This is a genomic window from Variovorax sp. 770b2, assembly GCF_900115685.1.
In the GTDB taxonomy this organism is placed as follows: Bacteria; Pseudomonadota; Gammaproteobacteria; order Burkholderiales; family Burkholderiaceae_C; genus Variovorax.
Genome location: NZ_FOXJ01000001.1, coordinates 2,935,734 through 3,045,830, shown reverse-complemented (window position 1 = coordinate 3,045,830; position 110,097 = coordinate 2,935,734). Strand labels below are relative to the sequence as shown.

The window sequence follows — 110,097 nt, the reverse complement described above, 5'->3', positions numbered from 1 at the left end:
GCGCGTTGGAGGGCATCAACGCGGCCAGCACGCTGGCAATGAAGGGGAGGGCGACGAGAAAGACCAGGGGCATTGGGGTCAATTCTATCGATCGACCCCTTGAAGGGGCCTATCTATAACCGCAGGACATAAGGCAGTTTTCGTGCGACGTTCAGGCCGAGAAGGCCTGAACCGTGCGGATGCCTAGCCAGGTGAAAAAGAGCGAGCCGCCCAGGTGGGCCGCGGCCGTGACCATGGCCACGCCGAGCCTGCCCTCCAGCAGCATGGTCGTGACCTCGGCCGAGAAGCTCGAGAAAGTGGTGAGGCCCCCGAGGAAGCCGGTCACCAGCGCGAGCCGCCAGACCGGGTCCAGGTCGGGCAGCAGCTGGAAGGCAGCGATGGCGATGCCGATGAGATAGCCGCCGATCAGGTTGGCCGCCAGCGTGCCCCATGGCATGAGGCCCCCGACGCCGAACCAGAGGGCCAGGCCCCAGCGGGCCAGAGCGCCGATCGAGGCGCCGACGCAGATCGCAAGAATCGGAAGAAGCATGCGGTGATTGTCAGCGCGCTGGCGCACCGTTTCAGGGTGCCATCTGCTGCGGCAGCCAGGTCACCAGCTGCGGCACGAAGTAGATGATCAGCACCGCCGCCACCATCAGGAAGAACATCGGCAGTGTCACGCGCGCGATGTAGAGCAGGTCCTTGCCCGTCATGCCCTGCAGCACGAACAGGTTGAAGCCCACCGGCGGCGTGATCTGCGCCATCTCGACCACCAGCACGACGAAGATGCCGAACCAGACCGGATCGATGCCCGCGGCGGTGACCGTCGGCATGATGACGCCCATGGTCAGCACCACCATCGAGATGCCGTCGAGGAAACAGCCCAGCACGACGTAGAAGGCGGCGAGCATCACGATCAGCTGGAACTTCGACAGGCCGAGCGAGCCGATCCATTCGGCCAGGTGCCGCGGCAGGCCGATGTAGCCCATGGCCAGCGTGAGGAAGGCCGCGCCCGCCAGGATCAGCGCCATCATGCAGTACAGCCGCGTGGCGCCGAGCACCGCTTCCTTGAAGCTGCGCCATGTGAGCGAGCCTTGCGCACCCGAGATGACCATCGCGCCGACCACGCCGACGGCCGCGGCCTCCGTGGCCGTGGCGATGCCCGCGTAGATGGAGCCGAGCACCGACAGGATCAGCAGCGCCACGGGGATCAGCGACATCGAGGCCTTCAGCTTCTCCATGAACGGCAGCTTCGCGTCGGCCGGCGGCACGCGGTCGGGATGGCGCAGCGCCCAGAACACGATGTAGCCCGAGAACAGCAGCGCGAGCAGGATGCCCGGGATGATGCCCGCGATGAAGAGCCGCGCGATCGACACGTCCGCGCTCACGCCGTAGACGATCATGATGATCGAGGGCGGGATCAGGAGGCCGAGCGTGCCGGCGCCTGCCAGCGTGCCGATGACCATGTCGTCGGGGTAGCCGCGGCGCTTGAGTTCGGGCAGGCTCATCTTGCCGATGGTGGCGCAGGTGGCCGCACTGGAGCCGGACACCGCGGCGAACACCGCGCAGCCCACCACGTTGGTGTGCAGCAGCCGGCCCGGCAGGCTTTGCATCCAGGGCGAGAGGCCCTTGAACATGTCCTGCGAGAGCCGTGTACGAAACAGGATCTCGCCCATCCACACGAACAGCGGCAGCGCCGTCAGCGTCCAGCTCGAGGCAGAGCCCCAGATGGTCACGGCCATGGCGTCCCCGGCCGGGCGGGACGAGAAGATCTGCATGGCGATCCATGCCACGCCCGAGAGCGTGAGGCCGATCCAGACGCCGCTGCCCAGGATGAGGAACAGCGCGGCGATCAGGAGGCCTGCAACGGCGATGTCACTCATGGCGAAGCGCCTCCGTCTCGACCGGCTTGGCGGGGCGGCCGCGCCACTCGATCACGAACTCGTCCAGCGAAGCGACGGCGAAGACGATGGTGCCCAGTGCCATCGACAGCTGGGGCATCCATAGCGGCGTGGCGTCGTTGCCAGTGGAAATGTCGTGGTAATCGAGCGATTGCCAGACCAGCCGCACGCTGTACCAGGCAAAGAGCAGCGCGAGCAGCGTCGCGGCGCCCATGGCCCAGCGCTCGAGCCAGCGCTGCGCCGCGGGCGACAGGTGCTGCAGCACCAGCGTCACGCGGATGTGCTCGCCGCGCTTGAGCGTGTGCGCGAGCGCCAGGAAGCCCGCGCCGGCCATCAGGTAGCCTGCGTAGGCGTCGATGCCGGGAATGTTGAAGTGCAGCTGGCGGCCGAGGATGGACAGCAGAACCATCACCAGCAGGCCGATCATGAAAAGCGCCGCCAGTGCGGCAGCGCCCATGTAGAGAAGATCAAGCGTCTTGCGCATCGGGTGCTCGCGTCCGCCTCACATCTTCCTGTAGGCGTCGACGACGGCCTGGCCCTCGGCACCGGCCTTCTCGGTCCACTCCTTGATCATGGTTTCGCCGACCTTCTTCATGTCGGCCTTGAGTTGCGCCGAGGGCACGTGCACCGTCATGCCGTTCTTCTTGAGCAGGTCCAGGTACTCGATGTTCTTCTTCTTGGAAAGGTCCCATCCGCGCTTCTCCGCGTCCGCCGCGGCCTTGAGCACCGCGTCCTGCGTGGGCTTGTCGAGTGCGTCGAAGGCCTTCTTGTTCATGAGCACCGCGTTTTTCGGAAGCCACGCCTGGGTGTCGTAGAAGTTCTTGATGTACTCATAGGTCTTGGTGTCGTAGCCGGTGGAGCCCGAGGACATGTACGACTCGATCACGCCGGTGGCCATGGCCTGCGACAACTCGGCCTGCTGCACGGTGACGGGCTGCGCACCGACGAGTTCGCCGATGCGCGCGGTGGCGGGGCTGTAAGCGCGCCACTTCACGCCCTTCAGGTCGGCGGCGGAGGCGATCTCCTTCTTCACGAAGATGCCCTGCGGCGGCCATGCCACCGTGTAGAGCAACTGGATGCCTTGCTCGGCCAGCTTTTTTTCGAGTACCGGCTTTTGCGCCTGGTAGAGCTTCCAGGCGGCGTCGTAGCTGTCGGCCAGGAACGGAATGCCGTCGGCACCGAACATCTGCCACTCGTTCTGGTAGTTCACCAAGAGGATTTCGCCGAGTTGCGCCTGTCCGCCTTGCACCGCACGCTTGATTTCGGGCGCCTTGAAGAGCGACGCGTTGGCGTGCACCGTGATCTTGAGCTTGCCGCCGCTGCCCTTGTCGACATCGCTCGCGAACTGGGTGATGTTCTCCGTGTGGAAGTTGGTCGCGGGGTAGGCGGTGGGCAGGTCCCACTTGGTCTGCGCGAAGGCTGCGGCGCCGAGGGTCAGGCCAGCGAGGGCAATGCCGAACTTGTGATTCATGGAGCGCTCCGGAACGTATGAAAGTGAAAACGAAAATGAGCATACGTGCAAATTCCGGGCCATCTCTGAGGCATTTCCCTGCCTTGGTGCAGGCACGAAAAAGCCGCCCGAAGGCGGCTTTGCGTTGCATCGATGCGGGTGGGTCAGGGCTTGGCAGCCTTGGAGGCCTTCGCGTCCTTCGCCGCGGCGGGTGCCGCACCGCCGAAGGCCTGGCCGTTCACCGTGAGGCCTTCGGCCGAGAGCTTCTGGGCCTTCTTCTCCTTCACGCCTTTGACCCGTTGCATGAGATCGGGCCAGTCCTTGAATTCGCCCTGCTTGCGCGCATCGAGGATGCGCTTGGACATTGCGGGGCCGACGCCGTTGAGGCCGTCGAGTTCGGCTTCGGTTCCCTTGTTGACATCGACCGCTGCGAACGAAGCGACCGCGAACAGCATGGCCGAGAGGGCCAGGATCTTCTTGAACATGATTGAAAAACTCCCTGATTTGTTGGTATGGCTGACAGCCGACAAAAGCGTCGGCCGGCGTTCAACGAGGTCAGGGAAAGGGGCGTTGACGAGGTCGCCGCCCCGGTGACTATTGTTCCGAAACGTGGTCGGAACCTTGCTCAGAGTTCTTCGACGCGGCGCGGCGGATAGCTGTCCCAGGCCTGGCAGCCGGGGCAGTGCCAGAAGTACTGGTGCGCCTCGAAGCCGCAGGCCGCGCAGCGATAGCGCATGAGCGGCCGGGTGGCCTGGTCGAGCGCGCGCTGCACCTGCGGATGGAACTGCTCGTGCTCGAACTTCTCGCCTGCGAGCCAGCGCGATGCCGCGACCAGCGAGGGCTGGTGCGCGAGGTGGGCGATGTAGCCGTCGCGCGGCGCGGGCTCGGGCGCGTCCACGGTGGCGCTGGGGGTGCCGCCGAGCGCGATCATCGCCTCGAGCACGTCGATCGACGGCGATTCCACGTAGCGCCGCTGCAGCAGCGCGAGCGCGTCGGCTTCGCGGTGCGCGGCCACGGCCGCCTGTTGCAGCGCGGCCGCGTAGAGCGGCAGTGCGAGGGGCGCGGTGTCGCTCAGCGCCACGAGCGTGTCGAAGGCCGCGGCGGCATCGCCGTTGCGCAGCTGCAGGTTGGCAGTGTCGATGGCCGGGCGCGGTGCCTGCGGGGCCAACTCGACGGCTTGCGCGAGCAGCTTGGCCGCCGCGGGCAGCTCGCCGGCCGCCACGCGCTCGGTGGCCTGCTCGCAGAGGTGGTGCGCGCGGCGCGTGGCGTAGCTGGCCTGGTCGGACTCGTCCAGCTTCTGCGCCACGTCGGCCGCCTGGGCCCATTCGCGCGAGCGCTCGTAGATGGCGAGCAGCGAGAGGCGCGCCTCGTTTTCGTAGCGCGTGCCTTCCAGCTTCTGCAGCGCGGCTTCGGCGCGGTCGAGGAGGCCCGCGCGCAGGAAGTCCTGCGCCAGCGCGTGCTGGGCGCGCTCGCGGTCGGTGCGGCTCAGGTCGCCGCGGCCGAGCAGGTGCTCGTGCACGCGTACCGCGCGCTGGTATTCGCCGCGGCGGCGGAACAGGTTGCCGAGCGCGAAGTGCAGCTCCTGCGTGTCGGGGTCGTTCTGCACGGCCTCGATGAAGGCATCGATGGCCTGGTCCTGCTGCTCGTTGAGCAGGAAGTTCAGGCCGCGGAAGTAGGCCTTGGGGGCCTGCCTGTTTTCGAGCTTGAGCTGGCGGATGTCGAAGCGCGATGCGAGCCACCCGAGCACGAAGGCGACGGGCAGGCTGATCAGCAGCCAGCTGGGATCAAAGTCCATGTTGACGTACGGCCGGGAGGTCGGTGGCGGAGATGGACGGTGCCGGAACAGGCACGGCCGTTGCCGCCATTGTTGTTGTGGATGTGGCTTCGAACCCCGAAGGCCCCTGGGCTGCAGCGGCGGCGCGGTGTTTCCACCAGCCCGGCAGCATGCCGAGCGCGCCCACCACGAGCCCGCCTGCGAAGGCCGCGAGCACGACGAGCACCAGCGGTGCGCGCCAGTGGGTGCCGAAGAAGAAATAGACGGTCGTGTCGTGCTGGTTGTTCAGCGCGAAGGCGAAGAGCGTAAAAAAAATGGCTGCCTTGAGCAGCCACAGGAGGTATTTCATAGCCATTCCCGTTGCCGGTGGATTATTGCTCGCCCCCAGGCTGCGCGCACTTCGTGTCGCTTCGCCAACCCCCTACCGGGGGCGGGCCGGCTGCTTCGGGCGGCCGTGCGCAGCGGCCCTCTTGAAAGAGCCGGGTCCGATTGTCACTTGAGTCGGCCCTTGGCTTCCTTGGCATCGAGCTCGGCCGTCTTCGCGTCGACGGCCTCGCGCAAGGCCTTGCCCGGCTTGAAGTGCGGCACCCGCTTTTCAGGGATCTGCACGCTCTCGCCCGAACGCGGATTGCGCCCGATACGCGGCGGACGCCGGTTGACCGAGAAGCTGCCGAACCCGCGGATCTCGATGCGATGCCCCCGCACCAGCGCGTCGCTCATCGCGTCCAGGATGGTCTTGACGGCGTATTCGGCATCGCGGTGCGTGAGTTGCGCAAAGCGCGCTGCGAGTTCTTCGACGAGGTCAGAGCGGGTCATGGGAGGCCAGTGCAGAAAACGTGGACGAAAAAAAAGACAGAGCGGCCAAGCTAGAAGCCTGGCCTGCTCTGTCTTCGGACTCAGCTTACTTGCTGTCGTTGTTGTCGAGCTTGGCGCGCAGCAGGGCGCCCAGGCTCGTCGTGCCCGCGTTTTCGCGTGCCGACTGCTGGCTCAGGTTGGCCATGGCGCCTTGTTCGTCGACCATGTCCTTCTGCTTGATGGACAGCTGGATGTTGCGGGTCTTGCGATCCACATTCACGACGATGGCGGTGACTTCGTCGCCTTCCTTCAGCACATTGCGGGCATCTTCGACGCGGTCGCGCGAGATTTCCGAAGCACGCAGGTAGCCGATGATGTCTTCGCCCAGGTCGATTTCAGCGCCGCGGGCGTCCACGGTCTTGACCTTGCCGGTCACGATCTGGCCCTTGTCGTTCACGGTGGTGAACGTGGTGAACGGATCGCTGTCGAGCTGCTTGATGCCCAGGCTGATGCGTTCGCGATCGACATCCACAGCCAGCACAAGCGCTTCGACTTCCTGACCCTTCTTGTAGTTGCGAACGGCGGTTTCGCCGGCTTCGTTCCACGAGAGGTCCGAGAGGTGCACCAGGCCGTCGATGCCGGCAGCCAGACCCACGAACACGCCGAAGTCGGTGATCGACTTGATCGGGCCCTTGACGCGGTCGCCGCGCTTGGTGTTTTGCGCGAACTCTTGCCACGGGTTGGCCTTGCACTGCTTCATGCCCAGGCTGATGCGGCGCTTGTCTTCGTCGATTTCCAGGACCATGACTTCGACTTCGTCGCCCAGCGAGACGATCTTGTTCGGAGCGATGTTCTTGTTGGTCCAGTCCATTTCGGAGACGTGCACCAGGCCTTCGATGCCGGGTTCGAGTTCGACGAACGCGCCGTAGTCGGCAATGTTCGTGACCTTGCCGAACAGGCGGGTCGATTGCGGGTAGCGGCGCGAAACGCCCATCCACGGGTCGTCACCCATTTGCTTCAGACCCAGCGAGACACGGTTCTTTTCGGTGTCGAACTTGAGGATCTTGGCGGTGATTTCCTGGCCGGCCTGAACGACTTCGCTCGGGTGGCGAACACGGCGCCATGCCATGTCGGTGATGTGCAGCAGGCCGTCGATGCCGCCGAGGTCCACGAACGCACCGTATTCGGTGATGTTCTTGACCACGCCGCGGACAACAGCGCCTTCCTTCAGGGTTTCCATCAGCTTGGCGCGTTCTTCGCCCATGCTGGCTTCGACCACGGCACGACGCGACAACACGACGTTGTTGCGCTTGCGGTCGAGCTTGATGACCTTGAATTCGAGGGTCTTGTTTTCGTACGGGGTCAGGTCCTTGATCGGACGCGTGTCGATCAGCGAACCCGGCAGGAATGCGCGGATGCCGTTGACCAGGACGGTGAGACCGCCCTTGACCTTGCCGCTGGTGGTGCCGGTGACGAAGTCGCCCGATTCCAGGGCCTTCTCCAGGGCGAGCCACGAAGCCAGACGCTTGGCGGTGTCGCGCGAGAGGATGGTGTCGCCGTAGCCGTTTTCAACGCTGCCGATGGCAACGGAAACGAAATCGCCGGCCTGGACTTCGAGCTCGCCCTTGTCGTTCTTGAACTCCTCGATCGGCACATACGCTTCGGACTTCAGACCGGCGTTGACGACGACGTGGTTGTGTTCGACGCGCACGACTTCGGCCGTGATGACCTCGCCGGTGCGCATTTCGGAACGCTTCAGGGACTCTTCGAATAGGTCGGCAAAAGATTCAGACATTTATGGTTCCTTCCGTCAGGCAGGGTTGGCAGGCGCTCTTGCGAAATTGCGTGCGGCTGCTGTGAGTCTGGAGACGGCGGTTTTGTGGGCGTGAGCCCGGGTTGGTTGAACAACCAGAAGGCCGGTGCGCTGTCGCGCGAAAAGAGCCTGCTGGAGCGGTAGGCGCCACCCGGAAAAACCGGTTGGCGCGGGCCCTTCAAGCGGACTTGAAAGGCTGCACTTGCTGCCACCAGTCCAACACCTGGTCGATCGATTTCTCGATGGACAGCTGGGAGTTGTCGAGGTGGCGGGCATCCTGCGCCGGCTTCAAAGGGGCGACGCTGCGGGAGGAGTCCCGGGCGTCACGTGCTTCCAAGTCGGAGCGAAGACTGTCGAGTGTAGTCGAAATACCCTTTGAAATCAACTGCTTATGGCGCCGTTCCGCCCTCTGGGCGGCGCTGGCCGTGAGGAAGACCTTGAGCGCGGCGTTCGGGAAGATCACGGTACCCATGTCGCGGCCATCGGCGACCAGGCCGGGGAGCTGGCGAAAGCGCTGCTGCAGGGCCAGGAGCGCCTCGCGCACGGCAGGCAGCGTGGAGACGCGCGAGGCGTCCATGCCGGCCGCTTCGGTGCGGATTTCGTCGCTCACGTCCTCGTCGTCCAGCATCACCTTGCCTTCGGTGAACGCCAGCGGAAGTTCCGCCGCCAGCGCCGCGATCCGCGCCTCGTGCTGCCGGTCGGCGCTGAAGCCGGCGCGGCGCATGGCCAGGCCGGTCACGCGGTAGAGCGAGCCCGAATCCAGGTAGTGGTAGCCCAGCAGGCGCGCCACTTCGGCCGCCAGCGTGCCCTTGCCCGAGGCGGTCGGGCCGTCGATGCAGATCACCGGCACCTCGGCGGCCTCGGCGACCGAGAACAGGGTTTCGAAGTAATCGGGGAAGGTCTTGGCGACGCAGTGCGGCTCCAGGATGCGCACCGGCACCCCCGCCGGGTTGAATGCCGCGAGCGAAAAGCACATCGCCACGCGATGGTCGTCGTACGTGCGGATGCTCGCGGCCTGCCAACCGGCCTGCGCGAGCGGATGCACGCGAATGAAGTCGGGGCCGGTCTCGACCGTGGCGCCCAGCTTCTTCAGCTCGTTGGCCATGGCGTCGATGCGGTCGGTTTCCTTGACCCGCCAGCTGGCGATGTTGCGCAGCGTGCTCGGGCCGTCGGCGTAGAGCGCCATGACGGCAAGCGTCATCGCGGCGTCGGGGATGTGGTTCGCATCCAGGTCGATGGCCTGGAGCGGCCAGGCGCCACGGCGCACTTCGAGCCAGTTCGGGCCGCTGTCGACCAGGGCGCCCATCTGCCGGGCGGCGTCGATGAAGCGGATGTCGCCCTGGATTGAATCGGCGCCCACGCCTTCGATCCGGATGCCGTTCTGCTGTCCTGCAGCGCCTGTTGCAATGGCGCCCAGCGCGATGAAATAGCTGGCGGAAGATGCGTCCGCCTCGACGTGGATGTCGCCCGGCGAGCTGTAGCGGCTGCCGGCGGGAATGGTGAAGCGCTCCCAGCCGTCGCGCCGCACCGTGATGCCGAAGCGCGCGAGCAGGTTCAGCGTGATCTCGATGTAGGGCTTGGAGATCAGCTCGCCGATCACCTCGATCACGATGTCGTTGCGCGCCGCAAGGGGCAGCGCCAACAACAGGGCCGTGAGGAACTGGCTGGAGACGTCGCCGCGCACGCGGATCGGTGCGTCCAGCGCCAGGTCGTCATGAGCGACCGGATGGATGCGCAGCGGCGGATAGCCCGGGTTGCCGAGGTAGTCGATGTTGCAGTCGAGCTGGGTGAGCGCATCGACCAGGTCGCCGATCGGCCGCTCGTGCATGCGCGGCACGCCGCTCAGCTCGAACTCGCCGCCGAGCAGCGACAGCGCGGCCGTCAGCGGGCGCATCGCGGTACCGGCGTTGCCCAGGAAGAGCGGCAGCAGCGTTTCGCTGGGCTTCAACTGCCCGCCGAGGCCGGTGATCTGCAGCGTGCTGCCTGCGGGCTGGATGCCGCAGCCGAGCGCGCGCAGGGCGTCGAGCATCACGCGCGTGTCGTCGGAATCGAGCAGGTCGTGGATCGTGGTGGTGCCGCTCGCGAGCGCGGCCAGCAGCAGCACGCGGTTGGAGATGCTCTTGGAGCCCGGCAGCCGGACCGTGCCGGCGGCGCCCGCAAGGGGCGGGAGGTCGAGGAAGGCGGTCGAGAACATGTCAGCTGTCCTGCTGTGCCGAGGCGTCGGTGCTCGCGTTCGGCCTCCAGGCGGCGCGCGCCTTGCTGGCGGCGGCGATGGACTGCTCCAGCCCCTGCAGGTCGCCCGCGGTCATCAGCGCCTCCAGGTCTTCCAGCGCCTTGCGGAAGGCCTGGGACTGCAGCAGCACCTGCTCGCGGTTGGCCAGCAGCACGTCGCGCCACATGACCGGGTCGCTCGCGGCGATGCGCGAGAAGTCGCGAAAGCCGGGCCCCGCGAGACTGAGGAAACGATCGCCCTGCGGCTGCGCGGTGAGGGCGTTGGTGTACGCGAAGGCGAGCAGGTGGGGCAGATGGCTCACGGCGGCGAACGAGGCGTCGTGCGCCTCGGGTGTCATGGTGACCACGTTGGCGCCGATGCCGCTCCACACCTGCGAAGCGCGCTGCACGTTCGAGCGCAGCGTGGCCTTGACCGGCGTCAGCACGACCTGGCGGCCGGTGAAGAGCGAGGCTTCGGCGTGCTCGATGCCCGAAACTTCCTTGCCGGCGATCGGATGGGCCGGCACGAAGTTCGCGAACTGCTTTTGCAGGCCGTTGCGTGCGGCCTCGATCACGTCGCCCTTGGTCGAGCCGACGTCCATCACCAGCGTCTCGTTCGAGATGCCGTGGCGGATCGCCTTGAACATGGCCTCCGAGGCCGCGACCGGCACGGCGAGCAGCACGAGGTCGGCGCCCGACACCGCCAGGAGCGCCGAGGGCGCTGCCACGTCGATCACGCCGAGCTGGCGTGCCCGCTCGGTGGTGGAGGGCGACTTGCTGTAGCCGACCACGCGCTTCACCAGCTTCGCGCGCTTGAGCGCGAGCGCAAAGGAGCCGCCCATGAGGCCGCAGCCGATCAATCCCAGTTGCTCGAACATGGTGTCTGTCCGGCTCAGGCTTTGACGGGGTAGGCGCCAAGCACCTTGTAGAACGCGCAGAGGCCGCGCAGTTCGGCCAATGCCGCGGCCACGTTGGGCTGCGAGGGGTGGCCGTCCAGGTCGATGTAGAAGTAGTACTCCCACTGGCCGGTGCGCGCGGGGCGCGATTCGAAGCGCGTCATGGACACGTTGTTGGCCTTCAGCGGCACCAGGAGGTCGTGCACCGCGCCGGGCCGGTTCGGCACCGAGACGATCAGGCTCGTGCAGTCCTTGCCCGATGCCGGCGGCATGGCCAGCGTCTGCGGCAGGCAGATCACCGAGAAGCGGGTGCGGTTGTACGAATCGTCCTGGATGGCGTGCGCCACGATGTGCAGGCCGAAGCGGGTGGCCGCGCGTTCGCCGGCGAGGCCGGCCCAGGCCGGGTTGGTGGCCGCGAGACGGGCGCCTTCGGCGTTGCTCGAGACAGCGCGCCGCTCGGCGTTGGGCAGGTGCTTGGACAGCCAGGTCTGGCACTGCGCGAGCGCCTGTGGATGGGCCAGCACGGCCTCGATGCCTTCGAGAGAGTTCTCGCTGCGCAAGAGGTGGTGACGCACCAGCAGGCTGACTTCGCCGACGACGTGGGTGGGCGAATGCAGGAACAGGTCGAGCGAGCGGGTGACCACGCCTTCGGTCGAGTTCTCCACGCCGACCACGCCGTATTGGGCGCTGCCCGCGGCGGTGGCGTGGAACACTTCGTCGAAGCTGGCGCAGTAAATGAGGTCGGCGGCCCCGCCGAAGTATTCGATGGCGGCCTGTTCGCAGAAGGTGCCCTCGGGGCCCAGTACGGCCACGCGCTGCGGCGACTCGAGGGCAAGGCACGCCGACATGATCTCGCGCCAGATGGCCGCCACATGGAGGTCCTTGAGCGGACCGCCATTGCTTTTCTGCATCTTGTCGATGACGGCGGCAACGCGGTCAGGACGAAAGAACGGCGTGCCTTCGCGCTTCTTGACCTCGCCGACCAGTTCGGCCACGTGGGCCCGCTCGTTGAGCAGGCTCAGCAGGCGTTGATCGAGCGAGTCGATCTGCACGCGCAGACCGGCAAGGCTTTCGGAGTTGTCGGGGGAGGAGGGCGGTGTGGGTGCGGAGGCGGTCATCGTGCGAGCAGAGCTAGGGCATGCGCCTAGGCATGCGATCGCACGAATTCTCGCATGTAGCCCACGAGCGCCTGCACCCCTGCCAGCGGCATGGCGTTGTAGATGCTCGCGCGCATGCCGCCGACCGACTTGTGGCCCTTGAGCTGCAGCAGCCCGGCCTCGCGCGCACCGACCAGGAAGGCGTCGTTCCGGCTTTCGTCGGCCAGGAAGAACGGCACGTTCATGCGCGAGCGGCAGCTTGCATCGATACGGTTGGCGTAGAAGTCGGAGCCATCGATGAAGTCGTACAGGAGCTTCGCCTTCTCGATGTTGCGCTGCTCCATGGCGGCCACGCCGGTGAGCGTGCCTTCGGTCTGTTGCAGCAGCCACTGGAACGTCAGCCCCGCCATGTAGATGCCCCACGTCGGCGGGGTGTTGTACATGGAGTTGTTGTCGGCAACGATCTTGTAGTTGAAGGCGCTTGGGCAGATCTCGAGCGCGTGGCCCAGGAGGTCGTCGCGCACGACGACGATCGTGAGGCCCGCCGGGCCCAGGTTCTTCTGCGCGCCGCCGAAGGCCAGGCCCACGCGGGACCAGTCGACGCTGCGCGAAGCCACGTGCGACGAAAAGTCGATGACCAGCGGCGCATCGCTGCCGAGCGCGGCGAGGTCGGGAAGTTGCTGGAACTCGATGCCGTTGATCGTCTCGTTGGTGCACAGGTGCACGTACGCGGCATCCTTGGTGAGCTGCCAGGTCGAGGGATCGGGCAGCTTCGTGTGCTGGTCTTCGGCGTTGCTCGCGGCCACGCGCGCCGTGCAATAGCGCTGCGCTTCCTTGTGCGACTTGATGCTCCAGCTGCCGGTGATGACGAAGTCGGCGGTTTTGCCGCGCGACAGGTTCATCGGCACGATGGCGTTTTCGCCGAGGCCGCCGCCCTGCATGAACAGGACGTGGAAATGGGAGGGCACGGCCAGCAGCGTGCGGATGTCGGCTTCGGCCTGCGTGCAGATGGCGCCGAATTCCTTTCCGCGATGGCTCATTTCCATCACGCTCATGCCGCTGCCCTGCCAGTCGAGCATTTCGGCGGCGGCGCGTTGCAGCACCGCCTCCGGCATGGCAGCCGGACCGGCCGAGAAGTTGTAGGGGCGCTTGCCGGCCGGCGTCTGCTGCTGGGTCACGTTGTTTTACTTCTTGGCCGGGGCCTTGGCTGGCGCCTTGGCAGGTGCGGAACCTTGGCCACCGTCGGTCGGTGCGCCCAGGGCTTTTGCGACGTTGGTGTCGAGTGCGCGCATCTTGGGTTCGATCGAGCCGCGGGTTTCGGCCACCAGTTTTTCCGTCAATGCGGTCTGCATCTTCGGGTTCAGGTCCTGGTACTTCTTGCTGAGCGGGGAGTTGATCCAGGCCAGCAACTGCTTGAGTTCGTCTTCGCTGAAGTTCTGCTCGAGCAGCGGGGTCAGGGCGCCAGGTGCCAGTTGCACGGCCTTGTCGCGCACGACGGGGTAGGCGTCGTCGAAGTACTTCTTGAGCTCGGCATCGGCGGCCTTGGCGGCGGATTCGCGCTTGGCTTCAGGCACTTGCGTCTGCAGGTACTGCGAACCGGCTTGTGCGATCGGGGCGCTCGACTGCTCGACCAGGCCGCGCGCCAGCGATTCGATGCCGGGGCGCTGGATGTCGATGAACTGCTTGATCAGCGCGGCCTTGTTGTCCTGGGCCATGGCGGCCATCGAGCTGCTGGCCAAAGCTACCGTCAGAAGTGCGAGTTTGATTTTTTTCACTGAGGATTCTCCGTTGAAGATGTGGAAGTATCGTCTGCGTCCGGCTCGGTTTCGCCGTTCGCGTCGTTCTCGACGATACGTTGTAGCCCGCTGAGTTTGGCGCCTTCGTCAAGCCCGATCAGCGTGACGCCTTGCGTCGCGCGACCCAGTTCACGAATTTCGGCAACCCGGGTGCGCACAAGCACGCCCTTGTCGGTGATGAGCATGATCTCATCGTCCGCATGCACGAGAGTGGCGGCAACGACCTTGCCGTTGCGCTCACTCTGTTGAATCGCGATCATGCCTTTGGTTCCACGGCCGTGACGCGTGTATTCCGTAATGCTTGTTCGCTTTCCGTAACCATTTTCCGTGGCGGTGAGCACGCTCTGCTGCTCGTCCTCGGCCACCAGCATGGCGATCACGCCCTGGCCCGGGTCGAGCGACATGCCTCGCACGCCGCGCGCATTGCGGCCCAGCGGACGGACGTCGTCTTCGGCGAAGCGCACGGCCTTGCCGCCGTCGCTGAAGAGCATCACGTCATGCTTGCCGTCGGTGAGGGCCGCGCCGATCAGGTAGTCGCCGTCATCGAGGTTCACGGCAATGATGCCGCCCTTGCGCGGGTTGTTGAACTCGTCGAGCGCCGTCTTCTTCACGGTGCCCATGGAGGTCGACATGAACACGTACTGGTCGGCCGGGAAGTTGCGCTTCTCGCCGGTCAGGGCGAGCGCGACGTTGATCTTCTCGCCTTCCTGCAGCGGGAACATGTTGACGATCGGCCGGCCGCGCGAGCCGCGCGAACCCGCCGGCACTTCCCACACCTTGAGCCAGTAGAGCCGGCCGCGGTTGGAGAAGCACAGGATGTAGTCGTGCGTGTTGGCAATAAAGAGCTGGTCGATCCAGTCGTCTTCCTTCGTGGCGGTCGCCTGCTTGCCGCGGCCGCCGCGCTTTTGCGCGCGGTATTCGCCCAGCGGCTGGCTCTTGATGTAGCCGCTGTGCGAGAGCGTCACCACCATGTCGGTCGGCGTGATCAGGTCTTCGGTCGAGAGGTCGAACGCGCTGTGCTCGACCAGGCTGCGGCGTGCGCCCAGCTTGCTCTGGCCGAACTCCTGCTTGATGGTGCCCAGCTCGTCGCCGATGATCACCGACACGCGCTCGGGCTTGGACAGGATGTCGAGCAGGTCGTCGATCTCTGCCATCACGTCCTTGTACTCGGCAACGATCTTGTCCTGCTCGAGGCCGGTCAGGCGCTGCAGGCGCATCTGCAGGATTTCCTGCGCTTGTGTCTCCGAGAGGCGGTAGAGGCCGTCCGAGCCCATGCCGAATTCACGCTCCAGGCCTTCGGGACGGTAGTCGTCGGCGTTGATCACGCCGCCATCGGCGCGCGAACGCGTGAGCATCTCGCGCACCAGCTTGCTGTCCCAGCTGCGGGTCATCAGCTCGGCCTTGGCGACCGGCGGCGTCGGCGATTCGCGGATGATCCGGATGAACTCGTCGATATTGGCGAGCGCCACCGCCAGGCCTTCGAGCACATGGCCGCGTTCGCGGGCCTTGCGCAGCGTGAAGACCGTGCGGCGCGTGACCACTTCGCGGCGGTGCTGCAGGAAGACCTGGATCAGGTCCTTCAGGTTGCACAGCTTGGGCTGGCCGTCGACCAGCGCCACCATGTTGATGCCGAAGGTGTCCTGCAACTGCGTCTGCTTGTACAGGTTGTTGAGCACGACCTCGGGCACTTCGCCGCGCTTGAGCTCGATCACCAGGCGCATGCCCGACTTGTCGGATTCGTCCTGGATGTGGCTGATGCCTTCGATTTTTTTCTCGTGCACCAGTTCGGCCATGCGCTCCTGCAGCGTCTTCTTGTTGACTTGGTAGGGGAGCTCGTCGACGATGATCGCCTGGCGCTGGCCGCGGTCGATGTCCTCGAAGTGGCACTTGGCGCGCATCACGACCTTGCCGCGACCGGTGCGGTAGCCGTCCTTCACGCCGTTGATGCCGTAGATGATGCCGGCGGTGGGGAAGTCGGGCGCGGGCACGATTTCCATCAGCTCGTCGATGCTGGCCTCGGGATTGCGCAAGAGGTGCAGGCAGGCGTCGACGACCTCATTCAAGTTGTGCGGCGGGATATTGGTGGCCATGCCGACCGCAATACCGCCCGAGCCATTGACCAGCAAATTGGGCAACTGGCTCGGCAAAACTTTCGGTTCTTTTTCGGAGCCGTCGTAATTGTCTTGAAAGTCGACGGTTTCCTTGTCGATATCGGCCAGCATTTCATGCGCAATTTTGGCCAGCCGGATTTCCGTATAACGCATTGCGGCTGCGTTGTCTCCATCCACGGAGCCGAAGTTGCCCTGGCCGTCGACCAGCATGTGGCGCATGGAGAAGTCCTGCGCCAATCGCACGATGGTGTCGTAGACCGATTGATCGCCGTGCGGATGGTATTTGCCGATCACGTCGCCGACGATACGGGCCGACTTCTTGTACGGCCGGTTCCAGTCGTTGTTGAGCTCGTGCATGGCGAAGAGCACGCGCCGATGCACAGGCTTGAGGCCGTCGCGTGCGTCGGGGAGCGCTCGGCCCACGATCACGCTCATGGCGTAATCGAGATAGCTGCTGCGCATTTCCTCTTCAAGACTGATGGGCAGGGTTTCTTTGGCGAAGGAGGTCATGGGCAAGAGGCTGGCGGCAGGAAGGCGAAATTTTACGCTGTGAGGGGTGTCGCTCCGCCGCAACACAAGCCGGCTATTCCGCCTCCGTCCTACGCTTCGGGGGCGTCCAGCGGCCTGTTTGCCAAAGACCCTATGGCACAATCGTCTCAACGTTTTGGGTGGTGGTCACTTAAAGCGTCCTTGATTCGCAGCGCGGCTGCGGCTTTTTCCCCAAGAGGAGAACCATGAAGAAACTGAATAAAGTGGCGATGATGTTTGCAGTCGCTGCGCTCGCCACTGCCGCCGGCGCGCAGACCCGTGTCACCGCTGCGGACGGCGGTCCTACGATCGACAACTGGCAAAACGGCACCGGCGAACTGGTCTGGAAGAACGGTACGAACGAACTGTGCTGGCGCGATGCCAACTGGACGCCGGCTACTGCCGCCGCTGGTTGCGACGGCGCTCTGGTTCCCGCAGTTGCTGCGCCTGCAGCACCTGGCGCAGTTCCTGTTGCTCCTGGCGCCCCGCCGGCTGTCGCTGCTTCGAAGGTGACCTTCGCTGCCGACGCATTCTTCGACTTCGACAAGTCGGTTCTGAAGCCTGAAGGTCGCGCCAAGCTGACCGACCTGGTCGAGAAGATCCGTGGCGTCAACCTCGAAGTGATCATCGCTGTGGGCCACACCGACTCGATCGGTACGGACGCCTACAACCAGCGTCTGTCGGTGCGTCGCGCCGAAGCCGTCAAGGCCTTCCTGGTCTCGAAGGGCATCGAACGCAACCGCGTCTACACCGAAGGCAAGGGCGAGAAGCAGCCAGTGGCTGACAACCGCACCAAGGAAGGCCGCGCCAAGAACCGTCGCGTGGAAATCGAAGTGGTCGGCACCCGCGCCAACTAATCGATCGATTCCATCGATGATGAAAACCCCGCCTCGGCGGGGTTTTTTTATGCCCGTCGAATTCGAGGGCAAGAATTCAACAAGATCGTTCTGCGCGTGCCGGGCATTGCCCGCTTCATAATTGCCATATGACAGAAAATGTGAATGCCGATCCGGCTGAACTCGCCAAGTTTTCAGAACTTGCGCATCGGTGGTGGGATTTGGAGAGCGAATTCCGTCCGCTGCACGAAATCAATCCGTTGCGTCTGGAATGGATTGACGGTATTGCACCTATTTCGCAACGCCGTGTGCTCGATATAGGTTGTGGTGGCGGAATCCTGGCCGACTCGATGGCCCGCAAGGGCGCAGAGGTACTAGGCATCGACCTGGCAGGCAAGGCGCTCAAGGTGGCTCAACTGCATGCGATCGAGGCCGGTACGCGCGGCGTCAAGTATCGCGAGATCAGTGCCGAGGCTCTGGCGGCCGAGCAGCCAGGCAGCTTCGATGTCGTCACCTGCATGGAAATGCTGGAACACGTGCCCAAGCCAGCCTCGGTGATCCAGGCCTGTGCCACCCTGGTCAAACCTGGCGGATGGGTGTTCTTCTCGACCATCAACCGCAACCTGAAGTCCTTCGCACTGGCGATCGTGGGCGCGGAATACATCCTTGGGATGCTGCCGCGTGGCACCCACGAGTACGCGAAGCTCATTCGCCCCAGCGAACTGGCAGCCTACTGCCGCGCAGCTGGCCTCGATCTGCGGCACACGCGGGGCATGGAGCACAACCCGCTGACTCGCCGTTACTGGCTCAGCGCTGACACAAGCGTCAACTACATGTTCGCCACACAGAGGCCATCGCTGCCGGGTTCGCAGGGATGAAGGGCTCACTCACACAAGCCGTGCTGTTCGACCTGGACGGCACGCTGATCGACAGCGCGCCCGACCTGGGCGCCGCGGCCGACAAGATGCGGACCGACCGCGGCCTCGAGTCGTATCCCCTCGAGCGCTATCGCCCGCATGCGGGCTCGGGTGCGCGAGGCATGCTCGGCGTGGCATTCGGCATCACGCCCGATGCGGCTGAATTTCCCGAACTGCGCGAGGAATTTTTCGTCGCCTACGAGCGCCGCATGCTGCTCAACACGCGGGTGTTCGATGGTGTCCAGGCACTGATCGATGCCATCCAAGTGCGCGGCCTTCTTTGGGGCGTGGTCACCAACAAGTCGATGCGATTCACCGATCCGTTGACCGGTGCCATGCCGCTCTTCGCCAGCGCGGGTGCTGTCGTGAGCGGCGACACCACGCCGCACGCCAAGCCGCATCCCGAACCGCTGCATGAAGCGGCGCGTCGATTGGGCGTTCCCTCCGAGGCATGCATCTACGTGGGCGACGACGAGCGCGACATCATCGCGGGCCGCGCTGCCGGCATGCGGACCGTGGCCGCGACCTACGGCTACATGGGTTCGCAGGCCGATGCGACGCTCTGGCAAGCCGATGCGTCAATATCTTCGCCCATGGAGCTCTTGCATTTGCTCGATAGCGCCTAAAATGCAACGCTTGGGGCTGCACTGGTTTCGACGTGGGTTCGGAGTCGCAGCGGGGCATGTCGAGCTGAATGCGCTCGTAAAACAGATTCAAACAAACTAACTGCAAACGACGAACGTTTCGCACTCGCTGCTTAATTGCCAGTGAGCTTTGCAACAGCAGGCCGATGGGCTGGGCAAGGGGGTGACAGAGCAATCTGAATCCTCCCGGCTGCAAAGATAATTACATGGGCTGGCTCCGATCCGGGTACCTTGGGTCGGGGCGAGAAAATAGGGTGCTGGCGTCCGGTTTAGCGTGTGACTGCGCGACTCCGGAAGCGAGACTCAAATCAGATCACTAAACATGTAGAACTGCGCGATGAAGGCTTGCGGACGGGGGTTCAAATCCCCCCAGCTCCACCACTCAACAGAACGGCAGTCGTTGTCACCAACGGCTGCCGTTTTTCATTTCAGCCCACAGAGCGTCAGTAGCACTGGAACAGAACGCCGGATTCCGCGGGCGCTCTGCCGATCCACTTGGGCGTCAGGTCCTTCGCACTGCAATAGTCCGCGGCCAGCGTGTAGCTGGGCGCACGCAGCACGCCTTCGCGAAACGGCACGATCTCGTTCGGGGCCGAGCAACCGGTGATGACGGTGGTGATCAAGGCAAGCGGAAGCAGTGTGGTGCGCCAATTCATCGGGTCATTCTAAGACGCCAGGTCTGCACCCGCGCCCGGCTTCTGCCCAGGGTAGAGATACCTGAAATACGCACCGGACTTGCCGAACAGTTGCTGCGCAAGCTTCACCGGGTCCTCGGCCTTGTGCTTCTCGTAGAGCACCGGTCCCCAGATGATGAAGCCGTCGATGCTGAGGCTCCTGGGGGCGGGCTCGATGGCCTTCCAGGCGTGCGCGAACTTCGAGATCCAGGCCAGGGCCTCGGTCAATGCATGATTGGAGGCGGGAGCTACATCTTCGGTCGTAGACATGGTGACATCCTTGATGAAAAGACTGTACAAATATACAGTAAAATACCGTCATGGAAAACATCCCGGCCACCCTCTGGATCGCCGCCTGCGCGCATCGGTTGCGGCAGCGCTGGCACACGGTCGATGCCCTCGAACTGGAAGACGTTGCGCGCACGCTCCGGCGCGACGCACGGCTGCGGGCCATGCTGCCCGACGATGCAGCCGTCGATTGGCTTCGGCCTCTCACGGAAGCCTCGGTGCAGGTGCCTGTTGTCCCATCCAACCGGCGGCCTTCAGGGCCTCCCCCCATTTCTCCTTGACGGGTCAGCCGTCCCCCGCCAGCCACCTGTGCGGGGTCCTTGATGCCATGCCAGCAGAAAGGCTTGAGCCCAGCTTCACCGCTGGGTTTTTTTTGCCTGATCGCGGGGCTATAGTCGGCGAGCGCTGTCACATCGCAACCCCCAGCTCCCCAGATCCCCAAGGACACCCGTGCCGGATTCACTGACCTCCACGCTGACCAGCTACTACGACACGGTGCCCTACGACTCGCATCCGTTCCCACAGTCCGCGATGGAGCATCTGGAAGCGCTGGCCTTCCTGTTCGGACTCGATGCCCCCGCGCCCGCCAAGGCGCGTGTGCTGGAACTGGGTTGCGCGGCCGGCGGCAACCTGATTCCTTTTGCGGCGCGCCACCCCGAAGCGAGCGCGCTCGGCGTCGATTTGTCCACCGTGCAGGTGTCGCAAGGCGTGGCGGCCATCGCGCATGCGGGCCTCTCGAACGTCGAGTTGAGAGCGTTCAACATCGCCGACATCGACGCCTCGTTCGGCCAGTTCGACTACATCGTCTGCCACGGCGTCTACAGCTGGGTGCCGGGCCCGGTGCAGGACGCGATCCTGCGCGTCTGCTCGGAGAACCTCGCGCCGAACGGCGTGGCCTACGTGAGCTACAACGTGTACCCGGGCTGGAAGGCGCGCGAGATCGTGCGCGACGCGATGATCCTGCGCGGTGGCCCGCGCGACACGCCCGACGAAAAGCTGGCCTACGCGCGCGGCATGCTCGAGTTCCTGGAGCAGTCGGCGCGTCCCGACAGCGTGCTCAAGAAGACGCTCGAAGAGACCATGCCGATCGTGCGCGGTTCCAGCGGCTACTACCTGCTGCACGAATTCCTGGAGCCCTGCAACGAGCCCTGCTACTTCAAGGAATTCGCCGCGCGTGCCGACGCCCGCGGGCTGGCCTACCTGTGCGACGCGGAGCCCTCGACCATGTTCGTGCAGAACTACGGCGAGAAGGTGCGCGATCCGCTGCTGCGCGAATGCGGCGGCAGCCAGATCATGATGGAGCAGTACCTCGACTTCCTGGTCAACCGCACCTTTCGCCAGACCCTGCTGGTCAGGCAGGAGCGCGCGAGAGACATCCGCTACCGCCTCGATCCGGCGCGCATCCGCGCACTGGAATTCGCCGGCGTGTTCACCGCCGAAGACGGCGGCGCGCTGACGCTCGATGCGCGAGAGCAGCCCTGCAACGCGATCCGCAACCTCAAGGTCACGCTGCGCCAGCCCGTGCACAAGGCCGTGGCGCAGGTGCTCGATACACGCTATCCGGCGTCCGCATCGGCCGAGGCCCTGGTCGATGCCGCGGCAAGGCTCACCGGCGAGCCGCGCGATGCGGTCGAGCGCCTCGTGCTGGCCATGCTCGAGGAACTGGTGATCCTCGGCGCCTTGCGGTTCCGGCGCACGCCGGTGCCCGCGGCGACCGACGTGACCAGCCTGCCGCAAGCCCTGGCAGCCGTGCGGGGCGCGCCCGGCCTCGCGCTCACGGCCGGCGCCAATGCCCATGCCTGCAACCAGTGGCACGAGCCCGTGGGCCTCACGCTGCTCGAGCGCAGCCTGCTGCCGCTGCTGGACGGCGCGCATTCCCACGAAGCGCTCGCCGAACACCTGGCCGGCGAAGTGCGGGCCGATCGCCTGCGCTTCATCAAGGACGAGCAGCCGCTGACCGAGCCCGGGGCACTGAAGGAATTCGCGCAGCAACAGGTGGCGCTGGCCTTGAAGGACCTGCGGCGCAAGGCGCTGCTCACCGCCTGAGCTCGTTCTTCTTCTTCTTCTTCTTCTTTTCATTCTTCTTCATCCAACTCAAAGAGGAGACTTCCCATGCAGCAATTCCACTGGACCCCGACACTGCGCGCCGCCGTCGCGGCCGCACTCGCGCTGACGGCGGCGGGCGCGTCGCAGGCGGCCTCGCAGGCCCCGGTCGCGGCCGAGAACGGCATGGTCGTGAGCGCGCAGCACCTGGCAAGCAAGGTCGGCGTCGACGTGCTCAAGCGCGGCGGCAACGCGGTCGATGCGGCGGTGGCCGTGGGCTACGCGCTGGCGGTGGTGTACCCGGCGGCGGGCAACCTGGGCGGCGGCGGCTTCATGACCGTGCAGCTGGCCGACGGCCGCAAGACCTTCCTGGACTTCCGCGAGAAGGCCCCGCTGGGCGCCACGGCCAACATGTACCTGGACAAGGACGGCAACGTCATCAAGGGCCTGAGCACCAAGGGCCACCTGGCGGTCGGCGTGCCCGGCAGCGTCTCGGGCATGGAGTACGCGCGCGAGAAGTACGGCACCATGAAGCGCGCTGCGCTGCTCGCCCCGTCGATCCAGCTGGCCGACAAGGGCTTTGCGCTGGAGCAGGGCGACATCGACCTGCTCAACACCGCCACGGCCGACTTCAAGGAAGACGCCGCGTCGGGCGCCATCTTCCTGAACAAGGGCGAGCCCTTCGTGGCCGGCCAGAAGCTGGTGCAGAAGGATCTGGCAAAGACCTTGAGGGAAATCAGTGCCAAGGGCCCGGACGGCTTCTACAAGGGCTGGGTCGGCAATGCCATCGTGGCCTCGAGCCAGGCCGGCAAGGGCCTGATCACGCAGGCCGACCTGGACCAGTACAAGACCCGCGAACTGGCGCCCGTCGAGTGCGACTACCGCGGCTACCACGTCGTGTCGGCGCCCCCGCCCAGCTCGGGCGGCGTGGTCATCTGCGAGATGCTCAACATCCTGGAGGGTTACCCGCTCAAGGACCTGGGCTACCACTCGGCGCAGGCCGTGCACTACCAGATCGAAGCCATGCGCCACGCCTACGTGGACCGCAACAGCTACCTGGGCGATCCCGACTTCGTGAAGAACCCGCTCGAGCGCCTGCTCGACAAGGGCTATGCCGAGAAGATCCGCGCGGTCATCGATCCGAAGAAGGCCGGTGTCTCCAAGGACATCAAGCCCGGCGTCGCGCCGCATGAAGGCAGCAACACCACGCATTACTCGATTGCCGACAAGTGGGGCAACGCGGTGTCGGTGACCTACACGCTGAACGACTGGTTCGGCGCCAAGATCACGGCCGCCAAGACCGGTGTGCTGCTGAACGACGAGATGGACGATTTCACCTCGAAGATCGGCGTCCCCAACCTCTACGGCCTGGTGCAGGGCGAGGCCAACGCCATCGCTCCCGGCAAGCGTCCGTTGAGCTCGATGAGCCCGACCATCGTGACCAAGGACGGCAAGCCCGTGATGGTCGTCGGCACGCCGGGCGGCAGCCGCATCATCACGGCCGTGCTGCTGACGATGATCAACGCCATCGACTACGGCATGAACGTGCAGGAGGCGGTCGATGCGCCGCGCTTCCACCAGCAATGGCTGCCCGATCTGACCAATGTCGAGACCTACGCGCTGAGCCCCGACACCCGCAAGATCCTGACCGACATGGGCCACAACCTGGCCGTGCCGCAACCGGCCAACCATCTCGCGGCGATCATCGTCGGCGCACCGTCGCTCGGTGGCAAGCCGGTGGCCAACAACCGCTTCTACGGCGCCAACGATCCCCGTCGCAACACGGGTCTCGCGGCAGGCTACTGATCCTGCGGCAAACTCGAAGGCGGTCGTGCCCCTGCAGGCGCGGCCGCTTTTTCATTTCTCATGCATCTTCAAGACATTCTCTACACCCAGGGCTTCGGCACGCGACGCGTGTGCGCGGGGCTGGTCCAGCAAGGCCACGTGACCATCGCGGGCGCGGTGGTCGACGACCCCTTCCAAGACCTCGACCCCGAGGGCCTGCTCTTCACGGTCCAGGGCACCGGGTGGGCCTACCACGAGAAGGCCTACCTGATGCTGCACAAGCCGGCCGGCACCGAGTGCTCGCAGAAGCCCTCGACCTACCCGAGCATCTACACGCTGCTGCCTTCGCCGCTGCGCCTTCGGCCCAACAAGGGCGCCGTGCAGGGCGTGCAGGCCATCGGCCGGCTCGACCAGGACACCACCGGCCTCCTGCTGATGACCGACGACGGCCAATTCATCCACAAGATGGGTTCGCCCAAGCACCACGTGCCCAAGGTCTACGAGGTGACGGCCAAGCACCCGGTGGACGAGGCGCAGATCGCCAAGCTGCTGGCCGGCGTGGTGCTGGACGACGACCCGAAGCCGGTGCGCGCGGCCGCCTGCGAATCCGACAGCCCGCTGCACCTGCGGCTCACGCTCACCGAGGGCAAGTACCACCAGGTCAAGCGCATGCTGGCCGCGGTGGGCAACCGGGTCGAGGGGTTGCACCGTTCGCGCATCGGCGAGCTGGCGCTGCCCGAGGAGCTGGCGCCGGGACAGTGGCGCTGGCTGACGGCCGAAGAGGTCGCGGCGCTGCGTGCGCCGACCAAGCCCGCGAAACCACCAAAGTAGAGGCAAGAAGGGGAGAGAAAGAGCGCCGAAACGGTCAGCCAGCCTTCAGGGCTGGCCGTTAAGATCCTCAGCTCTTTCCCGGAACCTTCCCTTGCGACTCCCAGCCCGCCCGAACGGCCGCATCGCGGCCTTCCTGTTTTCTTCCCTGACAGCCCTTTCAGCCCTGCTGGTCCATGCGACCGCCGCCGCTGCACCGCCCGAACTCCCCCCGATCTTTGTCCTCAACTCGCTGGACGCCAACGTCAGCGTGATCAATCCGGTCGACTGGACCGAGAAGCTGCGCATTCCCACCGGCAAGGAGCCGCACCATATCTACATGACGCCCGACGAGAGGTCGGTCATCGTGGCCAATTCGGCGGGCGATTCGTTGACCTTCCTGAACCCCAAGACGGCCGAAGTGCAGCGGGTGGTCTACGGCATCATCGATCCGTACCAGCTGCAGTTCTCGCGCGACATGAAGTGGTTCGTCACCGCGGGCAACCGGCTGAACCACGTGGACATCTACCGCTGGGACGGCAAGGACCTGAAGCTGGCCAAGCGCATCGCCTCGGGCAAGACGCCCAGCCACATCTGGATCGACAACACCAGCACCATCGCCTACGTGACGATGCAGGACAGCGACGAGATGATCGCCATCGACCTGCCCACCCAGGCCATCCGCTGGCGCGTGGCCACCGGCGCCATGCCGGCCGACATCTACGGCATCCACAACGACAAGACCCTGCTGGTGGGCCTGACCGGCAGCGACGGCGTGCAGGTGTTCGACGTGGCCGGCGCCGAGCCCAAGCTGGTCGGCAAGATTCCCACCGGCAAGGGCGCCCATGCGTTCCGCTCGGCCGGCGATGGCAAGAGCGTGTTCGTGAGCAACCGCGTGGCCAACACCATCAGCCGCATCGACATCGCGACGCTGAAGGTGAGCGCCACCTACGCGGTGCCCGGCGGACCCGACTGCATGGACGTCTCGGCCGACGGCAAGACGCTCTATGTCACCTCGCGCTGGGCCAAGAAGCTCTCGGTGATCGACCTGGCCACGCAGAAGGTGGTGCGGCAAGTCAACGTCGGCCGTTCGCCCCACGGCGTCTGGACCCTCGACCATGCCAAGCGCATCTAGCCGCGCCCGCCGGGCCGTCGCTCTGGCGATGGCGGTTGCCGTCGTGCCAGCCGCCTGGGCGCAGGGCGGTACGTGCGAAAAGCCGGTCTACCTGACCTTCGACACCGGCCACATGGGCATTGCGCCGCTGGTGGCCGAGGTGCTCAAGCGCCAGGACGTGCGCGTCACCTTCTTTGCCGCGGCCGAGCGCACCACGACCGACGGCGACAGCCTGGACAACCACTGGGCGCCGTGGTGGAAGGCGAGGGCGGCCGAGGGCAACGAGTTCGCCTCGCACACCTACGACCACACCTACTGGCGCGCCGATCTGAAGGGCACCACGCCGACCTTCCGCGTGAAGCCCTCGGCGGGCGCGTTCGCCGGCCGCGAGTTCACCTGGACCGCCGCCGAGTACTGCGCCAACATCAGCAAGGCCTCCGACCGCCTGGCGCTCATCACCGGCAAGAAGCCGCTGCCGCTGTATCGCGCGCCGGGCGGCAAGACCTCGCCCAAGCTGCTGGCGGCCGCCAAGGCCTGCGGCTTCGAGTACGTGGGCTGGGCGCCTGCCGGCTTCCTCGGCGACGAGCTGCCGAGCGAGAAGTTCAGCAACGAGAAGCTGCTGACCCAGGCGCTGGACACCATCCGCCCCGGCGACATCCTGCTCGCGCACCTGGGCATCTGGTCGCGCAAGGACCCATGGGCGCCGGCCAACCTGGAGCCGCTGATCGTCGGCCTGAAGGCCAAGGGCTTCTGCTTCCAGACCCTGCGCCAGCACCCCGACTACCGCGCCTGGATCGCATCCCATCCCTGAGAAGGTGTGAACGAATCCGCCATGCCCGAGCAGCCCGCTCAGACACACCCGCTCGGCGTTGCAAATGCTCGCCATAGCCCGAGCTATGGCTGCGCTTTGCGCCTTGATCGGGCACGCCTGAGCGAGCTGCTCGGGCACGTCGAATTCATTCACACCTTCTGAGTCCGTGCCGTGATCGATTGGCTGACTGACGTTTTCTCCGCGCTGCAGGGCTGGTTCTTCGAGACCGCCGTGCAGCCGCTGGTGTACGCCGTCGGCCTGGGCGGCTGGACCGAAGACGCCTTCGACGCCACCGGCTGGCTGCTGGTCGGCTTCATCCAGATCGTCGTGCTTCTCTCGGTGATCGGGCCGCTGCAGCGCTGGCGCGCGGTGGAGCCGGTGGTGGACCGCCACGCGATCCGCATCGACGTGCTCTACACGCTGATCCACCGGCTTGGCCTCTTTCGCCTGGCGCTCTTCTTCACGCTGCAGCCCTTCTTCGACGACGCGCTGGGGAGCCTGCGCACGGCGGGGTGGGGCACCTTCCACCTCGATGAGGTCTGGCCCGGCGTGACCGACGTGCCGGTGGTGGCCTTTGCCATCTACCTGGTGGTGCTCGACTTCGTCGGCTACTGGATCCACCGCGGCCAGCACCGGTTCAACTGGTGGTGGGGCCTGCATTCGCTGCACCACTCGCAGCGCCAGATGACCATGTGGAGCGACGACCGCAACCATCTGCTCGACGACGTGATCCACGACACGCTCATCGTCATCGTGGCGCAGCTGATCGGTGTGGCGCCGGGGCAGTTCATCGCGTTCGTCGCCTTCACGCAATTGAGCGAGAGCCTGCAGCACGCGAACCTGAAGCTGGGTTTCGGCGCCATCGGCGAGCGGCTGTGGATCAGCCCGCGCTTCCACCGGCTGCACCACAGCATCGGCCTCGGCCACGAATCGCACGGCAAAAGCACGCTGGGCGGCCACAACTTCGGCGTGCTGCTGCCCTGGTGGGACATGCTGTTTCGCACCGCGAACTTCCAGGACCGTTACGACCCGACCGGCATCCGCGACCAGGTCGAGCCCGACGAGGGCGGCCGCGTGCGCGAGTACGGCCGGGGCTTCTGGGCGCAGCAGTGGCTGGGCCTCAAGCGCATGGTCGGCCGCGGCTGAATCGCCGACGGAATCGCCAGGGGGCCGATCCGAGGCGTTATCCTCACTGCCTCATGCGCCTGCTCCTCGACTCCTTCTGGCGCGCGGTCGCCTACTGCATGCTGCCGCGCGTGATCGTGCTGTCGCTGCTGCCGCTGGGCCTGATGGTGGTGCTGGCGGCCGGCCTCGGTTACTTCTACTGGGATTCGGCCGTGACCTGGACGCGCGGCGCACTCGACGCCTGGCCCCTGCTCTCCAGCTTCTGGGCCTGGATCGGACGGCTTTTCTCCAGCGACGTCACCTCCGTGCTGGCCTCGATGGTGGTGGTGTTCGCCGCCACGCCGCTGATCGTGGTGGTGTCGCTGCTGATCGTGGCGGGGCTGATGTCGCCGGCCCTCACCAAGCTGGTGGGCGAACGCCGCTTTCCCTCGCTGGAGCAGAAGAAGGGCGCCTCCTTCCTCGGCAGCGTGGCCCGTTCGCTGGGCGTGACCCTTCTCGCGCTGGTGGCGCTGGTGGTCTCCATGCCGCTCTGGCTCATTCCGCCGCTGGTGCTGATTCTTCCGCCGCTCATCTGGGGCTGGCTCACCTACCGGGTCATGAGCTTCGATGCGCTGGCCGAGCACGCGAGCCCCGAGGAGCGCGCCACGCTGTTGCGCGCGCACCGGCTGCCGCTCCTGTGCATCGGCGTGCTCTGCGGCTACCTGGGCGCCGCGCCGAGCATCGTCTGGGCGTCGGGCCTGCTGTTCGCCGCCGCCTTCTTCGTGCTGGTGCCGATCGCCATCTGGATCTACACACTGGTCTTCGCCTTCTCGGCACTCTGGTTCGCACACTACTGCCTCGATGCCCTGGCCCAGCTGCGCACGCAGCGCGCCGCGGCGCTGGCTTCGGCCGAAGGCGGCACGCCCGCCCTCGAGGCGGCCGAGGCCAACCAGGCCGCTCTTTCTCAATGGGGTTCACCATGACACGCGCATTCGGTCTCATCGTCGTCGGCGACGAGATCCTCTCCGGCAAGCGCGCCGACAAGCACATGCCCAAGGTCATCGAACTGCTCGCCGCGCGCGGTTTGCAACTGGTCTGGGCGGAATACGTGGGCGACGAACCCACGCGCATCACCGCGGCGCTCATGCGCGCCTTCGCTTCGGGCGACATCGTGTTCTCGACCGGCGGCATCGGCGCCACGCCCGACGATCACACCCGCCAGTGCGCCGCCAAGGCCCTGCGCGTGCCGCTCGCGCTGCACCCGGAGGCCGAGGTGCTGATCCGCGAGCGCATGCAGGACACGGCCAAGGAGCAGGGCGTGCCCTACGAGCCCGACCGGCCCGACAACATCCACCGGCTGAACATGGGCGTGTTCCCCGAGGGCGCATCGATCATCCGCAACCCGTACAACAAGATCCCGGGTTTCAGCGTCGAGCACGTGCATTTCGTGCCGGGTTTCCCGGTCATGGCCTGGCCGATGATCGAATCGGTGCTCGACAGCCGCTACGCCGATCTTTTCGCCCGCAACGCGATCGCCGAGAAGTCGGTGATCGTTTTCGGTGCGATGGAGGCCACCCTCACGCCCTTGATGCAGGCCATCGAGGAGGCGCACGCGGGCATCAAGGTGTTCAGCCTGCCCAGCGTCGATCACCCCACATACGGTCGGCACATCGAATTGGGCGTCAAAGGCGACCCGGGCCGGCTCGATGCGGCGTATACCCAGCTGATCGAAGGGTTGCACACTTTCGATGCCAAGCTTGGCCCAGAATTGGTGCGCTAAAAGTCATTGCACCAATTTGGTGAATTCCCGTTTGTATTTAAGCGGTGCATCTGCCGAGAAAGCCTCAATCCATGAGGTGACAATGGCACAGAAACTGCATCCTTCGTTCCCGTATCCCAAACCACCATCCAACTCAGGAGAAACTGATGGCAAAGACCGTCGCCGATGTACTCAAGCTCGTCAAGGAAAACGAGGTCAAGTTCATCGACTTCCGCTTCACCGACACCCGTGGCAAAGAGCAGCACGTCACCGTGCCGGTCTCGGCTTTCGATGAAGACAAATTCACCTCGGGCCACGCGTTCGACGGCTCGTCCATCGCTGGCTGGAAGGGGATCGAAGCTTCGGACATGCAGCTCATGCCCGACCCCAACACCGCCAACATCGACCCCTTCTTCGAAGAAACGACGCTGATCCTGACCTGCGACGTGATCGACCCGGCAGACGGCAAGGCCTACGAGCGCGATCCGCGTTCGCTCGCCAAGCGCGCCGAGGCGTACATGAAGGCTTCGGGCCTGGGCGACACCGCCTTCTTCGGTCCGGAACCCGAATTCTTCGTGTTCGACGGCGTTCGCTGGAAGAACGACATGTCGGGCTGCTTCGTGAAGATCGATTCCGAAGAAGCCTCGTGGAACACCGACAAGGAATACGAGCACGGCAACACCGGCCACCGTCCCGCAGTCAAGGGCGGCTATTTCCCGGTTCCCCCGGTCGACAGCTTCCAGGACATGCGCTCGGAAATGTGCCTGGTGCTCGAAGCCCTCGGCATTCCGGTCGAAGTGCATCACCATGAAGTGGCCAACGCCGGCCAGATGGAACTGGGCACCAAGTTCAGCACGCTCGTGCAGCGCGCCGACTGGGTCCAGCTGCAGAAGTACGTGATCCACAATGTGGCCCACGCCTACGGCAAGACCGCCACCTTCATGCCCAAGCCCATCGTCGGGGACAACGGCTCGGGCATGCACGTGCACCAGTCGGTCTGGAAGGACGGCAAGAACCTGTTCGCAGGTGACGGCTACGCAGGTCTTTCGGATTTCGCGCTGCACTACATCGGCGGCATCATCAAGCACGCCCGCGCCCTGAACGCCATCACGAACCCCGGCACCAACAGCTACAAGCGCCTGGTGCCCGGCTTCGAAGCCCCGGTGAAGCTGGCCTACTCGGCCAAGAATCGCTCGGCCTCGATCCGCATCCCGTTCGTGGCCAACCCCAAGGGCCGCCGCGTCGAAGCGCGCTTCCCCGATCCGCTGATGAACCCGTACCTTGGTTTCGCAGCGCTCTTGATGGCCGGCCTGGACGGCGTGGAAAACAAGATCCACCCGGGCGAAGCCGCCAGCAAGGACCTGTACCACCTGCCGCCGGAAGAAGACGCGCTGATCCCGACCGTGTGCCACAGCCTGGACCAGGCGCTGGAATACCTGGACAAGGACCGTGCGTTCCTCACCAAGGGTGGCGTGTTCACCGATTCGTACATCGACGCGTACATCGAGCTGAAGATGCAGGAAGTCACGCGCTTCCGCATGGCGACCCATCCGGTCGAGTTTGACATGTACTACTCGCTGTAAAGCGGCCCCTCACGGGGAAGTAAGACGAAAGGACGGCTCCGGCCGTCCTTTTTCCTTGGCGCGGAACATCTTGTCACCGGTGGCCTCGAATTGCATGAAAATGCGCCTTTGTTGCGCCACCCACCGATTCACATGAAGACTGCTTCTCTCATTTTCCTGGCCGGTTCATTGTTGGCCGCCCTGCCGGCGTCCTCGCAGGAGCGCGTGTGGCGCTGCGGCAATGAATACACCAACAACGCCACCATCGCCCAGCAAAAGGGCTGCAAGGTCATGGAGGGCGGCAACGTCACCGTCGTCCAGGGCGGCGGCGGCACGACGACGAAGTCGTCGGGCGGCTCGGGCTCTTCCGCCGCACGCGCGCCGGCCGGCAGCCCGCGCGTCGAAGGCGTCGACCAGCGCGCCCGTGACGGCGAGGCCCGTTCGGTGCTCGAGTCCGAGCTCAAGAAGGCCGAGACCCGCCAGGCCGAGCTGCAGAAGGACTTCAACAACGGCGAGCCCGAGAAGCAGGGCAGCGAAGGCCGCAACTACCAGAAGTACCTGGATCGCGTGGCCGAAATGAAGGCCGAGCTGGCGCGCAACGAGAGCGACATCGCAGGCATTCGCCGCGAAATCGGCCGGCTGCCCACCAACAAGCCCCAGTAACCAGTAAATAACGCATGGCATTCGGGAAGAAGGCGGTCGGCGCCAACACGCGCTTTCAGACCTTCGACCTGCTGTCCACGCTGATCGCGGTGGTCAACAGCGACGGCTCCGTGCTGTTCGCCAACGCGGGCCTCGAAGACGCCCTCGGCACCTCGCGCCGCACGCTCGAAGGCTCGCAGTTCGGCGCCTGTTTTCACGAGCCGCAGGTGCTGCGCACCGCCATCGACGGCGCCAGCAGCAACGACTTCGCCACGCTGCGCTACGAAGCCTTCTTGCGGCGCGTCAACCACGAGCTGATGCCGGTGCAGGTCACGCTCGCGCACGGCGACAAGACGGGCGAGCTCATCATCGAGATGTCGCCGCTGGAGCACCAGGTGCGGCAGGACCGCGAAGAGCGGCTCATCGACCAGGCGCAGGCGAACAAGGAGCTCATTCGCAACCTCGCGCACGAGATCAAGAACCCGCTCGGCGGCATCCGCGGCGCGGCGCAGCTGCTGCAGATGGAGGTGGAGTCGCGCGACCTCATCGAATACACGCAGGTCATCATCCACGAGGCCGACCGGCTGCAGACGCTGGTCGACCGCCTCCTGGCACCCCACCGCCGCCCGCACGTGGTGGGCGACGTCAACATCCATGAGGTCTGCGAGCGCGTGCGCTCGGTGATCCTTGCGGAGTTTCCGCGCGACCTGCACATCGAGCGCGACTTCGACGTGTCGATCCCCGAGTTCCGCGGCGATCGCGAGCAGCTCATCCAGGCCACCCTCAACATCGTGCACAACGCCGCGCAGGCCCTGACGGAGCGCCGTGCCGCGGGCGATGCGCAGATCACTTTCAAGACCCGCATCGCCCGCCAGGTGATATTCAACAAGCAGTGGTATCGATTGGCATTGGAATTGCATGTAATCGACAATGGACCGGGTGTGCCGGACACGATCAAGGACCGCATCTTCTACCCGCTCGTATCGGGCAGGGAAGGCGGAACGGGCCTCGGGCTGACCCTTGCGCAAACTTTTGTGCAACAGCATCACGGCGTGATCGAGTGCGACAGCGTCCCGGGCCGAACCGATTTCAAGATACTGATACCGCTGCCCTAGCGCAGCACGGCAACAAGGAGATGCATGAAGCCGATCTGGATAGTTGATGACGACCAATCGATCCGCTTCGTGCTCGAGAAGGCCTTGCTGCGCGAAGACTTGCCCACGCGCAGTTTCACGAATACACGCGAAGTGCTGGCCGCGCTGGAGCAGGCCGGCGAAGACGAGCAGCAGGGCCCCCAGGTGCTGGTGAGCGACATCCGCATGCCCGGCGGCTCCGGGCTCGATTTGCTCGACAAGATCAAGGCCAAGCATCCCGGCCTGCCCGTCATCATCATGACGGCGTTCTCCGACCTGGACAGCGCCGTCTCCGCCTTCCAGGGCGGCGCCTTCGAATACCTGCCCAAGCCCTTCGACCTGCCGCGCGCAGTCGAACTCATCCGCCGCGCGGTCGACGAAAGCCAGCGCGAGGAAGTCTCCGAAGAGCGCATGGTGGCCGCGCCCGAAATGCTCGGCCAGGCGCCCGCGATGCAGGACGTGTTCCGCGCCATCGGCCGGCTCTCGCAAAGCAACGTCACGGTGCTCATCACCGGTGAATCGGGCTCGGGCAAGGAACTGGTGGCGCGCGCGCTGCACAAGCACTCGCCGCGCGCCAACGGGCCCTTCGTGGCCATCAACACCGCCGCCATTCCCAAGGACCTGCTGGAGAGCGAGCTCTTCGGCCACGAGCGCGGCGCGTTCACCGGCGCGCAGACCATGCGGCGTGGCCGCTTCGAGCAGGCCGAGGGCGGCACGCTCTTTCTCGACGAAATCGGCGACATGCCCTTCGACCTGCAGACGCGCCTCCTGCGCGTGCTGAGCGACGGCCACTTCTATCGCGTGGGCGGCCACAACTCGGTCAAGGCCAACGTGCGCGTGATCGCGGCGACTCACCAGGACCTGGAGCAGCGCGTGAAGCTCGGCGGCTTCCGCGAAGACTTGTTCCACCGCCTCAACGTGATCCGCCTGCGCTTGCCGGCGCTGCGCGAACGCGGCGAGGACGTGCCCGCGCTCACGCGCCATTTCCTGCAGCAGAGCGCGCGCCAGCTCGGCGTCGAGCCCAAGCGGATTTCGGATGCAGCGCTCGTCAAGCTCGCGACTTTCGGCTTCCCGGGCAACGTGCGCCAGCTCGAGAACATCTGCCACTGGCTGACCGTGATGGCGCCCGCGCAGCTGATCGAAACCAAGGACCTGCCGCCCGAGGTGATGGCGGTCAGCGTCGACACGCATGCGGCCGAAGCGGCTGCACCGGTGGCCGTTGCCGCGCAACCGCTGGCTGCGCCGCTGCCGGGCATCGAGCGCGAATCGGTGTCGGCCTCCGCCGCCCCTGAGGCCGTGGAAGCGCCTGTGGGCGTGAGCAGTTGGGAAAGCGGCCTCGAGCTGGAAGCCCAGGCCTTGCTGGCCGCCGGCCGCACCGACGTGTGGGATGCGCTCTCGCGCCGCTTCGAATCGCGCCTGATCCTCACGGCGCTGGCCAACACGCGCGGCCGCCGCATCGAGGCCGCTCAGAAGCTGGGCATCGGGCGCAACACCATCACCCGCAAGATCCAGGAACTGGGCATCGAGTGAACGCCGGCCCCGGGGCCGCCGCGCCTCGGGACTATCGGCTTCTCTGGCCCAGCGTCAGCGAATCGAGCTGGAACTTCCCGCTCTTGTCCCAGAGCCAGGTATCGACATACGTGTGGCCGCCCAGCTTGCCCGGCGAAGGCAGCGGCGATGTCGCCTTGATGAGCTCGGCAATCATCGGCGGCACTTCCGGCGCATGGCTCGGCACGCGGCTGAAGGTCACGTTGTTCACCTTGCCGTCCGCGTCGATGTCGGTCTCGACCACCACCACGGCATAGACCAGCGGCGGAATCTTCCCCTTGTAGATCCGGTTCGCGTACGCCTTGTAGATGTGGCGCGCGCCGGTCTTGCGGTAGGCGCGCACGGCGGGCGTCTGCGCGGTGATCAGGCGCACCGTCGGCACGTCGCTGCGGGCGGGCGCCGCTTCGTCCGTGGGCGAGGTGGCGCTCTTGCCGTCTTCGGTCTTCTCGGCGGGCTTGAGGATCGAGCAGGCGCCCAGCGCCAGCGAGATGGCGACGACCGCGAGGACTCGGCCGGCCCGGGGCAAGGTGCGATCGGACAAGGAGGACGTGCCGCTCATGACGGTCAGGCGCCCAGGTCCAGGTCGAGCACCACGGGGGCATGGTCGCTCGGCTTCTCCCATTTGCGCGGCACGCGGTCGATGATGCAGCCCTTCACGTGCGGCACCAGCGGCGCGCTCACGAGCACGTGGTCGATGCGCAGGCCCCGGTTCTTCTGGTAGCCGAGCATGCGGTAGTCCCACCACGAATAACTCTTCTCGGGCTGCTCGAACATGCGAAAGCTGTCGGTCAGCCCCAGGCTGAGCAGCGCCTTGAAGTGGTTGCGCTCCTCGGTCGTGTGGTGGATCGTTTCCTTCAGGCCCACCGGGTCGAAGCTGTCGCGGTCTTCCAGCACGATGTTGAAGTCGCCCAGCAGCACCAGGTCCGGATGCGCCACCAGTTCCTGCCGCAGCCATTCGCGCAAGGCGTCCAGCCATTTCATCTTGTATTCGAACTTGTCGGTGCCCGGCGCCTGTCCGTTCACGAAGTAGCCGTTGACCACGCGCAGCGGGCCCGAGGGCGTCTGGATGGTGGCGGCGATCACGCGCGACTGCTCGTCCGTGAAGCCGCCGATGTTCTTCACCACGTCGCCCACCGGCGCAAGGCTCAGGATCGCGACGCCGTTGTAGGTCTTCTGTCCGAACACCGCAGCCTCGTAGCCGGCCGACTTGAGCACCTCCAGCGGGAACTTGTCGTCGGTCATCTTGAGCTCCTGCAGGCAGAGCACGTCGACCGGATTGGCGATCAGCCAGTCGAGCACATGCTGCAGGCGGGCCGTGAGGGAATTGACGTTCCAGGTGGCTATTTTCATGAATCGCTAAGTGGTTGATCTCGATGATATTTGCGGAACGATACGCCGCACCGGCGTCAAACCGTCCTTGAGCATCGGCCGCGGGCGATGCCCCGAGCCAGAAATGTACGTTGCCGCGCTGCCCGTGCCTTGTCGGATCACGGCCCAACATTCACACGGGGCCACCGCCCGTTATTTATTACCATACGTAACCAAAACACGGAGCGGAGCTTTCCAGGTATGCCCAAAGGGGTTCCGAACCCAGCCGGGATGTACGGCATCTACATCAGGCCCTGGGGGTTCGAGGTGTCCATCGTCAGGGCCGGCGTGCGGCACCGCGAGAGTTTCGGCCGGGCCAGCTACGGCGGCATCGCGCCGGCGCTCGCGCATGCGCAACGCTGGCGCGATGCGGTCGTGAAAAGCCTGCCGCCGCCCACGCGCCGCTCCCGGGCCGAGCAGGTCCGGCCCAACAACAAGACCGGGATACCCGGGGTGTTCCGCCTGCTCACGCCCAGCGGGAAGATCCTGGGATGGCTGGCCAAGACCTACCTGGCCCATGACCAGATACTGCGGGCTCTGTTTCTCGCGAGCGACCAGGGAAGCGCCGCGCGGTCGATGGCGATCCGGGAGCGCGGCCGGCAACTGGAGCAGATGTCGGGGCTGGCGAAGGTGCATCCCGCCGAGGAAGCGATCCGCAAGGCGCCCCCTCGTTCGACTGCCAAACTGCCCGCGAAACGCTCGAAGTCCGAAATCGTCCGGAAGAACAACCGCAGCGGAATTTCCGGCGTGACCTTCAAGTCGCCCCGGCCGAAGCACCCGGGCTACTGGATGGCCATCACCTACACCGCGGGGAAGGGCACGGCGAGCAAGGCGTTCTCGGTCGCCGAGCATGGCCACGACAAGGCCAGGACGCTCGCCGAAGCCGAGCGCCGGCGCCAGCTGGCCCAGAAGAAACGCGAAAGCCGACAAGCCGAATGAAAACAGAGCAGATCGCAATTTCCGTCGCACCCGACATCGATGTTTCAGCGCTGGCAGTAGCGCCTGCGGACACCGAAGCCTGCTTCGTCCTTGCGCACGGCGCGGGCGCGGGCATGGCGCACCCGTTCATGACCGCCGTGGCCGAGGGCCTTGCACAGCGGCGCATCGCGACGCTGCGCTACCAGTTCCCGTACATGGAAAAAGGCCTCAAGCGGGTGGACTCGCCAGCGCTTGCCCACGCCACCGTGCGAGCGGCCGTCGGGCGTGCCGCGCAGCATTTCGAGGGCGTCCGCCTCTTCGCCGGCGGCAAGTCGTTTGGCGGCCGGATGACCTCGCAAGCCCAGGCGCTCGACCCCCTGCCGGGCGTCCAGGGCCTGATCTTTCTCGGCTTTCCATTGCATCCGGCTGGCGCCCCTTCCATCGATCGCGCCGCCCACCTGCACGACGTCGAAGTGCCGATGCTTTTCGTGCACGGCACGCGCGACAAGCTCGCGGAGCCCGAGCAGATGCGCCCCGTGCTTCGCGGCCTGGGGGCACTGGCCACATCGATGGAAATCGACGACGCCGATCACTCGTTCAGCGTGCCCAAGCGCAGCGGCCGATCGAGCGAAGAAGCGCTGGACGAAGCGCTCGACGGCCTGGCCCTGTGGACGCAGGCCTGGCGCATCGGCTGATGCCGCAACGCCGCTAGCTGGCCAGCGCCCGCATCTGCGCGATCAGATCGGCCTTGCCTTCGAAGCCGATGCCCGGCAGCGGCGGCAGCGTGACGTAGCCGTCCTGCACCTTCACGCCGTCGGGAAACCCGCCATAGGGCTGGAACAGGTCGGGGTAGCTCTCGTTGCCGCCGAGGCCCAGGCCCGCGGCGATGGCCAGCGACATCTGGTGGCCGCCGTGCGGAATGCAGCGCGAGGGCGACCAGCCGTGGTCCTTCAGCATGTCCAGCGTGCGCAGGTATTCGACCAGCCCGTAGCTCAGTGCGCAGTCGAACTGCAGCCAGTCGCGGTCGGGCCGCATCCCGCCGTGGCGGATGAGGTTGCGCGCGTCCTGCATCGAGAACAGGTTCTCGCCCGTGGCCATCGGGCCCGCGTACACCTCGCCGAGCTTCGCCTGCAGCTCGTAGTCCAGCGGGTCGCCGGCTTCCTCGTACCAGAAGAGCGGGTACTGCGAGAGCGCGCGGCCGTAGTCGATGGCGGTGGGCAGGTCGAAGCGGCCGTTGGCGTCCACCGCCAGCTGCTGGCCGGGGCCGAGGATCTTCAGGACCGACTCGATGCGTTCGCAGTCTTGCGCGAGCGTGGCGCCGCCGATCTTCATCTTCACGACCGAGTAGCCGCGCTCCAGATAACTGGTCATCTCGCGCTGCAGTCCCTCGACGCCCTTGCCGGGGTAGTAGTAGCCGCCCGCCGCATAGACGAACACGCGTGGGTCGGGCGTGCCGCTGCCGTAGCGCTCGGCCAGCAGCTGGTAGAGCGGCTGGCCGGCGATCTTGGCGACGGCATCCCACACGGCCATGTCGATCGTGCCCACGGCCACCGAGCGCTCGCCGTGGCCGCCGGGCTTTTCGTTGATCATCATGCGGGCCCAGATCTTGTGCGGGTCCAGGTTCTCGCCGGTCTCGTCGAGGAGCGACGCGGGTTCGGCCTCCAGCAGCCGCGGCAGGAAGCGCTCGCGGATCAGGCCGCCCTGGCCGTAGCGGCCATTCGAGTTGAAGCCATAGCCGATGACCGGCTTGCCGTCGCGGATCACGTCGGTGACCACGGCCACCAGGCTCAGGGTCATCTTGGAGAAGTCGATGTAGGCGTTGCGGATGTCCGACTTGATGGGACGCGTGGATTCGAGGATGTCGACGATTTTCATGAGGGGGTGGGGGAGAATCTCCGCCGTGGTTCAAGGTGCAGTGCAGAAGGCGTGCATCTTTTTCCGGCGGGGCCTGCACCGTCCAATACTCCAATCGCATACAACTATTCATTCACCGCGCTGCACATGGGCCCCGGCAACCGACCCCTGGATCTCGAATGGCTGGAAGACTTCCTGGCCCTGGCCGAGACCGGCAATTTCTCGCGCGCGGCACAGGCCCGCTCCATCGCCCAGCCCGCCTTCAGCCGGCACATCCGCGCGCTGGAGGAGTGGGTGGGCGTCGACCTGTTCGACCGCAGCGCGCACCCGGTCGCGCCGACCGCGGCGGGCAAGCGCTTCCAGCCCCTGCTGCAGGAGGTGCTGGCCGGCCTGCAGGCCGCCCGCACCGAGGCCCGGCACGCGCACGACCTGGACGCGGCGAGCCTGAGCTTCGCGGCCACGCACGTGCTCTCGCTCACCTTCTTTCCGCGCTGGCTGGGCAGCGTGGAGGCGCGGCTGAGCATGGGGCCGATCCAGACCATCTCCGACAGCTCGCAGGCCTGCGAAGACCTGATGCTGCAGCGCCGCGTGCAGTTCGTGCTGTGCCACGGCCATGCCGGCGCGCCCGGCCGGCTCGACGAAGCGCAGTACCCGGTGCAGCGCCTGAGCGACGACGTGCTGGTGCCGGTCGCGGCGCCCGGTGCGGATGGCTCGCCGCAGCACGCGCTGGGCGCGGACCGCGCGCCCTCGGTGCTGGCGTACAGCGAGGCATCGGGCCTCGGGCGGATCATGCGATCGATCCAGGACAGCGAGTTCGGCAAGGACTTCGCGCCGTCCCTCCCGGTGGTCTTCACGGCGCACCATGCCGCGCTGCTGCGGACCATGGCGCTCGAAGGGCGCGGCCTGGCGTGGCTCCCGATGAGCCTGGTGGCGCAGGACCTGCGCAGCGGCGCGCTGGTCGATGCCGGCGCGGGCGGCTGGCGCGTGCCGGTGGACATCCGGCTGTACCGGCAGCTCACCCCGATGACGCCGGTGGCCGAGGCGCTGTGGGAGCTGGTCGGCGGCGCCTGAGGTGGCGCAACTAGGGGCAATGTCCTGCACGCCGCGTCGCCGGCGGCTGGCGAGTCGCGCGCCGCGCATCCGGAAACTCGGGCCTTCAACAGGAGATGCCCATGAATTCCAAAGTGCGCCCCCATGAGGAGCCCGAAATCACGCAAGAGGAGTCCGTGCCCAGTGACGGCCGGGACACCGAAGGCGAGGCGCTGATGAAAGAGGTGAAGAACCGCAAGCTCCACGACGAAGGCTCCGCGGAAGAGAAGACACCGGAGAAATCAAAGAAGGACAAGTCCTGACATCGCGGCGGCATTCCTGAATACAACCACAAGGCGCGCGACCATGGACGGCAACGCAGCCACTGTCCCTGCCGGAGCTTCTTCCGCACCCGCCACGTCGGCCACTTCGGCAACGTCGACAACCTCACTCTGGCAGCGCAGCCGCCGCTGGGTGCTGCCGCTGGTCGGCATCGCCATCCTGGGCCTCTTGCTCTCGCATGCGCACAAGGTGGACTGGGCCGGCGCCTGGCACGCGCTGCAACGCTACTCGCCCTGGCTGCTGCTCGGCGTGCTGGGCTTGGCCACCGCAAGCCATGCGCTGTACGGCTGCTTCGACCTGATCGGCCAGCGTCACACGCGCCATGCGCTGCCGCGCTGGCGCACGTGGGCGATCGCGGTCACCAGCTACGCCTTCAACCTCAATCTCGGCTCCTTGGTGGGCGGCATTGCGATGCGTGCGCGGTTGTATGCGCGCGCGGGCCTGGACGAGGCCGGCGTGGCGCAGATCGTCGGGCTCAGCCTCGCCACCAACTGGCTCGGCTATGGACTGTTGGCGGGCGGCCTGTTCGCGGCGGGCGCCATTGCGCCGCCGAGCCGCGCGCCCATCGGGCCGGGTGCGTTGCGTGCGATCGGCGTCGTGATGATTCTCCTGGCCGTGGCCTATGTCGTGGCCTGTGCCCTCTTGCGCGGACGCGAATGGCGCGTGAGGAACCGGCGGTTGAAATTTCCTAGCGCGCGGCTCGCGCTGGTGCAGTTGGCACTGTCGACCACGAACTGGGCGCTGATGGGTTCGGCGATGTACTTGCTGCTTGGCCAGCAGGTGCCTTACACGACCACGCTGGGTGTGTTGATGGCCGCATCGATCGTCGGCGTGATCACGCCGATTCCCGCGGGGCTCGGCGTGCTCGAGGCGGTGTATCTCGCGCTGCTGTCAGGCACCGTGAAGCAGGGCGCGCTGATGGGCGCGGTGCTCGCGTATCGCGCGCTCTATTACCTGTTGCCGTTGGCCGGCGGGATGGTGCTCTATGTGTTTCTGGAGCGGTATGCGATGAGCCATCCGATTGAAAATTCGCAGCCCTGATGCGGATGAAAAAAGCCCTGCGAACTCACAACTCGATGAATGCCGACGTGGCCTTGTTGAGGGCCAGCTTGCCCTTGGCTGTGATCGATTCGACCTGCGCGAGCTGGCGTATCGCACGCTCGTCCGGTGCGCGCCCGGAAGGCGGGATGAATGCGGTGACCAGGTCGGCCGCCCGCAGCACGCGCAGCCTGTCGATGTCTGCGGGCGTGTGGATCACATAGGGCAATCTCTGCTCGGAGATCACCCGAAGAAACTCCATGGACATGAGCCGTCTCCTTGTCTTGATGGCGGTCCGGACATTGTGCGCACAAACAATTAGCCGTGGCTAATCCCTGCGGCGGGCATGCCCTTTTGACACTTGTACTGAAGTTTTCACTTTGGCTGCGCGGTGCGGGCGCAACCGTTTGCCGCTGCACTGCAGCAGGCTATTTGCTGGCCTGGAGCGGCCAGGCGGTGGTGTCGGGCGCGAGGATGTGCCAGAGCACCGGATCGATGCCCTCGAAGGTCGCGCGGTAGCGATCGGAGAGCCGCCCTTCGTCGGTCACGTCGCGGATCACGATGCTGTCGATGCGCCGCGGGTTCGCGCGCCACACCTGCGCGTAGATCTCCGGATCGGCCTCGCCCGAGTCGCCCACCAGCACGAAGCGGCGCAGCGGAAATTCGGTGAGCAGCCGGTCGATCACGCCCAGCTTGTGCGCGCGCGAATCCTCGGCGCCCGGGATCAGCGTGCGCCACGTGGTGCTCTCGCGCAGGTGCATGCTGCCGGCGGGAAAGTCGTTGTCGCGAACGAAATCCGCGAGCGCCGGATAGAGCTGGATCGGGCTCGCCGAGAGGTAGTGAAAGCGCGTGTCCGGCACCTGCGCGAGCGCGCGGTAGTACGCCGCCATGCGGGGCGCCGCCTCGAAGCGCCGCGCGAAGGTGTTCAGGAGCATCTCGCGCCGGTCGCGCACCTGCGTGCGCTTGATGGTGTCGTCGATGTCCGAGATCACCGACACGCCCTCGGCGGGCACGACCAGCGCCTGGCCCCTGAAGCGGTGCAGCAGTTCGCCCGGCCCCGTCACGCCGTGGAACTGCAGCCACTGCACCGGCGCCGCGGTGCGCGGCGCATCGACCACCACGCGCAGGTTGGTGCGGCCGTTCGCGGTCGAGGCGGGCATCTTCACGCGGGTCTGCGTGCCGTCGAAGACGACGTCGATCAGCTTGCCTTCCTCGGACTCCGCGTGGAACAGCGCGGTGCGCTGGTTGAAGCGCAGCCGCGCCGTGGGCGAGAGCTTCTTGAGGTTCAGCCCGAGGTAGCGCGCCAGCGCACCGTCCAGGCCCCAGCGCCGTTCGCGCTCGAAGATCCAGGCGTGGATGTCGACCTCGATGCGGCCATCGTCGGTGGGGCGCGCCGTGCCGGGCATGAAGAGCGCTTCCTCGTCGGGCTCGAGCGGCTCGGCGGCCTGCAGCGCCTGCAGGGGCGCAAGGCCCGCGAGCAAGGCAGCGCCCATCACCACGGACCGGCGCTTCAGTTGCGGCGCGGGCGGGTGAATGGGGCTGTCGTCGCTCATGCGTGCGCGGGTGCGATGCGTTCGTAGGTCACGAAGCTGAAGGCCAGGCCGTCCTTGGTCGAGACGTGCGATTCGCGCTGCGTCTCGCGCCATGCCGCGCTGTCGAGTACGGGTGCATGCGCATCGCCTTCGTAGTCGCGCGCGATCTCGGTCACGACCGCGCGGTGTGCCAATGGCTCGGCCTCGGCGTAGATCTGCGCGCCGCCGATCACCCAGACCTCGGGCGATGGCGCCTCTGCGCAGAGCGAGAGCGCGTCGCGCAGGTTGCCCACCGGCAGCGCACCCTCGGCGCGCCAGTCGGCCTGCCGAGTGACCACGATGTTCTGCCGCCCGGGCAGCGGACGGAAGCGCGGCGGCAGCGAGTCCCAGGTCTTGCGGCCCATGATCACCGGCGCGCCGGCGGTCTGTTGCTTGAAGTGCGCCATGTCCTCGGGCAGGTGCCAGGGGATCGTGCCGTTGGCGCCGATGACGCCGTTGGCGGCGCGGGCGTAGATGAGGTTGATGCGGGGCTCGGTCATGTGGCTCACACTGCCACGGGCGCTTTGATGGGATCGCCGTGCTTGTAGTCGAGCACTTCGAAATCCTCGTACTGGTAGTCGAAGATCGAATCGGGCTTGCGCTTGATGTTCAGCACGGGATACGGGTAGGGATCGCGGCTGAGCTGCAGCTTCACCTGCTCGGCGTGGTTGCTGTAGATGTGGCAGTCGCCGCCGGTCCAGATGAAGTCGCCCACGTCCAGGTCGCACTGCTGCGCCACCATGTGCGTGAGGAGGGCGTAGCTCGCGATGTTGAAGGGCACGCCCAGGAAGATGTCGGCGCTGCGCTGGTAGAGCTGGCAGCTCAGCTTGCCGCGTTCTCCCTCGGCCTGCGGCGGCGCCACGTAGAACTGGAAGAACGCGTGGCAGGGCATCAGCGCCATCTTGGAGAGCTCGGCCACGTTCCAGGCGCTCACGATGATGCGGCGCGAATCGGGGTTGGTCTTCAGGGTCTTGATGACGTCGGAGATCTGGTCGATGTGCCCGCCATCGGGCGTGGGCCAGCTGCGCCACTGCACGCCGTACACCGGGCCCAGGTCGCCGTCTTCGCGCGCCCATTCGTCCCAGATGCTGACGCCGCGTTCCTTCAGCCAGTTGTTGTTGCTCGATCCGGTCAGGAACCAAAGCAGTTCCTGGATGATGGATTTCAGGTGCACCTTCTTCGTGGTCACCAACGGAAAGCCCTCGTTCAGGTCGAAGCGCATCTGGTGGCCGAACACGCTCTTGGTGCCGGTGCCGGTGCGGTCGCTCTTGAACACGCCGTGGGTGTCCACGTGGCGCATGAAATCTTCGTACTGGGAGCGGACGGGGCGGGTGGGCGTGGAGGTCATGGAAGAGGGGGCTCTCAGGGGCGGGTTTTCGGATTTTAAGTGCCACCGCTTAGCATGGCGTCCATGAGCCAAGACCACCCCACGGACGGCCACGCGCACGGCCACGATCATGCCCACGACCACAGCGAACTCGGCGAGATGGACCTGCGCGTGCGCGCCCTGGAAAGCGTGCTCACGCACAAGGGCTACATCGACCCCGCCGCGCTCGACGCGCTGATCGACACCTACCAGACCCGCATCGGCCCGCGCAACGGCGCTCAGGTGGTGGCGCGGGCCTGGGTCGACCAGGCGTTCCACGACTGGCTGATGGCCGATGCCACTGCGGCCATCGCCTCGCTGGGCTACACCGGCCGGCAGGGCGAGCACATGGTGGCGGTAGAGAACACCGACGAACAGCACCACATGGTCGTCTGCACCCTCTGCAGCTGCTACCCCTGGCCCGTGCTCGGCCTGCCGCCCACCTGGTACAAGAGCGCGCCTTATCGCTCCCGCGCCGTGAAGGACCCGCGCGGCGTGCTGGCCGATTTCGGCACGGCGCTGCCCGAGACCACGCGCATCCGCGTCTGGGATTCGACCGCCGAGGTGCGCTATCTGGTGATTCCGCAGCGCCCCGCGGGCACCGAGGAAATGAGCGAAGAGGAACTCGCCGCGCTGGTCTCGCGCGATTCGATGATCGGCACGCGCCTGGTGGACGCGCCTTCGACGGGGAGCGCCGCATGAGCTACGTCACGCATGCCGACCTCGGCGGCCAGCCGGGCTTCGGGCCGGTCACGCCCGAACCCGAGGGCGAACTGTTCCACGCCGATTGGGAGCCGCGCGCGCTGGCCCTCACGCTTGCGATGGGCGCGACCGGCTCCTGGAACATCGATGCGAGCCGCGCCGTGCGCGAGACGCTGCCGGACTACCGCGACCTGAGCTACTACCAGATCTGGCTCAGTGCGCTGGAGCAGCTGATGCTGCAGCGCGCGCAGGTTTTTCCCGACGAGATCGCATCCGGCGAGATGAAGCATCCGCCCGCGCCGGTCGCCCGCGTGCTGCAGGCCGCGAACGTGCCCGCGGTGCTCGCCAAGGGCTCGCCCACCGAACGCCCCGAGCCGGGCCCGGCGCGCTTCGCCGTCGGGCAGGCCGTGCGCATGCACCTGGGCAAGGTCGACCATCACACGCGGCTGCCGGGCTATGTGCAGGGCAAGCGCGGCACGATCGAGCATGTCCACGGCGCGCACGTGTTCGCCGATGCAAACGCGCAAGGGCTCGGAGAGCAGCCGCAGTGGCTCTACACCGTGGTCTTCGACGAGGCCGAGCTCTGGGGCGAGCAGGCGGCGCGACAGAACCTCTCGGTGTCGGTCGATGCGTGGGAAAGTTACCTGGAGCCCGCCGCATGAAGAACGACATGCCACCGCTGGCCGTCGCACCCGGCATGCCGCGCGATGCCGACGGCCCGGTGTTCAAGGAGCCCTGGGAAGCGCAGGCCTTCGCGATGACGCTGGCGCTGCATGAGCGCGGCCTCTTCACCTGGGTCGAATGGGCCGAGGCGCTTGCATCGGAGATCGCCGCCGCGCAAGCCGCGGGCGACCCCGACACCGGCGAGACCTACTACCGCCACTGGCTCGCCGCGCTCGAAGGCCTCGTGGCCCGCAAGGGCGCGAGTTCGGGCGACGAGCTCGCCCGCTACCGCCACGCCTGGGACCACGCGGCCGACCGCACGCCGCACGGCCAGCCGATCGAGTTGCGCGGCGAGGACTTTCCCGGCTAGACGCGGATCACGCGCCCGGGGTTGAGCGTGTTCTTCGGATCGAGCCCGCGCTTGATCGCCCGCATCATCTCCAGCGCCACCGGCGACTTGTGCTTCTCGAGCTTGTCGAGCTTGAGCGAACCGACGCCATGCTCGGCCGAGAACGAGCCGCCGAACTTCTCGACCGCGTCGTACACCAGCGTGTTGATGCGGTCTTCCTCGTTCTTCAAGAAAGCCTTGGTGTCGATGTTCTCCGGCGCCTGCACGTTGTAGTGCAGGTTGCCGTCGCCCAGGTGGCCGAAGTTCACGAGCCGCACGCCGGCGATTTCGCGCCGGAGCAGCGCATCGGTCTCGGCCACGAAGGCCGGGATGCGCGACACCGGGATCGAGATGTCGTGCTTGATGTTCAGCCCTTCCTCGGCCTGCGCGAGCGGAATGCTCTCGCGGATGTGCCAGAGCTGGTGCGCCTGCGTGAGGTTCTCGGCCACCACCGCGTCGGTCACGCAGCCGTCTTCGAAGGCGGTCTCCAGCAGCGCCTCGAAGCGGGCGCGCGCGTGGTCTTCGGATTCGCTGTCGGAGTTCTCCAGCAGCACGCAGTAGGGCACGGCTTCGTCGGCGATGAAGGGCACGCGCAGCTGCGGCATGTGCTTGTCGACCAGGCTGAGCGCAAACTTGCCCATCACCTCGAAGCCCGTGAGCCCAGAGCCCAGGTGCTTGTGCGCGAGGCCCAGCAGCGTGACCGCGTGGTCCAGCGATGGCACCGCGGCCCAGGCCGTGAGCTGCGCGGCCGGCAGCGGGTAGAGCTTCATGGTCGCCGCGGTGATGATGCCCAGCGTGCCTTCGCTGCCGATCATGAGGTCGCGCAGGTCGTAGCCCGTGTTGTCCTTGCGAAGGCCGCTCGTGCCCTCCCAGATCTCGCCCTGCGGCGTGACCACTTCCAGGCCCAGGCAGAGTTCGCGCGTGTTGCCGTAGCGCACGACCTGCGTGCCGCCCGCGTTGGTCGCGAGGTTGCCGCCGATGGTGCAGCTGCCCTCGGCCGCCAGGCTCAGCGGGAACAGGTAGCCCTCTTTTTCCGCAGCCTCCTGCAGCGTCTGCAGGATGCAGCCGGCCTCCACGGTCATCGTGAGGTTGGCCGCGTCGATGGTGCGGATCGCGTTGAGGCGCTGCAGGCTCAGCACCACCTGCGTGCCGCTGTCGTCGGGAATCGAGCCGACCGCCAGACCCGTGTTGCCGCCCTGCGGCACGATGGCCGTGCCGGCCGCGGCGCAGGCCTTGACCACGTCGGCCACCTGCTGCGCATTGGCCGGCCGCACCACCGCGAGCGACTTGCCGCGCGAGCGCTTGCGCCAGTCCTGCTCGTAGGCGGTGAGGTCGCCCTCGTCGAGCACATGCGAGGCGCCGACGATGGCGCGCAGTTGGTCGATCAATGCAACGGGGGAAGCGGAAGAAGTCATTGGGCGGAAGCCTCCAGTTGACGGGCAGCGGCGGCCTTGGCGTGGCGCAGGCGAAGGCGCACATGCCACGCGCAGGCCGCGAAGAGCACCAGGCACAGCAGCACCTCGATGAGCGCGAGCACCTGTCCCACGCCGTTGGTGTCGCTCCAGGCGCGCACCACGCCCTCGGTGAAGTAGAGCCAGATCATCAGGCTGACCCAGCGGTAGGTGTACATGCGGTTCTTGTAGAGCCCTGCGAGCGGAACGACCAGCGGCAGCACCTTCAGCGCGAGCAGCGAGCCGCCGGGCCGCAGCGGCGCGAGCCACAGCTCCCAGGCCAGGCCCAGCACGATCAGGCCGACGAGGCTGCCCACGGCAAGCCATCGGGTGGCGCGGACGGAAGAGGGCGGGAGCGGAGTGGCGGACACGGTGGGCTGCGAAAGGAGGGAGGGCACTGCGCGAAGGGCGGCGAGCGCCCCGAAAAGGGCGGATGGCATGATAGCCGCCATGAATCGCCGGCAACTCTGGAGGGATCTTTCACGCTTTCCGTGGCGCAACACCGCAGCGGTGCTGGGGGAGCGTTTCCGTGAAGACCGCCTCGGGCTGACGGCCAGCAGCCTGACCTTCACGACCACCATCGCGATGGTCCCGTTCTTCACGGTGGCGCTGGCCCTCTTCACCGTGTTCCCCATGTTCGCCAAGATGCAGGGCCGCCTGCAGCGCTGGCTCATCGAGAGCCTGATCCCCGACAACATCGCGCGCCAGGTGCTCGGCTACCTGAACCAGTTCGCGAGCAAGGCGAGCGGCCTCGGGATCGCGGGCCTGATCGTGCTGCTGATCACCGCCATCGCGCTGATCCTCACGATCGACAAGACGCTCAACAACATCTGGCGCGTGCGAACGCCGCGGCCCTTCGCGCAGCGGGTGCTGATCTACTGGGCGGCGATCACGCTCGGGCCGGTCATCCTCGCGGTGAGTTTGTCGACCACCTCCTACGTGGTCTCGGCCACGAGCGACGTGGTGGGGCGCGGCATGGTCAAGCTGTTCTTCGACACCTTCGAATTCGTGCTGCTGGCGGTGGGCATGGCCTCGCTCTACCACTATGTGCCGAACACCAATGTGCGCTGGTCGCACGCCTGGGCCGGGGGGCTCTTCGTGGCGGCGGCCATCGAGATCGCCAAGCGGGTGCTGGCCTACTACCTGAGCCTGGTGCCGACCTACTCGGTGTTGTATGGCGCGTTCGCGACCTTCCCGATCCTCCTGGTGTGGATCTACGTGGCCTGGGTGATCGTGCTGCTCGGCGCGGTCATCGCGGCCTACCTGCCGAGCCTGCTCACGGGCGTGGCGCGGCGCGGCGGCGCGGCCGGCTGGCCGCTGCAACTGGCCATGGAAACGCTGCAGCACCTGGCGCGCGCGCAGGCCACGCCGGCCAAGGGCATGGGCGCGGGCGAGCTGGTGACGCGCATGCGGGTCGATGCGCTGCAGCTCGCGCCGGTGCTCGAGACGCTGGTCGCGCTCGACTGGATCGCGCCGCTGGCCGAGGAGCCCGCCGACGAGGATCCGCGCTACGTGCTGCTGGCCGACCCCTCGACATCCATCGAGCCGCTGCTCAAGGAACTCCTGATGCCGCAGGCCGAGCCGCTCGAAGACCTCTGGCAGAAGGGCCCGCTGCGGTCGCTGCGCCTGGGCGACGTGCTGCTGATCTAAGCAGCAGCTAGATCTTCACCTTGCCCAGCCAGATGTCGCGGTACATCGCCCAGTCGCCCATGAAGGAATAGAGCGGCCGCTTGAACGAGGCGGGCTTGTTCTTCTCGAAGCCGAAGTGCCCGACCCAGGCGAAGGCATAGCCCACCAGCACCCCCGCCAGCAGCCAGAGCGGGTTGAGCGTGACCACCAGCGCCACGAGGCACAGCAGCGACAGCGTGGAGCCCGCGAAGTGCAGGCGCCGGCAGGTGCGGTTGGCGTGCTCGGTCAGGTAGAACGGGTAGAACTGCGCGAAGCTCTTGAAACGGCGCGGATCGACGGCAGATTCCGGGGCAGTCGTGGTGTTCATCGTGCGGGTCTCCTGGGCGCTGGTGCGCCTTGTGTGGGCTTTGTCCATAATAGCCACGACCTTGCGGCCGCACCACCCCGGTCCCCCTTTCACACCACCGACGCATCAGCCTTGAGCGCTCTGCCCGCCACCACCGATTCCACCGATCCGGCCAGCGATGCGCTGTGGGTCGTGTGCCTGTGCGCCGAATGGTGCGGCACCTGCCGCGACTACCGGCCGCTGTTCGAGCAGGTGGCGCGCGCGCATCCGCAGCTGCGCTTCGGCTGGGTCGACATCGAGGACCACGCCGACATCGCCGACGGGTTCGACGTGGAGACCTTCCCCACGCTCCTGGTCGCCGGTGCCGACGGCACGCGTTTCCTGGGCCCGCTGCTGCCGCATGCCGAAACGCTGTCGCGCATGCTCGGCGCCCTGCAGCCGCCGCAGCCATCGAGCCTGGACGTCGATCTGCTCCTTGCCGTGCTGAACAAGAAGCCGGCGACGTTCTCGGTTTAACCGGACCTTCCTCCCATGAACATCCTGATCTTCGGCGCCACCGGCATGGTGGGCCAGGGCGTGCTGCGCGAGTGCCTTCTGGCCCCCGACGTGGAACGCGTCGTCGCGGTCGGGCGCAATGCCACCGGGCAGCAGCACGCGAAGCTGCAGGAGCTGGTCGTGAAGGACATGTACGACTACACGGCCGTCGAGCCGCAGCTGCAGGGCTTCGACGCTTGCTTCTTCTGCCTGGGCGTGTCGTCGGTCGGCATGAAGGAAGACGACTACCGCCGCGTCACCTACGACCTCACGATGGCCGCGGCCACCGTGCTCGCGCGGCTCAACCCGGGCATGACATTCACCTACGTAACGGGCTCCGGCACCGACAGCAGCGAGCGCGGCAGCAGCATGTGGGCAAGGGTGAAGGGCGCGACCGAAAATGCCCTGCTGCGCCTGCCGTTCAAGGCGGCCTACATGTTCCGCCCCGGCATCATCCAGCCGCTGCATGGCGCGCGTTCCAAGACGCCGCTGTACCACAGCGTCTACATGGTGATCTCGCCGCTGCTGAGCCTGGCCTACCGGCTCTGGCCCGACAAGGTGACGACCTCCGAGCAGATCGGCCTGGCCATGCTGGCCGTGGCACGCGGCGGCGCGCCGAAGGTGCTGCTGGACCCGGCGGACATCAACGCGCTGCGTTGATCGATCGTCCCTCGCGACCGACCCTCGCGACCGGCCTCGCCTCTCGTTCTCCGTGCCCGCGCATGCCTTGAAACAGACCGCCTCCGGCATCTCGCGCCGGGTGCTGCTCTGCGGAGTTTCGGGCGCGGCGTTGGCGGCGCATTCAGCGGTGACGGCGCAAGAGGCCTGGCCGCAGAAGCCGATCCGCCTCGTCGTCCCCTTCGCGGCCGGCGGCGGCACGGACATCGTGGCGCGGATGATCGGCCAGGCCCTGTCGCAGCACCTCGGCCAGCCCGTCGTGATCGACAACAGGCCCGGCGCCTCCACCCTCATCGGCACCGGGATCGTGGCCCGCGCCGGGCCCGACGGCTACACGCTGCTGCTGGCGGGCTCCACCAGCTACAGCGTGAATCCGGCACTGCGCGCCGCCCGTGCCTACCGCCCGTCGCGCGACCTGGCGCCCATCGCCATCGTCGCGCGGGTGCCGCTGGTGCTGGTCGCGGGCAGCGGCACGCCGTGGCGTTCGTTGCCCGAACTGATCGATGCGGCAAAGGCGCGTCCCGGGCGCGTCCGCTACGCCACGTTCGGCAACGCATCGGGCTCGCACCTCACGGGCGAACTGTTCGCGCTGGCCGCGGGCATCCGGCTGCAGGACATCGCGTACCGGGGCAGCAGCCAGGCGCTGGTGGCGGTGATGGGCGGGGAGGTCGAGATGGGCATCGACACCGTGGCCTCGGTCGCGCCCCATGTGCGCTCTGGCAAGTTGCGCGCGCTGGGCATCGTGGGCGCCGCGCGCTCGGGCCTCCTGCCCGGCGTGCGCACGTTGGCCGAGCAGGGGCTGCCCGAGGCCAGCTTCGACGCCTGGTACGGCCTCGCCGCACCGCCGCGCACGCCCGCGCCGGTGCTCGCCACGCTGACGCGCGCCCTCGTGGAGGCGTTGGCTGGCCCTGCACTGCAGGCGCAGCTGCGCGCACAGGGCATCGAGCCGACGATGGTCGGCGCGGCCAGCTTCCTGCGGCAGGTCGAGGCGGAGATTCCGCGCTACCGCGCGCTGGCGTACCGCGCGGGCATCGTCGCGAACGAGTAGTCCGCCGGCGAGCCGGCCGGTTCAGTTCGCCTGCGTGCCGAGGAAATCGCGCAGCGCGAACAGCGTCTCGTCCGGCGCCTCGCTCATCAGCGAGTGTCCGGCATGCACCGTCACCACCTTCGCGTGGCGCGCCTTGCCGACCAGCGCCTTGGTGGCGCGCGGCGGGGTCATCTGGTCGGCATCGCCGAGCAGGAACAGCACCGGGCACTGCACCGCTTCGATCGCGGCCTCGCCGTTCGCGTAGTCGTTGCAGGCCTTGAAGCCGATGTGGAACACGTTGTGCGCGCGGTTGCTCGCCAGCACGCGGCGCATGAGCGCGCGCGAGCTGCCGTAGAGCCAGGTGCCGGGGCCCAGCGAGGAGGGCGGCGGTGCGAGCAGCGAATGCGAGAAGGTGTTGACCATCGCGATCGCGCGCTGCGGATCGTTGAGCGCGCCCTCCAGCAGTGCGGGCGACACCACCATCGGATAGGCCGTGCCGACCAGCGCCAGGTGCGTCACGCGATCGGGTGCGCGCGAGGCCGCTTCGAGCGCGATCAGCGAGCCGAAGCTGTGGCCCACCAGCGCGGCCTTCGGCACGCCGGCCGCGTCGAGCAGCGCGATGACGAACTGCGCCGCCTCCTGCACGCTCGCGGGCGGCGGGCCTTCGCTCTTGCAGTGGCCCGGCAGGTCGACCGCCAGCACGTTCCAGCCATGGTTGGCGAACCAGCGGCTCTGCAGGATCCACACGCTGTGGTCGTTGAGCACGCCGTGGATGAACACGACCGTGGGTCTGGCCGCATCGAAGGGCTTGCCGCCGGTGTAGCAGTAGGTGGTGTGGCCGTTGACGGTGTAGTGCATGTCAGGCCCCCGCCTTTTCCGCGGCCTTCAGGGCGCGCTTCAAGTCGTCGATCAGGTCGGCCGGGTCTTCCAGCCCGATCGACAGGCGAATCGTTCCCTGCGAGATGCCCGCGCCCGCCAGCGCCTCGTCGGTCATGCGGAAGTGCGTGGTGCTCGCCGGATGGATCACCAGGCTGCGGCAGTCGCCCACGTTGGCCAGGTGGCTGAAGAGCTTGAGCGCCTCGATGAAGGCCTTGCCCTGCGCGCGGCTGCCCTTGATGTCGAAGCTGAACACCGCGCCCGCGCCGCGCGCGCCGTGGCGCAGCAGCTTCTTCGCGAGCGCATGGCTCGGGTGCGATTCGATCAGCGGATGCCCCACGCGCGAGACGAACGGATGGCTCGCGAGAAACTCCACCACCTTCTGCGTGTTGTCGATGTGCCGCTCCATGCGCAGCGGCAGCGTCTCGATGCCCTGCAGGATGAGCCACGCGGTGTGCGGGCTCATCGAGGCGCCGAAGTCGCGAAGGCCTTCGCGGCGCGCGCGCAGCAGGAAGGCGCCGACGGTGCTCTCTTCGCTGAACACCATGTTGTGGAAGCCGTCGTAGGCCTCGGTGAGTTCGGCGAACCTGCCCGACTTCTCCCAGTCGAAACTGCCGCCATCCACCACGATCCCGCCGATCACCGTGCCGTGGCCCGAGAGGAACTTGGTCGCCGAGTGATAGACCAGGTCGGCGCCCCAGTCGAAGGGCTTGATGAGGTAGGGCGAGGTGAGGGTCGAGTCGACCAGCAGCGGCACGCCGGCTTCGTGCGCGATGTCGCTCACGGCCGGGATGTCGAGCACGTCCAGTCCGGGGTTGCCCACGGTCTCGCCGAAGAAGAGCTTGGTCTCGGGCCGCACCGCGGCGCGCCAGCCGTCCAGGTCGCCGGGCTTCACGAACGTGGTCGCTATGCCGAAGCGGCGCATGGTGTAGTGCAGCAGGTTCTGCGAGCCGCCGTAGAGCGCCGTGCTCGCCACGATGTGCGAGCCCGCGCCCATCAGCGTGGCGATCGACAGGTGCAGCGCCGCCTGTCCGCTCGCGGTGGCGATGGCGCCGATGCCGCCTTCCAGCGCCGACACCCGCTGCTCCAGCACCGCGTTGGTCGGGTTGCTGATGCGCGAATACACGTGGCCCGCGCGCTCCAGGTTGAACAGCGCGGCCGCATGGTCGCTGGACTCGAAGACGAAGGAGGTGGTCAGGTGGATCGGCACCGCCCGTGCGCCGGTGGCGGGGTCGGGCGAGGCGCCGGCGTGCAGCGCGAGGGTGTCGAAACCGGGGTCGGAATAGCCGGGCATGAGGGCCTTTCTGTTGTCTCTTCGCAATGCCCCGTTACGTCTGCAAAGCATGCGTGGGCGACAGGGGCGTTCAGGTCGGCGTCGATTGTGGGCTATATTCAAATCGGCACACCGCCCAGCAAGAGAGTTCGAGAGTCCGAGAGGAGCACACGATGAAAGTCAGCGACATCCTTCGCGTCAAGGGCAACACGCTCTTCACCATCACGCCAGACGACCTGCTGGCAGAGGCCGCCACCACGATGGCGGAAAAGGACATCGGCTCCCTGGTGGTCATGGAGCATGGCGACCTGGTGGGCATGCTCACCTTCCGGGAAGTGATCGTGGCCATCGTGGGCAACGGCGGCGAGGTGGGGACCACGCTGGTGCGCAAGGCCATGGACGACGCCCCCGTCACCTGCACGCTGGAAACCGACCTGGACGAAATCCGCCGCATCATGCTGGAGCGCCACGCGCGCTACATGCCCGTGATGGACAAGCGCATGCTGATGGGCGTGATCAGCTTCTACGACGTGGCCAAGGCCGTGGTGGACAGCCAGAACTTCGAGAACAAGATGCTCAAGGCCTACATCCGCGACTGGCCGGCCGAAGACGAAAAGACCGGTTGAGCCCCGCGTTCAGGGCAGCCGCGCGATCTGCGCGCGCAGCAGCGCGTAGAAGCCTTCGGTGTCGGCCTCGCTGATCCACAGCGCATTGGGCGCGCGGCGGTTGTAGCCGCGAAAGTCGACCACCGTGGCGCCGGTCGTGAACTCCCCCTTCGTCTCCACGTCCACGCTCACCTTCGCGCCCTTGAAGAGCTCGGGCGCGAGCAGATAGGCGATGACGCACGGGTCGTAGATCGGGCCGGCCGCCACGCCGCGGCGGCGCACACCGTAGGCCACCATCGAATCGAAAATGTCCGCCACCACCTTGCCGGCGTTGTTGCCCATGGCGCGGAAGGGCACGATGCGCTCGGGCGTGAGCAGCACGCGGCGCGCCGCGTCGTGCGACATGGCCGTCACCGGCACGCCGCTGCGGAACACGATCGAAGCCGCTTCCGGGTCGGCATAGACATTGAAGGTGGCCGCGGGCGTGATGTTGCCGCCCACGCCCCAGGAGCCGTCCATCACCACGATCTCGGCAATCGCCGGCTTGATGTCGGGCGCCGAATTGAGCGCAGCCGCAAAGTTGGTGAGCGGGCCGAGGCCCACGAGCGTGATGCTCCTGGGCGCCGCGGCGCGCAGTGTCTCGACGAGGTATTGCACCGCATGCGTGGGCATGAGCGGTCCGCGGGGCTCGTGCAGCGCCGGGCCTTCCATGCCGGTCTTGCCGTGCACGTCGTCCGCGAAGATGGGCTCGCGCACCAGCGGGCGCGGGTAGCCCGCATAGACCGGAATCTCCGGCCGGTTGGCCCAGTCGCGCACGATGCGCGCGTTCTTCTCGGTCACGGCGAGCGGCAGGTTGCCAACGCTCACGGTCAGCGCCTTGATGTCGAGCCGATCGGTGGCGGCCATCGCCATCAGCAGCGCGATGGCGTCGTCCTGGCCCGGGTCGGTGTCGATGATGACCTGGCGCTTGCCAGACACGGGCGGCAGCCGCGTGGCCGGTGTGCCCGCCAGGGCCTGCGCCAGCGCAGCGGGCGAGTTGGCTTGCGCGAAGGCTGCGCCGGCAAGGCTGGCGGCGGCGGCAACGAGTGCGCGGCGGGTCAGCAAGGTCTTGGTCATCGGCACGCGCTCACTCCTTGATGTTGGCGGTCTGCACGATCTTCTGGTTGCGCGCGTATTCGGCCTGCACGAATTTGCCGAACGATTCCGGCGTGCCGCTGCCCGGCAACGCACCTTGTTCCATCAGCTTGTTGCGCACCCCTTCTTCCTGCAGCACCGCGTTGAGTTCCTGGTTGATGTGCGCCACCACGGCCGGCGGCGTTTTCGCGGGCGCGAAGATGCCGGTCCAGCTCACCATGTCGTAGCCCTTCAGGCCCGGCATCTCGTCGAAGGTGGGCACGCCGGGCAGCGCGGCCAGGCGCTTGTTGCCGGTGATGCCCAGCGCCTTCAGGCGCTTGCCGTTCACATGCGGAATGGCGCTGGTGCTCACCAGCATCGCCAGGTCGACCTGGTTGCCGATCACGTCGGTGGCGATCTGCGCGCCGCCGCGATACGGCACGTGCGTGACGAAGATGCCGCTGCGCTCCTTGAGCAGTTCCATCGCCAGCTGCAGCACGGTGCCCACGCCCGACGTCGCGTAGTTGTACTGGCCCGGCTTGGCCTTGGCGAGCTTCACGAAATCGGCGAAGGTCTGCGCCTCCAGGCCGGGCCGCGCGACCAGCACCATCGGCGCGGTGTTGAGCAGGCCCACCGGTGCCAGGTCTTTCAGCGGATCGAAGCGGAAGGCCGTCGGGTTCACCAGCTTGCCGATGGCAATGGCGCTGTCCGGTCCGACCACCAGCGTGTAGCCGTCGGGCGTCGCGTTGACGGCCTTGGCCACGCCGATGGCACCGCCCGCGCCGCTCACGTTGTCGATGACGACCGACTGCTTGAGCCGCTCGCCGAGCCGCTGCGCGACGAGGCGGGCGTTGACGTCCACGCTGCCGCCGGCCGTGTAGGGAACGATCAGCGTGATGGGCTTGGCGGTGGGCCACGCCTGCGCGAAGGCCGCAACAGGGAGGGCGCAAAGTGCGGCGGCAAGAAGCAGGCGGCGGGGCGTGTGCATGGCGTGGGTCAATCGTGGTTGGAGGGAGTGGGTTCTGTGTCGATGCGGGCGCGCAGCGTGTCGAACGCCTCGCTCCATTGCGTGCGCCATTCGCGGCGCTGCGTGTCGTCGATCCATGCGCCGTCCAGGCCGTTGTGCATGAAGCCGCGCAGGTCGTCCAGGCCGAAGCCGAAGTCGCGCGCCATCATCAGCCACGCGCCGGTGGGCGTGACCTTGTGCAGCGTCGGGTCGTCGGTGTTGGGGTGGATGCGCAGGCCGAGGCCTGGCATGCGGCGGATGGGGTGGTCCAGGGCCCAGCGCTCGGGCGGCAGCGTGCGCAGGTAGTACGAGTTGGTCGGCACCACGGTGAAGAGCACGCCGCGCTCGGCGCACTGGCGCGCGAAGTCGGGCTGGTCGACCACCGTGTAGCCGTGGTCGATGCGATCGACCTGCAGCACGTCGAGCGCGGTGCGCACATTGGTCCAGGGCATGCCGAATTCGCCGGCGTGCGCGGTGGTCTTCAGGCCCGCCTTCCTCGCCGCGGCATAGGCCTCCGTGAAGAGCTCGGGCGGCCGGTCGACCTCGCGGTAGTCGATGCCGATGCCGATCACTTCGTCGCAGCGGTGCGCCTTGACCCACTCGACCATCTCCACCGCCGCCTCCGGGCTCGCCTCGCGGTCGATGGCGGCGATGAGCCGGCCGGTGATGCCGAACTCCTGCTGCGCATCCTGTACCGCGCGCACGATCGCGGCCTGCGCCATCGCGTACGCAATGCCCGAGCCGTGCACCGTGCCGGTCGGGTTCCAGAAGAACTCGGCGTAGCGCACGTTGTGCGAGGCCGCGTCCTGCAGGTATTCGAGCGTGAGCTGGTAGAGGTCACCCGGGCCGCGCACCAGTTGCGCGTCGAGCGCGCGCAGCACCCGCAGCACGCCGACCGGTTTTTCTCCGCGCGTGTAGAAGCCCTCGATCTCGTCGGCCGCCAGCGGCGCGCCGGCGCGCAGGTTCAGCTGCTTGAAGGTCTCGTGGCGCACGGTGCCGAACAGGTGGCAGTGCAACTCGACCTTCGGGATGGCTCGCAGGAACGATTCGAGCGTCAAAAGCGGCGAGCGTGGCGGCGAGTGTGGCGGCGAGTGCGGGCTGGTCATGTTGACCAGTCTAGGGAGCCGAAGCTCATAAGGAAAATTTTGAATTTCTATAATTTGATTCGCCGGATCAATAACCACCGGCGACCGGAGATGCCATGGCCACCTTGCCCCTGCGTGCGCTCACGCTGCGCCAGCTGCAGTTCTTCTCGGTGCTGGTGGAGGAGGGCCAGTTCGGCCGCGCGGCGCGGCGCCTGTCCATCACGCAGCCCGCGTTGAGCAATGCGATCAAGCAGATGGAAAAGCTGCTCGGCGCGGAGCTCCTCACCCGCTCCACCCACCGCCTGGAACTCACGCCCGTGGGCGCCGAGGTGCTCGCGCGCACCGACTTCCTGGTCAACACCTTCGAGGTGGCGCTGCGCGACATCGAAAGCACCGTGCAGCGCGGCCGCGCCTTCGTGCGCATGGGCGTGATCCCCTCGGCCAGCGCGCGCGTCGCCGCGGTCGTGAGCGAATTCCTCGGGCAGGGCGGCCAGCGCGAGGTCGAGCTGGCCTGGCGCGACGCACCCTCGACCACCCTCTTGGCCGAGCTGCGCAGCGGCCAGCTGGACATGGCGGTGGCCGCCATCACCGAGCCGCCGAACGGCCTCATCTGCATCGACCTCTTCCGCGATCCGCTGGTGCTGGTGGTGCGCCGCGACCATCCGCTGGCCGCGGCCGGCGATGCGAACTGGGAGGCCATTGGCAAGGAACGGCTGGTGCTGTTCGAGAGCGGCAGCATGCCGGCGCTGGGCAACCCGGCGCGCGCGCAGTTCGCGCAGGGCGCGGAGCCCTACCGGGTGAGCTATTCCGAGACGCTCTACGCGCTGGTGCGCAGCGGCCAGGCGCTGGGGCTGATGCCGCGCCTGTACACCTCGTCGCTGCGCGATCCCGAACTGGTGGTGCTGCCGCTGCTCAAGCCGCGCATCGAGCGCCGCGTGGTGCTGGCCTACCTGCCGGGGCCGATGCGCAATGTGGTGGCGCAGGAGCTGATCGCGTTCCTGCGCGACAAGCTGCCGCAGGCCGGAGAACCGACATTGCGCCGCATGACGAAGGGCACGCGCGGTCGGCGCTGATCCCGACAGCGGATCAGTGCAGTTCCGCCGCCGCGTGGATCGTCTCGCGCACCCGCGGATAGATCTGCGCGTTCCACTTGCTGCCGCTGAACACCCCGTAGTGCCCGACGCCCGCCTGCAGGTGGTGCGTCTTCAGGTACGGCCGGATGCCGGTGCACAGGTCCTGCGCGGCCACGGTCTGGCCGACCGCGCAGATGTCGTCGCGCTCGCCTTCGACCGTGAGCAGCGCGGTGCGGCGGATGGCCGCGGGGTTCACCGTGCGGTCGCCCACGGTGAGCACGCCGCGCGGCAGGTCGTAGGTCTGGAACACGCGCTCCACGGTCTCCAGGTAGAACTCGGCCGGCAGGTCGTTCACCGCGAGGTACTCGTCGTAGAAGGTGCCGATGGTGCGGGCCTTCTCGATGTCGCCTTCCACCAGGTGCTGGAACATGTCCTGGAACTGCTTCTTGTGGCGCTCGGGGTTCATGCTCATGAAGGCCGAGAGCTGCAGAAAGCCCGGGTACACGCGCCGCATCGCGCCCGCATGCGGCCACGGCACGTGGCTGATGAGGTTGCGGCGGAACCACTCGATGGGCTTGCTCGTGGCGAGCACGTTCACGCCGGTCGGGTTGATGCGGCAATCGACCGGGCCCGCCATCAGCGTGAGGCTGCGCGGCGTGGCGGGGTTGTCGTCTTCCGCCATGAGCGCGGTGGCCGCCAGCGCGGCCACGCAGGGCTGGCAGACGGCGACCATGTGCCCGCCCGGGCCGATGGCCTCGAGGAACCTGATGAGCTGCAGCGTGTAGTCGTCCAGGCTGAAGCCGCCGTGCCACAGCGGGACGTCGCGCGCGTTGTGCCAGTCGGTCAGGTAGACGTCGTGGTCGCGCAGCAGGGTGCGCACGGTTTCGCGCAGCAGCGTCGCGAAATGGCCCGACAGTGGTGCAACCAGCAGCACGGGCGGGTGCACGGCCTGGATGTCCTTGCGGAAGTGCAACAGCGTTCCGAAAGGCGAGACCAGGGTTTTCTCTTCGTGGACAAGCACTTCCTTGCCATCGACCGTCACGGTGTCGATGTTGTAGGCGGGCCGCGAGTGGGTCAGCCGCATGCGCGAGAACACCTCGAACTGGGCGGCCAGGCGCCGCATCATGGTGCGGTCGGTGCCGTCTTTCCAGAGGGCCTTGCCCCAGTACTGCGCCGCGAGCCGGGAGGGCGAGAAAAGGTCGGCTTGGTTCTGGTAGGCCCGGTACAGCATGCCCTGGGTGCAGGCAAGTTGCGGGCCAACCGGGTGGCATGGGGCTTGCACGCAAGGCATGCAACGTCAAGGAGCTTCCCGATGGCCAAACCCGTTCTCACCATCAGCAGCAAGAACTACGGTGCGTGGTCGTTGCGCGGCTGGCTGATGTGCAGGCTGGCCGGGCTGGACTTCAGCGAGAAGATCATTCCGCCCGACGATCCGGCCATGAAGGCCGAGATGCTGCTGCTCTCGTCGTCGATGCTGGTGCCCTCGCTGCAGAACGGCGGCGTGAAGGTGTGGGACACACTGGCCATCGGCGAATACCTCAACGAGATCAAGCCCAAGGCCGGCCTCCTCCCAGCCGACGCGGCGGCCCGCGCGCACTGCCGCGCGATCTGCGGCGAGATGCATTCGGGCTTCGCATCGATGCGCGGCGCGCTGCCGATGAACATCAAGGCCCACTTCAAGAACTTCAAGGTGTGGTCGCGCGCGCAGGCGGACATCGACCGCATCGTGGCCATCTGGCACGAGTGCCTCAAGGCCTACGGCGGGCCGTTCCTGTTCGGCAAGCAGCCGGGCATCGCCGATGCGATGTATGCCCCGGTGGTCACGCGCTTCCTCAGCTACGACGTGGCGCTCGACAGCACCTGCGCGGCCTATTGCAAGCGCGTGATGGAACTGCCGGCGATGAAGGAGTGGGTCGCTGCCGCCAAGCAGGAGCCCGAGGAGATCGACGAGCTGGACGCGGAGTTCTAGAAGAAGCGCTGGCAGTCAAGGCCGAGGGTCTGGCGAAAGCATCGGCGATGCCGTGAGGCCTGCCGGCGGCCGGGCGCCCGTGCCGCAAAGGCCGCCCCGCAGGGCCGCCCTTGGCACAGCCGCAGCCCGCGCACCGGCTTTCGCCGGGTCCGGGTATTCCTACATTCATTCACGTTCCTTCCGACAGACGTCCGCCCGCGTGCGCGCAGAGTGAAAGCTCCGACAAAGGAGCGAAGGCATGACATTTGGCGATCGCGCACAGGCCGGCCAGCAGTTGGCGCAGGTGCTCTTCGAGCATGGCGGGTTCGCGGACGCCCTGGTGCTGGCGCTGCCGCGCGGCGGGGTGCCGGTGGCCTTCGAGGCGGCCAGGCGCCTTGCCCTGGCGCTCGATGTGCAGGTGGTGCGCAAGCTCGGCGTGCCGGGGCACGGCGAATACGCCTTCGGCGCGATCGCGAGCGGCGGCGTGACGGTGATCGACGATGGCCTCGTGCGGCTGCTGGGCCTGAGCCCGGCAGAGATCGAGGCCGTGGCGCGCACCGAGCGCTCGGAACTGCAGCGGCGCGAGCGCGCCTACCGCGGCGGCCGCCCCGCGCACGATGTTCGCGGGCGCAAGGTGCTGCTGGTCGACGACGGGCTGGCCACCGGCGCGACCATGCGGGCCGCCGTTCGCGCGGTGAGGGCGCGGCATGCCGCCGCGGTGATCGCGGCGGCGCCCGTTGTCTCGCCCGAGGCGTTGGCTTCGCTGCGGGGCGAGGCCGACGAGGTGCTGTGGGTGCAATGCCCCGATCCCTTCGTGGCGGTGGGCGCGTGGTACGACGATTTCTCGCAGACCACCGACCCAGAGGTGTGCCGCCTGCTGGCCGCGGCCCGCGAGTTCGCGCCCGAAGCGCACGCCATGCCATGACCCTTCGCGCGGACATCCAGGCACTTCGCGCGGCTGCGCTGCCGCTCTCGCAGGGCGACGACCACGCGGCCTTGCTCGGCCTCGTCGGCGATGCGCGCATCGTGCTGCTGGGCGAGGCTTCTCACGGCACGCACGAGTTCTATCGCGAGCGTGCCCGCATCACGCAGCGCCTGATCGCCGAGCGCGGCTTTCGCGCGGTGGCCGTTGAGGGCGACTGGCCCGACGCCTACCGCGTCGACCGTTACGTCCGCGGAAAAAGCGCCGACGCCTCGGCGCCCGAGGCGCTCGCGGGCTTTCGCCGGTTCCCGACCTGGATGTGGCGCAACACCGACGTGGCCGGTTTCTCCGACTGGCTTCGCGCCGCCAATGCCGGCCGCGCGGACGCGTTGCAGTGCGGCTTCTACGGGCTGGACATGTACAGCCTGCACGCTTCCATCGAGAAGGTGCTGGCGTATCTCGCACGCGAGCACCCGGCGCTGGCAGCGCTCGCGCGCGAACGCTACGCCTGCTTCGACCGCTTCGGCCAGGACAGCCAGGTCTACGGAATGATGACCGGCCTGCGCGGCGCCGAAGACTGCGAGGAGGCGGTCGTTGCGATGCTGGTGGACCTGCGCGCGAACCTCGGCGAGGCGGAGGCCGCCTTCGACGCCGAACAGAATGCGCGCCTCGTGCGCAACGCGGAGTCGTACTACCGCCGCATGTACATGCGCAATGTCTCCAGCTGGAACCTGCGCGATACGCACATGGCCGAGACGCTCCAGGCGCTGGAGCGGCACCTCGCCCGCGATGGCGCCGCGGCGAAGGTCGTCGTCTGGGCGCACAACTCCCACGTCGGCGACGCGCGTGCCACCGAGATGGGACGGCACCGCGGTGAATTGAATCTGGGGCAACTGGTGCGTGAACGGCTTGGCGACGATGCCTTCCTGGTCGGCTTCACGACGCACGCCGGCACGGTCACGGCCGCCTCCGACTGGGACGCGGAGGTCGAACACAAGCGCGTGCGGCCCTCGTTGCCGGGGAGCGTGGAGCGCCTGTTGCACGACACCGGCATCGGGCGCTTCGTGCTGCCGCTTCGCGGCGACGGCGCTCACGTGCAGGTGCTGCGCGAGACCCTGCTGGAGCGCGCCATCGGCGTGATCTACCGGCCCGAGACCGAGCGGCAGAGCCATTACTTCGATGCCGAGCCCGCGCGCCAGTTCGATGCGCTGGTTCATCTGGACGAGACCCACGCCGTGCGCCCGCTGGACCGGCACGCCGCATGGCACGCCGCCGCCGACGCGCCCGAAACCTATCCCTTTGGAACCTGAACGAGGAACAGACCCATGAGCAAATCCCCAGGCCATCAGAACCACCCCGGGCACCGGGTGGACGAGTCGATCGTCGATGCACGCATGACGGTGGAGATCGACGGCGAAACCGTGGCCGACTCCCGCAACGTGCTGCGCGTCGACGAGGACGGCCACCCGCCGCGCTTTTATTTTCCGCGCGAGGATACCCGGATGGAGTTCCTGAAGCCTTCGGCCACCGTCACCGAGTGCCCCTTCAAGGGCGAGGCCAGCTACTTCGACGCCGAGACGCGCCACAGGCACGCGAAGGACGTGGCCTGGAGCTACGAGACCCCCTACGACGAACACCAGGCATTGGCGGGCCGGTTGGCCTTCGATGAAACGGCCTCGGCGGCACTGCGCATTCGCAGCCTGCCATGAGGCGAGAGGCGCCTGGCTAGCGCCGGAACATCCGCAGGTCGAGCGCGCTTTCCTCGCCGAGCCACATCGCGTGCGTCGTGTGATCGGCGAGGTCGTCGCCCGTCACGCCGTGCACGAAGATGTCCAGGCCGTTGCGGTTGGCATCGAGCCAGGCGATGACCTGGTCGAACTCGGCCGCATCGAATGCGAGCTGGCAGCTCCAGTGCGGATGGGGCCCCACGAGCCGCTCGTGCACGCGGCCCACGACCACCATCAGCTCGTGGCCCGCGCGTTCGCAGAATTCACGCGCCTGCGCCACCGTGGCGGGGGCGAAGTAGACGTGGGCGTGGTACTGGGGGTAGAGGTTTTCGGGGCGGCGCGGCATGGTGTGCGCATTGTGGCCTCAAGGGGCTTCAACCGCGAGGCAGCTGGAAACGCCCGCTGTAGCGGAACACGTCGCCGAACCAGCGATGGCGCAGCAGCATCTTCATCGTGAAGTGGTCGGGGCTCGACGGGTCGGGCCGCTCCTCGACATAGGCGGTGCCCATGAAGAGCCCGAGCGGCAGCGGGATGCTGAGGCCCGCGACACGCCAGATGTAGCCCTTGTCGCGGAACACCAGTGCGCCGTCTTCCGCGCTCACTGCGAGGCGCATGCCGATGCCGAAACGCACGTACTCGATCACCTCGGCCCCCTGCGCCGCGGCGTGTTCCATGTGCGAGCGGAAGTGGAAGGGCTTGCGGCCTGCGAAGTGGAAGACGCGGTCCCAGTAGAGGTTCGCGTCGTCGGGGTGGCAGCGGTAGTGCACCTCGATCGGCACGTCGGTGCCGGTGTAGGGCACGAGCGCGCCGAAGAGGCGGCCGAAGGGCATCAGCAGCGCGGCCCACGGTGCGTGGTGGACCTCGTTCATCGTGCCGCGGACGCACACGCAGTCGTCGGAGAACGGTGCCATCGCGTAGTGACGGCGGATCACCTCGCCCAGGCGTTCCCAGGCCGGGCCGAGCGCTTGTTGAAAGACGGGCTGCGTCATCCCGCCACCGCCACGACGCCTTCGCTGCGCGCCTTGTAGAAATGCAGGATGTGCTCCGCGCCATCGCCCAGCAGGAAGCCTGCGACCCGGTCCGCATACCAGTTGAAGCGCGTGCTCACGCGCCACGACACGTCCACGCGCAACTCCGTGCCGCCATCGCGCGGCGTCAGCGTGAAGGCCGAGTCGCGCAGGTCGAAATATTGGCCGCCGATCATCACGTGGTCGTCCAGCGCGCCGGCGGGGAACGAATCCGGCGCGAAGCGGTAGCGCCACTTCAGCAGGCGGCCGGGCTGCCACTCGGTGATGACCTCCTCGAAGTGCACGTTCTTCTGCCACAGCACCTTGCGCACGCGGCCTTCGGGCGTCTCCTCGGTCACGCCGGCCAGCGGCAGCGGCACGCCGATGCGGTAGGCCCAGGCATCGTCGACTTCGGCGGGCCGGATGGCGCGCGCATTGTTCAGCTCGTGCCACACGCGCTCGGCGGGTGCTGCGATGAAGAGCGTGCGCGAGGTGTTGGAGAACCGGTCGGGATTGGGCAGGTGCGGCTCGATGGCACCGAGCGCGAGCGGCAGCATCGCGAAGCTGTAGAGCGCGGGCTTGGGCCAATTGGTGACGCGGCACACCAGCCCCATCGCCAGGCCGCCCACGCTGCCCATGACGGCGAAGAGCGGCACGATCACGACGGCGCAGATCATCCCTTCGATGAACACGAGCAGGGTGCCGATGACGAAGAGCGCGGTCGACACCCACGGCGCCCAGATGTAGTAGCCCCAGCTGCGCCGCTCGATGCGCTCGGCCATGTACACCGTGACCGCGCCGCACACCGCGGGGGCGAAGTAGATGAAGGAGCCGAGCATCGCCGAGAACGGATGGCCCGGCCCGCCGCTGAAGGCGATGCGAAGCACGAGCGCCGCGCCCGCGCCGGCCAGCAGCGGCCAGAACCAGGCGAAGGGCATGCGGCGGCGGGGTGTCTCTTCGGCGGCGTTCGGATCGGCGGCTAAAGGCGCGAGCTCGGAGAGCCTGCTTTCTTCGGGGTCGGTGCTCATGGAAACGTCTTCTCCTCTTTGTGTCTTTATCAGCCGATGCGTTTTCAGTGGCTGCGCGTGGCGGTCACCATGCAGTAGTCGAAGTCGCGCCAGAACATGCCCAGCGCGAGCGCGCAATAGCTCGCCACGATGTGCTTGCGGCGCCACGGGCTCAGCCTGCCGCGTGCCTTCCAGAGTTCGGCCAGCGTGAAGCGCGTGGCCAGCACCGGGATGTGCAGCGCGCTGGGTGCGACGCGCCAGCGCAGCGACTTGAATTCGATGTCCTCGAAGCCGTTGTTGCCGAGGGCGGCGGTGAAGTCGTCGCGCGTGGCCAGCGTGGGCACGGCCCAGCTGTCGGCCCAGAGGCGGTGCAGCCAGTGGGCGATGCGCCCGGGGTTCTTGCGCAAGAGGAAGCCATCGACCACCACGAGCCGCGCGCCGGGCTTGAGCAGGCGCGCGGCCTCGCGCACGAAATCGGCCTTGGCGGTGCCTTCGGCGTAGCAGGCGCTCTCCACGGCCCAGGCGCCGTCGGCCTGCGCGGTGGGCAGGCCCGTGCGGGTGTAGTCGGCCTCGATGTGGGCCACGCGGTCGGCCACGCCGGCCGCCGCATCGAGCCGCGCGGCGATGCGGTTCTGCACCGGCACGTTGGTGACGGTGACCGCGTAGAGCGATGCGTCGTCGCCGACCAGCGTGCGCGCGGTGGCGCCGGCGCCGCAGCCCATGTCGATCACGCAGCGGCGCATGCCTGTGGCGGGTTGCGATTCATCGAGCCGCAGCGCGCGGCCGACGGCACGGTTCATCTCCACCAGCATGCCCTCGCGGCGCAGCGGGTTGAGCCCCGCGCGCCAGAAGCCGAAGTGCATGTTGTAGCTCGGGCTCCAGGCGCTGTAGTCGACCGCCACTTCGGTGAAGTAGTCCTGTGTGTCCTCGGCCGTGATGGGCGCACTGGTGGCATGCGCCGAAGCCTGGGGCGCGGTGGAGGGCATGCGGAAGTCGGGCTGGAAGACGGTGGGCATCGAGGATCTTTCGGACTTTGGTTCTTGGAATTCCCTGGGGGTGTGACAGCGTGATCGGTTCAAAGGCGGCAGTGGTCGTCGGCGCAGTTGGCGGGCGCGATGGCGCCGCGGCCCGCCAGGCGCGCGACGAGCCAGCGCGGCAGGCGGTAGCGGTTGCGCGCGAGCACGGCATAGGCGCGGTCTGCAAGGGCGCCGACGAGCGGCAGGTCGAGCAGTGCACCGCCGGCGGGCAGGCCCACGGCGGCGCGGCAGGCGCGGATCGCCGCGACGCCGGACAGCACGCGGCCATTCGCATCGACCGCGTGCATCGCGGTCATCAACGCCTCGCGCGGCGCCGGACCGGAGGCGAAGCCGACGGGCGAGCAGTCGACCAGGTTCAGCCGGCCGGCGGCATCGCGTGCGCGCATCGCGCCCATCTCGGCCACGCAGAGCGGGCAGGTGGCGTCGTAGTAGACGGTCAGCGGACAGGTCGTGGCGGCGATGCGGGTCATGATGTTCTTGGTTCTCGATATTTCAGTCAAAACAGAAATAAATGGGCAAAAAAAGACGACTCAGATCATCGGCAGGCTGGCGTGGTGCGCGTCCGGGTCGTCGCCCTTGCCCGCCGGTGCGGCGGGCGCCGTGAGCGCCGTATCGCCGCGCACGAATTTCTGCACGCTGGCCCCGAGCGTGAGCACCTTGTCCAGCGTGCCGGGCGACAGGCGCAGCATCTCGTCGGCCCAGGTGGCGAGCTTGTTCATGAGGTCCATGGTGGAGCGGATGCGGTCCTGCGCATCGGCCGGCTCCTTCTGGAAATCGGGGCTGGACACGAGCTCGCGCAGCACGCGGATGGTGGGGTCGAACTCGCGCTCCTTGCGCTCGCGCACCACGGTGCGGAACAGTTCCCACACGTCGACGCTGGTCTCGAAATAGTCGCGCCGGTCGCCCAGGATGTGGGTGACGCGCACGAGGTTCCAGGCCTGCAGTTCCTTCAGGCTGTTGCTGATATTGGAGCGGGCCACGCCCAGAGTGTCGGAGAGCTCTTCGGCATGCATCGGCTTGCCGTGGGCGAAGAGCAGGGCGTGGATCTGCGAGACGGTGCGGTTCACGCCCCACATGGAGCCCATTTCGCCCCAGTGGACGACGAACTTGCGTTGAATTTCTGTGAGTTCCATGCAGCCGAGTCTAGGATTTCTTAAATTTCTGTCAATAGAGAAATAGAAAAATCACCAGGCGCCGAGAAATGGTGGAATACTGTATGAATAAACAGTGAATTCCACCGCGAGGATTTACCCATGCCACCCGCATCCCCCGTTCCCATCCACATCATCAAGGGCCGAGGCGCGGCCACGCGGCTGGCGCACCGGTTCTCCAAGGACGAGCGCAACGCCTTCGACGACGGCTGGGGCACGCTCGAAGAGGGTGTGGCCGAGGCCGACGAACTCATGCCCCTTGCGACCGAGGTGCGCTTCGAGGACGTGAAATCGGTGCTCACCGAAAACGATTCGCCCGACATCTACTTCGACCGTTCGCTCAACCCGTACCGCGGCTGCGAGCACGGCTGCATCTACTGCTTCGCGCGGCCCACGCACAGCTACCTCAATCTCTCGCCCGGCCTGGATTTCGAGACCAAGCTGATCGCCAAGCGCAACATCGTCGAAGTGCTGCGTGCCGAGCTGAGGCGCAAGAGCTACAAGCCGAGCTACATCGCGATCGGCACCGCCACCGACTGCTACCAGCCCATCGAGCGCGAGCTGCGGATCACGCGCTCGGTCATCGAGTTGCTCAACGAAGTGCGGCACCCGTTCGCGCTCGTCACCAAGTCGAGTGCTATCGAGCGCGACCTCGACCTGATCGCGCCGATGGCGGCCGAGCACCTCGTGGCCGTGTACATCACGGTGACCACGCTCGACGGCGAACTCGCCCGCAAGCTCGAGCCGCGCGCCGCCGCGCCGCACCGGCGGCTGCGCACCATCCGCACATTGGCCGAGGCGGGCGTGCCGGTGGGCGTGAGCGTGGCGCCCCAGATTCCCTTCGTCACCGAAGACATGGAGCACGTGCTCGAGGCCGCCTGGGAGGCCGGCGCGCGCAGCGCCTTCTACACGGTGGTGCGGCTGCCGTGGGAGGTGGCGCCGCTCTTCAAGGAGTGGCTCTCGCTGCACTACCCGCAGCGCGCGGACCGCATCATGGCGCGCATCCACGAGATGCGCGGCGGCAAGGACTACGACGCCGATTTCGCCACGCGCATGAAGGGCAGCGGCCTCTGGGCCGACCTGATCCACCAGCGCTTCCAGAAGGCGACGAAGCGCCTGGGTTTCAACCGCGAGCGCATTCCGCTGGACATCACCGCGTTCCGGCCGCCCGGCGCGGTGGGGCAGGGCAATCTGTTCTAGCGACCCTGCATGCGGTGACGTCGCTCAGCTCTGCTCGAGCACGCGGCCGTTCAGCGGCTGCACCGGGCGTGCATTCATCCGGTAGAGCTTGCGAAAGGCCGCGAGCTGGCCCCTGGAAATTTCCACCGGCTGCTTGAGTACCTGCCAGCTCACGTCTTCGCTGCACGGCGGCGTGGTCAGCGATCCGGTGAAGTGGTAGTAGTCGCGCCTGGCCGGCAGCAGGTCCGACGGGTTCAGCGCCACCTTCAACGGCTCGGCCTGTCCGGCCTTGGACGGAAGGGCATCGAACACGGACTTCAGCGCCGGGTTTTCATGGCCTTCCTTCAGCAGCACCGCGACCACCGCGAGCTGGCCCGCATCGCTCTTGTGCACCAGGTGCGCGACCATCGGATAGGCCTTGCCGTCGATCCGCTCTTCGCTCGGCGTGTGGAAGTGGAACTGCACGAGCTTGAAGTCGCCCTGGGCCAGATGAAGGGTGCCGCCGTTGGCCAGGTTGACCTGGATGGTGTGCCCGGTGTTGACCGTCTCGCCGCCGCCCTCGGCGTAGTCGAACCGGATGGGCGCGAGCGCCCCTTTCTTCGCCTGGCGCGCCTTGATGTCGATCGGCGACTGGTGCTTGCCGAGCTTGCAGGTCGCGAAGCCCGGCTCCAGGTCGCCCCATGCCTTGGCGCCGAGCTTGCCCCGGTAGTCCCAGTGCGTGTGCGCGTCCTCGGCCGATGCGGCGAGTGCCGCCGTGGCGATCAGGCCGCCGATGGCGAGCTTGAAGATCGAGAGATGCAGTGCCATTGTTTGTTCTTTCTTTTGAGTGTTGGAGTGCGAACAGCGAAGAGCGGAACCGCCGACCGGCGCCCGCTTTCCGGGAAGCCTTCTACCACTTCGGAAGGAACCCGCGGCGCGCAATCGTTCGTTTCGACCGGCAGCGTTTTCCCCTGCCGCAAGACAGCTTTCCACTCAGCGCCTCGCACGCCAACCGGAACGGGTCCACAGTTCGACTCCTTGCGCATGCGCCGCATGACGCTCAACATCGAACAGGTTTTTCTGGATATGTCGAACGAAGCAATCTCCGAGGTCTCCGAGGTCTCCGATGGGCGCGCCACCGCTCACCGCAGAGGCCGCATGGCGTGGCAACGCCTCGCGGTGCCGGTCCTGCTGGGTCTCCTGGTCGGCGCGCCTGTCATTGCGACGGCGCAGCCGGCCCTGGAACCGCTGGGCATCGCGATGGAAGGCTGGCCCTATCCCTTTCCCGTGCGCTTTCACGAGTTCGCGCTCGAAGGCGAAACCGTGCGACAGGCCTACATGGACCTCGCCCCCACGGGCCCCGCCAACGGCCGCACGGCGCTGCTGCTGCACGGGCGCAATTTCCCGGCGAGCTACTGGGAAGGCGTGATGCGCAAGCTGGCCGCGGCCGGGTACCGCGTGATCGCCACCGACCAGATCGGCTTCGGCCGCAGCAGCAAGCCCGATGTGCACTTCACCTTCGACATGTACGCGCGCAACACCGCCGCGCTGCTCGATGCGCTGGGCATCGGCGAGGTCGATGTCGTCGGCCATTCGCTGGGCGGCATGCTCGCGGTGCGCTTCACGCGGACCTACCCGAAGCGCGTGCGCAAGCTGGTGCTGGAGGCGCCCGTCGGCCTGGAGGACTACCGGCAGACGGTGCCGGCCGTGACCGACCAGTTCCTCTACGACCGCGAGTACGCGCTGTCGGCCGCCGCGTACCGCAGCTTCCTGCGCGACACCTATTCGCTGTCGCTCCCCGCGGAAGCCGTCGAGCCCTTCGTGGTGCTGCGCGAGCGCCTGAAACTGAGCGGCGAGTACCCGCGCTGGGTGCGCTCGTTCGTGCAGACCTACCAGATGATCCACGACCAGCCGGTGGTGCACGAGTACCCGCTGGTGCGCACGCCCACGCTGTTCATCATGGGCGCGAACGACCACAACGCGCCCGGCAAGCCCTACACGACACCCGAGCTCGGCGCGGGCATGGGTTTCAATGCCGACAACGCCAGGCGCATCGCAGGCACCATGCCCAACGCGAAGGTCATCGTGTTCGAAGGCGTCGGGCACATGCCGCACATGGAGCGGCCCGCCGAGTTCGGCGACGCGATGCTGTCATTCCTTTCGCGCGACTGAGCCGAGGGTGGCTGCACCTTCCCAGTCGCCGCCCAGCGCCTTCACGAGAAACACCGCGGTCAAGAGGCGCTGCCCCTGCAGCTGTGCGGCCTGCCGCTCGACCGTGAGCAGCGACTGCTGCGCGGTGATGACGTCCAGGTACGTCGAGGCGCCGCCTTCATAGCGGCTGGTCGCCATGTCGAGCACGCGGCGCGCGGCGGCGACGGCGGCCTGCGCCTGCGTGGCGGCGCTGTCGAGCGCGGAGAGGCCGGTGATGCCGTCTTCCACCTCCTGCATCGCGGTGAGCACCGTGCGGCGGTAGTTGCCCACGGTCGCGTCGTAGCCCGCCTTGGCGAAATCGACGTTCGCGCGCACGCGGCCGCCGTCGAACAGCACCTGCGTGGCCGACACGCCCACCGACCACAGGAGGCTCGGCCCGTTGAACAGCGACTCGATCAACCGGCTGTCCACGCCCACGGTCGGCGAGATGATGAAGCTCGGATAGAAGGCCGCGGTGGCCACGCCGATCTGCGCATTCGCGGCGGCCATCGAACGCTCGGCCGAAGCCACGTCGGGCCGGCGCTGGAGGATTTCGGAGGGCACGCCGAGCGGCACCGCGGGCGGGCGGATCTCGCGCAGGTCCGCAGGCAGCGCGAAGCTCGGCGCCGGCGTGCCGGTGAGGGTGGCGAGCGCGTGCTCGTACTGCGCACGCTGCTTTCTCAGCACATCGACCTGCGTCAGCGTGGTCTCCAGCAGCGCCTGCTGCTGCGCCACGTCCAGGCCCGAGATGGCGCCCAGGTCGTGCCGCGCCGTCACCAGCTCGAGCGCGCGGCGCTGCAGGCCGATGGAGCGCGAGAGCACGTCCAGTTCGATGTCGGTCGAGCGCAGGTTGAAGTAGTTGTTCGCCACGTCGGCGGTGAGCACGAGGCGCGTGTTCGCCAGGTCCGCGGCCGATTGCTCGGCCGAGGCCGTCGCGCCTTCGACCGTGCGCTGCACGCGGCCCGCCAGGTCGAGCTCGTAGCTGGCGTTCAGCGACAGCGCGAAGTCGTTCTGCACTGTCGACGCATTGCTGGTCGCGTAGTTGGTGAGCGGCCGGTTGGCGGAAATCTTCAGGCGCGAAGCGCGGGCGCCCAGGCCCAGCTGCGGGAAGCGGCTGGCCGCGTTGGCGTCGAGATTGGCGCGTGCCTGGGCGAGCCGCGCATTGGCGATGACCAGCGTCGGGCTGCCGGCCAGGGCCCTGTCCTGCAGCGCGTCGAGCTGTGCGTCGTTGAAGCGCTTCCACCACGGGCCCTTGTCGGCCACGTCGTTCGGCGTGGCCTGGCGCCAGGGCGCCTCCAGCGTCCAGCTGACGGGCAGCGGGGTCTCGGGCGCCTTGTAGTCGGGGCCGACCGCACAGCCCGCGGCCAGCAGGGCCGCGATGGCGGCGGCAATGACCCGCAGTCTCACGCCGGTTCCTTCTTCGTGGCTGCCTTCGCAGCAGGAGCGGGTTCGTCCGGCGCGACCGTCACCACGTCGCCTTCGGCCAGCGAGTCGGAGGGGTTGAGCACCATGCGGTCGTTGTTGCCGAGGCCGTCGGTCACCTCGACGTTCTCGCCGTAGTTGCGGCCCAGCGTCACCGCGCGCAGGCCGATGCGGCCCTGTGCATCGACCACCGCGATGCGCGTGCCCTCGGCACGGAACAGGAGCGCGTTGGCCGGCACCGTGATCGTGCGGGCCGCGGCCAGCGGCAGCGACACCTGCACGTAGGCGCCCGGCAGCAGCGCGCCGTCGCGGTTGGGCAGCGACACCTCGACCTGCATCATCCGCGTGGTCGCGTCGATGGCGCCCGAGGTGCGCGCCACTTCGCCCTTGAAGGTCTGGCCGCGCAGCTCGGCCTGCGTCACCACCACCGGCTGGCCGGCCTTCACGAGCTGCGCATAGGCCTGCGGCACGTTGATGTACACGCGCAGCGGATCGGTCTGCGCCAGCATGAAGAGCGCGCGCCCGGCACCGCCGCCCGCACCCGCGTCGATGAGGTCGCCCACGTCGACGTTGCGGCGCGTGATGACGCCCGCGAACGGCGCGACGACGCGCTTGAAGCCCTCGGTCTGCTTCAGGCGCTGCACGTTGGCATCGGCGGCGGCCACGTTCGAGGTGGCCTGCGCGACGGCGCTGCGGCGCTCGTCCAGGTCCTGCTGGGAGACCACGTCTTTCTTGCGGAGGCTCTCCCAGCGCTCGGCCGTGCTCTGCGCGAGCGCGAGGCCCGAAGCCGTCTGCGCGCGCGCGGCGATGGCCTGCGAGAGCTGCTGGTCGATTTCGGGCGTTTCGATTTCCGCCAGCAGCTCGCCCTTTTCGACGCGGCTGCCGATGTCCTTGGTCCAGCGCTTCAGATACCCGCTCGCGCGCGCCGAGATCGGCGACTGCACGAAGCCCTGCAGCGTGCCCGGGAGCGCCAGCGTCTGGCCGGCGGTGGGCGTTCGCGGCAGCGCGGTCTGCACATAGAGCCTGGCGCGTTCGGTCGTGCCCGCTTCGAGCGCGCGCGCGTTGGCGATGCGCACGAACACCGTGCGCGCCGCACCGAGGGCCAGCAGCACGAGCACGATCACGACGAGCCAGCGCGTGCGTTTCACGATCTGCCGGCGGCGCAGCAGTTCGCCTTCGCCCTCTTCGGCGGCGATGGGGTGGATGGCCAATGCCGAGTGGCGTTGCTCCGTCATGACCAGCTCGGCGCCGGGCCGCTCCCAAGGCGAGCTGCGGCCCCCCCGGGGGGCAGCGAATACACGAAGTGAATGGGCGTGGGGGTCAAGTGCTAGTTCTCCTGGGGCGCTGCGCCCGCTGGCGGTTGCGCCGAATGGCCGGCTTCTTCGCGTGCCGCCTTGCGGTGCGCAAGCCGACTGTGCACCCCCGCGAACACGGCGGGTACGAAAAACAATGTCGACACCGTGGCAAAAAGCAGGCCACCGATGACCGCACGGCCCAGCGGCGCGTTCTGCTCGGCGCCTTCGCCCAGGCCCAGCGCCATCGGGATCATGCCGATGATCATGGCCAGCGCCGTCATCAGCACCGGGCGGATGCGGGTGGCGCCGCCTTCCAGCGCTGCCGAGAGCGGCGGAATGCCGGCCTGCAGGCGCTCCCGCGCGAACGACACCAGCAGGATGGAGTTGGCCGTGGCCACCCCCATGGTCATGATCGCTCCGGTGAGCGCGGGCACGCTCAGCGTGGTGCCGGTGATGAAGAGCATCCACGCGATGCCCGCGAGCGCCGCGGGCAGGGCGGTGATGATGATGGCCGCGTCCAGCCACGACTGGAAGGTGACCACGATCAGCAGGTACACCAGCACGATGGCCATCACCAGCCCCACGCCCAGGCCGATGAACGACGACTGCATCGTCTGGACCTGCCCGCGGATGGTGACCTGGCTGCCGCGCGAGAGCTTGGGCCGCATCTCGTCGACCAGCACCTGCACCTTGGAGGCCACGCTCGCGAGGTCGGTGCCCTGCACGCTCACGTAGACGTCGATGACCGGCGCGATGTTGTAGCGCGACTGGATCGCCGGCTGGCGCGACGCCTGCGCTTCGACCAGGTTGCCCAGCAGTTGCTGCGACGCGCCACCGGCCGCCGCAGCACCGCCCGTGCCCACCGGGATGTTGAGCAGCGAATCGAGCGAGTCGACGTTGTACTGCGGCGTCTGCACAGCGATGCTGTAGACCACGCCGTTCACCGGATTGAGCCAGAAGGCCGGCGCCGTCTGCGAACTGCCCGAGAGCGCGATCAGCACGTTCTGCCCGACGTTGGCCGCCGTGAGGCCGTACTGCTGCAGCCGCGTGCGGTCCATCTGCAGGTTCAGGCTGGGGCCATCGAGCCGCTGGTGCACGTGTGAATCGACCGCGCCCGGAATCTGCTTGATCGCCTTGGTCAGTTCGGCCGCGCGCGCCGCGTTGCCGGCCGTGTCGTTGCCGCTGAACTGCACGTCGATGGCCGCGGGCAGGCCGAAGTTCAGGATCTGCGTGACGATGTCCGCCGGCTGGAAGAAGAACTCGATGCCCGGAAAGCGCTTGGGGAGTTCCGCGCGCAACAGCGAGACGAATTCCTCGGTGGGCCGATGGCCGTCTTTCAGCGAGAGCAGCAGTTCGGCGTCGAAGGTGCCGATGGTGCCGGCGTTGCTGTACGAGAGGTTGATGCCGCTGTTGGGAATGCCCAGGTTGTCCAGGATGGTTTCCAGCTGGTCGGCCGGCACCAGTTCGCGGATGGCCACTTCCACCTGGTCCGTGAGGCGCGCGGTTTCCTCGATGCGGGTGCCGGTGGGCGCGCGCACGTGCAGGCGGATCTGGCCTGCATCCACGGTCGGGAAGAAGTCGCGGCCGAGCGCCGGGTACAGCAGGCAGGAAAGAAGACAGAAGCCCAGGAAGAGGCCGATGAAACCGCCGCGCTTCGAAAGCACCACCGACAGCAGCAATGTGTAGGCGCGGCGCACGCGCTCGAAGCGGCGGTCGAAGCTCTGGTAGACGCGCTGCAGTGCGCTGGGTTTCTTGGCCACGGCACCTTCGGCCGGCTGCGCATGCACGCCGCCCATCAGCAGCATCACCAGCGTGGGCACCAGCGTGCGCGAGAGCAGGTAGGAGGCCAGCATCGCGAACACCACCGCCTCGGCCAGCGGCACGAACAGGAAGCGCGCCACGCCCGAGAGAAAGAACATCGGCACGAACACGATGCAGATGCACAGCGTGGAGACGAAGGCGGCGCTGCCGATTTCGCCCGCGCCGACCTCGATGGCCTCCCGGAGCGGCGTGCCCATGTGCAGGTGGCGCTCGATGTTCTCGATGGTCACGATCGCCTGGTCCACCAGGATGCCCACCGAGAGCGCCAGCCCGCCCAGCGTCATGAGGTTGAGCGTTTCGCCCAGCGAATACAGCACCAGGATCGAGGCCAGGATCGACAGCGGAATCGTGATCGCGATGATCAGCGTGCTGCGCCAGTTGCCCAGGAACAGCAGCACCATCGCGGCCGTGAGCGCGGCGGCCAGGATGGCCTCGAACACCACACCCTTGACGGCCGCCTTCACGAACACCGATTGGTCGAAGAGCGGCGTGACCTTGATGTCCTGCGGCATCGACTGGGTGGCGATCGGCAGCATGCCGCGGATGTTCGCCACGATGTCCAGCGTGGAGGCGCCGCCGTTCTTGAGCACCGACAGCAGCACGCCGCGCACGCCGTCCTGGCGCACGATGTTGGTCTGCGGCGAGAAGCCGTCGCGCACGAAGGCCACGTCGCGCAGGTACGTGGTGGCGCCGTTCACGGTGCGCACCGGCAGGTCGTTCAGGCCCGCGATGGCGTCGGGCGAGCCGTTCATGCGCACGCTGTATTCGGTGGCACCGAACTTGGCGGTGCCCGAGGGCAGGATCAGGTTCTGCGTGTTGACCGCGTTCACCACGTCGGCCGGCGTGAGGCCGCGCGCCTGCATCGCCTGGGTGTCCAGGTCGACCGAGATGAGGCGGTTCTTGCCGCCGTAGGGAAAGGGAATGGCCGCGCCCGGCACGGTGATGAGCTGCGGGCGCAGCTGGTTGACGGTGGCGTCGAAGAGCGAGTTTTCAGAGCGCGTGGGGCTGGAGAGCGCCAGCTGGATCACCGGCACGCTGGAGGCCGAATACTTGATGACCAGCGGCGGCGTGATGCCCGGCGGCAACTGCCGCACCTGCGCCTGCATGGAGGCCACCACCTGCGAGATCGCCATCTCGATGTTGGCCGTGGGCTGGAAGAACACCTTGATGATCGACACGCCCGCCAGCGACTGCGACTCGATGTGCTCGATGTCGCTCACCGTGGTGGTGAGGCCCCGCTCGACCTGGCCCGAGATGCGCTGGCCCATCTCCTGGGCCGGCAGGCCCGTGTAGTTCCAGATGACGCTGACCACCGGGATGTTGATCTCCGGAAAGATGTCGGTGGCCATGCGCGCCAGGACAAAGGGCGTGGCCAGCACGATCAGCATCGCCATGACGATGAAGGTGTAAGGACGACGCAACGCGAGCTGGACCATGGACAGGGTTCTCTCTGCTTCCGGCGGAAAAAGGTTTCGCATCATAAGGAAGTAGATTTAAGTTTGCTGCCGCCATTTCTTTGGGTGTGGTGCTTTACCAAAAGGCTGCATGTGGACAGGGTCCGGCTGCTAATTGCGGGGTGTCGGCGCGCGGCGCCGGGCACCGCCCGGGGGCCTGCCGCTCATCCGGCGCGACGAGGCGAAGGTTTTCAAGTGGTGCTCAATTCAATCTTGTATTCAATGGTTTCAAGAGGGGGCTATGATCAAGTGACACTCAAAAATAATCAGAAATGCCCCAAGATGCCATCACGAAGGCGCCGCGTGCCGCGCGCAGCGAAAAATCCGGCCGCCGCATCGAGAGCCTGCTCGCGGTAGCCAGGGAAGTCTTCGCCGAGAAGGGTTTCGAGCGCGCCACCACGCTGGAGATCGCCCAGCGCCTGGGCGTCTCCGAGGCCACCGTGTTCACCTACTTCGGCAGCAAGCGAGCGCTGTGCCTGGAGGTCATCCGCCGCTGGTACGACCAGATCTGCGGGGAGGTCGAGCGCGAGTTGCCGCAGCTCAATGGCCTGCGCGCGCAGCTGGCCTTCGTCGTGCGCAAGCACCTGGTCAACCTGATGGGCGAGGGCGCCGGCATCTGCGCGCTGGTGCTGAGCGAAGGACGCACGGCCGACGCGGCGTTCGGCGGCGTCATCGCCGACCTCAAGCGCCGCTACACCGCGCCGTTCATGCATGCGCTGGCCGCCGCGCGCGAGGCCGGCGAGCTGCGGGACGGCGTGCCGCTGCGGCTCGTGCGCGACATGGTGTTCGGTTCGATGGAGCACGTGCTCTGGGACTACGTGGTCTCCGGCAAGAAACCCGACATCGAGCAGACCGCCTCGCAACTCACCGACCTCTTGTGGAGCGCCCTCGTGCCTGCCGATGCGTCGCTGCACGCGCTCTCCCAGTTCCGCGCGGAAGTGGGCCATGCGCTGCGGCGGCTCGACGCGCCTTCATCGCCATCTTCCCCGTCTTCAAAATCTCGCAAGACCTCTTCATGAACGACTCCGTACCTTCTCTTTCGTCCACGTTGCCAGAGCGCTGCGTGATCGTCGTCGACAACGCCTTGCCCGCCGGGCTCGCGGCCAATGCCGCGGCCGTGGTGGCGCTCACCGTGGGCCAGCGCCATCCGGGCCTGGTCGGCGCGCCGCTGGTCGATGCGTCGGGCGGCGTGCATCCGGGCCTCATCCCGATCGGCATCGCCGTGCTCGGCGCGAGCCAGGACGAACTGGCCGCGGTGCGCCACAAGGCCATGGCGACGACCGCGTGCGACGTGATCGACTTTCCGGTGCAGGGCCAGCAGACCACCAACTACGCGGCCTTCGGCGAAGCCGTGGCCGCGGTGCAGGGTCAGGCGCTTCGCTACGTGGCGGTGGCGCTTGTCGGCGAGCGCAAGCCGCTGGGCAAGGTGGTGTCGAAGCTCGGGTTGCTGGGCTGAGGCCTGTTCACTGCGCGGGCGCGTCCAGCGCCAGCCGCAGCCGCGTGACGTTCGGATTGCCCGGATCGCGCTGCACCTTGAACCCCAGCTTGCGCGCCAGCACCAGCATGCCGATGTTGTCGTAGAGCGTGATGTCCGCCAGCTGCTGCACGCCGGCCGCGGCCGCCGCATCGATCAGCTTGCGCAGCAGCTTCATGGCAACGCCGCGGTGCTGCCACGCATCGCCGATCACCACGGCGAATTCGGCGACGTGCGCCGTCTCGGGCGTATCGCCGCGCACGTAGCGCACCACGCCCATCTGCTCTTCGGCGCCGTCGACCACGGTGGTCGCGATGAGCGCGAGCTCGCGGTCGTAGTCGATGTGGGTCATGCGCCAGAGCTCGTCCGGCTGGGGCTTGCGCGGCGAGAGCAGGCGGTGGTAACCCGTTTGGTTCGACAGGCCCGCGACGAACGCCGTGTGCATCGCGAGATCGTCCGCGTGGATCGGCCGGATGCGCACGCGCGTGCCGTCGGCCAGCTGCCAGTCCTCGGCCAGGTGGCTCGGGTAGCCTGAACGGTCGGGGGAGGGCGCCTGCGTTGCCATCGCCCGGTTGTGCCACGCGCCCCGGGGCAGGTCAACGTGGCATCCCCTCGCTCGCCCCCTCTTCAGGAATGTTCAGGGCACGAGGAATGAATGCACCAGCGTCAGTTCGCCGGGCTTGCGCAGCGGCACGCGAAAGACCTGCTGCTTTTCGCGGGGCGTGCCCTCGTCCTGCAGGATCGCCACCTGCGCGGTCGTGACCGCCTCGCGCTGCTCGCCCGCGCCGAAGTAGTTCACGAACACGTGGTAGGCCCCCTGCACCGGGCTGGGCGTGGCGAAGATCTCGGGGCCGAAGCCGGTCGTCACGTCCACGTCCAGCGCGCCGCCGTTGGGGGCCACGCGCGCGCCGTAGAACACGTGCTGGCCGTCGGGCGAGACCACGTGCAGGTCCAGGTCGGTGCTGTCGCTGTCCCAGCTGAGCACGACGCGCAGCTTGACCGGCACGCGGCTGGCCTGCGTCTCGTAGAACTGGGAGCGCGCCACTTCGCCGTTGGGCGAGCGCACTTCCACGCCATGGCTCCCCGAGCCGAACGACCAGGGCCGCGCGAAGTTGCCCTTCTCGTCGGTCAGGAGCGGAATGGCGATGCCGTCCACGATGAGGCGCGCGGGGGTGCGCGGGGCCGTGTCCTTCGCGTCTTTTGTCTTGGGCGTGGCGGCGATGCGGCCGCGGATCAGCGAGGCTTCGGAGCGCCCGTTGGCGTTCACGCTGCTGGCCGGGTAGTGCACTTCCTGCACGAAGTCCTGCTGCTGGGCCGGCGCGTTGCGCCAGCCGCCGCGCGGGGTGTCGAGCGTGGCCTGGGCCAGTGCCGCGACGCTGGAGAGACCGCAGAGAAGGCCGATGGCCGCAAGGGTGGCGCGGTGCGCCATTGAAGAGTGGTTCATGAGTCTGCCAGTTGCTGCGCAAGCCGTTCGATGAAGATTTCGTCCTGCCCGTGGGGATGGTCGCGGAAGGCCAGGTGCAGGTATTCGTGGATGAGCGAGACGCGGCCTTCGCGGCTGTGCCACTCGCGCACCCGGATCACCAGGCGCCGCTGGTCGGAATGGGGCACGCCCATGACGAGCTGGCACACGCGCAGCGTGTCGTCCACGGGCTGGAAGCCGGCCTCGGCGCGCAGCACCCGGCGCCAGCGCCGCTGGCGTTCGGCCAGCCATTGCTGCGCCAGGGGCAGGGGCGTGCAATCGGCCTCGGCCCGGAATGGCGAGAGGCTGCCGCGCGGGTAGGCGGTGCGCAGGATGGCCGCGAAGGGCTGCCCCTGGCGGCCCGCGGCGACCGCGCCCTGCCAGGACATGACGCCGGGCGATGCCTGGTCGCTGTGATAGCGCACCGCCTGCCCGTCGATCACCAGGCCTTCGGTGAAAGCGGCTGCGGCACGCGCCGACGCGCTCGGCGGATTGGGGCTTACGCGCTGCGTGCGGCTGTCGTCGGCGATCTGGCGGCAGCCCTCGGTCTCGGTGGCGTTCTGCAGCACGTAGCTGCGCGCCGCCACGGCAAGGGCGCGCGCTGCCTCGGTCTCCCGCGCATCGCCTTCGCGATCGACCACGCGCGCCACGTAGTCCTCCAGCGGCAGGCGCGCGGCGATGCGCGGGCCCTCTGCGCCGTAGCGCAGCACCTGCGCCGGCACGGCCTCCATCGCGAGCTGCGAGCCGTTCTGGAAGGCGATGCGATAGCGCCCCCGCAACGGGCCGGCCGGTGCGGCGGCGGTGTTGCCCGCGACGGCGCGCTGCACGCTGGCGATCGGGTAGCGCTGGAAGAAATCGACCGCGATGCAGGGCTGCGCGCTGACGGCCGCGGCGTCCGGCACCGGCGCTGCCAGGCCGTGGGCGGCCCACTGCGCGGCCATCCACGAGGCTTCGGCGCGCAGCGCGCTGCGGCTGGTGCCGGCGTCGCCGAACCAGAAGGGCGTGCCGTCGGCCAGCCAGCCGGCGGCGCCGCCGACGTGCTGCGTGCCTTCGCGCCATGACCAGGTCTTCAGGCGCGGCCCGCCGCCCAGCGCGGCGAGCACCTCGTCGTCGCGCACCGTGACGGGCTGCAGCGCCTGGCGCGCGGCCGTGCGCGCAGGGGCGGGCACCTGGCGCAGCGCGGCCAGCAGATCGGACACCGGCACCCGCGTGTCGGGCCGCATCGCGTCCAGGCGCTGCAGCCAGGCGGGCGCGTCGTTGTCGCGCCAGAAGCGCGTCCAGTCGGCGGCGTCGAGGCCGATGCGCGCGGGCTCGAAATAGGGGCCGCAGGACTGGGCCAGCGCCTGCTCGCGGCCGATGCTGGCGCCGGGATCGCAGCAGTACTCGTCGTCGGTCCGGCGTTCGGCGCTGGCGCAGCGGTAGGCCGGCTCCCGCGTGGCGTTGACGCTCAGGTAGCTGTAGACGAAGAGCTTCCACACGCTGCCCAGCGGCGTCTGCAATCCACCCGCTGCGCCCGTCGCGTTCGGCAGGACCGCGGTGCCTTGCGGCGTGCGTTCGACCGCGACCGTGCCTTCGTCGGTGAGCCAGGCGAGACGCGGAGGCACTTTCGGTGGCGCCGCCGCAAAGGCCGGCAGGGCCAGCGCGGCCGCAAGCGCGAACGCACCGGCGCCAGGCACTGCCAGTCGCGAGAGCATCCGTGCCGCTTTCATGGGGGCTCGCCGTCCGCCGCTTCAGCGCACTTCGACGCTGGCCCAGGAGCCGTTGGCTTCGAAGGCCTTGGCCTCGGGCTCGTACATGCGGAACAGGCGCGCCGGCGGCAGCTTGAAGGTGCCGCGCTGTGCGAAGCGGACCAGGTGCCGCACGGTCAACGGCGTGCCCGCCGCGAGCGTGTCCACCGGCACGGCGTAGCCCTGCGCGGTGGCCTGGCTCTGTGCGCGTTCCATCGGCTGCAGCTTGCCGGCGCTGTCGGCCATGTCGATGCCCCAGGTGCTTTCCTCCACCGCCGCGCCCGGCGGCAGCGCGGCCTCCACGAGGCTCCAGCGCATGGCCTTGGGGGCAGTGACGGTGAGCTGGTCCAGGTAGAGCGCGTTGGTGTCCAGCGGCGTGCCGGGCTTCACGGCTTCCAGCTTCACCGTGATGCGGCCGTCGTTGACCGTGGAGACCGGGGCGCTCGGTGCCGGCGCCGGCGTGGGCTGGCCCGGCGCTGCTGCTGCTGCAGGCGGCTCGGGCGCGGGACGCGGCTGGGCGACCACGCGCCACAGCGTGCGCTCGACCTTCGCGTCGAGCGCGGGCGCCTGCGCTTCGTTGCTCTCGTAGCTCACGAAGGCCCAGGCGGCCTTCTGTCCGGCGGGCAATTCCAGCGTGGCCGGCGCGGCGGTGCCGGGCGGCAGGCGCCAGCTCGTGCCGGTGCCGTCGGTGGCGCGCACCCAGGGCGCGCCGAGGGATGGCGTGTCCGTGCCGCCGGCGAGCCTGCTGCCGCCCAGCGCGCGGTGCAGCCACAGCAGCGTCTGCGCGCGGTCGATGGAGGGCGTGTCGGCGCGGATCTGGCCGAGCACCGCCGCGGCCTTGTCGGCGCTGGCGCGTTGCGTGGCCATCAGCAGCGCCTGCACCAGCGGCGCGTCCACGGCGGCCAGGCGCGCGGCGGCCTCGTCTGCGGCCGCGCGGGCCTTGGCGCTGGCAACCGCCGGTCCGACGGTCTGCACTGCCAGCACGAGCGCCATGTCGCGGGTGTCCAGTGGATTGGGCGCGGCGGTGTCCACCATCGCGAGGCTGCCGCGGCGTTGCGCCAACTGCGTGGCGTCGCTGGCCGACTGGGCGGCCAACTGGTCGGCGAGGCCGCCGGCCATCGAGCCCACGGGCAGGCCCATCTCCTGCATCCACGAGAGCGCGAGCGCGCGCTGCAGCGGCGCGAGCTTCTGGCCGTCCTTGGCGTAGACGTCGAGCAGGCGCTGCCAGTTCGATGCCGGCAGCGTCACGCGCAGCGCCTGGGTGGCGCGCCAGTCGGCGTAATAGGCGTAGGCGGTGAGGAAGGCATCGTTGGGCATGCCGCGTCCCCACCAGCCGAACCGCGCCTGCGGGCCGGCCATCTGCGCGAGCGCGAGCCGCGCGGTGGCCAGGCGCTGCGTCAGCGCCGGCGCCATCGGCTGCTGCGCGGCCGACAGCGATTGCAGCGCGAGCGACAGCGGCAGCATGCGGCTGGCGGTCTGCTCCACGCTGCCGCGCGGGGTGGCGACGAGATCGTCGATCTGCTGGCCGAAGGCGCCGGCCGCGGCGTCTTGCGCCAGCCAGACGCGCACGCGCGACGCGTCGGCCGGCAAGGCCAGCGCCGCATTGCCCGCGGCGAGGTCGAGCGCCTTGCCGCGCGGCGCACGCCACGCCACCGGGATGCGGCGCACCGGCACGTCTAGCTTGTCGACCACGCGGGCGTCCTGGCGCAGCGTGACGCTGATCGCACCGGTCTTGTCGGCGTCCCCGGCGGCCAGGGGCAGGGCGACGAAGTTGACGCCGGGGCGCACCGTGACCGTGTCCTTGCGCTCCACGCCCGCGCCGCTGGCGGTCCATTCGACCTTGGCCTCGCGCCCGGTCTGGTTGAAGAGCGCCAGCGAGGCCTGCGCCTTGTCGCCCTGGCGCTGCCAGTCGGGGCTGGTCCACTTGGCGTAGAAGGCCTTGTCCGAGCGCACCCAGCTCACCTGCTGGCCCACCGCGCCGGCGGCGCTCATGGCGCGGCCGGTGATGCGCCAGCGCGTGAGCGAGTCGGGCATGGTGAAGCTGAAGCGGGTGTGGCCGGAAGCGTCGGTCGCCAGCCGCGGCTCCCAGGCGGCGGTGTCGATGTTGTCGCGGCGCGGGCGCTCCAGCACCTTCACCGCGCGGTCGTTCACCTGGCGCGCGCCCGGCAGCGTGCCCAGCTTGCTGGTCGCGAGGTCATAGCCGATGAAGGCGAGGCTCGCGCTGGTGCGCACGTTGTTGCGGCGCGGGTGATAGAAGAAGTCGCCGATGGCCGGGGCGATCTCGGGCTGCAGCACGTAGATCATCTCGTCGACCACGCCCACCGCCAGGTCGGTGGCCACGGGCTTGCCGGCCAGCGTGGCGCTCACGTCGATGGTGACGGTCTCGCCGGGTTCGTACACCGCCTTGTCGGGCGTGAAGGCCAGCGCGATGCGCTCCTGCTCGACCATGATCCCCTGGTTCTGGAACACGTAGTCGCCGTTCTTCACGTAGGCCACCGACAGGGTCATGTTGGGGCTCATGGCGTCGCGCACGGGCAGCGTGAACTTCCACTGCGTGGGGGCCACGCGCTCGCTCTTAATCCAGTCCGCGTTCCGGCCCATCAGCGCGGTCGCCTCCACGCGGTCGCGCTCCAGCGTGAGGAGCGCGTTGTCCACCGGCTCCGGAAAGCTCACCAGCACCTGGGCCGTGTCGCCCGCGCGGTAGCTCGTGCGGTCCAGCACCATGCCTACGCTGCCCGCGGGCGCCTTCACGCCGTCGCCGCTCACCCAATGGCTGGCCGCGCCGACGATGCGGCCCTTGTCGTCCAGTAGCGAGAGCGTGTAGCTGCCCGACGCCGGGAAGTTGACCGAGAGCGTGTCGCCGGCAGGCATGGGGCCGGACTGCTTGGTGCGGTCTTCCAGGCGCACCCACTCCCAGGTGGCGGGGCGCGCCTGTGCGGCGGGTGTGTCCGCTGCGGCAACCGTTGCCGCCGTGGCGGCCGCGCGCTGGCTGGCCGCGAACTTGAAGCCCACCGCCTGCCCCGGCTGGGAGAACTGGCGGTCGGCCGCGAGGCGGAACGAGACCGCGCCGCGCTCCACCAGGATCTCGCGCGAGGTGCGCACGCGGTAGGCCGCGCCGTCGGTGGCCAGCGCGGTGAGGAGGTAACGGCTGGGCTCGGTGGCCGCGGGCAGCGAGAACTTCGCGATGCCCTCGCCGTCGGTCTCCAGCTCGGCCTGCTGCAGCTTCACCGGGAACTGGCCGGTGTAGTCGAGTTCGCCGTTCACCATGGCCAGTTTCTGCGAGCGCGCCGTGAGGCTCACGCGCGCACGCGCCACCGGCTTGCCGTCGGGATAGTTCAGCTGCAGCTTGCCGCCGACGGGCTCGCCGGTCCTGAAGTCGGCCTTCTCGGGCAGCAGCACGATGTCGAAATGCGGCTTCTGGTAATCGGCCACGCGGAAGGCGGCGGTGTAGGTGTCGCCGCCCATGGCCAGGCGCAGCTCGTAGCCGCCGGCCACGGCGTTGTCGGGGAGCGCGAAGCGCGCATCCGCGCCCTTGGTGCCGGAGAAGGCCAGCTTCTGCGCATGCACCACCTGGCCGGCCGGGTCGAGCACGGCGAGCGCCAGGTCGGCGTCTTGAAGCGCCACGGATTCGCGGGCGCTGCGGAACTCGCGCCCGCTCACCTTCACGTTCACCCAGTCGCCCGGACGGTACAGCGGGCGGTCGGTCACGGTGTAGACCTTGGCGTTGTAGATCTCGCTGTCGTAGTAGAAGTTTTCGGAGATGAAGACGCCGCCCGCGGGGTCCTGGCCGAACACGTAGGTCTGCTCGGGCGATTGGCGGTCCAGCTTCACCAGGCCTTGCGCGTCGGCCTCGCCGCTCTTGAGCACGCCCACGCCGTCGGTCCAGACCACCTTGGTGCCCGCCACCGGCGCACCGGCCGCGCGCTGGGCCGCCCACACCAGCATCTGGTCGCCCGAGACCTTGGTGATGGCCACGGTGTCCGACACGAACAGCAGCGTGGTCGCGCGGAACTGGCCGCTGATGGCTTCCACCAGGTAGAGCCCGGGCGCGCGCTTGCCCACGGGCACGAACACGTTGCCTTGCGAGACGGTGATGAATTCGCTGCTGGAGCCTTCCAGCTTCACGCCCTTGGGCAGGCCGATCGGCTCGGCCTTGTGCACCGGGTAGCGGAAGCGCTCGACCACCGGCAGGCCCGGGATCGGGCGGAACTGCCGGGGCTCCTCGAAGACCGAGGGCTGGGTGAGTTTCGCGGGCGTCTTCAGCTCGGGCGCCTGCTGCGTCACCGCGCGGCGCGCGCTGGCCGAGAACATCTGCTGCCAGGCCAGGCGCGACTTGACCACCCAGCTGTCCCACAGGTGGGTCAGCGTGTTGGCCAGGCCCTCGTCGGCGGGGCGCGCGCCCACCTGCACGCGGTGCAGGTTCTTCTGCTTCTGCAGGAAGGCCAGGGCGTCGGGAATGCGGTAGACCAGCACGTCCACGCCGCCCACCTGTTCCAGCGCCGAGGGCTGGTTCACCTCCAGGCGCACGCGCGCCGTCTGGTCGCTCGCGAAGGTGGCATCGGAGAGCAGGAAGAAGGGCTCGCCGGTGTAGGGCGAGCGGCTGTTCTCCAGCGGCTGGGGTTGTGCATCGGCGGCCGCGTTGACGGCGACCGGCTGCATCGCCGCCAACGCGGTGGCCGCTGCGAGCGCCAGCGGAAAAAGACGCCGCAACAAGGGCCGCAGGGACTGGACGGGTGTGTGCATGGTCATCGTGCGAGAAAGGCCAGCCGGTAGACACCGGCGAAATTGGGGTTGTCGTCGGAGGGGCGCCAGCGCGTGTCGCTCCAGCCGAGCAGTTGGGTGGCGCGCACGGCGCGAAGGCCGTTGTCGCCGGGCTCCACGCGGCCGGTGTGATAGGCGATGTAGTTGCCCATCCACACCATGAGGTGCTGCTCGTCGCCCTGGTCGTAGAACAGCATGTCGCCCAGCAGCGCCTGCTGCAGCTGGCGCGTGACGAAGCGCGTGTTCTCCTGCACCAGCTCGAGCGCGCCGACGTAGGCGTCGCGCGTGCCGTCGGCGCGCCGCCAGGTGTTGCGCAGCGGCGCCGCGGCGGCCGGGTCGATATCGGGCGGCAGGCGGCGTGCGAGCAGGCCGTTGGCGCGGCGCCAGGCCACGTCGTGTTCGCGCAGCGACTCGGCCACCGAGAAGCGCACCAGCCCCGCGCAGTCGCGGTGCGTCCAGCGCGGCGTGGGGCCGCGCTCGATCTGCTCGTGGATCAGCAGGGTCATCCAGTCGCGGAAATGCGCGGACTGTTCTCGATCGAGCGATGGGGCTTCGTTGCGTGCGACGGCTGTTGCCGCCGTTGCGGCCGTTGCCATAAGCGCGGGCAGCGCCGGCATCGCGGACGCCAGGGCCAGCGCCGCGCCCCGGCAGAGCGCCGTCCGGCGGTCGATGCCGGCCGTGATGGACGGGCGCGTCACTTGGGCTGCTGCGCCGGTGCCGCGGCCGTCATCGCCTGCCACTCGACCGGCACCCAGCCGTTGCCGTCGCCCGCGCCTTGCGCCACGGCCCGTGCGGGCGGCAGCTTGCGCAGTGCATCCAGGCGCGGCACCAGGTGCTGGCGGGCCGCCTGGCGCAGGATCTCCTGGTCGGCGGGCAGCACGGCCATGGCCTCGCGCTGCAGCAGGTCCGCGATCTGCGCGGGTGCGCCGACCACCAGCGTGGTGCCGCCCGCCGGCGGCAGCGTGTCGGCCACGCCCGGATAGCGCTTGGCCTGGGTGTTCAGCGCCAGCTCGACCAGCTTGTCGTCGGGCGAGAAGGCGACCCAGCGGCCCTGCCGCGTGAGGGTGGGCCGGTAGGCCTTGTCATCGCCCTCGGCATACGGGCCCCAGGGGCCTTTCACCTGGCTTTGCCATTTGCCGATGCCGGGTCTGGCCGCAGGGTCGGTGCTCGCGGCGCTGGTCGAGATCACCCAGCGCGCGAGACTCGCGAGCGTCGCATCGGTCTCGGGTCCGGCGGACGCCTTCATCTGCGCGACGAACAGCGGCGTGTGCAGTTGCGAGCGGGCATACCAGCAGACGGCGGCGGGGCCGTCGAACTGCGCGGCCAGGGCCTTCATCGCATCGGCATTGGGCGGTTCGACCGGCTGGTTGTCGCCGGTGGCCGAGGGCGGCGGCGGGGCGTCTTCCATCAGCTTTTCCATCTGCGCCCATTCGACGGGCAGCAGCGTGCAGGCTGCCGGGTTGGCCGGCAGGGCGGACCACAGCTCGCGGTCGCCCGGCGCGGCGGGCAGCGTGCTGGATGCCTTCACGCGCACGGAGGTGCGCAGCGTGGTGCCGTTCGGCGCGACGTCGAAGCGAACCGCCTGTACGCCCGGAAAGAAATGCTGGTAGCCGAACGACAGCAGCCGCGCATCGGCCACGATCGCCGAGCTGCCCGGTGCGGCGGCGGGCTGTTCTGCGAGGCCGAAGCCGCGGCGCCAGGCCGATTGCGAGCGGGTGTCGCCGGACAGGAGGCCCGCCACCGCCTCCAGGGCCGGCCCGCTGGCCTGGCTTTCGTTGTTGAACAGCAGGCCCACATCGCTCAGCACCACCACGCGGTTGCCCTGCGACAGCAGCACCAGCGTGCGGCGCGGCGACAGCACCAATGCGTAGGCGTTGACGTCGCTGCCATTGGCCTTCAGCGTGCCGATGATGCTCAGCTGCGAATCCTTGGCCGCGATCCCCGCCAGGCCCTGCAGGGCGGTGGCCACGGCGCCGCGGGTCATGGTCAGCGCCCAGTAGCGCGGGGCGCCCTTGGCATCGGGCCACCAGGCCATTTCGGCCGGCTCGTCCAGGGCGGTGGCCAGCAGCTGGTCGGACCAGGTGGTCTCGCGCTCGTAGGCGATGCGCTTGATCGCGCCGCGCAGGCTCAGCCGGTCTTCCTGGTCTTCGTAATAGAAGGCGAAATCCTCGGTGAGCACGTCGCGCACCACCGGTGCCTGCACGATGTCGCGCGGCAGCCGCGAGAGCGCGGGGGTGGACACGTAGGCGAAGGGCGCCGCGAGGTCCACGTTCAGGGCGTTGATGTCGCCCTCGAAATGCGGCCGCCGCATCTTGACGACGGCCACGCCCGCACCCGCCAGCACGATCGCCGCGACACCCGCGGCAATCCATTTTTTTCTTGTGTCCATGAGTCCCTACCCGACATGAAGGCCATGCGCCGCCCCCCGGCGGCGCATGGCCTTGATTCTGGCAGGTCCGCAAGACGCTTCCGCGGCGCCGGCCGAAGCCGGATCAGCCGATGACTTCAGGCCAGTCGGTGTGGAAGAACTGGCCTTCGGGCTTGTCCGTGCGCTCGTAGGTGTGCGCGCCGAAGAAGTCGCGCTGCGCTTGCAGCAGATTCGCCGGCAGGCGCTCGGTGCGGTAGCTGTCGTAATAGGCGAGCGAGGCGCTGAACGCCGGCACCGGGATGCCGTTGCTCACCGCCAGCGCCACCACCTCGCGCCAGTTCTGCTGCGTGCGGTTCAGGAGGTCCTTGAAGAACGGATCGAGCATCAGGTTGGTCAGCGCCGCATCGGTGCGGAAGGCGTCGGTGATGCGGTTCAGAAAGCGCGCGCGGATGATGCAGCCGCCGCGCCAGATCGCCGCGATGCGGCCCAGGTCGAGCTTCCAGTCCTTCTTGTCGCCCATCGTCTTGATGAGGTCGAAGCCCTGCGTGTAGCTGATCGCCTTGGAGGCATAGAGCGCATCGTGCACCTTGGCCACCAGCGCCTTCTTCTCCAGCGAGAGCGCGATCTTCGGGCCCTGCAGCACCTTGCTGGCCGCCACGCGCGCCTTCTTCTGCGACGACAGCACGCGCGCCTCGACGGCGGCGTTGATGGTGCTGATGACCACCGCGTTCTCGGCCGCGTTGATCAGCGTCCACTGGCCCGTGCCCTTCTGGCCGGCCTTGTCCAGGATCACGTCGACGATGGGCTGGCCCGTCTCCGGGTCTTTCTGTTCGAGCGCCTTGGCGGTGATCTGGATCAGGTAGCTCTGCAGCTCGCCGTCGTTCCATTCGTTGAAGATCGCGGCCATCTCGTCGGTCGTGAAGCCCGCCGCCTTGAACAGGCTGTAGGCCTCGCAGATCAGCTGCATGTCGCCGTACTCGATGCCGTTGTGCACCATCTTCACGTAGTGGCCCGCGCCGCCGGGGCCGATGTGGATCACACAAGGCTCGCCGTCCACCTTGGCTGCGATGCTCTCGAAGATCGGCTTCATCACTTCCCACGTGGAGAGCGGGCCGCCCGGCATGATCGACGGCCCCTTGCGCGCGCCTTCTTCCCCGCCCGAGACGCCCGCGCCGATGAAGCGCAGGCCTTTGCTCGACAGGTACGCGTCGCGGCGCTCGGTGTCGGTGTAGAGGCTGTTGCCGCCGTCGATGACGATGTCGTCCTTGTCCAGCAGCGGAATGAGTTGTTCGATCACCTGGTCCACCGGTGAGCCGGCCTTGACCATGATCTGGATCTTGCGGGGCTTCGCCAGGCTCTGGACGAATTCTTCGAGGGTCTTGGCGCCGACCAGCTTCTTGCCCGGGTTCGCGGCGACGAAGGCCTCGGTGGTGGCCTCGGTGCGGTTGTAGACGCTGACCTGAAAGCCGCGGCTTTCCACGTTCAGCACCAGGTTCTGGCCCATGACGGCCAGGCCGATCAGTCCGAAATCGCTCTTCTTGATCACGTTGCTCATGTCTTTCGCGCCCTTCTTGCGTGTGTGCGGTTGGTGATGGTCGGTGTGACGGTCATTGTGCCGGGGGCCCCGGCCGCCCGCCGTCGGAGGGCGTCTATACCCGCTTGGCAAACGCGCCCGGGCTGGCTATGTTGGCGGGATGACCCACGCTGCCGCCCCTGCCGCCATCCAGACCTGGTCGACCGACGCCGTGCCGCAGCAGCAGCGCCTGGACTACTGGATCGGCGCGATCTGCGAGGGTTTCCTCGAAATGGACGTGACCAGCAGCCAGGCCCGCACCTTCGGCGCCACGCTCGAATCCGTGCCGCTCGGCCCCCTGGGCGTGAACCGGGTGCGCGGCACGGCGCAGGACGTCTACCGCACGCGCCGCGCCATCGCCCACAGCCGCAGCAACTACTACTACCTGCTCTGCAAGACCGATTCGCCCTGGGTGGTCGTGCAGGAGGAACGCTCCGCGCGCATGCTGCCCGGCGATGTGGTGCTGGTCGATTCGCGGCGCTGCTACGCCTTTCACCTCTTGCAGTCGGCCGACACGATCTCGATCGAGTTGCCGACCGCGTGGGTCGAGTCGTGGCTGCCCGATGCCGGCGACCTCGTGGCGAAACGCATCGACGGGCGCACCGGCTGGGGCGGCGTGCTCGGCAGCTTCGCGCAGCAGCTCTCGCCCGAGGTGGCCGCCAAGCCGCCGCTGCCGGCGGCGCTGCTGACCGACCAACTGGGCGGGCTGCTCTCGCTGGCGTTCGGGCAGTCGCCCTCGGCGCCCGCAATGTCCGGTCAGGGGAACCGCGCCGCGCTGCGGCAGCGCGTGCTCGACGCCACCCGCGAGCGCCATGCCGAGCCCGGCCTCACGGCCGCGGGCGTGGCGCGCGAGCTGGGCATTTCGGAGCGCAGCCTGCACCGGTGCCTGGCCGTGGCGCCACCACCTTTGCGACCGCGCTCACCGGCTTTCGCATGCAAGTGGCGCAGCGCATGCTGGCCGATGCGCGCTTCGACCGGCTGAGCGTCGCTGAGATCGGCTTTCGCATCGGGCTGAGCGACGCCTCGCATTTCGTGCGGCAGTGCCGCCGGCACCTGGGGCGCACGCCGGGCGAGCTGCGGCGTCTTCGCTGAGACCGCCGCCGCGGCGCGTCGGATGAACGGCGCAATCAGAAGTTGTGCGAGATGCCGAACTGCAGGCCCCTCGCCGCGCGGCCCGGCGTGCTGGCCGGCGACGAGTCGGCCACCACGTAGGCGGCGTTGCCGCGGTTGCGCACGAGCGAATAGGTGCCGTACAGCGCGGTGCGCTTGCTCAGGTAGTGCACGTAGCCGATGGCGTATTGCGTCGCGTCGTCGTTGTCCAGGCCGGGCCCGGAGCGGTTGGAACGTGCCACCGAAGCCTTGATCACGCCCGCGCCGACCGGCACGCTCACGCCCAGCATCGCGTTGACCTGCTTGTCGCCCTCGGTCTTCTGCCGGTAGTAGTTCGCGTAGAGCTTCGCGAGGCCGAAGTCGTAGGTGCCGCCCAGCGTCGCCACGCTGTAGTCGTTGGCGCCGACCGGCGTCACGCCGTAGGCCGCCGCGACGTCGACCGTGCCGTTGGTCCAGCCCACGCGCCCGCCGCGGTAGCGCGCGCCTTCCTCGCCTTCGGGCAGGGCGTACATCGCCTGGCCGTAGAAGCCGCCCAGGCCCTTGGGAAGGAAGTAGCCCACGGAGTTGTTGGCCCGCGCCAGCGTGCGCGCACCGCCCAGGCCGAAGGGCCAGCCCTCCACGATGTTGGCCGAGCCGCCGACGCCCACGGTGCCGAAGGGCGAGAACTGCGAGATGTTCCAGAACGTGGGCGTGTAGTCGCGCCCGAGCCGCAGCTCGCCCAAGCTGTTGTGCGACAGGCTCACCGTGGAGCGCCGGTGAAAGCCCGTGCCCTGGATCTCGCCGGTGTCGGGCAGCAGCGCCATCTCCAGCCAGAAGCTCGCGGCGAGGCCGCCGCCCAGGTCCTCCGTGCCGCGAAAGCCCAGGCGGCTGGGGAAGATGTTGCCGCCCTGGTCCATCGACTTGACGGAGCGCCCGTCGCTCTTGGAATAGGTGACGTTCATGTCCAGCGTGCCGAAGACCTGGACGCTCGATTGCGCCGAGGCGCTCGCGGTGGCGGCGATGCAGATGGCGCCGGTGACGGCGTGCGGCAGCCGGCGGCGAATGCGAAAGGGAAGTGAAAAGTTCGATGTCCTCATGCGTGTCTCCTCGTTGTAAAAATGGCGTGCGTCGGCACGCGGCGCCTGCACTGCAGGCACCGCGGCGTGGGAACTTCAGGAAAGAAAAAAGAGGCGCCGCGTTCAGCCGCGCCGGGGCACCGTCAGTCGATGCGGATGTTCTTGGCCTTGATCAGCCGGCCCATGGCCTGCGCCTCGCGCTCGACGGCGGCTGCCGCTTCGGCGGGCGTGCTGCCGATGGGGTCGAGGCCCGCTTCGTTGATGAGCCTCACCATCTCGGGCGAGTGCGTGATGGCGACGATCTCCTTGTGCAGGCGCTCCACGACCGCCGGTGGCGTTTTCGCGGGCACCCAGAAACCGAGCCAGGTGAACACCTCCACGCCCGGATAGGTTTCCGAGAGCGTGGGCACGTCGGGCGCCGCCGGGCTGCGCTTGCTGCCCGTGTAGGCCAGGGCCTTGAGCCGCCCCGACTTGATGTTGGCCAGCGCCGAGACGGGCGGCTCGAAGCCCAGCTGCACCTGGCCGCCGAGCAGGTCCGGCGCGGCGCTCTGCTTGTAGGGCACGTGCAGCAGTTCGATGCCCGCGGCCTCCTGGAACAGCTCGAAGCCCAGGTGCGAGGTGGTGCCGGAGCCGTACGAGGCGAAGGAAATCTTGCCCGGCTCCCGCTTGGCGAGCGCCACCAGTTCGGGGATGTTCTTCGCGGGCACGGCGCTGTTGGCCACGATGAACGAGCCGCCCTTGAGCGCCTGCGTGACGGGCACGAGGTCGTGCTTCGCGTCGTAGGGCATCTTGGAGAGCAGGAACGGCGTCATCGTGAACGGGTTGCTCGTCGAGAACAGGATCGTGTAGCCGTCGGGCGCCGCCTTGGCCACCGCGTCGGTGCCGATGGAGGCCAGCGCGCCGGGCCGGTTCTCGACCACCACCGGCGTCTGCAGCGCGCGGCCGAGCCGGTCGGCATAGGCGCGCGCGAAGATGTCGGAGCCGACACCCACGGGCGTGGGCGTGATGATTCTTATGGGCCGCGACGGCCAGGGCGCGCCCTGGCCCCAGGCGGGCGCGAGGGCGCCCGATGCGGCCCATACAGCGGACGCGGCGAGCAGCGAGTGGATGAGTTTCTTCTTCATGGTTTGTCTCCGGTATTTCTTGTATTCGGGGGCGACGCTCAGGTGGCGTCGTCGGGCAGCGGTGGATAGGCCGTGCCATCCAGGCCCGGCACCGTCACCCGCGCCGGGTCGTTGCCATGCGCCTGCAGTTGCTCGACGGCGTAGTCGGTCACGCAACCCGAGAGCAGCTGGCGCGGGTCTTCCAGCACGACGCGCAGCCGCGTGTTGAGCGCGCGCCAGTCGTCGGGCCCTGCAACGGCGGGCATCTCGGCCACCGCACGGGTGTCCGCATCGAGCACGGGGCGCACGGTCGAGGAGGGCTCGTAGCGTGGATAGCCCTCGTACATCAGCGCGCCGAGTTCGCTCACGGCATGCGTGTGCGCCCAGAGCTGGCGCATCGGCGTCTCGTAGGCGCGCAGCGCCGCGATGTCGTTGGCGGCGCCGGGCGGGAACTCGCCCGCGTGCGGCGCGATGAAGAGCCGGTCGAGCGAGAGCGTGTGGCGCGAGGCCCCCAGGATCATGGCGGCCACCGAGTTGGTGGTCCAGGTCACGCCGGCGGTCGGCCGGCCCTGGCGGCCCACGACCAGCGCCATGGCGCGCGACCAGTCGATGGCATGGCGCTCCAGCCAGCCGATCACCCGGTGGCTGATGTCCATGCCGACCAGGAAGAAGGTCGCGATCATCACGGCGTTCATCGGCACGGTGGCGCCGACTGCGGAGCCCGTGCCCTCGAGGTAGTGCGTGCGCATGTCCTCGGGGGTGAAGAGCGTGGGCTGCGCCAGCACGCGCTCCAGGTAGCGCTCGGTCAGCACGCAGGAGTAGTGCACCAGCTCGGCGATCTTCTGCTCGCGCCCCCGGTAGGCCGGCACCGCGATCAGGTCGCGCCACAGCGCCACCGAGTTGGCTTCGCGCGCGATGCGCGTGGCGGCCAGCAGCCGCCCGGCCTCCGTGCGCCACAACGGTCCTTCGGGATCGACCAGGCGCATCTTGAGGATCGACGCCACCGCCGGTCCGTGGTGCGAGATGCCGGCCAGCTCCTTGAAGCCGCGCGTGGACAGGCGAAAGCCCTGCACCTCGGGGTCGCGGCCGTTGCCGGGGAACAGCACCATGTCCGCGCTGGTGGCCACGATGAGCGGGTCGCCCGCCGTGGCGGCGCCGGTCAGCGCGGCGAGGTTCGCGCCGATGCCCTGCGGGCCTCCCGTGTAGGTTTCGAAGAGCCGCAGCAACTCGGGGCTCTGGTGGCTCTGGAGCGATGCAGGGGGCTGGTTCATGCGGGCTCCTTGCCTGCGCCGAAGTCGAGGCGGTACACGCGGCTCGGCGTGCGAAACCGCACCTCGCCGCTGAGGCTGTTCGTGACCATGAGGTAGCGCCGGCCTTCCGCCTCGAAGCAGGTCGCATCGGTACCGCCGGATGTGGGGAATTCGCCGACGGGCACCATGAGCCCGTCCTGCATGCGCGAGATCGTCGATTGCAGCCGCGGAATCGGCGCCTCGCGCGTGCCGTGCAGGAAGTTGATCTGCACCAGCCGTCCGCCGTCCGCCGTCGGTATCCATTCGAACTCGCGGCCACCCGGGCCGCTGAGCACCTGGTGCGGCGCGAAGCGGCCGTCGGTCCAGCGGAAAAGCACGGTCTCTTCATGCAGGCAGGCGAACGCCAGCCAGGTCGCGCCCGCCGTTTCGAAGCAGCAGAAGGCGCGCCCGCTCTTGCCGTCGAATTCCTGGAAGGGTTCGAAGGCCTCGCCGTTCCAGCGCAGCAGTTGCGAGGGCACCGCATGGTCGGCGTAGGCCAGGAGCTTCTGTCCCTCGACCTCGAAGAAGGCCCAGTTGTAGCCCCAGCCCGAGCGCACCGTCTGGCGTTTGGCGAAACGCTCGCCGTCCCATTCGAAGATGCACGATTCGGCGCCGGGCGCGAGCGGCGCATCGCCGTGGGTCACGCCTTGCGCGAGCGCGAGGAAATGGCGGTCCTCGATCTCGAAGTGGGTCCACTGCTTGGCGGCCGAAGTCGGAATGCGCTGGAAGACTTCGAAGCGGCCGTCCACCAGCTCGAAGATCGTCGAGTGCGTGTCCAGGGCGTAGGGACCGGCGCCGGTGCGCAGGCTCGCGGTGGCCAGGAAGGCGCGCGTGCCGATGCAGAAGAACTCGGCGTCCTCGCCGCCCGGCACCGGCAGGCGCGCGTGTTCGACGAACTGCCCGCCTTCCCAGCGATAGACCAGCGCCTGGACATCGCTGTTGCCCAGCGTCATCTGCGCAGGCTGGTCGGCGATGTCTTGCGCAAGTTGCGGCACCACGAGGTAGCGCGTGCCGCCGTGCGTGAAGACCTCGGCGGCGCGTGCGCCGGAGGTGTCGAGTTCCTGGATGCAATGCATGAGGGTGCTGTCGGTCATGGTTCAGAAGCCGAACAGGCGTGCGGGGTTGTCGGCCAGCACCTTGCGGCGCGCGATCGGGTCGGGAATCCAGTCGGCCAGCAGGTTCAGCAGTTCGCCGGTGTCGCGCCCGCCCTCGGGAATGTGGGGCCAGTCGCTGCCCCAGATGACGCGGTCGGGCACGGCCTCCACGATCGCCTGCGCAAGCGGCCGCAGCCGCGCGTAGTTGCCGTCCTTCGCGAGGCGGTACGGCCCCGACAGCTTGAACCAGCCGCGCCCGTCGGCCACGGCGCGCAGCAGGCGATCGAAGTCCGCGCGCGTGAGGCCGTCGCTCTCCAGCATGTAGCCCATGTGGTCGATCACGAAGTCCGATTCGAGATCGGGCAGCACCGGGATCAGGTCGCGCACGACCCAGCCCGGCGTGTAGAACTGGACGTGCCAGCCCAGCGGCGCGATGCGCCGGATGCTGCGCTCGATGTAGGCGTGCAGCTCGGTGGTGGGGAGCTGCGCGCGCAGGAAGAGGTCCAGCCGCAGCGCACGCACGCGGCGCGTGTGCATCGCGCGAAGCTCGTCTTCGGGCACCTCGTCCGTCACCATCGCGACGCCGCGCGCGCGGTCGCCCACGGCGTCCAGCGCATCGAGCATGCAGCGGTTGTCGGTGCCGTAGAAGCTGGGCTGCACGATCACGAAACGCTCGATGTCCAGCACGCCGAGCGCGCGCCGCAACTGCGCGAGGTTGCCGTCCGGCAGCGTGTAGTGCGGATGCGCGACGTGCGGGTACGGCTCGGCGGGGCCGAAGACGTGCACGTGCGCGTCGCAGGCGCCAGCGGGCACCTGGAAGGCCGCGCGGGTGAGGGTCTGCGCGTCGCGCATGGGCTTGGAAGTCAGGATCTCGTGGGTCATGGTCGAGCGGTGGCAGGAAAAAAAGTGAAGGCGAAAGGGAAGGGCTTCAGTCGAGCGTGATGCGGCCGCTCGCGAGCAGCGCGCGCAGGCGCCCGATCTCGCCGGCGACGGTGCGCTGCATGTCCGCGGGGTCGCCCGATGCGGGCTCGAAGCCCTGCGCCGTCAGCGATTCGCGAAGCTTCGGACTGGCCAGCGTGCGTTGCCAGGCCTGCAGCACCGCCTGCCTGTCGGCGGCCGGCGTGCCGGTGGGCAGCACGAAGCCGACCCAGGAGCGGTACTGGTAGGTGCGCAATGCCGGCAGGCCGGTCTCGGCGTAGCTCGGAACCTGCGGCAGCATCGCCCAGCGTTGGGAGGATGTGGCTGCGAGGGCCCGCACCCGGCCGCTCTGCACGAGCGGGACGATGGGCGCGGTGGCGTAGAGCATCAGGTCCACCTCGCCGCCCGCCAGCGCGGCCATCACCTGGGCCTCGCCCTTGTAAGGGATGTGGCGCGCGTCGATGCCCAGCGTGTGCAGCAGCTCCTCGCTTTGCAGGTGCAGGCTGGTGCCGATGCCGAAGGAGCCGTAGGTGAGCTCGCCCGGATGGGCCTTCGCGTAGTGCACCAGCTCGGCCATGTCGGCCACCGGCAGCCCGGCGCGCACCGCGACCACGCCGGCGTTGGTCGCGGCGATGCCCAGGGCATCGAAATCGGCGAGCGGGTCGTAGCCGGGCGCCTTGTCGACCACCGGATTGACCGAGGCGATGGACGGCGACACCGCGATCAGCGTGTGGCCGTCGCGCGGTGCGCGCAAGGCGGCCTGCACGCCGATCTTGCCCGCCGCGCCCAGGCGGTTGTCGACCACCACGGGGTGGCCCAGCGCGGCCGCCAGGTCGGGCGCGAGGAGCCGCGCGACACGGTCGATGGGGCCGCCGGGCGGCGCGGGCACGACGATCGTGTAGGCCTGCGGGGCGGCGGCACAGGCGGTGCCCAGCAGCAGGCCCGCCGCGAGGAACAGGGCCCGCCAGTCAGGCCGCGCGCGCATGCGGCTTCTCCGCGGCAATGGATGCATGGGCGGCCAGCGCGCCGCGCACGCGCTCGTGCATCGCGGTGAGCAGCACGTCGGTGTCGATGCCGGTCATGAGGAAGGGCGCCGCGCCGCGCGCGAGCAGCTCGGCATTCAGCGCCGCGTCGGCGATGCCGCCGATCGACAGCGGCGTGCCGGCACGCGCGCAGGCCGCGAGCGCGGTGTCCAGCGCGTGCTGCACCAGCGGGTGGCGATAGTCGCCCGGCACGCCGAGTTCCGCGCTCAGGTCGTTGCAGCCGATGCTCACCAGGTCCACCCCGGGCACCCGTGCGATCGCCTCGGCGTTCTCGATGCCCAGCGGGCTCTCGATCAGCACGTTGACGACCACGGCATCGTTGGCCAGCCGGTAGGTCTCGGCCGCCGGAAGCCGGCGGTAGCCGAACTGCGGCAGCGCGGCGATGGCCGAGCGGTGGCCGTGCGGCGGGAAGCGGCAGGCGGCGGCCAGGTCGGCCGCCTGCGCGGCGGTCTCCACGCGCGGAAAGATGAGGCCCGACGCGCCCGCATCGAGCAGCCTGCCGATGGCGCCGTACTCGCGCTCGGGCACGCGCACCAGCGCCATCAGGCCCAGGTCGTGCGCCGCGGCGCAGATCGCGCCGGCCGCATCCAGCGGGATGGTGCTGTGTTCGAGATCGATCCAGATCGCGTGGTGGCCGCTCGCCTTGGCCAGCCGGGCGACATCGGTCGTGCGCGCCATGCGGATGCCGAAGGCCGTCAAGGGCTCGCCGCGGGCCAGCCCCCGGATCAGCGGGTGGCCCTGGAACGGGTTCGATGCAGGGTGCGCCTGCGGCTTGTCTCTGCTTGTCATGCAGGCATCGTAGGCAAGCTGTCTTATATTTGGAAATACCGTTTATTGTCGGTTTTCGATACTTGGGAAATATCATGGAACTGCGCCATCTTCGCTATTTCGTCGCGGTTGCCGAGGAGCTGAGCTTCACGCGCGCCGCGCAGCGCCTGCACATCGCGCAGCCGCCGCTGAGCGTGCAGATCCAGGCGCTCGAGGAGGAGCTGAAGGTCCGGCTGCTCGAGCGCGACAAGCGGCGCGTGTTCCTCACGCAGGCGGGGCGCCATTTCCTGGAACGGGCGCGCGGCATCCTGCGCGACGTGGAGGCGGCCAAGGGCGAGGCGCAGAGCGCGGCCTCGGGTGATGTGGGGAGCATCGCGCTGGGCTACACGGCGTCTTCGATGCTGTCGCCGGCCATGCCCGGCGCCATTCTTGGCTTCCGGAAATTGCACGCCCGGGTGGTGCTGACGTTGAAGGAAATGACCTCGCTGGAGCAGCTCGATGCGGTGCACGGGCGCAGCCTCGACATTGCCGTGCTGCGCCGCCCGAACGTGGAGATCCCGACCGGGATCACCGTCGAGGAGTGGTACCAGTCGCCGCTCACGGCCGTGGTGCCGCGCGACCACCGGCTCAGCGGCAAGCCGCTGCGCATTGCAGACCTGCGCGACGAACCGCTGGTGATGTACCCGCGCAATGCCGGCATCGGGCTCTACTGGAAGGTGCAGGACCTGTGCGCCAAGGCGGGCTTCCGACCGCGCATGGTGCAGGAGGCGCGCGAGGCATCGACCATCGCGGGGCTGGTGGCCGCCGGCGTGGGCATCGCGCTGGTGCCGGGCGACACGCGCTGCATCCAGCTGGACGGCGTCGTCTACCAGACGGTGCTGGACAAGGAGGCCGTCTCCAGCCTCTACCTGGCGCACCGCCAGGCGGACCCCAATCCGTATGTCGACCTGATGCTCAAGGAGCTTCGCGCGGCGCTCAAGCGCAGGGCGAAGCGTCGGGTCACGTCGTAGCGCTCTGCCGCCGCAGCGTTTCAGATGCTGCGCAGGTTGACCCGCCTGGACAGCGCCTCCGCGCTCTCCTTGCGTTCGCTGTAGCGGTCGACCAGATGGTCCGCGCAGTCGCGCGTGAGCAGCGTGAACTTCACCAGTTCTTCCATCACGTCGACCACGCGCTCGTAGTACGGCGAAGGCTTCATGCGGCCGTCGTCATCGAATTCGAGGAAGGCCTTGGCCACCGACGACTGGTTGGGGATCGTGATCATGCGCATCCAGCGGCCGAGCACCCGCAGCTGGTTCACCGCGTTGAACGACTGCGAGCCGCCCGACACCTCCATGACCGCGAGCGTCTTGCCCTGCGTGGGGCGCACCGAGCCGACGGCCAGCGGGATCCAGTCGATCTGCGCCTTCATGATGCCGGTCATCGCGCCGTGGCGTTCCGGCGATGTCCACACCATGCCCTCGGCCCACTGCGCGAGCGCGCGCAGCTCCTGCACTTTGGGATGGTCTTCGGGTTCGCCGTCGGGCAGGGGCAGGCCGCGTGGATCGTAGATGCGCGGCTCGGCGCCCATCGCGCGCAGCAGGCGGGCGGCCTCCTCGGTCAGCAGGCGGCTGTAGGAACGCTCGCGCACCGAGCCGTAGAGCAGCAGGATGCGCGGCGCGTGCGTCGCGCGCATTGCGGGCATCAACGCCTGCAGGTCGGGCTTGCGAAACGCGGCCGCGTCGAGGTTGGGAAGATCGTCAGGGCTTGGGAACACGCTGGCCTTTCGCGTCGATGACGGCTTCGCCATCTTCCTTGCTGAATGCGCCGCGCTGCGGGCGCGGCAGGATGTCGAGCACCGTTTCGGACGGCCGGCACAGGCGCGTGGCGATGGGCGTCACCACGATCGGCCGGTCGATGAGGATCGGGTGCTGCAGCATGAAGCCGATGAGTTCGTCGTCGCGCCACTTCGCATCGCCCAGGCCGAGCTCGTCGTAAGGCGCTCCTTTCTGGCGCAGCACGTCGCGCACCGGCACGCCCATTGCCGCGATCAGCCGCTGCAGGGTGGCGCGGTCGGGCGGGGTCTTCAGGTACTCGATGACGGTGGGCTCCTCGCCCGTGTTGCGGATCAATGCGAGCACGTTGCGCGACGTGCCGCAGGCGGGGTTGTGATAGATGGTGATGTCGTTCATGGCAATGAGAGAGTCAATCGGAGCGCGAGCGCGGCCAGCGCCGCGAAGAGCACGGGCAGGGTCAGCACGATGCCGGTCCTGAAGTAATAGCCCCAGGCGATGCGCGTGCCTTTCTTCTCGAGCACGTGCAGCCAGAGCAGCGTGGCGAGGCTGCCGATGGGCGTGATCTTCGGGCCGAGGTCGCAGCCGATCACGTTGGCGTAGACCATCGCGTCTTTCACGAGGCCGCTCGCACCCGATGCGTCGATCGAGAGCGCGCCGACCAGCACCGTCGGCATGTTGTTCATGACCGACGACAGCGCAGCCGCGAGGAAGCCGGTGCCCATGGCCGCGCCCCAGACGCCGCCCTGCGCGAAGACGTCCAGCAGCGAGGCGATCCGGCCGGTGAGCCCCGCATTGCGCAGGCCGTAGACCACCAGGTACATGCCGAGCGAGAACACGACGATCTGCCATGGCGCGCCATGCAGCACCTTGCGCGTGCTGATGACATGGCCGCGCGCAGCCACCGCGAGAAGGATGGCGGCGCCCGTGGCCGCCACCGCGCTGACCGGCACGCCCAGCGGTTCCAGCCCGAAGAAGCCCACGAGCAGCAGCACCAGCACGACCCAGCCCGCGCGGAATGTCGCAGGGTCGCGGATCGCATCGGCCGGCGCCCCGAGCTGCGCCGCGTTGTAGCGCGCGGGAATGCCGCGGCGGAAATACAGCATCAGCACCACGAGGCTGGCGAGCACCGCCGCGATGTTCACGGGGACCATGACCGACGCATAGACGTTGAAACCGATCCCGAAGAAATCGGCCGAGACGATGTTCACCAGGTTCGACACGACGAGCGGCAGGCTGGCCGTGTCGGCAATGAAGCCTGCCGCCATCACGAATGCGAGCGTCGCGGCGGGCGTGAAACCCAGCGCGACGAGCATGGCCATCACGATGGGCGTGAGGATCAGCGCCGCGCCATCGTTGGCGAACAGCGCCGAGACCGCGGCGCCCAGCAGCACGATGAATGCGAAGAGAAGGTGCCCGCGCCCCTTGCCCCAGCGCGCCACGTGCAGCGCGGCCCACTCGAAGAAGCCGGCCTCGTCGAGCAGCAGGCTGATGAGGATGACGGCGATGAAGGTCGCGGTCGCGTTCCACACGATGCCCCAGACGACCGGGATGTCGGCCAGCTGCACCACGCCGAAAAGCAAGGCGATCGCCGCGCCGAGCGATGCGCTCCAGCCGATGCCCAGGCCGCGCGGCTGCCAGATGACCAGCACGAGGGTGAAGACGAAGATCAGGACGGCCGGCAGCATTCGGGCGAAGGCTCTTGTCTCAGCAATTGCAGGCCGCGGCCTTGCCGTCGACCGCGCACGCTTCGCCTTCGCAGCAGTGCTCGGTGAGGTAGCCGAGCAGGCCGTTCATCCGGTCGAACGACGCGCGGCAGATGAGGTTGCGGCCCTGCCGCTCCTGCGAGATCAGGCCCGCGTGCACGAGCTCCTTGAGGTGAAAGGACAGGCCCGTCGCCGGTACCCCCAATGTTTCGGTCAATGCGCCGGGCGTGAGGCCCGAGGGGCCGGCCACCACGAGAGCGCGAAAGACCCGCAGGCGTATCGGCTGCGCCAGCGCGGCCAGGGATCGGACGACATCGTTTTCTTCCATCATTCAAGTATCGTTGAATTATTGAATGACGACAACCCGGTCGTGGCGCGAACCGGCCATGGCCCTGGCAGTCCGCGGCCATCCGGCTCGCGCACCCGTTCCTACAGTCGTGCTCCTTGCCACCCGCAAAAAAGGAGACACCCATGTCCGACACCTATGTTCTCGTCCACGGCGCCTGGCATACCGGCGCGGAAATCGAAGCCGTGGCCGAGCACCTGCGCAAAGCCGGCCACACCGTGCATTGCCCGACGCTCGCAGGCAACCACGCCGGAGACAACCGCGCGACGACCACCCTCGAAGACGCCATCGCCTCGGCCGTGCGCTACATCGAAGAGAAAAACCTGACCGAGGTGCGCCTGGCAGGCCACAGCTACGGCGGCATGGTGATCTCGGGCGTGGCGGACCGCATCGCGCACCGGTTGAAGCGCCTGGTCTACATCAACGCCTTCGTGCCGCTCGATGGCGAATCGCTCAACGACATGGTGCCGCCGCATTACATCGCGATGTTCGACGCCATCGCCGGCGCGAACGGCAACGCCGTGACCTTGCCGTTCGAGGTGTGGCGCGACGCCTTCATCAACGATGCCGACCTCGCGCTCGCGCAGGCCGCCTACGAAAAGCTGAACCCGCACCCGTACCGCACCTTCACCGACAAGATCCAGCTGAAGCAGCCGCTCGCGGCCCTCGCGCTGGGCAAGTCCTACGTCAATTGCCAGCAGGACATCGCGCTGCCGCACAGCCTGCCGTGGCATCCGCGGCTGTCGGAGCGGCTGGGACTTTTCAGGCTGGTGGAGTGCCCCGGCAGCCACGAGATGTTTTTCTCGAACCCCGCGCGGCTCGCGCAGGCGATCCTGGAGGCGGGGCGCGACTGACGCAATGTTGTCGGCCCTGCGGATTCAGGCGCCGGCGAACAGCGCGTCGTACACGCGGATCGATGCGTAGGCATCGTTGGCCGCGTAGCGGATCTGCGAATCCGTCAGCTGCTTGTTGGCCCAGTTCGAGGTGGTCGCCTTGCGCGACTTCATGAAGCGGCGGTCGAACACCAGCGCCACCGCCGTCTTCACGCCCACCGACTTGCGGTAGCCGCGGCGGCGGAATTCGTTGTCGATGTCGTACACCGCGCCCGGCTCGATGTTCAGGCGGTTGCGGATCAGCGTGAGGTCGGTCGAGAGGCCGAAGCCGACCTTCTTCAATTCGGTCGAGGCGATCAGCGCGGCAACCACCGGGTTGCATTCGGTGCGATGCAGCTGGAACAGCCAGGCCCGCTCGCGCGTGGAGAACTGCACCACGTGCGGCCCGCCCGACACTTCGTTCTTCGCGAAGGTGGGCTTGGATTCGGTGTCGAAGCCCGCGACACCGGCGGCCAGCAGGGTGGCGGCGGCGTGCTCGGCCTCCTGCAGCGTGGTGACGACGGCGATGTCCTTCAGGTCCAGGCCCTCGAAGGGCTCGAGCAGGGCGATCTGCTCGCGTTCGGGCAAGGGCTGCAACGTGGATGTGTTGTCGCTCACCGAGGGGATGCTTTCTTGGTCTTCACTGCGGCTTTCTTTGCGGGTGTCTTTTTCGCCGCGGCTTTTTTCGCTGCGGCTTTGGGTTTGGGCTTGGGCTGTTTGGGGGGCTGGCCCGAACGCAGGGCGGCTTCGTAGGCCAGGCGGCCCCAGCGCGCGGCCTCTTCGCGATCCTCGAAGAGATCGGCCGGCGCGAGCCGGTACGACATCGGCATCTCCTTGCCCTGGCGCACGTAGGTGAAGGGCGGCAGGTCCAGCCTGTCGAAATGCTCGGCGCTGCCGGCATCGGACTTCAGGTACAGCGTGTCCTTGGCGACGAGCGCGATCATGCGGCCCTCGTGCCACACGCCGTGGCCGCCGAACATGCGGCGCGTCTGGATGCGGCCCAGGCGCTCGAAGACCTCGTGCAGGCTCTGGACGAAATCGCTCATCGCGGGGCGTTCGCCGCGGGCCGGACCGGCGTCGATGCCCCTGCGCCGACCACGGTGTTCCAGGCCTTCACCTGCCAGCCCGTCACGATGCCGTTGAGCACGTACGGGTCGGCCTTGGCGAAGGCTTCGGGCACCTCGGGCGAGGCGGCCTCGAACAGCAGCACGGCCCCATCGGGCGGGTTGCCGGTGGCGCCGCCGAGCAGCAGCTCGCCGCGCGCCACGGCCTGCCATGCGAAGGCCAGGTGCACGTCGCGGAATTCGCCGCGGCGCTGGAGGTAATCGGGGGCGGTGTCGTAGATCAGCAGGTAGTGCATGAAGGTGTCTCCGCGGCGTTCAGGCCGTGATTTCGATGCGGTTGCCATCCGGGTCGAGCACCACGCTCTCGTAGTAGCCGTCGCCGGTGCGGCGCGGGCCGTCGAGCAGTGGATGGCCGTCGGCCTTCAGCCGCTGCGTGAGCGCGTTGACCGCGGCATCGGAGCCCACGCTGATGGCCAGGTGCGTCCAGCCCATGCGCTGTGCGCCGGCTTCGGCTGCGACGGGGGTGAGCGTGCTGGTCGTCATCGCCTCGATGCGGGCGCCATCGCCCAGGCTCAGGAAGCACGAGGCGAAGCCCTTGGCCGGGTTGACGTAGCCCGCGCCGGCCGTCGCGCCGAAGTAATCGACATAGAAGCGCTTGCAGCGTTCGAGATCGGTGGTCCAGAGGGCGATGTGGTCGATGCGCATAGGAAAGAAAAAATCAGGGTCTCACAAGGTGTGAAGAAACCGTAGCGAGCGCCCCGAGCGTGCATCCAGGACCGGAGCCGTACTTTGTACGGTGAGGACCGCAGGTGCGAGATCGGGGTGCGCAGCAGGTTTATTCACATCTTGTCAGCCCACCCGCCAGGGCGGGCGGGAGGGCGACCAATGGTAGGCGATGCGTTCGCGCCCGCTGGTGGGGTGGTGGTCGACCGTGCCGCGCGCGAGGCCATAGCGTTCGTAGAAGCGCTGCGCGGCGGTGTTGGTGGTGGCCACGTGCAGGCGCCAGCCGGTCGGTATGCGCACGCACGCCTCGTCCAGGAGCGCCTGCCCGAGGCCCTGGTTGCGCAGGTGCGGCTCGACGAAGAGTTGGGCCACGTACTCGCGCCGCTCCAGCAGCACCATGAACGCGAGCACCTGGCCATCGCGCTCGGCCAGCACCACCTCGGCCGGCGGCACGAATTCGGCCTGCACGCGCTTGAGCCAGTGCGAAATCGGTTCGGTCAAAGCGGCGTTGCGGTTGGCCGAGATCCATGCGCGGCGCCAGATGCCGGCCAGCACGATGCTCTCTTCGGCGGTGCCATCGCGCGACCGCAGGTGGAAGGCGGGGTTTTGGGCGGCGGACATGCGTTTCATGATACGGCGGGCACCCGCCGCAGTCGATTGGGGCCTGAACAGGCCCTCCTAGGCGTGCAGCGTCTGTGCGTGGTGCGCGATGTGGTCGGCCATGAAGCTCTGGATGAAGTAGTAGCCGTGGTCGTAGCCCGCGTGGCGGCGCAGCGTGAGCGGCTGGCCGGCGGCGAAGCAGGCGGCCTCGAACACCTCGGGGTGCAACTGCTCGGCGAGGAATTTGTCGGCCAGCCCCTGGTCGATGAGGATGCCCTGCGGGTAGGGCGCGACGGTCTGCGAGCGTATGAGCGCGCTCGCGTCGTGCGCGAGCCACTGCGCGCGGTCCACCCCGGGCGCGCCGAGGTAGCCGTTGAACGCCTTCTCGCCCCACGGGCACTCGGTGGGCGCGCAGATCGGCGCGAAGGCCGAGAGCGATTTGAAGCGCCCCGGATGCCGCAACGCCAGCGTGAGCGCGCCATGCCCGCCCATCGAGTGGCCGAAGATGCCGATGCGCTGCCCGTCGATCGCGAAGTGCTGCGCTACCAGCGGCAGCAGCTCGTGGACGATCCAGCTCTCCATGCGCCAGTGCGTGGCCCAGGGCTCCCGCGTGGCGTCCAGGTAGAAGCCGGCGCCGATGCCGAAGTCCCAGTCGTCCTTCGCGCCGGGCAGGGACTCGGCGGTGGGGCCGCGCGGGCTGGTGTCGGGCGCGATCAGCGCGAGGCCCAGGCTCGCGGCCATGCGCTGCGCGCCGGCCTTGATGGCGAAGGTCTCTTCGTTGCAGGTGAGGCCCGCGAGGTAAAGGAGGGCCGGCACCGGCCCGTTCGCTGCCTGCGGCGGCAGGTAGACCGAGAAGCGCATCGGCAACCCGATCTCTTGCGAGGCGTGCTCGTGAAAGCTCTGCACGCCGCCGAAGCAGGGGTGTTCGGACAGGGTCTTGGGGGTGTGGTCGGTCATGGCTTTTCGTTGCGCAGCGCGGGGACAAGTTCGAGCACCGCATCGGCGAAGGTGCGCGGCGCTTCCTGCGGCAGGTTGTGGCCCGCGCCGGGCACGAGGCGGTGCGAGCGCGGGCCGCTGAAGCGGTGCGCGTGGGCCGCGGCATCGGCGGGCGGCCGCACGCCGTCGTCGATGCCGTCGAAGGTGATGGCGGGCACGGTGATCGCGGGCTGCGCGGCGAGGCGGCGCTCGATGTCCGCATAGGCCGGGTCGCCGGGCACGAGGCCGAAACGGTGGCGGTACGAGTGGATCACCACGTCGACGAAGTCGGGGTGGTCGAAGGCGGCGGCGCTGCGCGCGAAGGTGGCGTCGTCGAACTGCCAGGTCGGCGACCACAGCTTCCACAGCAGTTTCGTGAGGGCCTTGCGGTCCTTCGCGAGGCCGGCGCGGCCGCGTTCGCTGTGGAAGTAGTACTGGTACCAGAGGCTGTGCTCGTTCTCGGCCGTGTCCGGCTCCATCGCCTTGGCGATGTTCTGGATGTTGTAGCTGTTGAGCGAGACCAGGCCCGCGCATCGCTCGGGCCACAGCGCGGCGACCACGCAGGCGGCGCGGCCGCCCCAGTCGTAGCCGGCGAGCACCGCGCGGTCGATCTTCAGCGCATCGAGCAGCGCCAGCAGGTCGGCGCCGAACGCCGCCTGCTCGCCCGAGCGCGGCGTGGCATCGGCGAGGAAACGCGTGCCGCCGTAGCCGCGCATGTACGGCACGATGACGCGGCAGCCCTGGCTTGCGAGCATCGGCGCGACTTCGGCATAGGTGTGGATGTCGTACGGAAAGCCGTGCATCAGCAGCACGGGCGGGCCGTCCGCGGGGCCGGCTTCGTAGCAGGCGACTTCGAGGACGCCCGCCTCGATCTTGCGCAACGGCTCCATGCGGTTCATGGCTGGTGCCTCGCGAGGGCTAGTAAAGCACCACGCCGCGAATCGATTCGCCGCGCTTCATCAGGTCGAAGCCCTTGTTGATGTCTTCCAGCGGCATCGTGTGCGTGATCAGGTCGTCGATGTTGATCTTGCCTTCCATGTACCAGTCCACGATCTTGGGCACGTCGGTGCGGCCGCGTGCGCCGCCGAAGGCCGAGCCTTCCCACTTGCGGCCGGTGACCAGCTGGAACGGACGTGTGCTGATCTCGGCACCGGCTTCCGCCACGCCGATGATGATGCTGCGGCCCCAGCCCTTGTGCGTGCATTCCAGCGCCTGGCGCATCACCTTGGTGTTGCCGATGCACTCGAAGCTGTAGTCCGCGCCGCCGTCGGTCAGCTGCACGATGGCATCGACCACGTTCTCGGTGTCCTTCGGGTTGATGAAATGCGTCATGCCGAACTTGCGTGCCATGGCTTCGCGCTCGGGGTTCAGGTCGACGCCGATGATCTTGTCGGCGCCCACCATCTTCGCGCCCTGGATCACATTGAGGCCGATGCCGCCGAGGCCGAACACCACCACGTTGGCGCCGGCTTCCACCTTGGCCGTGAAGATCACCGCGCCGATGCCAGTGGTGACGCCGCAGCCGATGTAGCAGACCTTGTCGAAGGGCGCGTCCTCGCGGATCTTGGCGAGCGAGATTTCAGGCGCCACCGTGTAGTTGCTGAAGGTCGACGTGCCCATGTAGTGAAAGATCGGCTTGCCGTCCAGGCTGAAGCGCGAGGTGGCATCGGGCATCAGGCCCTTGCCCTGCGTGCCGCGGATCAGCTGGCAGAGGTTGGTCTTGCGCGAGAGGCAGAACTTGCACTGGCGGCATTCGGGCGTGTAGAGCGGAATGACGTGGTCGCCCTTCTTGAGCGTCGTGACGCCGGGGCCGACATCGACCACGATGCCCGCGCCTTCGTGGCCCAGGATCGCGGGGAAGATGCCTTCGGGGTCGGCGCCCGAGAGCGTGTAGTGGTCGGTGTGGCAGATGCCGGTGGCCTTGATCTCGACCAGCACTTCGCCGAACTTGGGGCCTTCCAGGTCCACGGTTTCGATGGTGAGGGGGGCTCCGGATTTCCAGGCGACGGCGGCTTTGGTTTTCATGGCGGGTTCGGGGGAAAAGAGTCGGAAGAAGGGGTGCAGGGGGCGAGAGCCCAAGAATACTCAGGCCGGGCCAGCAGGGAAGATACCCGACATCCCGATGAACCCGGGCAGGTGTCGGAAATTCCAGACCCAGTTCCGCAGGGCCGGGAATTCATCGAGAGAGACGCCGCCTTCGCCGGCCAGCGCGGCGTAGGGGAAGCAGGCGAGGTCGGCAATCGTCGGCTCGGGCGCCGAGGCCAGCCAGCGCAGGCCCGCGCTGGCCTGTTCGGCGAGGTGGTCGTCGAGCACGCGGAACACGGCGCGCGCGCCGCTGCGGCAGGCCTCGATGTCCAGGTGGTGGTAGCCGAGCGCATCGTGCAGGCGTGCGGCCGATGCGGTGCGCGTGATCTCCTCGGCCGTGGCGAGCCACATCGCGACCTGGCCGCGCAGCTTCGGGGCGTCCGGATACCAGCGGTGCTGCGCGTCGTAGCGGCTCGCGAGATAGACCAGGATGGCCTGCGCATCGCGCAGCACGAACCCGTCGTCGTCGATCACCGGGATCTGCCCGAGCGGATTGACGTTCGCAAGGAACGCGGCCGACTTGTGCGCACGGCCGGGATAAAAATCGACCGGGACCGCTTCATAGGCAACGCCGAGCCACGCCAGCATCTGCCGCACCTTGAAGCAGTTGCCAGAGAGAGGGTGGTCGTACAGCTTCAGCCTCGCCGTCATGCGGCGGCCCTCGTGCCGAAGCGCATGCCGCGCTCGCGCAGCCAGCGGCGGTAGGTGACCGACGAGGTGTCGCCGCGCGTCGGCGTCTCGGCGCGGCCTTCGAGCGGCATGCGCTTGAAGGCGTGGTTCTCCAGGATGGGCTTGTCCTGCCCGAAGATGGTCTGCTGGAAGGCGATGAGCTCGGCGTCGCTGGAAACGTCGTCGAAGCAGGCGAGCATCGTGTGGGCGATCACGTGCTCGTCGTCGATCGGTTGCAGGAAGAGGGCGATGGCGTCCTGCGCGTCGGGGCGCATGCTCGATTTGTAGAGCATGGCCGAGAAGGGCTGCATCACGCGGTAGGTGTAGCGCACGTCGGCGCCGGTGTCATGCGCGGCCGAGGCGCGGGGCTGCCAGAAGCGGCAGTCGGTGGCCCAGATCTCGCCGGTGGCGGGATCGATGTCCACCTGGTACTGCGCGACTTCGGTGTGAGGCACCTTGCCGAGGTAGTCGGCATGCACGAAGGGGAAGTGCGCCATGTCCAGGAAGTTCTCGATCACGCGCAGACCTGACACCGCGACGCCGATGCCACCGCAATCGACGGTGCGGCGGCCGGGTTCGGTGTATTCGGGGAACGCGAAGAGTGGGCGGGCAGGGCGGCCACTGGGGCAGACCCAGAGGTAGCCGTAGCGCGATTGCACGGCCAGCGGCTGTGCGGCGAGGCGGCATTGCGGGGCGCCGTCGGCGTCGGCCCACAGCGCCAGCGTTTCGCCGAGCAGGCGGGTCGTGTAAGGCCGTTGTTCGGAGGCGCCGCCGAGCGCGCTTGCAGGTCCAACGACGAGCCAGTCGTCGCGCATGTTGGGATCGTCGGTGACGAAGGGCATCGCGGTTCCTCAGCCTCGCGTTTCGATGGTGCTGCGCAGGTTGCGCGCGGCCGTGTGGAGGGACTTCATCGCATCGGAGCCGGGCGGCGCGCCGGTCCACAGGTGGATGAAGGTGAGTTGCGGCTGCGCGTCGAGGATGAGAGCGATGGTCTCCGCCCCGTCGAGCACGCCCCGGAATGCGCCCGGCGCCGCGTGGGCCGCGAACCCATGCTGTGCGAGCGCATCGCGCACGGCTTGCACACCGGCGCGCAGCGTCAGCGTGCGGCAGAAGTGCCAGCCGGCCGGCACGGCATCGGCCAGCGATGGCGGTGCGGTGGATGCGTCCTGTGCGAAGTTGACCCACAGCATGCCGGCCGCATCGACCGCGCCGAACACCTTGGCGCAGACGTTGCGCGGCGCCTGCATCGCAGGGTGCGCGGGAATGCTGACGCACTGCCCGTCGCCCGCGGCGTACTGCCAGCCGTGGTACGCGCAGGCGAGGCGGTCTTGGATGACCTGGCCCAGCGTGAAGCGCACGCTGCGGTGCGGACAGCGGTTGTCCCAGGCCTGCGCCGAGCCGCCGGCCGAACGCCAGAGCGCGAGTTCCTGGCCTTCGGCGAAGCCGGCGAC

Annotated in this window: 115 protein-coding genes and 1 other RNA gene (2 of these 116 running past the window's edge); 43 read left to right on the top strand and 73 right to left on the bottom strand. The window is 67.9% G+C overall.

The genetic code is table 11. From position 1 onward, the window contains the following. The 16 genes from BM133_RS14140 to gyrA all read right to left on the bottom strand — a co-directional run. On the bottom strand, positions 1–73 hold the 5' portion of the coding sequence (locus BM133_RS14140; protein WP_093434518.1) for a monovalent cation/H+ antiporter subunit A. 2,873 nt of this gene lie to the left of the window's left edge; only the first 73 of its 2,946 coding nucleotides appear in the window; it begins with the start codon at positions 71–73; the stop codon falls past the left edge of the window. A 78-nt stretch (positions 74–151) separates the two neighbouring features. Then, positions 152–529 (bottom strand): fluoride efflux transporter CrcB, encoded by a 378-nt coding sequence (crcB, locus tag BM133_RS14135; RefSeq protein ID WP_093434516.1) that lies wholly within the window; start codon positions 527–529, stop codon positions 152–154. Between the two features lie 31 nt (positions 530–560). Beyond that, positions 561–1,862, bottom strand: a complete 1,302-nt coding sequence (locus tag BM133_RS14130; RefSeq protein WP_093434515.1) for a TRAP transporter large permease — start codon at positions 1,860–1,862, stop codon at positions 561–563. After that, complete coding sequence (locus BM133_RS14125; protein ID WP_093434513.1) at positions 1,855–2,364, bottom strand: TRAP transporter small permease; 510 nt, start codon at positions 2,362–2,364, stop codon at positions 1,855–1,857. Before BM133_RS14125 ends, BM133_RS14130 begins: the two co-directional genes overlap by 8 nt. 18 nt (positions 2,365–2,382) lie before the next feature. Beyond that, a complete protein-coding gene (locus tag BM133_RS14120; protein ID WP_093434512.1) occupies positions 2,383–3,351 on the bottom strand; it encodes a TRAP transporter substrate-binding protein in 969 nt (322 codons plus the stop codon). 143 nt (positions 3,352–3,494) lie between these two features. Further along, entirely contained in the window at positions 3,495–3,815 is a 321-nt protein-coding gene (locus tag BM133_RS14115; RefSeq protein ID WP_093434510.1) for a ComEA family DNA-binding protein, read from the bottom strand. A gap of 140 nt (positions 3,816–3,955) precedes the next feature. Continuing rightward, entirely contained in the window at positions 3,956–5,125 is a 1,170-nt protein-coding gene (lapB, locus tag BM133_RS14110) for a lipopolysaccharide assembly protein LapB (protein ID WP_093434509.1), read from the bottom strand. Continuing rightward, the gene (locus tag BM133_RS14105) at positions 5,115–5,453 is read right to left on the bottom strand and encodes a LapA family protein (RefSeq protein WP_093434507.1); all 339 of its coding nucleotides are present in this window, start codon (positions 5,451–5,453) and stop codon (positions 5,115–5,117) included. Before BM133_RS14105 ends, lapB begins: the two co-directional genes overlap by 11 nt. Before the next feature lie 143 nt (positions 5,454–5,596). Beyond that, positions 5,597–5,920, bottom strand: a complete 324-nt coding sequence (locus BM133_RS14100; protein ID WP_093434506.1) for an integration host factor subunit beta — start codon at positions 5,918–5,920, stop codon at positions 5,597–5,599. 85 nt (positions 5,921–6,005) lie between these two features. After that, the gene (gene rpsA / locus BM133_RS14095; RefSeq protein ID WP_093434505.1) at positions 6,006–7,694 is read right to left on the bottom strand and encodes a 30S ribosomal protein S1; all 1,689 of its coding nucleotides are present in this window, start codon (positions 7,692–7,694) and stop codon (positions 6,006–6,008) included. Between the two features lie 196 nt (positions 7,695–7,890). Next, complete coding sequence (locus BM133_RS14090; protein WP_093434503.1) at positions 7,891–9,906, bottom strand: bifunctional 3-phosphoshikimate 1-carboxyvinyltransferase/cytidylate kinase; 2,016 nt, start codon at positions 9,904–9,906, stop codon at positions 7,891–7,893. A 1-nt stretch (position 9,907) separates the two neighbouring features. Beyond that, a complete protein-coding gene (locus tag BM133_RS14085; RefSeq protein ID WP_093434502.1) occupies positions 9,908–10,801 on the bottom strand; it encodes a prephenate dehydrogenase in 894 nt (297 codons plus the stop codon). Between the two features lie 14 nt (positions 10,802–10,815). Next, positions 10,816–11,937: a prephenate dehydratase gene (pheA, locus tag BM133_RS14080; RefSeq protein ID WP_093434500.1), complete on the bottom strand. Its 1,122-nt coding sequence runs from the start codon at positions 11,935–11,937 to the stop codon at positions 10,816–10,818. Between the two features lie 26 nt (positions 11,938–11,963). Beyond that, positions 11,964–13,031, bottom strand: coding sequence for a 3-phosphoserine/phosphohydroxythreonine transaminase (gene serC / locus BM133_RS14075; RefSeq protein WP_256219216.1), 1,068 nt, complete (start codon positions 13,029–13,031; stop codon positions 11,964–11,966). 69 nt (positions 13,032–13,100) lie between these two features. Further along, positions 13,101–13,691, bottom strand: a complete 591-nt coding sequence (locus tag BM133_RS14070; RefSeq protein WP_093434497.1) for a DUF2059 domain-containing protein — start codon at positions 13,689–13,691, stop codon at positions 13,101–13,103. Then, positions 13,688–16,333, bottom strand: coding sequence for a DNA gyrase subunit A (gyrA, locus tag BM133_RS14065; protein WP_093434496.1), 2,646 nt, complete (start codon positions 16,331–16,333; stop codon positions 13,688–13,690). Before gyrA ends, BM133_RS14070 begins: the two co-directional genes overlap by 4 nt. Before the next feature lie 224 nt (positions 16,334–16,557). Between gyrA and ompA the strand changes: the two genes are divergently transcribed. The 4 genes from ompA (at position 16,558) to ssrA (ending at position 19,129) form a co-directional block, all read left to right on the top strand. Further along, positions 16,558–17,208, top strand: coding sequence for an outer membrane protein OmpA (gene ompA, locus BM133_RS14060; RefSeq protein WP_093434494.1), 651 nt, complete (start codon positions 16,558–16,560; stop codon positions 17,206–17,208). Between the two features lie 128 nt (positions 17,209–17,336). Continuing rightward, positions 17,337–18,065, top strand: a complete 729-nt coding sequence (gene ubiG / locus BM133_RS14055; RefSeq protein WP_093434493.1) for a bifunctional 2-polyprenyl-6-hydroxyphenol methylase/3-demethylubiquinol 3-O-methyltransferase UbiG — start codon at positions 17,337–17,339, stop codon at positions 18,063–18,065. Further along, positions 18,062–18,730: an HAD family hydrolase gene (locus BM133_RS14050; protein WP_093434491.1), complete on the top strand. Its 669-nt coding sequence runs from the start codon at positions 18,062–18,064 to the stop codon at positions 18,728–18,730. Before ubiG ends, BM133_RS14050 begins: the two co-directional genes overlap by 4 nt. Before the next feature lie 12 nt (positions 18,731–18,742). After that, positions 18,743–19,129, top strand: a transfer-messenger RNA (tmRNA) gene (ssrA, locus tag BM133_RS14045). 62 nt (positions 19,130–19,191) lie between these two features. Here ssrA and BM133_RS14040 read toward each other — a convergent pair. Then, positions 19,192–19,404, bottom strand: coding sequence for a hypothetical protein (locus tag BM133_RS14040; protein WP_093434490.1), 213 nt, complete (start codon positions 19,402–19,404; stop codon positions 19,192–19,194). A gap of 9 nt (positions 19,405–19,413) precedes the next feature. Beyond that, the gene (locus BM133_RS14035; RefSeq protein ID WP_093435340.1) at positions 19,414–19,692 is read right to left on the bottom strand and encodes a hypothetical protein; all 279 of its coding nucleotides are present in this window, start codon (positions 19,690–19,692) and stop codon (positions 19,414–19,416) included. Positions 19,693–19,742: 50 nt separating this feature from the next. Here BM133_RS14035 and BM133_RS14030 point away from each other — a divergent pair, with 50 nt between their 5' ends. The 13 genes from BM133_RS14030 (at position 19,743) to ntrC (ending at position 34,000) form a co-directional block, all read left to right on the top strand. Then, positions 19,743–19,991: a hypothetical protein gene (locus tag BM133_RS14030; RefSeq protein WP_256219171.1), complete on the top strand. Its 249-nt coding sequence runs from the start codon at positions 19,743–19,745 to the stop codon at positions 19,989–19,991. 169 nt (positions 19,992–20,160) lie between these two features. After that, entirely contained in the window at positions 20,161–21,756 is a 1,596-nt protein-coding gene (locus tag BM133_RS14025; RefSeq protein ID WP_093434488.1) for a class I SAM-dependent methyltransferase, read from the top strand. Positions 21,757–21,822: 66 nt separating this feature from the next. Further along, positions 21,823–23,559, top strand: coding sequence for a gamma-glutamyltransferase (gene ggt, locus BM133_RS14020; RefSeq protein ID WP_093434487.1), 1,737 nt, complete (start codon positions 21,823–21,825; stop codon positions 23,557–23,559). Between the two features lie 60 nt (positions 23,560–23,619). Next, positions 23,620–24,369, top strand: coding sequence for a pseudouridine synthase (locus BM133_RS14015; RefSeq protein ID WP_093434485.1), 750 nt, complete (start codon positions 23,620–23,622; stop codon positions 24,367–24,369). Between the two features lie 91 nt (positions 24,370–24,460). After that, on the top strand, positions 24,461–25,480 hold the full coding sequence (locus BM133_RS14010; RefSeq protein WP_093434484.1) for a YncE family protein: 1,020 nt from the start codon (positions 24,461–24,463) through the stop codon (positions 25,478–25,480). Next, positions 25,464–26,270, top strand: a complete 807-nt coding sequence (locus BM133_RS14005) for a polysaccharide deacetylase family protein (RefSeq protein WP_093434482.1) — start codon at positions 25,464–25,466, stop codon at positions 26,268–26,270. The genes BM133_RS14010 and BM133_RS14005 overlap by 17 nt, the downstream gene beginning before the upstream one ends. 171 nt (positions 26,271–26,441) lie before the next feature. After that, positions 26,442–27,416: a sterol desaturase family protein gene (locus tag BM133_RS14000; protein WP_093434481.1), complete on the top strand. Its 975-nt coding sequence runs from the start codon at positions 26,442–26,444 to the stop codon at positions 27,414–27,416. 53 nt (positions 27,417–27,469) lie between these two features. Continuing rightward, entirely contained in the window at positions 27,470–28,357 is an 888-nt protein-coding gene (locus BM133_RS13995; RefSeq protein ID WP_093434479.1) for an EI24 domain-containing protein, read from the top strand. Continuing rightward, positions 28,354–29,154: a competence/damage-inducible protein A gene (locus tag BM133_RS13990; protein ID WP_177224799.1), complete on the top strand. Its 801-nt coding sequence runs from the start codon at positions 28,354–28,356 to the stop codon at positions 29,152–29,154. The genes BM133_RS13995 and BM133_RS13990 overlap by 4 nt, the downstream gene beginning before the upstream one ends. 146 nt (positions 29,155–29,300) lie before the next feature. After that, positions 29,301–30,716: a type I glutamate--ammonia ligase gene (gene glnA / locus BM133_RS13985; protein WP_093434476.1), complete on the top strand. Its 1,416-nt coding sequence runs from the start codon at positions 29,301–29,303 to the stop codon at positions 30,714–30,716. A 132-nt stretch (positions 30,717–30,848) separates the two neighbouring features. Further along, the gene (locus BM133_RS13980) at positions 30,849–31,358 is read left to right on the top strand and encodes a hypothetical protein (protein WP_093434475.1); all 510 of its coding nucleotides are present in this window, start codon (positions 30,849–30,851) and stop codon (positions 31,356–31,358) included. A 14-nt stretch (positions 31,359–31,372) separates the two neighbouring features. Continuing rightward, complete coding sequence (glnL, locus tag BM133_RS13975; RefSeq protein WP_093434473.1) at positions 31,373–32,452, top strand: nitrogen regulation protein NR(II); 1,080 nt, start codon at positions 31,373–31,375, stop codon at positions 32,450–32,452. Positions 32,453–32,476: 24 nt separating this feature from the next. Continuing rightward, positions 32,477–34,000 carry a nitrogen regulation protein NR(I) gene (gene ntrC / locus BM133_RS13970; RefSeq protein ID WP_093434472.1) on the top strand — a complete coding sequence of 508 codons (1,524 nt, stop codon included), beginning with the start codon at positions 32,477–32,479 and terminating at the stop codon, positions 33,998–34,000. Positions 34,001–34,031: 31 nt separating this feature from the next. Here the strand turns inward: ntrC and BM133_RS13965 are convergent, their stop codons facing one another. Both BM133_RS13965 and xth read right to left on the bottom strand, forming a co-directional pair. Continuing rightward, positions 34,032–34,577, bottom strand: coding sequence for a hypothetical protein (locus BM133_RS13965; protein WP_093434470.1), 546 nt, complete (start codon positions 34,575–34,577; stop codon positions 34,032–34,034). A gap of 5 nt (positions 34,578–34,582) precedes the next feature. Further along, the gene (gene xth, locus BM133_RS13960) at positions 34,583–35,368 is read right to left on the bottom strand and encodes an exodeoxyribonuclease III (RefSeq protein ID WP_093434469.1); all 786 of its coding nucleotides are present in this window, start codon (positions 35,366–35,368) and stop codon (positions 34,583–34,585) included. Positions 35,369–35,617: 249 nt separating this feature from the next. Between xth and BM133_RS13955 the strand changes: the two genes are divergently transcribed. Both BM133_RS13955 and BM133_RS13950 read left to right on the top strand, forming a co-directional pair. Next, complete coding sequence (locus tag BM133_RS13955; RefSeq protein WP_093434467.1) at positions 35,618–36,325, top strand: AP2 domain-containing protein; 708 nt, start codon at positions 35,618–35,620, stop codon at positions 36,323–36,325. Then, on the top strand, positions 36,322–36,999 hold the full coding sequence (locus BM133_RS13950) for an alpha/beta hydrolase family protein (protein WP_093434466.1): 678 nt from the start codon (positions 36,322–36,324) through the stop codon (positions 36,997–36,999). Before BM133_RS13955 ends, BM133_RS13950 begins: the two co-directional genes overlap by 4 nt. Positions 37,000–37,012: 13 nt before the next feature. On the opposite strand, the gene BM133_RS13945 is transcribed toward BM133_RS13950, so the two are convergent. Next, positions 37,013–38,179, bottom strand: coding sequence for a mandelate racemase/muconate lactonizing enzyme family protein (locus BM133_RS13945; RefSeq protein ID WP_093434464.1), 1,167 nt, complete (start codon positions 38,177–38,179; stop codon positions 37,013–37,015). Positions 38,180–38,305: 126 nt separating this feature from the next. On the opposite strand from BM133_RS13945, the gene BM133_RS13940 reads away from it, so the two are divergent. The 3 genes from BM133_RS13940 to BM133_RS13930 all read left to right on the top strand — a co-directional run bounded on the left by BM133_RS13940 (position 38,306) and on the right by BM133_RS13930 (position 40,570). After that, positions 38,306–39,229, top strand: coding sequence for a LysR family transcriptional regulator (locus BM133_RS13940; RefSeq protein WP_093434463.1), 924 nt, complete (start codon positions 38,306–38,308; stop codon positions 39,227–39,229). A gap of 101 nt (positions 39,230–39,330) precedes the next feature. Next, complete coding sequence (locus tag BM133_RS13935; protein ID WP_256219170.1) at positions 39,331–39,510, top strand: hypothetical protein; 180 nt, start codon at positions 39,331–39,333, stop codon at positions 39,508–39,510. 43 nt (positions 39,511–39,553) lie between these two features. Continuing rightward, a complete protein-coding gene (locus tag BM133_RS13930) occupies positions 39,554–40,570 on the top strand; it encodes a lysylphosphatidylglycerol synthase domain-containing protein (protein ID WP_093434460.1) in 1,017 nt (338 codons plus the stop codon). Positions 40,571–40,595: 25 nt separating this feature from the next. Here BM133_RS13930 and BM133_RS13925 read toward each other — a convergent pair whose 3' ends face one another. From BM133_RS13925 to BM133_RS13910, 4 genes are all read right to left on the bottom strand, one after another. Continuing rightward, positions 40,596–40,835 carry a hypothetical protein gene (locus BM133_RS13925; protein WP_093434458.1) on the bottom strand — a complete coding sequence of 80 codons (240 nt, stop codon included), beginning with the start codon at positions 40,833–40,835 and terminating at the stop codon, positions 40,596–40,598. Positions 40,836–40,995: 160 nt separating this feature from the next. Next, positions 40,996–42,120 (bottom strand): phosphatidate phosphatase App1 family protein, encoded by a 1,125-nt coding sequence (locus tag BM133_RS13920; protein ID WP_093434457.1) that lies wholly within the window; start codon positions 42,118–42,120, stop codon positions 40,996–40,998. Further along, on the bottom strand, positions 42,117–42,638 hold the full coding sequence (locus BM133_RS13915; RefSeq protein ID WP_177224798.1) for a dihydrofolate reductase: 522 nt from the start codon (positions 42,636–42,638) through the stop codon (positions 42,117–42,119). The genes BM133_RS13920 and BM133_RS13915 overlap by 4 nt, the downstream gene beginning before the upstream one ends. 5 nt (positions 42,639–42,643) lie before the next feature. Continuing rightward, positions 42,644–43,486 (bottom strand): thymidylate synthase, encoded by an 843-nt coding sequence (locus tag BM133_RS13910; RefSeq protein WP_093434454.1) that lies wholly within the window; start codon positions 43,484–43,486, stop codon positions 42,644–42,646. A gap of 63 nt (positions 43,487–43,549) precedes the next feature. Here BM133_RS13910 and nthA point away from each other — a divergent pair, with 63 nt between their 5' ends. The 3 genes from nthA to BM133_RS13895 are packed head-to-tail and all read left to right on the top strand — an operon-like array spanning position 43,550 to position 45,239. After that, positions 43,550–44,206 carry a nitrile hydratase subunit alpha gene (gene nthA / locus BM133_RS13905; RefSeq protein ID WP_093434452.1) on the top strand — a complete coding sequence of 219 codons (657 nt, stop codon included), beginning with the start codon at positions 43,550–43,552 and terminating at the stop codon, positions 44,204–44,206. Next, on the top strand, positions 44,203–44,868 hold the full coding sequence (gene nthB, locus BM133_RS13900) for a nitrile hydratase subunit beta (RefSeq protein ID WP_093434451.1): 666 nt from the start codon (positions 44,203–44,205) through the stop codon (positions 44,866–44,868). The genes nthA and nthB overlap by 4 nt, the downstream gene beginning before the upstream one ends. Continuing rightward, a complete protein-coding gene (locus tag BM133_RS13895) occupies positions 44,865–45,239 on the top strand; it encodes a nitrile hydratase accessory protein (protein ID WP_093434449.1) in 375 nt (124 codons plus the stop codon). The genes nthB and BM133_RS13895 overlap by 4 nt, the downstream gene beginning before the upstream one ends. On the opposite strand, the gene BM133_RS13890 is transcribed toward BM133_RS13895, so the two are convergent. After that, complete coding sequence (locus tag BM133_RS13890) at positions 45,236–46,672, bottom strand: FAD-binding oxidoreductase (protein ID WP_093434448.1); 1,437 nt, start codon at positions 46,670–46,672, stop codon at positions 45,236–45,238. The two genes, BM133_RS13895 and BM133_RS13890, sit on opposite strands and share 4 nt — an antisense overlap. Further along, positions 46,669–47,079 (bottom strand): DUF2069 domain-containing protein, encoded by a 411-nt coding sequence (locus tag BM133_RS13885; protein ID WP_093435338.1) that lies wholly within the window; start codon positions 47,077–47,079, stop codon positions 46,669–46,671. Before BM133_RS13885 ends, BM133_RS13890 begins: the two co-directional genes overlap by 4 nt. A 67-nt stretch (positions 47,080–47,146) precedes the next feature. On the opposite strand from BM133_RS13885, the gene BM133_RS13880 reads away from it, so the two are divergent. Continuing rightward, on the top strand, positions 47,147–48,358 hold the full coding sequence (locus tag BM133_RS13880) for a YihY family inner membrane protein (RefSeq protein ID WP_093434446.1): 1,212 nt from the start codon (positions 47,147–47,149) through the stop codon (positions 48,356–48,358). Positions 48,359–48,365: 7 nt separating this feature from the next. Here BM133_RS13880 and BM133_RS13875 read toward each other — a convergent pair whose 3' ends face one another. Next, positions 48,366–48,704 carry an Mpo1-like protein gene (locus tag BM133_RS13875; protein WP_093435337.1) on the bottom strand — a complete coding sequence of 113 codons (339 nt, stop codon included), beginning with the start codon at positions 48,702–48,704 and terminating at the stop codon, positions 48,366–48,368. Positions 48,705–48,815: 111 nt separating this feature from the next. Here BM133_RS13875 and BM133_RS13870 point away from each other — a divergent pair, with 111 nt between their 5' ends. The 3 genes from BM133_RS13870 to BM133_RS13860 all read left to right on the top strand — a co-directional run bounded on the left by BM133_RS13870 (position 48,816) and on the right by BM133_RS13860 (position 50,943). Then, positions 48,816–49,199, top strand: coding sequence for a thioredoxin family protein (locus tag BM133_RS13870; RefSeq protein ID WP_093434445.1), 384 nt, complete (start codon positions 48,816–48,818; stop codon positions 49,197–49,199). Between the two features lie 15 nt (positions 49,200–49,214). After that, positions 49,215–49,877 carry an NAD-dependent epimerase/dehydratase family protein gene (locus tag BM133_RS13865; protein WP_093434444.1) on the top strand — a complete coding sequence of 221 codons (663 nt, stop codon included), beginning with the start codon at positions 49,215–49,217 and terminating at the stop codon, positions 49,875–49,877. A gap of 67 nt (positions 49,878–49,944) precedes the next feature. Next, complete coding sequence (locus tag BM133_RS13860) at positions 49,945–50,943, top strand: Bug family tripartite tricarboxylate transporter substrate binding protein (protein WP_256219169.1); 999 nt, start codon at positions 49,945–49,947, stop codon at positions 50,941–50,943. A gap of 21 nt (positions 50,944–50,964) precedes the next feature. Here BM133_RS13860 and BM133_RS13855 read toward each other — a convergent pair whose 3' ends face one another. Continuing rightward, a complete protein-coding gene (locus tag BM133_RS13855) occupies positions 50,965–51,780 on the bottom strand; it encodes an alpha/beta fold hydrolase (RefSeq protein WP_093434441.1) in 816 nt (271 codons plus the stop codon). Position 51,781: 1 nt separating this feature from the next. Then, entirely contained in the window at positions 51,782–53,092 is a 1,311-nt protein-coding gene (locus BM133_RS13850) for an O-acetylhomoserine aminocarboxypropyltransferase (protein WP_093434439.1), read from the bottom strand. Between the two features lie 152 nt (positions 53,093–53,244). On the opposite strand from BM133_RS13850, the gene BM133_RS13845 reads away from it, so the two are divergent. Next, positions 53,245–53,697 (top strand): CBS domain-containing protein, encoded by a 453-nt coding sequence (locus BM133_RS13845; RefSeq protein WP_093434438.1) that lies wholly within the window; start codon positions 53,245–53,247, stop codon positions 53,695–53,697. Between the two features lie 9 nt (positions 53,698–53,706). On the opposite strand, the gene BM133_RS13840 is transcribed toward BM133_RS13845, so the two are convergent. Genes BM133_RS13840 through BM133_RS13830 form a run of 3 tightly spaced genes read right to left on the bottom strand, consistent with a single transcriptional unit; the run spans position 53,707 to position 56,901 of the window. After that, positions 53,707–54,792 carry a nucleoside hydrolase gene (locus BM133_RS13840; protein ID WP_093434436.1) on the bottom strand — a complete coding sequence of 362 codons (1,086 nt, stop codon included), beginning with the start codon at positions 54,790–54,792 and terminating at the stop codon, positions 53,707–53,709. A 10-nt stretch (positions 54,793–54,802) separates the two neighbouring features. Further along, positions 54,803–55,777, bottom strand: coding sequence for a Bug family tripartite tricarboxylate transporter substrate binding protein (locus BM133_RS13835; protein ID WP_093435335.1), 975 nt, complete (start codon positions 55,775–55,777; stop codon positions 54,803–54,805). Between the two features lie 8 nt (positions 55,778–55,785). Then, a complete protein-coding gene (locus tag BM133_RS13830; RefSeq protein ID WP_177224797.1) occupies positions 55,786–56,901 on the bottom strand; it encodes an adenosine deaminase family protein in 1,116 nt (371 codons plus the stop codon). 95 nt (positions 56,902–56,996) lie between these two features. Here BM133_RS13830 and BM133_RS13825 point away from each other — a divergent pair, with 95 nt between their 5' ends. Continuing rightward, entirely contained in the window at positions 56,997–57,953 is a 957-nt protein-coding gene (locus tag BM133_RS13825; RefSeq protein WP_093434435.1) for a LysR family transcriptional regulator, read from the top strand. A gap of 13 nt (positions 57,954–57,966) precedes the next feature. Here BM133_RS13825 and BM133_RS13820 read toward each other — a convergent pair whose 3' ends face one another. Further along, positions 57,967–59,184: a polyhydroxyalkanoate depolymerase gene (locus tag BM133_RS13820; protein WP_093434433.1), complete on the bottom strand. Its 1,218-nt coding sequence runs from the start codon at positions 59,182–59,184 to the stop codon at positions 57,967–57,969. 81 nt (positions 59,185–59,265) lie between these two features. On the opposite strand from BM133_RS13820, the gene BM133_RS13815 reads away from it, so the two are divergent. The 4 genes from BM133_RS13815 (at position 59,266) to BM133_RS13800 (ending at position 62,532) form a co-directional block, all read left to right on the top strand. After that, positions 59,266–59,922: a glutathione S-transferase gene (locus BM133_RS13815; RefSeq protein ID WP_093434432.1), complete on the top strand. Its 657-nt coding sequence runs from the start codon at positions 59,266–59,268 to the stop codon at positions 59,920–59,922. A 238-nt stretch (positions 59,923–60,160) separates the two neighbouring features. Continuing rightward, positions 60,161–60,826 (top strand): phosphoribosyltransferase, encoded by a 666-nt coding sequence (locus BM133_RS13810; RefSeq protein WP_093434430.1) that lies wholly within the window; start codon positions 60,161–60,163, stop codon positions 60,824–60,826. Continuing rightward, positions 60,823–62,133 carry an erythromycin esterase family protein gene (locus tag BM133_RS13805; protein ID WP_093434429.1) on the top strand — a complete coding sequence of 437 codons (1,311 nt, stop codon included), beginning with the start codon at positions 60,823–60,825 and terminating at the stop codon, positions 62,131–62,133. Before BM133_RS13810 ends, BM133_RS13805 begins: the two co-directional genes overlap by 4 nt. 15 nt (positions 62,134–62,148) lie before the next feature. Further along, entirely contained in the window at positions 62,149–62,532 is a 384-nt protein-coding gene (locus BM133_RS13800) for a DUF427 domain-containing protein (RefSeq protein ID WP_093434427.1), read from the top strand. A 16-nt stretch (positions 62,533–62,548) separates the two neighbouring features. On the opposite strand, the gene BM133_RS13795 is transcribed toward BM133_RS13800, so the two are convergent. The 6 genes from BM133_RS13795 to BM133_RS13770 are packed head-to-tail and all read right to left on the bottom strand — an operon-like array spanning position 62,549 to position 66,734. Then, on the bottom strand, positions 62,549–62,896 hold the full coding sequence (locus tag BM133_RS13795) for a DOPA 4,5-dioxygenase family protein (protein WP_093434426.1): 348 nt from the start codon (positions 62,894–62,896) through the stop codon (positions 62,549–62,551). Positions 62,897–62,924: 28 nt separating this feature from the next. Continuing rightward, positions 62,925–63,539, bottom strand: a complete 615-nt coding sequence (locus tag BM133_RS13790; RefSeq protein WP_093434424.1) for a DUF4166 domain-containing protein — start codon at positions 63,537–63,539, stop codon at positions 62,925–62,927. Continuing rightward, a complete protein-coding gene (locus BM133_RS13785; RefSeq protein ID WP_093434423.1) occupies positions 63,536–64,585 on the bottom strand; it encodes an SRPBCC family protein in 1,050 nt (349 codons plus the stop codon). Before BM133_RS13785 ends, BM133_RS13790 begins: the two co-directional genes overlap by 4 nt. 44 nt (positions 64,586–64,629) lie before the next feature. After that, positions 64,630–65,580, bottom strand: coding sequence for an SAM-dependent methyltransferase (locus BM133_RS13780; protein WP_093434421.1), 951 nt, complete (start codon positions 65,578–65,580; stop codon positions 64,630–64,632). 59 nt (positions 65,581–65,639) lie between these two features. Next, the gene (locus BM133_RS13775) at positions 65,640–66,071 is read right to left on the bottom strand and encodes a thiol-disulfide oxidoreductase DCC family protein (RefSeq protein WP_093434419.1); all 432 of its coding nucleotides are present in this window, start codon (positions 66,069–66,071) and stop codon (positions 65,640–65,642) included. 60 nt (positions 66,072–66,131) lie between these two features. Further along, a complete protein-coding gene (locus BM133_RS13770) occupies positions 66,132–66,734 on the bottom strand; it encodes a GbsR/MarR family transcriptional regulator (protein ID WP_093434418.1) in 603 nt (200 codons plus the stop codon). Positions 66,735–66,854: 120 nt separating this feature from the next. On the opposite strand from BM133_RS13770, the gene BM133_RS13765 reads away from it, so the two are divergent. Then, entirely contained in the window at positions 66,855–67,952 is a 1,098-nt protein-coding gene (locus BM133_RS13765) for a PA0069 family radical SAM protein (protein WP_093434416.1), read from the top strand. A gap of 24 nt (positions 67,953–67,976) precedes the next feature. On the opposite strand, the gene BM133_RS13760 is transcribed toward BM133_RS13765, so the two are convergent. After that, positions 67,977–68,738, bottom strand: a complete 762-nt coding sequence (locus tag BM133_RS13760) for a carbonic anhydrase (RefSeq protein WP_093434415.1) — start codon at positions 68,736–68,738, stop codon at positions 67,977–67,979. Between the two features lie 258 nt (positions 68,739–68,996). Between BM133_RS13760 and BM133_RS13755 the strand changes: the two genes are divergently transcribed. Then, complete coding sequence (locus BM133_RS13755) at positions 68,997–70,082, top strand: alpha/beta fold hydrolase (protein ID WP_218158363.1); 1,086 nt, start codon at positions 68,997–68,999, stop codon at positions 70,080–70,082. Here BM133_RS13755 and BM133_RS13750 read toward each other — a convergent pair. The 3 genes from BM133_RS13750 to BM133_RS13740 all read right to left on the bottom strand — a co-directional run bounded on the left by BM133_RS13750 (position 70,062) and on the right by BM133_RS13740 (position 76,080). Further along, positions 70,062–71,507: an efflux transporter outer membrane subunit gene (locus tag BM133_RS13750; protein WP_177224796.1), complete on the bottom strand. Its 1,446-nt coding sequence runs from the start codon at positions 71,505–71,507 to the stop codon at positions 70,062–70,064. The two genes, BM133_RS13755 and BM133_RS13750, sit on opposite strands and share 21 nt — an antisense overlap. After that, positions 71,504–72,757, bottom strand: coding sequence for an efflux RND transporter periplasmic adaptor subunit (locus BM133_RS13745; RefSeq protein ID WP_093434413.1), 1,254 nt, complete (start codon positions 72,755–72,757; stop codon positions 71,504–71,506). Before BM133_RS13745 ends, BM133_RS13750 begins: the two co-directional genes overlap by 4 nt. Before the next feature lie 92 nt (positions 72,758–72,849). Beyond that, positions 72,850–76,080: an efflux RND transporter permease subunit gene (locus BM133_RS13740; protein ID WP_093435329.1), complete on the bottom strand. Its 3,231-nt coding sequence runs from the start codon at positions 76,078–76,080 to the stop codon at positions 72,850–72,852. 284 nt (positions 76,081–76,364) lie between these two features. Between BM133_RS13740 and BM133_RS13735 the strand changes: the two genes are divergently transcribed. Then, entirely contained in the window at positions 76,365–77,111 is a 747-nt protein-coding gene (locus tag BM133_RS13735) for a TetR/AcrR family transcriptional regulator (RefSeq protein ID WP_093434411.1), read from the top strand. Continuing rightward, complete coding sequence (locus tag BM133_RS13730; RefSeq protein WP_093434410.1) at positions 77,108–77,548, top strand: DUF2000 domain-containing protein; 441 nt, start codon at positions 77,108–77,110, stop codon at positions 77,546–77,548. Before BM133_RS13735 ends, BM133_RS13730 begins: the two co-directional genes overlap by 4 nt. Positions 77,549–77,555: 7 nt before the next feature. Here the strand turns inward: BM133_RS13730 and BM133_RS13725 are convergent, their stop codons facing one another. The 7 genes from BM133_RS13725 to gnd form a co-directional block, all read right to left on the bottom strand. Next, the gene (locus tag BM133_RS13725; protein WP_093434408.1) at positions 77,556–78,131 is read right to left on the bottom strand and encodes a GNAT family N-acetyltransferase; all 576 of its coding nucleotides are present in this window, start codon (positions 78,129–78,131) and stop codon (positions 77,556–77,558) included. Positions 78,132–78,203: 72 nt separating this feature from the next. Beyond that, the gene (locus BM133_RS13720) at positions 78,204–79,010 is read right to left on the bottom strand and encodes a YfaP family protein (RefSeq protein WP_218158362.1); all 807 of its coding nucleotides are present in this window, start codon (positions 79,008–79,010) and stop codon (positions 78,204–78,206) included. Next, entirely contained in the window at positions 79,007–80,737 is a 1,731-nt protein-coding gene (locus BM133_RS13715) for a DUF2300 domain-containing protein (RefSeq protein ID WP_093434405.1), read from the bottom strand. Before BM133_RS13715 ends, BM133_RS13720 begins: the two co-directional genes overlap by 4 nt. 21 nt (positions 80,738–80,758) lie before the next feature. After that, positions 80,759–85,498 (bottom strand): MG2 domain-containing protein, encoded by a 4,740-nt coding sequence (locus BM133_RS13710; protein ID WP_218158361.1) that lies wholly within the window; start codon positions 85,496–85,498, stop codon positions 80,759–80,761. Positions 85,499–85,500: 2 nt separating this feature from the next. Further along, positions 85,501–86,214, bottom strand: coding sequence for a DUF1175 family protein (locus tag BM133_RS13705; protein ID WP_256219168.1), 714 nt, complete (start codon positions 86,212–86,214; stop codon positions 85,501–85,503). Continuing rightward, a complete protein-coding gene (locus BM133_RS13700) occupies positions 86,211–87,905 on the bottom strand; it encodes a DUF2138 family protein (RefSeq protein ID WP_093434404.1) in 1,695 nt (564 codons plus the stop codon). Before BM133_RS13700 ends, BM133_RS13705 begins: the two co-directional genes overlap by 4 nt. A 103-nt stretch (positions 87,906–88,008) precedes the next feature. Further along, complete coding sequence (gene gnd, locus BM133_RS13695) at positions 88,009–89,427, bottom strand: decarboxylating NADP(+)-dependent phosphogluconate dehydrogenase (protein ID WP_371286338.1); 1,419 nt, start codon at positions 89,425–89,427, stop codon at positions 88,009–88,011. Positions 89,428–89,578: 151 nt separating this feature from the next. Between gnd and BM133_RS13690 the strand changes: the two genes are divergently transcribed. Beyond that, positions 89,579–90,439 (top strand): AraC-like ligand-binding domain-containing protein, encoded by an 861-nt coding sequence (locus BM133_RS13690; RefSeq protein ID WP_256219167.1) that lies wholly within the window; start codon positions 89,579–89,581, stop codon positions 90,437–90,439. Further along, positions 90,391–90,549, top strand: a complete 159-nt coding sequence (locus BM133_RS35480; RefSeq protein WP_256219166.1) for a helix-turn-helix domain-containing protein — start codon at positions 90,391–90,393, stop codon at positions 90,547–90,549. The genes BM133_RS13690 and BM133_RS35480 overlap by 49 nt, the downstream gene beginning before the upstream one ends. 35 nt (positions 90,550–90,584) lie before the next feature. On the opposite strand, the gene BM133_RS13685 is transcribed toward BM133_RS35480, so the two are convergent. The 7 genes from BM133_RS13685 to BM133_RS13655 form a co-directional block, all read right to left on the bottom strand. Further along, positions 90,585–91,643, bottom strand: coding sequence for a porin (locus tag BM133_RS13685; protein ID WP_093435324.1), 1,059 nt, complete (start codon positions 91,641–91,643; stop codon positions 90,585–90,587). A gap of 122 nt (positions 91,644–91,765) precedes the next feature. Then, positions 91,766–92,746, bottom strand: coding sequence for a Bug family tripartite tricarboxylate transporter substrate binding protein (locus tag BM133_RS13680; RefSeq protein WP_093434401.1), 981 nt, complete (start codon positions 92,744–92,746; stop codon positions 91,766–91,768). Between the two features lie 38 nt (positions 92,747–92,784). After that, complete coding sequence (locus tag BM133_RS13675) at positions 92,785–93,996, bottom strand: DUF5624 domain-containing protein (RefSeq protein ID WP_093434399.1); 1,212 nt, start codon at positions 93,994–93,996, stop codon at positions 92,785–92,787. Then, on the bottom strand, positions 93,993–95,108 hold the full coding sequence (locus tag BM133_RS13670; protein WP_093434398.1) for a hypothetical protein: 1,116 nt from the start codon (positions 95,106–95,108) through the stop codon (positions 93,993–93,995). The genes BM133_RS13675 and BM133_RS13670 overlap by 4 nt, the downstream gene beginning before the upstream one ends. 3 nt (positions 95,109–95,111) lie before the next feature. Continuing rightward, positions 95,112–95,990: an amidohydrolase family protein gene (locus BM133_RS13665; RefSeq protein WP_093434396.1), complete on the bottom strand. Its 879-nt coding sequence runs from the start codon at positions 95,988–95,990 to the stop codon at positions 95,112–95,114. A 46-nt stretch (positions 95,991–96,036) separates the two neighbouring features. Then, entirely contained in the window at positions 96,037–97,011 is a 975-nt protein-coding gene (locus BM133_RS13660; RefSeq protein ID WP_177224795.1) for a Bug family tripartite tricarboxylate transporter substrate binding protein, read from the bottom strand. After that, entirely contained in the window at positions 96,995–97,858 is an 864-nt protein-coding gene (locus BM133_RS13655; RefSeq protein WP_093434394.1) for an HpcH/HpaI aldolase family protein, read from the bottom strand. Before BM133_RS13655 ends, BM133_RS13660 begins: the two co-directional genes overlap by 17 nt. Positions 97,859–97,932: 74 nt before the next feature. Here BM133_RS13655 and BM133_RS34610 point away from each other — a divergent pair, with 74 nt between their 5' ends. After that, positions 97,933–98,847: a LysR substrate-binding domain-containing protein gene (locus tag BM133_RS34610; protein WP_177224794.1), complete on the top strand. Its 915-nt coding sequence runs from the start codon at positions 97,933–97,935 to the stop codon at positions 98,845–98,847. A 20-nt stretch (positions 98,848–98,867) separates the two neighbouring features. Here the strand turns inward: BM133_RS34610 and arsH are convergent, their stop codons facing one another. The 4 genes from arsH to BM133_RS13625 are packed head-to-tail and all read right to left on the bottom strand — an operon-like array spanning position 98,868 to position 101,640. After that, complete coding sequence (arsH, locus tag BM133_RS13640) at positions 98,868–99,623, bottom strand: arsenical resistance protein ArsH (RefSeq protein WP_093434393.1); 756 nt, start codon at positions 99,621–99,623, stop codon at positions 98,868–98,870. After that, complete coding sequence (arsC, locus tag BM133_RS13635) at positions 99,574–100,005, bottom strand: arsenate reductase (glutaredoxin) (protein WP_093434392.1); 432 nt, start codon at positions 100,003–100,005, stop codon at positions 99,574–99,576. The genes arsH and arsC overlap by 50 nt, the downstream gene beginning before the upstream one ends. Then, positions 100,002–101,294, bottom strand: a complete 1,293-nt coding sequence (locus tag BM133_RS13630) for an arsenic transporter (protein ID WP_093434391.1) — start codon at positions 101,292–101,294, stop codon at positions 100,002–100,004. Before BM133_RS13630 ends, arsC begins: the two co-directional genes overlap by 4 nt. A 19-nt stretch (positions 101,295–101,313) precedes the next feature. Continuing rightward, positions 101,314–101,640, bottom strand: coding sequence for an ArsR/SmtB family transcription factor (locus BM133_RS13625; protein ID WP_093435320.1), 327 nt, complete (start codon positions 101,638–101,640; stop codon positions 101,314–101,316). 143 nt (positions 101,641–101,783) lie between these two features. Between BM133_RS13625 and BM133_RS13620 the strand changes: the two genes are divergently transcribed. Then, a complete protein-coding gene (locus tag BM133_RS13620; RefSeq protein WP_093434390.1) occupies positions 101,784–102,512 on the top strand; it encodes an alpha/beta fold hydrolase in 729 nt (242 codons plus the stop codon). 24 nt (positions 102,513–102,536) lie between these two features. Here the strand turns inward: BM133_RS13620 and BM133_RS13615 are convergent, their stop codons facing one another. The 11 genes from BM133_RS13615 to BM133_RS13565 all read right to left on the bottom strand — a co-directional run. Further along, complete coding sequence (locus BM133_RS13615) at positions 102,537–103,148, bottom strand: 3'-5' exonuclease (protein WP_093434388.1); 612 nt, start codon at positions 103,146–103,148, stop codon at positions 102,537–102,539. Continuing rightward, entirely contained in the window at positions 103,145–103,576 is a 432-nt protein-coding gene (locus BM133_RS13610) for a TfoX/Sxy family protein (protein WP_093434387.1), read from the bottom strand. Before BM133_RS13610 ends, BM133_RS13615 begins: the two co-directional genes overlap by 4 nt. Next, on the bottom strand, positions 103,573–103,890 hold the full coding sequence (locus tag BM133_RS13605; protein WP_093434385.1) for a YciI-like protein: 318 nt from the start codon (positions 103,888–103,890) through the stop codon (positions 103,573–103,575). Before BM133_RS13605 ends, BM133_RS13610 begins: the two co-directional genes overlap by 4 nt. A gap of 19 nt (positions 103,891–103,909) precedes the next feature. Beyond that, positions 103,910–104,299 carry a VOC family protein gene (locus BM133_RS13600; RefSeq protein ID WP_093434384.1) on the bottom strand — a complete coding sequence of 130 codons (390 nt, stop codon included), beginning with the start codon at positions 104,297–104,299 and terminating at the stop codon, positions 103,910–103,912. A 144-nt stretch (positions 104,300–104,443) separates the two neighbouring features. After that, on the bottom strand, positions 104,444–104,938 hold the full coding sequence (locus tag BM133_RS13595) for a GNAT family N-acetyltransferase (RefSeq protein WP_256219165.1): 495 nt from the start codon (positions 104,936–104,938) through the stop codon (positions 104,444–104,446). A gap of 57 nt (positions 104,939–104,995) precedes the next feature. Beyond that, the gene (gene fghA, locus BM133_RS13590) at positions 104,996–105,874 is read right to left on the bottom strand and encodes an S-formylglutathione hydrolase (protein ID WP_093434381.1); all 879 of its coding nucleotides are present in this window, start codon (positions 105,872–105,874) and stop codon (positions 104,996–104,998) included. Next, positions 105,871–106,791 (bottom strand): alpha/beta fold hydrolase, encoded by a 921-nt coding sequence (locus BM133_RS13585; RefSeq protein WP_093434379.1) that lies wholly within the window; start codon positions 106,789–106,791, stop codon positions 105,871–105,873. Before BM133_RS13585 ends, fghA begins: the two co-directional genes overlap by 4 nt. A gap of 19 nt (positions 106,792–106,810) precedes the next feature. Beyond that, positions 106,811–107,917 carry an S-(hydroxymethyl)glutathione dehydrogenase/class III alcohol dehydrogenase gene (locus BM133_RS13580; RefSeq protein ID WP_093434377.1) on the bottom strand — a complete coding sequence of 369 codons (1,107 nt, stop codon included), beginning with the start codon at positions 107,915–107,917 and terminating at the stop codon, positions 106,811–106,813. A 60-nt stretch (positions 107,918–107,977) separates the two neighbouring features. Beyond that, positions 107,978–108,628 (bottom strand): glutathione S-transferase family protein, encoded by a 651-nt coding sequence (locus BM133_RS13575; RefSeq protein WP_093434376.1) that lies wholly within the window; start codon positions 108,626–108,628, stop codon positions 107,978–107,980. Then, entirely contained in the window at positions 108,625–109,488 is an 864-nt protein-coding gene (locus BM133_RS13570) for an aromatic ring-hydroxylating oxygenase subunit alpha (protein WP_093434374.1), read from the bottom strand. Before BM133_RS13570 ends, BM133_RS13575 begins: the two co-directional genes overlap by 4 nt. A gap of 9 nt (positions 109,489–109,497) precedes the next feature. Beyond that, positions 109,498–110,097 carry the 3' portion of a Rieske 2Fe-2S domain-containing protein gene (locus tag BM133_RS13565; protein WP_093434373.1) on the bottom strand. Its footprint extends 84 nt past the window's final position, so only the last 600 of its 684 coding nucleotides appear in the window; its start codon lies beyond the right edge, outside the window — the gene reads right to left on this strand; it ends in the stop codon at positions 109,498–109,500.

Bases quoted from the DNA above. Each gene is read 5' to 3' on its own strand.
- BM133_RS13765 (WP_093434416.1), top strand. From the start codon at position 66,855: ATGCCACCCGCATCCCCCGTTCCCATCCACATCATCAAGGGCCGAGGC.
- ggt (WP_093434487.1), top strand. From the start codon at position 21,823: ATGCAGCAATTCCACTGGACCCCGACACTGCGCGCCGCCGTCGCGGCC.
- glnL (WP_093434473.1), top strand. From the start codon at position 31,373: ATGGCATTCGGGAAGAAGGCGGTCGGCGCCAACACGCGCTTTCAGACC.
- BM133_RS14105 (WP_093434507.1), bottom strand. From the start codon at position 5,453: ATGAAATACCTCCTGTGGCTGCTCAAGGCAGCCATTTTTTTTACGCTC.
- BM133_RS13790 (WP_093434424.1), bottom strand. From the start codon at position 63,539: ATGACGCAGCCCGTCTTTCAACAAGCGCTCGGCCCGGCCTGGGAACGC.
- BM133_RS13845 (WP_093434438.1), top strand. From the start codon at position 53,245: ATGAAAGTCAGCGACATCCTTCGCGTCAAGGGCAACACGCTCTTCACC.
- pheA (WP_093434500.1), bottom strand. From the start codon at position 11,937: ATGACCGCCTCCGCACCCACACCGCCCTCCTCCCCCGACAACTCCGAA.
- nthA (WP_093434452.1), top strand. From the start codon at position 43,550: ATGAGCCAAGACCACCCCACGGACGGCCACGCGCACGGCCACGATCAT.
- BM133_RS13580 (WP_093434377.1), bottom strand. From the start codon at position 107,917: ATGAAAACCAAAGCCGCCGTCGCCTGGAAATCCGGAGCCCCCCTCACC.
- BM133_RS13585 (WP_093434379.1), bottom strand. From the start codon at position 106,791: ATGAACCGCATGGAGCCGTTGCGCAAGATCGAGGCGGGCGTCCTCGAA.
- BM133_RS14100 (WP_093434506.1), bottom strand. From the start codon at position 5,920: ATGACCCGCTCTGACCTCGTCGAAGAACTCGCAGCGCGCTTTGCGCAA.
- BM133_RS13950 (WP_093434466.1), top strand. From the start codon at position 36,322: ATGAAAACAGAGCAGATCGCAATTTCCGTCGCACCCGACATCGATGTT.
- BM133_RS13755 (WP_218158363.1), top strand. From the start codon at position 68,997: ATGTCGAACGAAGCAATCTCCGAGGTCTCCGAGGTCTCCGATGGGCGC.
- BM133_RS13760 (WP_093434415.1), bottom strand. From the start codon at position 68,738: ATGGCACTGCATCTCTCGATCTTCAAGCTCGCCATCGGCGGCCTGATC.
- BM133_RS14040 (WP_093434490.1), bottom strand. From the start codon at position 19,404: ATGAATTGGCGCACCACACTGCTTCCGCTTGCCTTGATCACCACCGTC.
- BM133_RS13770 (WP_093434418.1), bottom strand. From the start codon at position 66,734: ATGGAACTCACAGAAATTCAACGCAAGTTCGTCGTCCACTGGGGCGAA.
- lapB (WP_093434509.1), bottom strand. From the start codon at position 5,125: ATGGACTTTGATCCCAGCTGGCTGCTGATCAGCCTGCCCGTCGCCTTC.
- BM133_RS13735 (WP_093434411.1), top strand. From the start codon at position 76,365: ATGCCCCAAGATGCCATCACGAAGGCGCCGCGTGCCGCGCGCAGCGAA.
- BM133_RS13630 (WP_093434391.1), bottom strand. From the start codon at position 101,294: ATGCTGCCGGCCGTCCTGATCTTCGTCTTCACCCTCGTGCTGGTCATC.
- BM133_RS13855 (WP_093434441.1), bottom strand. From the start codon at position 51,780: ATGCACTACACCGTCAACGGCCACACCACCTACTGCTACACCGGCGGC.
- BM133_RS13815 (WP_093434432.1), top strand. From the start codon at position 59,266: ATGGCCAAACCCGTTCTCACCATCAGCAGCAAGAACTACGGTGCGTGG.
- BM133_RS13775 (WP_093434419.1), bottom strand. From the start codon at position 66,071: ATGACCCGCATCGCCGCCACGACCTGTCCGCTGACCGTCTACTACGAC.
- BM133_RS13680 (WP_093434401.1), bottom strand. From the start codon at position 92,746: ATGAAGAAGAAACTCATCCACTCGCTGCTCGCCGCGTCCGCTGTATGG.
- gyrA (WP_093434496.1), bottom strand. From the start codon at position 16,333: ATGACCTCCTTCGCCAAAGAAACCCTGCCCATCAGTCTTGAAGAGGAA.
- arsH (WP_093434393.1), bottom strand. From the start codon at position 99,623: ATGGCGAAGCCGTCATCGACGCGAAAGGCCAGCGTGTTCCCAAGCCCT.
- BM133_RS13850 (WP_093434439.1), bottom strand. From the start codon at position 53,092: ATGCCCGGCTATTCCGACCCCGGTTTCGACACCCTCGCGCTGCACGCC.
- BM133_RS14120 (WP_093434512.1), bottom strand. From the start codon at position 3,351: ATGAATCACAAGTTCGGCATTGCCCTCGCTGGCCTGACCCTCGGCGCC.
- BM133_RS13940 (WP_093434463.1), top strand. From the start codon at position 38,306: ATGGGCCCCGGCAACCGACCCCTGGATCTCGAATGGCTGGAAGACTTC.
- BM133_RS14130 (WP_093434515.1), bottom strand. From the start codon at position 1,862: ATGAGTGACATCGCCGTTGCAGGCCTCCTGATCGCCGCGCTGTTCCTC.
- BM133_RS13875 (WP_093435337.1), bottom strand. From the start codon at position 48,704: ATGAACACCACGACTGCCCCGGAATCTGCCGTCGATCCGCGCCGTTTC.
- rpsA (WP_093434505.1), bottom strand. From the start codon at position 7,694: ATGTCTGAATCTTTTGCCGACCTATTCGAAGAGTCCCTGAAGCGTTCC.
- BM133_RS13725 (WP_093434408.1), bottom strand. From the start codon at position 78,131: ATGGCAACGCAGGCGCCCTCCCCCGACCGTTCAGGCTACCCGAGCCAC.
- BM133_RS13925 (WP_093434458.1), bottom strand. From the start codon at position 40,835: ATGTCCATGGAGTTTCTTCGGGTGATCTCCGAGCAGAGATTGCCCTAT.
- BM133_RS14090 (WP_093434503.1), bottom strand. From the start codon at position 9,906: ATGTTCTCGACCGCCTTCCTCGACCTCCCGCCCCTTGCGGGCGCCGCC.
- BM133_RS13835 (WP_093435335.1), bottom strand. From the start codon at position 55,777: ATGCACACGCCCCGCCGCCTGCTTCTTGCCGCCGCACTTTGCGCCCTC.
- BM133_RS14085 (WP_093434502.1), bottom strand. From the start codon at position 10,801: ATGTTCGAGCAACTGGGATTGATCGGCTGCGGCCTCATGGGCGGCTCC.
- BM133_RS13675 (WP_093434399.1), bottom strand. From the start codon at position 93,996: ATGAACCAGCCCCCTGCATCGCTCCAGAGCCACCAGAGCCCCGAGTTG.
- BM133_RS13995 (WP_093434479.1), top strand. From the start codon at position 27,470: ATGCGCCTGCTCCTCGACTCCTTCTGGCGCGCGGTCGCCTACTGCATG.
- BM133_RS13595 (WP_256219165.1), bottom strand. From the start codon at position 104,938: ATGTCCGCCGCCCAAAACCCCGCCTTCCACCTGCGGTCGCGCGATGGC.
- BM133_RS13605 (WP_093434385.1), bottom strand. From the start codon at position 103,890: ATGCACTACCTGCTGATCTACGACACCGCCCCCGATTACCTCCAGCGC.
- BM133_RS13830 (WP_177224797.1), bottom strand. From the start codon at position 56,901: ATGACCAGCCCGCACTCGCCGCCACACTCGCCGCCACGCTCGCCGCTT.
- BM133_RS13610 (WP_093434387.1), bottom strand. From the start codon at position 103,576: ATGAGCGATTTCGTCCAGAGCCTGCACGAGGTCTTCGAGCGCCTGGGC.
- BM133_RS14115 (WP_093434510.1), bottom strand. From the start codon at position 3,815: ATGTTCAAGAAGATCCTGGCCCTCTCGGCCATGCTGTTCGCGGTCGCT.
- BM133_RS35480 (WP_256219166.1), top strand. From the start codon at position 90,391: ATGCAAGTGGCGCAGCGCATGCTGGCCGATGCGCGCTTCGACCGGCTG.
- nthB (WP_093434451.1), top strand. From the start codon at position 44,203: ATGAGCTACGTCACGCATGCCGACCTCGGCGGCCAGCCGGGCTTCGGG.
- BM133_RS14015 (WP_093434485.1), top strand. From the start codon at position 23,620: ATGCATCTTCAAGACATTCTCTACACCCAGGGCTTCGGCACGCGACGC.
- BM133_RS13785 (WP_093434423.1), bottom strand. From the start codon at position 64,585: ATGAGCACCGACCCCGAAGAAAGCAGGCTCTCCGAGCTCGCGCCTTTA.
- BM133_RS13895 (WP_093434449.1), top strand. From the start codon at position 44,865: ATGAAGAACGACATGCCACCGCTGGCCGTCGCACCCGGCATGCCGCGC.
- BM133_RS13570 (WP_093434374.1), bottom strand. From the start codon at position 109,488: ATGCCCTTCGTCACCGACGATCCCAACATGCGCGACGACTGGCTCGTC.
- BM133_RS13690 (WP_256219167.1), top strand. From the start codon at position 89,579: ATGACCCACGCTGCCGCCCCTGCCGCCATCCAGACCTGGTCGACCGAC.
- ntrC (WP_093434472.1), top strand. From the start codon at position 32,477: ATGAAGCCGATCTGGATAGTTGATGACGACCAATCGATCCGCTTCGTG.
- BM133_RS34610 (WP_177224794.1), top strand. From the start codon at position 97,933: ATGGAACTGCGCCATCTTCGCTATTTCGTCGCGGTTGCCGAGGAGCTG.
- BM133_RS13840 (WP_093434436.1), bottom strand. From the start codon at position 54,792: ATGACCAAGACCTTGCTGACCCGCCGCGCACTCGTTGCCGCCGCCGCC.
- BM133_RS13780 (WP_093434421.1), bottom strand. From the start codon at position 65,580: ATGCCCACCGTCTTCCAGCCCGACTTCCGCATGCCCTCCACCGCGCCC.
- BM133_RS13660 (WP_177224795.1), bottom strand. From the start codon at position 97,011: ATGCGCGCGCGGCCTGACTGGCGGGCCCTGTTCCTCGCGGCGGGCCTG.
- BM133_RS13825 (WP_093434435.1), top strand. From the start codon at position 56,997: ATGGCCACCTTGCCCCTGCGTGCGCTCACGCTGCGCCAGCTGCAGTTC.
- BM133_RS13655 (WP_093434394.1), bottom strand. From the start codon at position 97,858: ATGACAAGCAGAGACAAGCCGCAGGCGCACCCTGCATCGAACCCGTTC.
- BM133_RS13700 (WP_093434404.1), bottom strand. From the start codon at position 87,905: ATGGACACAAGAAAAAAATGGATTGCCGCGGGTGTCGCGGCGATCGTG.
- BM133_RS13965 (WP_093434470.1), bottom strand. From the start codon at position 34,577: ATGAGCGGCACGTCCTCCTTGTCCGATCGCACCTTGCCCCGGGCCGGC.
- BM133_RS13745 (WP_093434413.1), bottom strand. From the start codon at position 72,757: ATGACGGAGCAACGCCACTCGGCATTGGCCATCCACCCCATCGCCGCC.
- BM133_RS13670 (WP_093434398.1), bottom strand. From the start codon at position 95,108: ATGACCGACAGCACCCTCATGCATTGCATCCAGGAACTCGACACCTCC.
- crcB (WP_093434516.1), bottom strand. From the start codon at position 529: ATGCTTCTTCCGATTCTTGCGATCTGCGTCGGCGCCTCGATCGGCGCT.
- BM133_RS13880 (WP_093434446.1), top strand. From the start codon at position 47,147: ATGATAGCCGCCATGAATCGCCGGCAACTCTGGAGGGATCTTTCACGC.
- BM133_RS13910 (WP_093434454.1), bottom strand. From the start codon at position 43,486: ATGACCTCCACGCCCACCCGCCCCGTCCGCTCCCAGTACGAAGATTTC.
- BM133_RS13625 (WP_093435320.1), bottom strand. From the start codon at position 101,640: ATGGAAGAAAACGATGTCGTCCGATCCCTGGCCGCGCTGGCGCAGCCG.
- BM133_RS13935 (WP_256219170.1), top strand. From the start codon at position 39,331: ATGAATTCCAAAGTGCGCCCCCATGAGGAGCCCGAAATCACGCAAGAG.
- ubiG (WP_093434493.1), top strand. From the start codon at position 17,337: ATGACAGAAAATGTGAATGCCGATCCGGCTGAACTCGCCAAGTTTTCA.
- BM133_RS14035 (WP_093435340.1), bottom strand. From the start codon at position 19,692: ATGTCTACGACCGAAGATGTAGCTCCCGCCTCCAATCATGCATTGACC.
- BM133_RS13800 (WP_093434427.1), top strand. From the start codon at position 62,149: ATGAGCAAATCCCCAGGCCATCAGAACCACCCCGGGCACCGGGTGGAC.
- BM133_RS13665 (WP_093434396.1), bottom strand. From the start codon at position 95,990: ATGACCCACGAGATCCTGACTTCCAAGCCCATGCGCGACGCGCAGACC.
- xth (WP_093434469.1), bottom strand. From the start codon at position 35,368: ATGAAAATAGCCACCTGGAACGTCAATTCCCTCACGGCCCGCCTGCAG.
- BM133_RS13575 (WP_093434376.1), bottom strand. From the start codon at position 108,628: ATGACGGCGAGGCTGAAGCTGTACGACCACCCTCTCTCTGGCAACTGC.
- fghA (WP_093434381.1), bottom strand. From the start codon at position 105,874: ATGACCGACCACACCCCCAAGACCCTGTCCGAACACCCCTGCTTCGGC.
- glnA (WP_093434476.1), top strand. From the start codon at position 29,301: ATGGCAAAGACCGTCGCCGATGTACTCAAGCTCGTCAAGGAAAACGAG.
- BM133_RS13890 (WP_093434448.1), bottom strand. From the start codon at position 46,672: ATGACTTCTTCCGCTTCCCCCGTTGCATTGATCGACCAACTGCGCGCC.
- BM133_RS13810 (WP_093434430.1), top strand. From the start codon at position 60,161: ATGACATTTGGCGATCGCGCACAGGCCGGCCAGCAGTTGGCGCAGGTG.
- BM133_RS13685 (WP_093435324.1), bottom strand. From the start codon at position 91,643: ATGAGGACATCGAACTTTTCACTTCCCTTTCGCATTCGCCGCCGGCTG.
- BM133_RS13955 (WP_093434467.1), top strand. From the start codon at position 35,618: ATGTACGGCATCTACATCAGGCCCTGGGGGTTCGAGGTGTCCATCGTC.
- BM133_RS13915 (WP_177224798.1), bottom strand. From the start codon at position 42,638: ATGACCGAGCCCCGCATCAACCTCATCTACGCCCGCGCCGCCAACGGC.
- BM133_RS13990 (WP_177224799.1), top strand. From the start codon at position 28,354: ATGACACGCGCATTCGGTCTCATCGTCGTCGGCGACGAGATCCTCTCC.
- BM133_RS13795 (WP_093434426.1), bottom strand. From the start codon at position 62,896: ATGCCGCGCCGCCCCGAAAACCTCTACCCCCAGTACCACGCCCACGTC.
- BM133_RS13600 (WP_093434384.1), bottom strand. From the start codon at position 104,299: ATGCGCATCGACCACATCGCCCTCTGGACCACCGATCTCGAACGCTGC.
- ompA (WP_093434494.1), top strand. From the start codon at position 16,558: ATGAAGAAACTGAATAAAGTGGCGATGATGTTTGCAGTCGCTGCGCTC.
- BM133_RS13710 (WP_218158361.1), bottom strand. From the start codon at position 85,498: ATGCACACACCCGTCCAGTCCCTGCGGCCCTTGTTGCGGCGTCTTTTT.
- BM133_RS13805 (WP_093434429.1), top strand. From the start codon at position 60,823: ATGACCCTTCGCGCGGACATCCAGGCACTTCGCGCGGCTGCGCTGCCG.
- BM133_RS13865 (WP_093434444.1), top strand. From the start codon at position 49,215: ATGAACATCCTGATCTTCGGCGCCACCGGCATGGTGGGCCAGGGCGTG.
- BM133_RS13945 (WP_093434464.1), bottom strand. From the start codon at position 38,179: ATGAAAATCGTCGACATCCTCGAATCCACGCGTCCCATCAAGTCGGAC.
- serC (WP_256219216.1), bottom strand. From the start codon at position 13,031: ATGCCGGAGGCGGTGCTGCAACGCGCCGCCGCCGAAATGCTCGACTGG.
- BM133_RS13920 (WP_093434457.1), bottom strand. From the start codon at position 42,120: ATGAGCGACGACAGCCCCATTCACCCGCCCGCGCCGCAACTGAAGCGC.
- BM133_RS13930 (WP_093434460.1), top strand. From the start codon at position 39,554: ATGGACGGCAACGCAGCCACTGTCCCTGCCGGAGCTTCTTCCGCACCC.
- BM133_RS13980 (WP_093434475.1), top strand. From the start codon at position 30,849: ATGAAGACTGCTTCTCTCATTTTCCTGGCCGGTTCATTGTTGGCCGCC.
- BM133_RS13820 (WP_093434433.1), bottom strand. From the start codon at position 59,184: ATGCTGTACCGGGCCTACCAGAACCAAGCCGACCTTTTCTCGCCCTCC.
- BM133_RS14005 (WP_093434482.1), top strand. From the start codon at position 25,464: ATGCCAAGCGCATCTAGCCGCGCCCGCCGGGCCGTCGCTCTGGCGATG.
- BM133_RS14050 (WP_093434491.1), top strand. From the start codon at position 18,062: ATGAAGGGCTCACTCACACAAGCCGTGCTGTTCGACCTGGACGGCACG.
- BM133_RS13620 (WP_093434390.1), top strand. From the start codon at position 101,784: ATGTCCGACACCTATGTTCTCGTCCACGGCGCCTGGCATACCGGCGCG.
- BM133_RS14125 (WP_093434513.1), bottom strand. From the start codon at position 2,364: ATGCGCAAGACGCTTGATCTTCTCTACATGGGCGCTGCCGCACTGGCG.
- BM133_RS13720 (WP_218158362.1), bottom strand. From the start codon at position 79,010: ATGAACCACTCTTCAATGGCGCACCGCGCCACCCTTGCGGCCATCGGC.
- BM133_RS13715 (WP_093434405.1), bottom strand. From the start codon at position 80,737: ATGAAAGCGGCACGGATGCTCTCGCGACTGGCAGTGCCTGGCGCCGGT.
- arsC (WP_093434392.1), bottom strand. From the start codon at position 100,005: ATGAACGACATCACCATCTATCACAACCCCGCCTGCGGCACGTCGCGC.
- BM133_RS13730 (WP_093434410.1), top strand. From the start codon at position 77,108: ATGAACGACTCCGTACCTTCTCTTTCGTCCACGTTGCCAGAGCGCTGC.
- BM133_RS14030 (WP_256219171.1), top strand. From the start codon at position 19,743: ATGGAAAACATCCCGGCCACCCTCTGGATCGCCGCCTGCGCGCATCGG.